The organism is Phenylobacterium sp. RIFCSPHIGHO2_01_FULL_69_31 (assembly GCF_001824475.1).
Lineage (GTDB): Bacteria > Pseudomonadota > Alphaproteobacteria > Caulobacterales > Caulobacteraceae > Phenylobacterium.
The window spans coordinates 54,748-138,097 of the sequence record NZ_MHXN01000004.1 but is presented as its reverse complement, the minus strand read 5'-3'; the positions used below and the strand labels follow the sequence as shown (position 1 = coordinate 138,097).

Annotated in this window: 84 protein-coding genes, 1 tRNA gene, 1 pseudogene and 1 riboswitch (1 of these 87 cut by a window edge); of the genes and pseudogenes, 37 read left to right on the top strand and 49 right to left on the bottom strand. The window is 69.9% G+C overall.

The annotated features are described in order from the left end of the window. From A2790_RS02630 to argH, 3 genes and pseudogenes are all read right to left on the bottom strand, one after another. Positions 1–584: pseudogene (locus tag A2790_RS02630) on the bottom strand (diaminopimelate decarboxylase); the annotation flags it as partial. Then, on the bottom strand, positions 581–886 hold the full coding sequence (locus tag A2790_RS02625) for a hypothetical protein (RefSeq protein ID WP_293387309.1): 306 nt from the start codon (positions 884–886) through the stop codon (positions 581–583). The pseudogene A2790_RS02630 and the gene A2790_RS02625, both read right to left, overlap by 4 nt. Continuing rightward, on the bottom strand, positions 883–2,304 hold the full coding sequence (argH, locus tag A2790_RS02620) for an argininosuccinate lyase (RefSeq protein WP_293387307.1): 1,422 nt from the start codon (positions 2,302–2,304) through the stop codon (positions 883–885). The genes A2790_RS02625 and argH overlap by 4 nt, the downstream gene beginning before the upstream one ends. Here argH and A2790_RS02615 point away from each other — a divergent pair, their 5' ends adjacent. Next, positions 2,305–2,943, top strand: coding sequence for a TlpA disulfide reductase family protein (locus tag A2790_RS02615; protein WP_293387305.1), 639 nt, complete (start codon positions 2,305–2,307; stop codon positions 2,941–2,943). A 12-nt stretch (positions 2,944–2,955) separates the two neighbouring features. Here the strand turns inward: A2790_RS02615 and A2790_RS02610 are convergent, their stop codons facing one another. Further along, the gene (locus tag A2790_RS02610) at positions 2,956–3,786 is read right to left on the bottom strand and encodes a LytTR family DNA-binding domain-containing protein (RefSeq protein ID WP_293387303.1); all 831 of its coding nucleotides are present in this window, start codon (positions 3,784–3,786) and stop codon (positions 2,956–2,958) included. Continuing rightward, positions 3,783–4,868: a histidine kinase gene (locus A2790_RS02605; RefSeq protein WP_293387301.1), complete on the bottom strand. Its 1,086-nt coding sequence runs from the start codon at positions 4,866–4,868 to the stop codon at positions 3,783–3,785. Before A2790_RS02605 ends, A2790_RS02610 begins: the two co-directional genes overlap by 4 nt. Before the next feature lie 215 nt (positions 4,869–5,083). Here A2790_RS02605 and A2790_RS02600 point away from each other — a divergent pair, with 215 nt between their 5' ends. Then, entirely contained in the window at positions 5,084–5,824 is a 741-nt protein-coding gene (locus tag A2790_RS02600; protein WP_293387299.1) for a PEPxxWA-CTERM sorting domain-containing protein, read from the top strand. A gap of 45 nt (positions 5,825–5,869) precedes the next feature. Here A2790_RS02600 and A2790_RS02595 read toward each other — a convergent pair whose 3' ends face one another. Beyond that, entirely contained in the window at positions 5,870–6,289 is a 420-nt protein-coding gene (locus A2790_RS02595; protein ID WP_293387297.1) for a helix-turn-helix domain-containing protein, read from the bottom strand. Positions 6,290–6,502: 213 nt separating this feature from the next. Between A2790_RS02595 and A2790_RS02590 the strand changes: the two genes are divergently transcribed. Then, positions 6,503–6,754 (top strand): hypothetical protein, encoded by a 252-nt coding sequence (locus tag A2790_RS02590; RefSeq protein ID WP_293387295.1) that lies wholly within the window; start codon positions 6,503–6,505, stop codon positions 6,752–6,754. An 18-nt stretch (positions 6,755–6,772) separates the two neighbouring features. Here the strand turns inward: A2790_RS02590 and A2790_RS02585 are convergent, their stop codons facing one another. Next, positions 6,773–7,855 (bottom strand): endonuclease/exonuclease/phosphatase family protein, encoded by a 1,083-nt coding sequence (locus tag A2790_RS02585; protein WP_293387293.1) that lies wholly within the window; start codon positions 7,853–7,855, stop codon positions 6,773–6,775. Between the two features lie 261 nt (positions 7,856–8,116). On the opposite strand from A2790_RS02585, the gene A2790_RS02580 reads away from it, so the two are divergent. Together A2790_RS02580 and A2790_RS02575 are read left to right on the top strand one after the other, a co-directional pair. Then, entirely contained in the window at positions 8,117–8,854 is a 738-nt protein-coding gene (locus A2790_RS02580; protein ID WP_293387291.1) for an enoyl-CoA hydratase-related protein, read from the top strand. Between the two features lie 35 nt (positions 8,855–8,889). After that, complete coding sequence (locus A2790_RS02575; RefSeq protein WP_293387289.1) at positions 8,890–9,684, top strand: SDR family oxidoreductase; 795 nt, start codon at positions 8,890–8,892, stop codon at positions 9,682–9,684. A gap of 4 nt (positions 9,685–9,688) precedes the next feature. Here A2790_RS02575 and A2790_RS02570 read toward each other — a convergent pair whose 3' ends face one another. From A2790_RS02570 to A2790_RS02560, 3 genes are read right to left on the bottom strand one after another with little or no spacing between them, the layout of a single operon-like run. Then, on the bottom strand, positions 9,689–10,732 hold the full coding sequence (locus A2790_RS02570) for a formylglycine-generating enzyme family protein (protein ID WP_293387287.1): 1,044 nt from the start codon (positions 10,730–10,732) through the stop codon (positions 9,689–9,691). Next, positions 10,725–11,624, bottom strand: coding sequence for a transglutaminase family protein (locus A2790_RS02565; RefSeq protein WP_293387285.1), 900 nt, complete (start codon positions 11,622–11,624; stop codon positions 10,725–10,727). The genes A2790_RS02570 and A2790_RS02565 overlap by 8 nt, the downstream gene beginning before the upstream one ends. Then, positions 11,621–14,140 (bottom strand): circularly permuted type 2 ATP-grasp protein, encoded by a 2,520-nt coding sequence (locus A2790_RS02560; protein WP_293387283.1) that lies wholly within the window; start codon positions 14,138–14,140, stop codon positions 11,621–11,623. Before A2790_RS02560 ends, A2790_RS02565 begins: the two co-directional genes overlap by 4 nt. Before the next feature lie 145 nt (positions 14,141–14,285). On the opposite strand from A2790_RS02560, the gene A2790_RS02555 reads away from it, so the two are divergent. After that, the gene (locus A2790_RS02555) at positions 14,286–15,071 is read left to right on the top strand and encodes a hypothetical protein (RefSeq protein ID WP_293387281.1); all 786 of its coding nucleotides are present in this window, start codon (positions 14,286–14,288) and stop codon (positions 15,069–15,071) included. Positions 15,072–15,199: 128 nt separating this feature from the next. Here A2790_RS02555 and A2790_RS02550 read toward each other — a convergent pair whose 3' ends face one another. Further along, the gene (locus A2790_RS02550) at positions 15,200–16,849 is read right to left on the bottom strand and encodes a SpoIIE family protein phosphatase (protein ID WP_293387279.1); all 1,650 of its coding nucleotides are present in this window, start codon (positions 16,847–16,849) and stop codon (positions 15,200–15,202) included. 121 nt (positions 16,850–16,970) lie between these two features. Here A2790_RS02550 and A2790_RS02545 point away from each other — a divergent pair, with 121 nt between their 5' ends. The 4 genes from A2790_RS02545 to A2790_RS02530 are packed head-to-tail and all read left to right on the top strand — an operon-like array spanning position 16,971 to position 22,315. Then, positions 16,971–19,595 carry a hypothetical protein gene (locus tag A2790_RS02545; protein WP_293387277.1) on the top strand — a complete coding sequence of 875 codons (2,625 nt, stop codon included), beginning with the start codon at positions 16,971–16,973 and terminating at the stop codon, positions 19,593–19,595. After that, positions 19,585–20,685, top strand: a complete 1,101-nt coding sequence (locus tag A2790_RS02540; RefSeq protein WP_293387275.1) for a HAMP domain-containing protein — start codon at positions 19,585–19,587, stop codon at positions 20,683–20,685. Before A2790_RS02545 ends, A2790_RS02540 begins: the two co-directional genes overlap by 11 nt. Further along, entirely contained in the window at positions 20,682–21,065 is a 384-nt protein-coding gene (locus tag A2790_RS02535) for a hypothetical protein (protein WP_293387273.1), read from the top strand. Before A2790_RS02540 ends, A2790_RS02535 begins: the two co-directional genes overlap by 4 nt. Then, entirely contained in the window at positions 21,062–22,315 is a 1,254-nt protein-coding gene (locus A2790_RS02530) for a hypothetical protein (protein ID WP_293387271.1), read from the top strand. The genes A2790_RS02535 and A2790_RS02530 overlap by 4 nt, the downstream gene beginning before the upstream one ends. On the opposite strand, the gene A2790_RS02525 is transcribed toward A2790_RS02530, so the two are convergent. After that, the gene (locus A2790_RS02525; protein ID WP_293387269.1) at positions 22,292–22,624 is read right to left on the bottom strand and encodes an STAS domain-containing protein; all 333 of its coding nucleotides are present in this window, start codon (positions 22,622–22,624) and stop codon (positions 22,292–22,294) included. The genes A2790_RS02530 and A2790_RS02525 overlap by 24 nt on opposite strands. Before the next feature lie 107 nt (positions 22,625–22,731). Here A2790_RS02525 and A2790_RS02520 point away from each other — a divergent pair, with 107 nt between their 5' ends. The 5 genes from A2790_RS02520 to A2790_RS02500 all read left to right on the top strand — a co-directional run bounded on the left by A2790_RS02520 (position 22,732) and on the right by A2790_RS02500 (position 26,570). After that, complete coding sequence (locus A2790_RS02520; protein ID WP_293387267.1) at positions 22,732–23,175, top strand: ATP-binding protein; 444 nt, start codon at positions 22,732–22,734, stop codon at positions 23,173–23,175. 6 nt (positions 23,176–23,181) lie between these two features. After that, positions 23,182–23,643: an SET domain-containing protein-lysine N-methyltransferase gene (locus A2790_RS02515; RefSeq protein ID WP_293387265.1), complete on the top strand. Its 462-nt coding sequence runs from the start codon at positions 23,182–23,184 to the stop codon at positions 23,641–23,643. Continuing rightward, positions 23,640–24,875: a diaminopimelate decarboxylase gene (locus tag A2790_RS02510; protein WP_293387263.1), complete on the top strand. Its 1,236-nt coding sequence runs from the start codon at positions 23,640–23,642 to the stop codon at positions 24,873–24,875. The genes A2790_RS02515 and A2790_RS02510 overlap by 4 nt, the downstream gene beginning before the upstream one ends. Before the next feature lie 62 nt (positions 24,876–24,937). Continuing rightward, complete coding sequence (locus A2790_RS02505; protein ID WP_293387261.1) at positions 24,938–25,618, top strand: TorF family putative porin; 681 nt, start codon at positions 24,938–24,940, stop codon at positions 25,616–25,618. A 19-nt stretch (positions 25,619–25,637) separates the two neighbouring features. Further along, positions 25,638–26,570 carry a glutaminase gene (locus A2790_RS02500; RefSeq protein WP_293387259.1) on the top strand — a complete coding sequence of 311 codons (933 nt, stop codon included), beginning with the start codon at positions 25,638–25,640 and terminating at the stop codon, positions 26,568–26,570. A gap of 77 nt (positions 26,571–26,647) precedes the next feature. Here the strand turns inward: A2790_RS02500 and A2790_RS02495 are convergent, their stop codons facing one another. After that, positions 26,648–27,250: a hypothetical protein gene (locus A2790_RS02495; protein WP_293387257.1), complete on the bottom strand. Its 603-nt coding sequence runs from the start codon at positions 27,248–27,250 to the stop codon at positions 26,648–26,650. Between the two features lie 671 nt (positions 27,251–27,921). Continuing rightward, complete coding sequence (locus A2790_RS02490; protein WP_293387255.1) at positions 27,922–28,743, bottom strand: enoyl-CoA hydratase; 822 nt, start codon at positions 28,741–28,743, stop codon at positions 27,922–27,924. A 107-nt stretch (positions 28,744–28,850) separates the two neighbouring features. On the opposite strand from A2790_RS02490, the gene A2790_RS02485 reads away from it, so the two are divergent. After that, complete coding sequence (locus tag A2790_RS02485) at positions 28,851–29,594, top strand: VOC family protein (RefSeq protein ID WP_293387253.1); 744 nt, start codon at positions 28,851–28,853, stop codon at positions 29,592–29,594. Here the strand turns inward: A2790_RS02485 and A2790_RS02480 are convergent. Further along, positions 29,591–31,060 (bottom strand): MBL fold metallo-hydrolase, encoded by a 1,470-nt coding sequence (locus A2790_RS02480; protein WP_293387251.1) that lies wholly within the window; start codon positions 31,058–31,060, stop codon positions 29,591–29,593. The two genes, A2790_RS02485 and A2790_RS02480, sit on opposite strands and share 4 nt — an antisense overlap. Positions 31,061–31,074: 14 nt before the next feature. Next, entirely contained in the window at positions 31,075–31,713 is a 639-nt protein-coding gene (locus A2790_RS02475) for a TetR/AcrR family transcriptional regulator (protein WP_293387249.1), read from the bottom strand. A 130-nt stretch (positions 31,714–31,843) separates the two neighbouring features. On the opposite strand from A2790_RS02475, the gene A2790_RS02470 reads away from it, so the two are divergent. Then, positions 31,844–34,015 (top strand): TonB-dependent receptor, encoded by a 2,172-nt coding sequence (locus A2790_RS02470; protein WP_293387247.1) that lies wholly within the window; start codon positions 31,844–31,846, stop codon positions 34,013–34,015. A gap of 6 nt (positions 34,016–34,021) precedes the next feature. Here the strand turns inward: A2790_RS02470 and A2790_RS02465 are convergent, their stop codons facing one another. The 6 genes from A2790_RS02465 to A2790_RS02440 are packed head-to-tail and all read right to left on the bottom strand — an operon-like array spanning position 34,022 to position 38,368. Beyond that, positions 34,022–34,342 carry a DUF1905 domain-containing protein gene (locus A2790_RS02465; RefSeq protein WP_293387245.1) on the bottom strand — a complete coding sequence of 107 codons (321 nt, stop codon included), beginning with the start codon at positions 34,340–34,342 and terminating at the stop codon, positions 34,022–34,024. A 30-nt stretch (positions 34,343–34,372) separates the two neighbouring features. Beyond that, positions 34,373–35,017 carry a carboxymuconolactone decarboxylase family protein gene (locus A2790_RS02460; protein ID WP_293387243.1) on the bottom strand — a complete coding sequence of 215 codons (645 nt, stop codon included), beginning with the start codon at positions 35,015–35,017 and terminating at the stop codon, positions 34,373–34,375. Positions 35,018–35,027: 10 nt separating this feature from the next. Then, positions 35,028–35,417, bottom strand: coding sequence for a nuclear transport factor 2 family protein (locus tag A2790_RS02455; RefSeq protein WP_293387241.1), 390 nt, complete (start codon positions 35,415–35,417; stop codon positions 35,028–35,030). A 13-nt stretch (positions 35,418–35,430) separates the two neighbouring features. Continuing rightward, a complete protein-coding gene (locus tag A2790_RS02450) occupies positions 35,431–36,165 on the bottom strand; it encodes a glutathione binding-like protein (RefSeq protein ID WP_293387239.1) in 735 nt (244 codons plus the stop codon). After that, positions 36,162–37,055, bottom strand: coding sequence for an SDR family NAD(P)-dependent oxidoreductase (locus A2790_RS02445; RefSeq protein WP_293387237.1), 894 nt, complete (start codon positions 37,053–37,055; stop codon positions 36,162–36,164). The genes A2790_RS02450 and A2790_RS02445 overlap by 4 nt, the downstream gene beginning before the upstream one ends. Beyond that, positions 37,052–38,368, bottom strand: coding sequence for an MFS transporter (locus A2790_RS02440; RefSeq protein WP_293387235.1), 1,317 nt, complete (start codon positions 38,366–38,368; stop codon positions 37,052–37,054). Before A2790_RS02440 ends, A2790_RS02445 begins: the two co-directional genes overlap by 4 nt. Before the next feature lie 132 nt (positions 38,369–38,500). On the opposite strand from A2790_RS02440, the gene A2790_RS02435 reads away from it, so the two are divergent. Continuing rightward, a complete protein-coding gene (locus A2790_RS02435; RefSeq protein WP_293387233.1) occupies positions 38,501–39,286 on the top strand; it encodes an SDR family oxidoreductase in 786 nt (261 codons plus the stop codon). A gap of 148 nt (positions 39,287–39,434) precedes the next feature. Here the strand turns inward: A2790_RS02435 and A2790_RS02430 are convergent, their stop codons facing one another. The 3 genes from A2790_RS02430 to A2790_RS02420 all read right to left on the bottom strand — a co-directional run bounded on the left by A2790_RS02430 (position 39,435) and on the right by A2790_RS02420 (position 43,409). Further along, positions 39,435–40,151: a glutathione S-transferase N-terminal domain-containing protein gene (locus tag A2790_RS02430; protein WP_293387231.1), complete on the bottom strand. Its 717-nt coding sequence runs from the start codon at positions 40,149–40,151 to the stop codon at positions 39,435–39,437. 71 nt (positions 40,152–40,222) lie between these two features. Beyond that, entirely contained in the window at positions 40,223–42,451 is a 2,229-nt protein-coding gene (locus A2790_RS02425; RefSeq protein ID WP_293387229.1) for a TonB-dependent receptor, read from the bottom strand. 328 nt (positions 42,452–42,779) lie between these two features. Further along, the gene (locus tag A2790_RS02420; protein WP_293387227.1) at positions 42,780–43,409 is read right to left on the bottom strand and encodes a VOC family protein; all 630 of its coding nucleotides are present in this window, start codon (positions 43,407–43,409) and stop codon (positions 42,780–42,782) included. Between the two features lie 133 nt (positions 43,410–43,542). Here A2790_RS02420 and A2790_RS02415 point away from each other — a divergent pair, with 133 nt between their 5' ends. From A2790_RS02415 to A2790_RS02400, 4 genes are read left to right on the top strand one after another with little or no spacing between them, the layout of a single operon-like run. After that, entirely contained in the window at positions 43,543–44,547 is a 1,005-nt protein-coding gene (locus A2790_RS02415) for an aminoglycoside phosphotransferase family protein (RefSeq protein WP_293387225.1), read from the top strand. Further along, positions 44,544–45,845, top strand: a complete 1,302-nt coding sequence (eno, locus tag A2790_RS02410) for a phosphopyruvate hydratase (RefSeq protein ID WP_293387223.1) — start codon at positions 44,544–44,546, stop codon at positions 45,843–45,845. The genes A2790_RS02415 and eno overlap by 4 nt, the downstream gene beginning before the upstream one ends. After that, positions 45,842–46,789, top strand: coding sequence for a 2-hydroxyacid dehydrogenase (locus A2790_RS02405; protein ID WP_293387221.1), 948 nt, complete (start codon positions 45,842–45,844; stop codon positions 46,787–46,789). Before eno ends, A2790_RS02405 begins: the two co-directional genes overlap by 4 nt. Before the next feature lie 3 nt (positions 46,790–46,792). Continuing rightward, a complete protein-coding gene (locus A2790_RS02400; RefSeq protein WP_293387219.1) occupies positions 46,793–47,497 on the top strand; it encodes an alpha/beta fold hydrolase in 705 nt (234 codons plus the stop codon). 13 nt (positions 47,498–47,510) lie between these two features. Here A2790_RS02400 and A2790_RS02395 read toward each other — a convergent pair whose 3' ends face one another. Further along, the gene (locus A2790_RS02395; protein ID WP_293387217.1) at positions 47,511–48,377 is read right to left on the bottom strand and encodes an NAD(P)/FAD-dependent oxidoreductase; all 867 of its coding nucleotides are present in this window, start codon (positions 48,375–48,377) and stop codon (positions 47,511–47,513) included. A gap of 217 nt (positions 48,378–48,594) precedes the next feature. Between A2790_RS02395 and A2790_RS02390 the strand changes: the two genes are divergently transcribed. Beyond that, positions 48,595–48,759 carry a hypothetical protein gene (locus A2790_RS02390; protein WP_293387215.1) on the top strand — a complete coding sequence of 55 codons (165 nt, stop codon included), beginning with the start codon at positions 48,595–48,597 and terminating at the stop codon, positions 48,757–48,759. 174 nt (positions 48,760–48,933) lie between these two features. On the opposite strand, the gene A2790_RS02385 is transcribed toward A2790_RS02390, so the two are convergent. The 3 genes from A2790_RS02385 to A2790_RS02375 all read right to left on the bottom strand — a co-directional run bounded on the left by A2790_RS02385 (position 48,934) and on the right by A2790_RS02375 (position 51,322). Next, positions 48,934–49,665, bottom strand: coding sequence for an ankyrin repeat domain-containing protein (locus A2790_RS02385; RefSeq protein WP_293387213.1), 732 nt, complete (start codon positions 49,663–49,665; stop codon positions 48,934–48,936). Between the two features lies 1 nt (position 49,666). Next, complete coding sequence (locus A2790_RS02380) at positions 49,667–50,188, bottom strand: hypothetical protein (protein WP_293387211.1); 522 nt, start codon at positions 50,186–50,188, stop codon at positions 49,667–49,669. Between the two features lie 81 nt (positions 50,189–50,269). After that, positions 50,270–51,322: a hypothetical protein gene (locus tag A2790_RS02375; RefSeq protein WP_293387209.1), complete on the bottom strand. Its 1,053-nt coding sequence runs from the start codon at positions 51,320–51,322 to the stop codon at positions 50,270–50,272. 112 nt (positions 51,323–51,434) lie between these two features. Between A2790_RS02375 and A2790_RS02370 the strand changes: the two genes are divergently transcribed. From A2790_RS02370 to A2790_RS02360, 3 genes are all read left to right on the top strand, one after another. Further along, positions 51,435–51,914, top strand: a complete 480-nt coding sequence (locus A2790_RS02370; RefSeq protein WP_293387207.1) for a MarR family transcriptional regulator — start codon at positions 51,435–51,437, stop codon at positions 51,912–51,914. A 10-nt stretch (positions 51,915–51,924) separates the two neighbouring features. Next, positions 51,925–52,512, top strand: a complete 588-nt coding sequence (locus tag A2790_RS02365) for an NAD(P)H-dependent oxidoreductase (RefSeq protein ID WP_293387205.1) — start codon at positions 51,925–51,927, stop codon at positions 52,510–52,512. Positions 52,513–52,698: 186 nt separating this feature from the next. Next, entirely contained in the window at positions 52,699–53,061 is a 363-nt protein-coding gene (locus A2790_RS02360; protein WP_293387203.1) for a glycine zipper 2TM domain-containing protein, read from the top strand. A gap of 54 nt (positions 53,062–53,115) precedes the next feature. Here the strand turns inward: A2790_RS02360 and A2790_RS02355 are convergent, their stop codons facing one another. Next, entirely contained in the window at positions 53,116–54,720 is a 1,605-nt protein-coding gene (locus A2790_RS02355) for a long-chain-fatty-acid--CoA ligase (protein WP_293387201.1), read from the bottom strand. A gap of 121 nt (positions 54,721–54,841) precedes the next feature. On the opposite strand from A2790_RS02355, the gene A2790_RS02350 reads away from it, so the two are divergent. After that, entirely contained in the window at positions 54,842–55,978 is a 1,137-nt protein-coding gene (locus A2790_RS02350) for a hypothetical protein (RefSeq protein ID WP_293387199.1), read from the top strand. On the opposite strand, the gene A2790_RS02345 is transcribed toward A2790_RS02350, so the two are convergent. The 3 genes from A2790_RS02345 to A2790_RS02335 all read right to left on the bottom strand — a co-directional run bounded on the left by A2790_RS02345 (position 55,979) and on the right by A2790_RS02335 (position 57,908). After that, positions 55,979–56,446 carry a helix-turn-helix domain-containing protein gene (locus A2790_RS02345; RefSeq protein ID WP_293387197.1) on the bottom strand — a complete coding sequence of 156 codons (468 nt, stop codon included), beginning with the start codon at positions 56,444–56,446 and terminating at the stop codon, positions 55,979–55,981. Between the two features lie 79 nt (positions 56,447–56,525). Next, positions 56,526–57,026 (bottom strand): DUF3237 domain-containing protein, encoded by a 501-nt coding sequence (locus tag A2790_RS02340; protein ID WP_293387195.1) that lies wholly within the window; start codon positions 57,024–57,026, stop codon positions 56,526–56,528. A gap of 123 nt (positions 57,027–57,149) precedes the next feature. After that, positions 57,150–57,908: a PEPxxWA-CTERM sorting domain-containing protein gene (locus A2790_RS02335; RefSeq protein WP_293387193.1), complete on the bottom strand. Its 759-nt coding sequence runs from the start codon at positions 57,906–57,908 to the stop codon at positions 57,150–57,152. Between the two features lie 227 nt (positions 57,909–58,135). Between A2790_RS02335 and A2790_RS02330 the strand changes: the two genes are divergently transcribed. After that, positions 58,136–59,134 (top strand): LuxR C-terminal-related transcriptional regulator, encoded by a 999-nt coding sequence (locus A2790_RS02330; protein WP_293387191.1) that lies wholly within the window; start codon positions 58,136–58,138, stop codon positions 59,132–59,134. Between the two features lie 277 nt (positions 59,135–59,411). Further along, positions 59,412–60,089, top strand: coding sequence for a hypothetical protein (locus A2790_RS02325; protein WP_293387189.1), 678 nt, complete (start codon positions 59,412–59,414; stop codon positions 60,087–60,089). A gap of 408 nt (positions 60,090–60,497) precedes the next feature. Here the strand turns inward: A2790_RS02325 and A2790_RS02320 are convergent, their stop codons facing one another. From A2790_RS02320 to A2790_RS02290, 7 genes are all read right to left on the bottom strand, one after another. Continuing rightward, a complete protein-coding gene (locus A2790_RS02320; protein ID WP_293387187.1) occupies positions 60,498–61,748 on the bottom strand; it encodes an ATP-binding protein in 1,251 nt (416 codons plus the stop codon). A 775-nt stretch (positions 61,749–62,523) separates the two neighbouring features. Then, positions 62,524–62,600: transfer RNA gene (locus A2790_RS02315), tRNA-Arg, on the bottom strand. A gap of 110 nt (positions 62,601–62,710) precedes the next feature. After that, entirely contained in the window at positions 62,711–63,226 is a 516-nt protein-coding gene (locus tag A2790_RS02310) for a CarD family transcriptional regulator (RefSeq protein WP_068878016.1), read from the bottom strand. 287 nt (positions 63,227–63,513) lie between these two features. Further along, positions 63,514–63,855, bottom strand: a complete 342-nt coding sequence (gene fdxA, locus A2790_RS02305; RefSeq protein WP_068878017.1) for a ferredoxin FdxA — start codon at positions 63,853–63,855, stop codon at positions 63,514–63,516. Positions 63,856–63,974: 119 nt separating this feature from the next. After that, positions 63,975–64,403, bottom strand: a complete 429-nt coding sequence (locus tag A2790_RS02300; protein ID WP_293387184.1) for a DUF805 domain-containing protein — start codon at positions 64,401–64,403, stop codon at positions 63,975–63,977. A 79-nt stretch (positions 64,404–64,482) separates the two neighbouring features. Then, positions 64,483–64,770, bottom strand: coding sequence for an RNA-binding S4 domain-containing protein (locus A2790_RS02295; protein ID WP_293387182.1), 288 nt, complete (start codon positions 64,768–64,770; stop codon positions 64,483–64,485). Beyond that, the gene (locus A2790_RS02290) at positions 64,767–67,322 is read right to left on the bottom strand and encodes a helicase-related protein (RefSeq protein ID WP_293387180.1); all 2,556 of its coding nucleotides are present in this window, start codon (positions 67,320–67,322) and stop codon (positions 64,767–64,769) included. The genes A2790_RS02295 and A2790_RS02290 overlap by 4 nt, the downstream gene beginning before the upstream one ends. Positions 67,323–67,491: 169 nt before the next feature. Between A2790_RS02290 and A2790_RS02285 the strand changes: the two genes are divergently transcribed. Beyond that, on the top strand, positions 67,492–69,318 hold the full coding sequence (locus A2790_RS02285) for a DUF885 family protein (RefSeq protein WP_293387178.1): 1,827 nt from the start codon (positions 67,492–67,494) through the stop codon (positions 69,316–69,318). Here A2790_RS02285 and cdd read toward each other — a convergent pair. After that, on the bottom strand, positions 69,315–69,719 hold the full coding sequence (cdd, locus tag A2790_RS02280; protein WP_293387177.1) for a cytidine deaminase: 405 nt from the start codon (positions 69,717–69,719) through the stop codon (positions 69,315–69,317). The genes A2790_RS02285 and cdd overlap by 4 nt on opposite strands. A gap of 205 nt (positions 69,720–69,924) precedes the next feature. On the opposite strand from cdd, the gene A2790_RS02275 reads away from it, so the two are divergent. Both A2790_RS02275 and A2790_RS02270 read left to right on the top strand, forming a co-directional pair. Continuing rightward, the gene (locus A2790_RS02275) at positions 69,925–70,812 is read left to right on the top strand and encodes a DUF481 domain-containing protein (protein WP_293387176.1); all 888 of its coding nucleotides are present in this window, start codon (positions 69,925–69,927) and stop codon (positions 70,810–70,812) included. A gap of 55 nt (positions 70,813–70,867) precedes the next feature. Then, complete coding sequence (locus tag A2790_RS02270; RefSeq protein WP_293387175.1) at positions 70,868–71,485, top strand: hypothetical protein; 618 nt, start codon at positions 70,868–70,870, stop codon at positions 71,483–71,485. Here the strand turns inward: A2790_RS02270 and A2790_RS02265 are convergent, their stop codons facing one another. Genes A2790_RS02265 through A2790_RS02250 form a run of 4 tightly spaced genes read right to left on the bottom strand, consistent with a single transcriptional unit; the run spans position 71,486 to position 75,144 of the window. Then, on the bottom strand, positions 71,486–72,616 hold the full coding sequence (locus A2790_RS02265) for an ABC transporter permease (RefSeq protein ID WP_293387173.1): 1,131 nt from the start codon (positions 72,614–72,616) through the stop codon (positions 71,486–71,488). It abuts the gene before it with no gap. Continuing rightward, entirely contained in the window at positions 72,613–73,530 is a 918-nt protein-coding gene (locus A2790_RS02260) for an ABC transporter ATP-binding protein (protein ID WP_293387171.1), read from the bottom strand. Before A2790_RS02260 ends, A2790_RS02265 begins: the two co-directional genes overlap by 4 nt. Before the next feature lie 13 nt (positions 73,531–73,543). Then, a complete protein-coding gene (locus A2790_RS02255) occupies positions 73,544–74,509 on the bottom strand; it encodes an HlyD family efflux transporter periplasmic adaptor subunit (protein WP_293387169.1) in 966 nt (321 codons plus the stop codon). Next, positions 74,506–75,144 carry a TetR/AcrR family transcriptional regulator gene (locus A2790_RS02250; protein WP_293387167.1) on the bottom strand — a complete coding sequence of 213 codons (639 nt, stop codon included), beginning with the start codon at positions 75,142–75,144 and terminating at the stop codon, positions 74,506–74,508. The genes A2790_RS02255 and A2790_RS02250 overlap by 4 nt, the downstream gene beginning before the upstream one ends. A 395-nt stretch (positions 75,145–75,539) precedes the next feature. Here A2790_RS02250 and A2790_RS02245 point away from each other — a divergent pair, with 395 nt between their 5' ends. From A2790_RS02245 to A2790_RS02235, 3 genes are all read left to right on the top strand, one after another. Continuing rightward, positions 75,540–76,094, top strand: a complete 555-nt coding sequence (locus tag A2790_RS02245) for a M23 family metallopeptidase (protein WP_293387165.1) — start codon at positions 75,540–75,542, stop codon at positions 76,092–76,094. Between the two features lie 38 nt (positions 76,095–76,132). After that, positions 76,133–76,335: riboswitch (cobalamin riboswitch) on the top strand. 111 nt (positions 76,336–76,446) lie between these two features. Further along, a complete protein-coding gene (locus A2790_RS02240; RefSeq protein ID WP_293387163.1) occupies positions 76,447–76,989 on the top strand; it encodes a hypothetical protein in 543 nt (180 codons plus the stop codon). Next, the gene (locus A2790_RS02235; RefSeq protein WP_293387162.1) at positions 76,986–77,906 is read left to right on the top strand and encodes a cobalamin-binding protein; all 921 of its coding nucleotides are present in this window, start codon (positions 76,986–76,988) and stop codon (positions 77,904–77,906) included. Before A2790_RS02240 ends, A2790_RS02235 begins: the two co-directional genes overlap by 4 nt. A gap of 2 nt (positions 77,907–77,908) precedes the next feature. Here the strand turns inward: A2790_RS02235 and A2790_RS02230 are convergent, their stop codons facing one another. Beyond that, on the bottom strand, positions 77,909–78,724 hold the full coding sequence (locus A2790_RS02230) for an isocitrate lyase/phosphoenolpyruvate mutase family protein (RefSeq protein ID WP_293387161.1): 816 nt from the start codon (positions 78,722–78,724) through the stop codon (positions 77,909–77,911). A gap of 281 nt (positions 78,725–79,005) precedes the next feature. On the opposite strand from A2790_RS02230, the gene rpmB reads away from it, so the two are divergent. Next, a complete protein-coding gene (gene rpmB / locus A2790_RS02225; RefSeq protein WP_068875638.1) occupies positions 79,006–79,302 on the top strand; it encodes a 50S ribosomal protein L28 in 297 nt (98 codons plus the stop codon). Positions 79,303–79,387: 85 nt separating this feature from the next. Here rpmB and A2790_RS02220 read toward each other — a convergent pair whose 3' ends face one another. Together A2790_RS02220 and cobT are read right to left on the bottom strand one after the other, a co-directional pair. Continuing rightward, positions 79,388–80,371, bottom strand: coding sequence for an esterase-like activity of phytase family protein (locus A2790_RS02220; RefSeq protein ID WP_293387159.1), 984 nt, complete (start codon positions 80,369–80,371; stop codon positions 79,388–79,390). After that, a complete protein-coding gene (cobT, locus tag A2790_RS02215; protein ID WP_293387158.1) occupies positions 80,368–82,317 on the bottom strand; it encodes a cobaltochelatase subunit CobT in 1,950 nt (649 codons plus the stop codon). Before cobT ends, A2790_RS02220 begins: the two co-directional genes overlap by 4 nt. Before the next feature lie 115 nt (positions 82,318–82,432). On the opposite strand from cobT, the gene A2790_RS02210 reads away from it, so the two are divergent. Beyond that, a complete protein-coding gene (locus A2790_RS02210) occupies positions 82,433–82,612 on the top strand; it encodes a DUF1328 family protein (protein ID WP_068875625.1) in 180 nt (59 codons plus the stop codon). A gap of 37 nt (positions 82,613–82,649) precedes the next feature. On the opposite strand, the gene A2790_RS02205 is transcribed toward A2790_RS02210, so the two are convergent. Further along, on the bottom strand, positions 82,650–83,350 hold the 3' portion of the coding sequence (locus A2790_RS02205; protein ID WP_293387157.1) for a DUF3089 domain-containing protein. Its footprint extends 478 nt past the window's final position; only the last 701 of its 1,179 coding nucleotides appear in the window; the start codon falls outside the window, past its right edge — the gene reads right to left on this strand; its stop codon occupies positions 82,650–82,652.

Sequence of the window (83,350 nt, the reverse complement as noted above, 5' to 3'; positions counted from 1 at the left end):
CGGACGCCCGCCATGTTCGAGGCGTTGGCGTAGAGCCGCTCGGCTTCTGAGAAGCTGACGCCGAACTTGTTATCGGCCTTGCCGGTGGAGATCTTGGCATGGCCGCCGGCCTCCACGTCGGGGTTCACGCGGATCGCCACGGTGGCGCGCCGGCCCATCTCCTGCGCCACCCGGTTGACCAGGTGCAGCTCAGGCTCGGACTCGACGTTGATCTCGGCGACCCCGGTCTCGACGGCGAAGGCGACCTCGCCCTCGGTCTTGCCCACGCCGGAGAAGACGATGCGCTCGGGCGGCACGCCGGCGGCCAGGGCCCGGCGGATTTCGCCCTCCGAGACCACGTCCGCGCCGGCGCCCAGGTTCGCCAGGGTGCGCAGCACGGCGACGTTGGAATTGGCCTTCACGGCGAAAGCGATCAGCGGATCGTTCAGCCCGGCGCCGGTCAGGGCGTCGCGCAGGACGGTGTAGTGCCGCTCCAGCGTGGCCGACGAATAGACATAGACCGGCGTCCCCACCGCCTCGGCGATGCGGGAGAGGGGAACGCCTTCACACGCGAGCTCGCCCTCCAGAAGCTCGAAGTGGTTCATCGCGGATTGGAATAGGGGTCGGGCAGGGCGCTTGGCGGGGCCACCTGGCCGGGGCCGCGGTTGGTGCCGGGGATCGGCAGGGTACGCGGCGGGGCCGGGTCGGTCGACCGGTCGCGCGGGTCGACGGTGTCCACCGGCCGGCTGGGGTCCTGCTGGCGCTGGGCTTCGTCGGCGTCGCGGGTGCGGTTGCGCTCGGCGCCGAACAGCGGGCCGGGGCGCTCCAGCTGGCCCACCTTGCCGCAGCCGGCGAGGCCCGCCGTCGCCAGGATCAGGGCGCTCAGCGCCATTAGACGACGGCTCATGCCAGGGCTTCCTTCCAACGCTTGATCTGCGCCCGGACCTGGTCCGGCGCGGTTCCACCATAACTCCGGCGGCTGGCGACCGAGGCCTCGGGAGTCAGCACATCGTAGATGGACGCGGTGATCCGTCCATCCAAGGCCTGCAGATCGGCCAGCGGCAGGTCGGACAGGCCGACGCCGAGCTGCTCGGCCTTCTTCACCGCGGCGCCGGTCACGTGATGGGCGTCGCGGAACGGCAGGTCCAGCTCGCGCACCAGCCAGTCGGCCAGGTCGGTTGCGGTGGAGAAGCCCGCGCCCGCCGCGGCGGCCATCTTCTCGCGCACCGGCTCCAGGTCGGCGACCATGCCGGCCATGGCGCGAAGGCTGAGCTCCAGGGCGTCGAAGGCCTCGAAGGTGGGGACCTTGTCCTCCTGCATGTCCTTCGAATAGGTCAGCGGCAGCCCCTTCATCACCACGGTGAGCTGGGTGAACGAGCCCAGCAGGCGGCCGACCTTGGCGCGCACCAGTTCGGCGGCGTCTGGGTTCTTCTTCTGCGGCATGATCGACGAGCCGGTGGTGAAGGCGTCGGAGAGCTTGATGAAGCCGAACTGCGGCGTCATCCAGATCACGATCTCCTCGGCTAGGCGCGACAGGTGCGTGGCGCAGATGGTGGCGGCGGCCAGGCTCTCCAGGGCGAAGTCGCGGTCGGCGACGCTGTCCAGGGAGTTGGCGGTGGGCCGCTCGAAGCCCAGGGCGTTGGCGGTCATCTGCCGGTCGATGGGGAAGGGGGAGCCTGCCAGGGCGGCGGCGCCGAGCGGGCTTTCGTTCATCCGCGCCCGAGCATCGGCGAACCGGGCGGCGTCGCGCCCGAACATCTCCACATAGGCCATCAGGTGGTGGCCGAAGGTCACCGGCTGGGCCGGCTGCAGGTGGGTGAAGCCCGGCATCACGGCGTCGGCGTGGGCCTCGGCCTTGGCCAGCAGGGCGCCTTGAAGCGCCTTGATCTGCGCGGCGGTCCGGTCGCAGGCGTCCCGCACCCACATGCGGAAGTCCAGCGCCACCTGGTCGTTGCGCGAGCGGGCGGTGTGCAGCCGGCCCGCGGCCGGGCCGATCAGCTCGCGCAGCCGCGCCTCCACGTTCATGTGGATGTCTTCGTATTCGTCCCGGAAGGGGAAGGTCCCGGCCTCGATCTCGGCTGCGATGGTCTGAAGGCCGCCCTGGATCGCCGCCTCGTCCTCGCTTGTAATCACGCCCGCGGTGCGCAACATCGCGGCGTGCGCGCGGGACCCGGCAAGGTCCTGGGCCGCAAGCCGCTTGTCGAAGCCGATGGAGACGTTGATCGCCTGCATCAGCTCGGCGGGCTTATCGGAGAACCTGCCGCCCCACATGGCCTGTCCCGCCGAGGACGGGCTGGCGGGCGGCGCGGAGGAAGATTGGGTCATATGAGCGAAGGTCCGGAAACGAGCGGCGGGACGGTGACGGGCAAGCCCAAGGCCGGCGTGCTGACCTGGGGCCTCTGGGGCGCCGCCCTCGTGGGCGTCGCGGCGGTTGTCTACATCATCGGTTCGGCTTCCACCAAGCCGACGCCGCCGGCCCCGAGCGCGGCGGCCACATCGACCACCTTCGCCAGCAAGCTGACCACCCCGGCCCAGCCGACGCCCTCGCCCGACTACACCTTCTACGACGCCAGCGGAAAGGCGATGAAGCTGGCCGACCTGAAGGGCAAGGTGGTGGTGATGAACATCTGGGCCACCTGGTGCGGCCCATGCGTCACCGAGATGCCGACCCTGGCCAAGCTGCAGGCGGCCTATGCCGGTAAGCCGGTCGAAGTGGTCACGATCAGCATCGATTCCGAGAGCTCTGCCGCCAAGGCGCGCCTGTTCATCGCCCAGCACGACCCGCTGAAGTTCTACCACGACCGCGAGATGAAGCTGCCGTTCAAGCTCTCGCCCCCCGCGCCCGGCGCGCCGACCACGGTGATCTACGGCAAGGACGGGATGGAAGTCGCCCGCGTGGCCGGCGAGGCCGACTGGTCCGGCCCCGAGGCCCGGGCGCTGGTGGACAAGGCGCTGGGCAGCTAGCGGGCTCGTCCCCTAGGTCCGAAGCGACGTAGTCATTGCGCCGGCCGCTGCGGTGCGCCGGCTTTTCAGGAGGCTACGAAGCGACGGGGCGTAGATCCGCCCGACGGCGCGGACAATGCCATTGTCGAGGACCACCTGCATGGCGCCGTTGGGCCCTTGGCGGACGGTGGAGATCCGCTCGATGCGGACGATGGTCGAGCGGTGGATGCGGATGAACCGCTCGGGGTCGAGCTGGGCGGCGGTCCGGGTCAGCGTCTGCCGGACGAGCGCCGCGGCGCCGTCGGAGGTGTGGAGGCGGACGTAGTCGCTCTCGGAATCGATCAGGAACACGCGGTCGGTGCGGATCCGCACCCGCGCCCCGTGCCCGAGGCTCCAGAACTCCTGCACATAAGGCGACGGTTCGGCGGGGGCCTGGGCGCGGAGGTTCTGCAGGATCTGCGTCAGCTCGGCGATGCGCTCCTCGGCGTCGCGGGCCCGCAGCTGGGCGCCGGCGCGGCCGAGAGCGGCGCGCAGCCGGGCCAGGCCCACGGGCTTCAGCAGATAGGCCGCCGCCCCGCCGTGGTCCCAGGCCTGGAGGGCGTGATGGTTGAAGGCGGTGACGAAGATCACGACGGGTGGCGAAAGCGAGTCGAGCCGTCGGCTGAGCTCGAACCCGTCCAGCTCGGGCATCTTGATGTCGAGCAGCAGCACATCGGGCTTCAGGGTGGCGATGCGGGCCAGGGTGTCTGCCCCGCCGTCGGACTCGCCCAGGAGCCGCACGCCGGCCACCTCGCGCAGCATCAGCGTCAGCCGCCGGCGGGCCAGCGGCTCGTCGTCGACGATGAAGACGCCCAGCGAGGTCATGCGAACTCCAGCGGCAGGGTCACCTCCGCCCGGAACCCGCGGCGCGGCTGGGCGCCCGCGGCGAGCCGGCCCGCTTCGCCGTAGCGGACCGCGAGGCGCCGCCGCACCAGGTTGAGGCCGAGGCCTGCGCCGCCTTGGGCCGGATCGGCCGCGCGGGAGGGGCCGTCGTCCTCCACCACCAGCACCAGGTCCCGCCGGCCGCGGGAGGCCTCGATCCGGACGGTGGTCGCGCTGCGCGACGGCGAAACCGCGTACTTGATGGCGTTCTCCACCAGAGGCTGGAGGATCAGGGCGGGGACGCGGGCGGCGCCGAGCTCGGGCGGCAGCCGCCAGGCCACCTTGAGGCGGGTGGGGAAGCGGAACTGCTCGATGGCCAGATAGGCTCGTTGCAGGGCGATCTCTTCGTCTAGGCTGATCTCGCCGCGGGGATCGATTTCGAGCGTGCTGCGCAGGAAGTCGGCCAGGGCGACCAGCATCTCCTCGGCGCGCGCGGGGTCGCGGTCCCAGATCATCGAGGAGATGGAGTTGAGGGTGTTGAACAGGAAGTGCGGGTTCATCTGGTGGCGCAGGGCCTCCAGCTGCGCCTCCCGCGCCACCACTTCGAGCTCTGCCAGACGGCGCTCGCGGTCGCGGACCTCGTGGCTGTAGTCGAGCGCCACCGCCAGCGCGGCCCAGGACGCGAAGGACCCCAGCCATGGGAACATGTCCTGCCAGAACATCACCGGCTCGTAGGGCAGCACCGGGGCCCGCGGCAGGACGTACCAGAGCATGATATCGGTCGCGAGGCCGTAGAGCGCAGCGGCCGGCACCACGAGGGCCGTCGCGGCGAGGAGCCGGATCCAGAAGGGTCGTCGCCGAAGGGGCTGCAGGAGCGCCACCAGCCCCAGCGCGATCAGGAACCCCGCCACCGTGACCGGCACGCGGCGAAGCTGGAGCTCGACGACGCCGAGATAGGGGTTGTCGATGATCGAGGAGCGGGCTCCGAGCACCGCGTAGTGCACGCACCAGAATAGGACGGCGGTCAGCAGAAGCTCGAGCCGATCCCGCCGAAGGGTCGATGACGTGGCGGGCGTTGCGCTCATCGGGCGATGCTCGGCAACCGGCGTCCGGAAGTCTACCGACCCCCGTCGCATCCAGGATGTCGTTCGTCGCACCCCGCGCGGCTGGTCGCGGAGATGCCCCCCGTCACCGCTTGCCGCCTTACAGCCGGCCCGCCTGCGCTTAGCCCTCAGCCCCATCCCAAGCGGAAGAGAACGGCGTCGCGTGCGGCGGCGCGTCACAATTCAGGAAGTCGAGCATGAGCAATCCCTCCTACGTCGCCCTGGCCGCCGGCCTGGCCCTGTTTGCAGTCGCCCAGCCCGCGGACGCCGCGTCGGTGTTCGTGGCGAACCACAGCTTCGAAGCCGACAAGCTCGGCGACGGTCAATTCAGGAACGGGTACGCACCGTCCGGGTGGAGCTCCGGCTATGCCGAGCCCTCCGGTCCGGCCAACCCGTTAGCCGGTGACTTCAACGAGGCTGTGCCGGACGGCGAGAACGTGATGTTCTCGGCCACCGGCTACGACGGATCGCCCTATTATCAAGGGAATGTCTTCCAGCAGGTGCTCGACGGTGTCGCGGCCAATACGCGCTACACCCTGATGGTCGACATCGGCCGCGCCACCTACATCGACATGGCCGACTTCGCGGTGCAGCTGGTCGGCGGATCGGATCTCACCTCGGTGTTCGCTTCGGGCAGCTTCCTCAGCGACGATATCGCGTCCGGTGAGTTCCGGACCCTGACCCTCACCTTCGACACCGCGGCTGCCTTCGAAGGCCCCTTCGGCATCCGGCTGCGCACCTTCCACAATCCAGCGCAGGGGCAGGGACAGCGGGTGACATACTTCGACAACGTCCGCCTCGACGCCTCGCCCCTGGCCACGGCGGCCGTTCCGGAGCCGTCCTCGTGGGCGTTGATGATCCTGGGCGCGGGCCTGAGCGGTGCGGCGCTACGTCGAAGCGCAGTCCGCCAGAGGCTCGCGGGTAGCCCCGTGGCCTGACGCGGCTCGCCTCGCCGGGCGCGCTTTACGGCGCGCCCGAGCGCCTCAGGCCGAGACGGTGGTCTTGTCGGCGGCGGCCTGCTGGTTGGTCAGGGTGCGGATCAGGTTGACCAGCGAGCTGCGGACCTCGGGCGCGAGGCGCTCGTAGGCCGACAGCAGTTCCAGCGCCCCCGGCGTGCGCATCCGGGTCAGCAGGTCCAGGTCTTCGGCAGTTTCCTTGTCGGCGCCGTCGAAGACGTCCATCAGGTCGGTCACGCGGCAGCGCAGCGCGCGCGCGATCTGCACCAGCCGTGAGAAGGAGATGCGGTTGGCGCCGTTCTCGTACTTCTGGATCTGCTGGAAGCTGACCCCGCACTGATCGGCGAGCGCCTCCTGCGACATCCCGATGGTCCGACGCCGAATGCGCACCGCGGCCCCGAGCGCGATGTCCATGGGATCAGGCGCCTTGGTCGACACCTCGGCCATATGATCATTCCTCATCTTTTGCGGGGTCCCCGTCCGACGCCGCAAGCCCAAGTTGCGACTAAAAGCCTTTGTGTCGGAACCGCAAAGCTTTTTCAGCCTGCGGGAGAGTGCTCTGCAACCGCGCGCGCCGCATCCGTAAACCATGCGGTCAAGGTCTTGGTAACCGAAACAGCGCGGAAGTGCGGGGGACAGAGTTAGTGATTCCCGAAGGCCATGCGCGTCATCCAGCTGCATCCCCCGTTCGACCACGGCGCCGCCCTGCGGGTGCCGCCGCCACACGACAAGAAGAACTGGTCGGTGCTCTGGCAATGGCTCGGCGAGGACGCGAGTTCGATCGCCGAGGCCTCGGCGGTGCAGGTCCGCACCCCGGAGGGGCCGGTGGTCGCCCACTGCGGCGACTGGATCGTGCTCTCGCAGTCCGGCTCGTTCCACGTGGCCCACACCCTCAGGCCGATGGACTCGTAGGCGCCGGCGCGGCGACGATCAGCGCTTGAACGAGACCTTGACGCCCAGCTTGTGCGGTTTCACCTCCATCGCCGGCGTCGGGCGGTAGGCGGCCAGGGTGGCGGCGCTCCACGACAGGCGGTAGCGAACCAGATAGCCCTCGTGGTCCGACAGCGGCCGCTTGGCGGACGCCGCCGTGAAAAGGGCCTCCGACCGCAGGGGCTGGACCCGCACGGCGCCGGGGCTGAAGGCCTGCAGGTCCTGGCTGCGTAGCCAGGGTTCGGACGTCGCATCGGCCGCGCCGTCCCCGCAGCCCGAGGCCGGCTGGCTGCAGAACTCGCGCACTACGGTGTAGGGGCGGTCCAAGGCGTCGTAGTAGTAGCGGGCCGGCGAGTTGCGGACGTTGAAGTCCCCGCCCAGCAGCAGCGGATTGCCCGGCTGGCGGTTGGCCTGGAGGAAGGCCGACAGCTCCCGCATCTGGCCGTTGTGGGCGGGCAGGGTCCGCGAGCGCGGGGCCCGCGACGCCTTGCGCGAGTTCATGTGCGTGTTGACCACGTCGATGGGCGTGGGCACGCCCTCCGGCGCTAGCCGCACCAGCATCGCGCCCTTGTTGGCCAGACAGTCGAGGCCGGCGCAGTTGTTGTAGGCGATGCTGCGCACGTCGACGATCGGGGCGTCGCTGAAGACGTGCAGGCCCGCGCCCATCAGCTTGCCGACGCCTTCGCCGCGGAAGAGGTCGCGGGCGCCCACCACCATCCCGGCGAAGGGCGTGCGCTCCGACCGGCTCGGCCCCTGGGCCCAGTAGCGGTAGCCGCTTTCCCGGAAGAGGCCGGCAACTTCGCCGCGGAAACCTTCCTGGATCAGCACCACGTCGGGCTGGCGGCCCTCGCGGCGCAGGGCGGCCAGTTCGCGGCCGATCTCGTGCAGCGCCGCGCCCCGGCCCGAGGCCATGGGCCAGGGCAGGCCGCGGACATTGTAGGTGAGGACGCTGAGCTCGGCGGTCTGCGCCGGCGGCTCGGTGGAGGCGGGCTGCAGGGCGGCCCTGACCGCAGTGCTGCTGGGGCCCAATTCAGGCGCCGGCGCCATGTAGGCGGCGGCTGTGGCAATGGGTTCCAAGTACATCTCTCGCCGCTCCAGGACATGCGGCCCCGTTGCTTGGCGGAAATCCCCCGATTCCGCGGCGACGAAGCATCGCGTTGCTCAAGTACGGCCCGATGTATTTTCGCTCTTGTCCGGGCGAGGGTGGAGATGCCTCGACTCCTTTACCGACGTGTGACGGTTCGAACGTCGTTTCGCGACATGCGCCTTTGTCGCAGCCGACGGTGACGCGAAGGCAGCCCCGGGCTGGCCCATACTGGCGCAAAGAGCAGACTGGAGGACGGCATGAGCGACATCCTGTTGGTGGAAGACCTGGAGGGCGGCGCCCAGCGGCTGACCCTGAACCGGCCGGACCGGCTGAACGCGATCAACCAGCCGATGGCCGAGGCGCTGCTGGCCTATTTCGAAGGCCTGCGCCGCAACCGCGACGTCCGCGTCGTGATCGTGCGCGGGGCGGGCCGCGCGTTCAGCGCCGGCGCCGACCTGAAGGCCATGGGCAGCCCTGAGGCGCTGCAGGACGGCCCGCGCGGCGACTGGGTGCTCCGCGACCTGATGCGCGCCATGCGCGTCTGTCCCCAGCCGCTGGTGGCCACGGTGCGCGGCGCGGCGGCGGGCGGCGGCATGGCCATCGCGCTCAACTGCGACATCATCCTGGCCAGCGAGAGCGCCGCGTTCCACTCGGCCTTCACCGCCATCGGCCTGTCGGGCACCGAGCTGGGCGTGAGCTGGCGGCTGCAGCGGACCATCGGCATCTCCAAGGCGCGCGAGGTCCTGATGGCGGGCCGCCCGCTCGCGGCCCAGGCGGCGCTTGAGGCCGGCCTGCTGTCGGCGGTGACCGCGGAGGCGGACCTGGACGAGGCGGGCCTTGCCATGGCGCGCGACATGCTGAAGGCCGCGCCCGATGCGCTGCGCCTGTCTAAGCGGTCGATGGACGCCTCGCTGGAACAGCCCAGTTTCGACGCCGCGGTCGAGGCCGAGGAGCGCAGCCAGATGCTGATGATCGTACGGCGCGGCCAGGGATAGCCAGCGGGCGCCCGGATCGGGCATAGGATCGCGGCATGGACATCAAGGACAAGATCGTCGTCGTCACCGGCGGCGCCGACGGCATCGGGGCGGGCCTCTGCCGGGCGTTCGCCCGTGAAGGCGCAGCCGTCGTGGTGGTCGCCGACCGCAACGGCGAGGGCGCCGCCGCGGTGGCCCGGGAGATTGGCGGCGAGGCGGTGACGCTGGACGTCAGCGACGGTGCGGCCCTGGCCGCCATGGTCGCCGACATCGAGGCCCGGCACGGGCGGATCGACCTCTTCTGCTCCAACGCCGGCGTCGGCGACGGCGACCCGGACCGGCAAAACGCGGCGTCCTCGCCGGACGCCGTCTGGCAGCGGGCCTGGGCCGTCAACGTCATGGCCCACGTCTACGCCGCCCGGGCGGTGACGCCGGGCATGGCGGCGCGCGGCGGCGGCTACATCCTCAACACCGTGTCGGCGGCCGGCCTGCTCTCGCAGATCGGCGGGGCGGTCTATTCAACCACCAAGCACGCGGCGATCGGCTTTGCGGAGTCGCTGGCGATCACCCACGGGGACCAGGGCATCAAGGTCTCGGTGCTGTGCCCGCAGGGGGTGGACACCGCCATGCTGCGCGCGGGCGGCGACAACCAGCCCCAGAACCTGGACGGCGTCCTGACGCCGGACCAGGTGGCGCAGAGCGTGATCGAAGGCCTCGCGGCCGAGCGGTTCCTGATCCTGCCCCACCCCGAAGTGCTGACCTACATGCAGCGCAAGGCGGCGGACTACGACCGCTGGCTGGGCGGCATGCGTCGCCTGCGCGCCAAGATCATGGGCGCCCCCGCAAGCTGAGGCCTCAACCCTTCACCCGCAGCACCGTCCGGAAGCCCACGTGGTCCGAGCCGGTGTCGGTGGGGCCGGCCTCGCGGGCCGGCGGGCGGTAGCGGAAGCAGAAGTTGTCGGCGCAGAGGAACGAGCCGCCCTTGATCACCCGCCGCTTCTCGTCGGGCGTGGAGGGCAGGTAGGCGTCGCGTTCGGTGGGACCGACGGGGTCGACGATCTGCGTGGGGTCGAGGTTCGGCGCGTACCAGTCCTTGGTCCATTCCCAGACGTTGCCGGCCATGTCGACCAGGCCATAGCCGTTGGCGGCGTAGCAGCCCACCGGGGCCGTCTCGGCCTTGTACCCGTCGGTCCCGGCGTCGGCCTGGGGGAAGGGGCCCTGCCAGACGTTGGCCTGGGGCTTCTGCAGGTCGAGGGGCTGGTCCCCCCAGGTATAGGCCGCGTCCTTCAGCCCGCCCCGGGCGGCGTATTCCCACTCGGCCTCGGTCGGCAGGTCGCGGCCCAGCCAGCGGGCGTAGGCGAGGGCATCCTCATAGCCGATCTGGACCACGGGGTGATTGTCCCGCCCCGCGATCGAGCTGCCGGGCCCCTCGGGCTGGCGCCAGTTGGCCCCCTGGACCACCCGCCACCACTGGCCGGGGCCGTCGTTGGGGTTCTTGGCCCCCACGAAGACGATGGCCGACGGCTTGAGCTGGTCGCCGGACAGGGTGGGATAGGCCTTGGGATCCAGCGGCCGTTCCGCGAGCGTCACATAGCCGGTGGCGGCCACGAAGCGGGCGAAGTCGGCGTTGGTGACCTCGGTGCGGTCGATCCAGAACGCGCCGACCTTCGTCGCGCGCGGCGGGCCTTCCTCGGCCCGGGCGGGCGCGGCGCCCTGGAGGAACTGGCCGCCTTTCACCAGCACCATCCCGGCGGTCGAGGGCGCTGGGGCGGGGACCGGCTGCGGCGGCAGGCACTCGCGCGGGGCAGCCGCCACCTTCTGGGGTGCGGCGGGCCGCTCGCAGGCGGCGAGCGACAGGGACGCCGCAAGGAGGAGGGTGAAACTCGAAACGCTACGCATTCGCCGCGGCGGGCTCCTCTTCGGGGATGACGTCGACCTCGACCTTCAGGGTCTGTTCGCCGGAGGCCAGGATCACGCCGTCGATGGGGGCCACGTCCGCATAGTCGCGGCCCACGGCTAGGACCAGGTGGTCGTTGCCGGCCAGGATGGCGTTGGTGGGGTCGAACCCGACCCAGCCGGCCGCAACGCCGCACCAGACCGCGACCCAGGCGTGGGTGGCGTCGGCGCCCTCCAGCCGGGGCTGCCCCGGCGGCGGGATGGTGCGCAGATAGCCGCTGACGTACTTCGCCGGCAGGCCCAGCCCACGCAGGCCGCAGATCATGATCTGGGCGAAGTCCTGGCAGACCCCGTGCCGCGCCTCGAACGCCTGCGCCACCGGCGTCGAGACCTCGGTGGCGCTGGGGTCGTAGGTGAACTCGCGGTGGATGCGGCTGTTCAGCTCCGAGGTGGCCTCGACGATCGGCCGGCCCGGCGGGAAGCTGGCCCGCGCATATTCGGTGATGGCCGGGACGATGGGCGTGCGCGTCGTCGGGAAGAGATAGGACGCCGGCCCATTGGCGCCGAGGTCGGAGGTGTTGAGCGCCCGCGTGCGGACGGCCTCCCACGGTGGGCTGGCCTGCGGATCGCCGATCGGCGGCACGTCCACATCGATGCGGGAATTGGCCTCGATGATCAGGGCCGTGTGCGGCGTGTCGACGGTCACGGTCAGGATCGCCGCGCCGAATGGGCCGATGCGTTCCAGCCGCGCCGACGGCTCGGGCGTGACGGCAATGGCGCTCTGCAGCACCGTCTGTGTCGCCGACGAACGCGGCGTCAGCCGCAGGACGCAGCGGGCGAAGGGCACCGCCGCCTGGTAGCTGTAGGTCGTCCGGTGTCGCAGCCGATACCTCACGCGAGCCCCACCAGCTTCACCGTCGGCACGGCGTTCGCCCCCTGCAGGAAGAAGCGGTCCGCCACGGCGTTGGACAGCCGCATCAGGGCGCCCTCGTAGGCCAGGACCTTGTCGGCGTGCAGCTTGGCCGCATCCTCGGTCTCCAGCTCCGCGGCCAGCGGCAGCAGGATCTTGGACGGCGTCTCCAGGATCCCGTCTTCCTGCAGGGTCGGAAGGACGGCGAGGTGGTCCCTCAGCGCCGCCACCTGGAAGGCGACCGAGCGGGTGTTGAACGGGTCCAGCATGACGAGGTCGCGCACGGCGTTCAGCGCCAGGCCGACCAGGTAGCGGGCGCGGTAGGTGATCTGGCTGTCGTTCAGGTCGAGCAGCAGGTCGAGGTCGTCGATGGTCGCCGCGTCGTGCGCCAGCGTGCGGGCGAGCTGACAGGTATTGGCGCCCCGCTCGATGCGCCGCCCCATGTCCAGGAAGCGCCAGCCCGCCACGCGGTTCATGTTCTCCTGGGTCAGGCCCGCCAGCCCCGCGATGTGGCGCAAGGCCCGCTCCACCTGCTCCAGGGCCTGGGCCTCGGAGTGGATCTCGTTGGCGCCGCCTGCGAGGTCGCCCTCAAGGTCGACCAGCAGGCCCCAGAAGTCGGCGGACAGCCGCTCGCGCATCCCCGAGGCCGTGCGCTTGGCCGAGCGGACCAGATAGGTCACCGACCCCCACGCATTCGCGTCGTGCAGGGCGTCGCGGGCGGAATCCAGAGCTCGCGCGGGTCGCGCCTTGCCGTCGAGGGTGCCCCAGTCGACCAGCACGCCGCGCAGCGACTCGAACGTCTGGCCTCGGCCGTGCAGCGACGATTCCGAATCCATCAGGCTCGAGCACAGGGCCCGCACCAGCCGCAGCGTCGCCTCGGTCCGCTCGATGTAGCGGCCCAGCCAGAACAGGTTGTCCGCGGCCCGGCTGGGCAGGTGGCCCAGGATGCGGCGCACCTTCACCTCGTCGCCGCTGGCGATCAGCGACAGCCGCTCCACCGGCTTGTCGTCCAGCACCCAGACATCGGCGGTGCGCGCGCCCTCGCCCATGGAGATCACCCGCGCGTCGGGCCGGTCCGAGGTGCGGCAGAAGCCGCCGGGCAGGATGCGCACGCCCTCCGGCGTCATCGCCGCAAAGACGCGCAGCGTGAACGGCGCGGGCTGCAGGCGCCCGTCGCGCAGCACCGGCATGGTCGACAGATGTGCGACCTCCTGCCCGACGAAGTCGCCGGGCCGGTCGGCCATCCGCTGGCGCAGCGCGGCCTTGTCCTCACGCGAAAGCTCGGCGGGCAGCCGGGGGCTGTTGAAGAGGCCGGCGTTCTGGAACGCGGGGGCTATGGCCAGCTCGTCCAGGCGGCGCTCGACCAGCGCCTGCTCGCTGGCCTGGCCGCACCACCAGGTGGCGATGTTCGGCAGTTTCAGCGGCTCGCCCAGCAGGCGCTCGCTGAGGCCCGGCGCGAAGCTCATCAGGGCGCGCGACTCCACCAGGCCCGACCCCGGCATGTTCAGCACCTTGACGCCGCCGGCGCGGATGGCCTCCAGCATCCCCGGGGTGCCGAGCCGCGAGGCCGCGTTCAGCTCCAGCGGGTCCAGGAAGTCGGCGTCGACCCGGCGCAGGATCACGTCGGCCCGCTTTAGCCCGGCGATCGTGCGGACCCAGACCTTGCCGTCGCGGGCCACCAGGTCGTCGCCCTCGACCAGCAGGAAGCCCAGATAGCGGGCCAGGTGCGCCTGTTCAAAATAGGTCTGGCTGAACGGGCCCGGGCTCAGCAGGCAGATGCGCGGCTCGCTGCGGTCGGCGGTGGCCGCCAGGCCGCGCCGCAGGGCGTCGAAGAAGGGCGCCAGGCGGTGGACATTCAGGGTGTTGTAGAGGTTGGGATAGGCCCGGCTCACCACCAGCCGGTTCTCCAGCGCGTAGCCCGCGCCCGACGGCGCTTGGGCCCGGTCCTCCAGCACCCACCAGCGCCCGTCCGGTCCCCGGCCCAGATCGGCGGCGTAGATCTGCAGGTAGCGGCCCGCCGGCGGGGCCACGCCGCGCATGGCGCGCAGGAAGTCCGGGCTGCCGGTCACCACCGCGGCCGGCAGGATCCCGTCGCTCACCAGCCGGCCCTCGCCATAGACGTCGGCGAGGATGGCCTCCATCAGCTCGGCGCGCTGGGCGACCCCGGCGGCGATCTGGTCCCACTCGGCCTGCGGGATGATCAGCGGCAGCGGGTCCAGTGGCCAGCTGCGCTCGGTCTCCTCGCCATAGATCCGGTAGGACGCGCCGGAATCCCGGATATGCCGCGCGGCCATGCCGAAGCGGCCGTCCGAGTCGGCGTCGGCATAGCCGGCGAATTCGCGCAGGAAGGCCATCCAGTGCTCGCGCGGCCGTCCGGCGGCATCGAACAGTTCGTCGGGCGCGCCGGGCAGGGGGCGGTAATCCGCCAGCCAGCGCGACAGCCGGTCGGGCGCGCCGTCGCCGCCCCGGCTGCGCGGGGCCGTCGAGGTCTCAGACGCCACCGGCCGCTCCCTTGTCCCAACTCTTCACGGATGTGTTTCGGGCGGGACCGTAGCATAGCTGTCCGCCCGGTCACCCGGCCCGCGGGCTATGGCCCGGTTCCGATCTGTCGAGTATGGCTGCGGCAGGGCTGTTCCCGGGGGATCCATGCTGCGCCTGTTCCTGTCGGTCGACATGGTGGGCTCGACCGAGTTCAAGGCCCGCTTCACCGGCCAGGGCTCCGAGGGCTGGTTGGGCATCTTCCAGACCTTCTTCACCAGTTTCCCGCTGATGGCCGCCGGCCAGATCGGCATGGAGTTCCTGGACGACGACGCCACCCCCGCCATCGACGTCTGGAAGGTGATGGGCGACGAGGTGGTGTTCGTGACCTCGCCCGCCAGCGCGGAGGAGTTGACCTCGATCCTGACGGCCCTGCTGCGGACCATGCAGCTCTACGAGGAACGCCACTTCCAACGGCTGCCGCTACGGCTCAAGGGTACGGCCTGGCTGGCGGGCTTCGACGGCCAGAACATCGAGATCGAGATCCCCGAGCTCTCCAGCGGGACCGGCGCGCACCTCGACTTCATCGGCCCGGACATCGACCTGGGCTTCCGGATCAGCAAGTTCGCCCGGCCGGGCAGCCTGGTGATCTCCCTTGACGTGCTGGAAGTGGTGCTGGGCGCCGGCAACGCCGACCGCGCCGCCCTCTACCTGATGGGCGCTGAGCCGCTGAAGGGCGTGATGTTCGGCCGGCCCTATCCGATCGTCTGGATGCTGGAAGCGGGCGAGCGGTTCGCCTTCCTGCCCTGGGAGGTCGAGCAGGACCCGATGATGGCTCAGGCCGCCGGCATGACGCCCACGCCGCGCGCCGAGCTCAACCGAACCATCGAGGACATGCGCCACTACCTGCGCAAGATGCACGGCCGCGAACGCGCGCCCGTGCGGCTGGGCTAGCAAACCAACGGCGCTTTTTCTCCTCACCCGTAGGGGGAGGGGGACCGCCCGAAGGGGGAGGGGGAAGCGACCACGCTCGGCGCTCCTGGCATGCCCCCTCCACCATGCTGCGCATGGTCCACCTCCCCCTACGGAGGAGGAGAGGCCGCCGCGCCCTCGTACCGAACCACCAGGATGGCGATGTCGTCGGACTGGGGGGTGGCGCCGACGAAGACGCGGACGTCCTGCGCCAGGCCTTCGGCGAGGTGGCGGGCGTCGGTCTCGGCCCGGGCCGTGGCCAAGGCCTGCTCGATGCGCGCGGTGGTGTAGAGGTCGTCGTCGGCGTTGGCGGCCTCCGACACCCCGTCGGTGAACAAGATCAGGGCGTCGCCGGGCGAGAGCTGGAAGCGGCCGGTCTCGAAGGGCGCATCGCCGATCACGCCCAGCGCCATGCCCTTCAGCTTCGGCAGCCGGGAGACCGACCTGTCGGCGCGCCGTACGAACGGCGCCTCGTGGCCGCCGTCCGAGTACTCCACCGCCCCGGTCCGCAGATCCAGGATGCCGCTGAAGGCGGTGACGAACATCTCCTGGGCGTTGTCGCGCGACAGCTCGGCGTTCACCCGGGCCATGATCTCCCCCGTGGAGTTCGCCGTCAGGGCCGTCGCCTTGAAGAGGGTGGTGGTCATGGCCATGAACAGGGCCGCCGGCACGCCCTTGCCCGAGACGTCGCCCACCACGAAGAACAGCCGGTTCTCGTCGATCAGGGCGTAGTCGTAGAGGTCGCCGCCCACGTGCTTGGCCGATTCCAGCAGGGCGAAGACGTCGACGTCGCGTCGCTCCGGGAAAGGCGGGAACGTGCGCGGCAGCATGCCAACCTGGATGTCGCGGGCGGCGGACAGTTCGCCCTCGACCCGCTCGCGGGCGGCGGTGGCCTGCTCCATCTCCAGCAGGTAGCGCTGCAGGCGGGCGATCATGGCGGTCATCGCCTCGGCCAGGCTGCCCACCTCGTCCGGCCGGCGCCGGCTGATGGCGTTCATGGCCGCCAGTTCGCGCTCGTCGGGCTGGAAGTTGCGCTGGCCCATGTTGCGCGTGAATTCGGTGAGGCGGAGCAGGGGGCCGACGATCCGGTCCACCAGCAGCCAGCCCAGCGCCATGGACAGCGCGAACATCACCGCGCCCACGGCCACCGACATCTGGAGCGAGCGGATCAGCCGCTGCTGGACCATGGCCAGGTCGACGTCGGCGCCGACCACATAGGTCCGTTCGTCCACGCCGCGCACCGGCAGGTAGATCGAGCGGAAGCGGCCGAAGGAGTCGCTGTACTCGTCGAACCGCATCTGGCCGTCGTCGAACGCGCGGTGCAGCGCCTTCGGCGCCGTGTCGTAGAGCGTGAAGAACGGGGTCTCCGCCCGGCGTTCGATCTCCCGCGGGGTGGCGCTGGTGGAGACCGTGCGGATCTCGTTCCCGAACCGCATGTAGGTGTAGACGTAGACTAGGTCCGCGCGGGCCGCGAAGCGCGAGAGCCGGTACTGGAGCAGGCGGTACTCGGCCTCCGGGATCGAGTCCGGGCCGACGATGCGGGCGTGGTACTCGTCCGGAACGATCTCGTTCACGGCCAGCACGGCCGTCTTCAGCCGGCCGTCGATGCCCTCGATGATCTCGCGCCGGTCGATGTTGTAGAGCACGGCCGAATAGGCCGCGGCTGAGATCAGGCTCAGCGTGAACAGCAGGAGCAGCAGCTGGGTCTTCAGCCCGAACCGCCGGCGGCGCGCGGCGAGGTCTGCGGCGGGCTCATTCATCGCGCTGGGGCAACCTATGGGAGAGTTCGGGAAATCGCAGCTAGTCTATAGAAAATTAGCGGGTGGTCGTTAACGCGGTGCGAGCGGCGCGGCCGCGGCGGGGGATTGCGTGCAGGACCTGTTGAATCGCCTGTTTCGGGTCGAGCGCGGCGAGTGGCCGAAGCTCCTGCAGTTCGGCCTGTTCGGCCTGTTGCTGCAGACCGGCATGGGCATCGGGTTCGCCGCCGGCGACGCGGCCTTCCTCACACATGTGGGCCCCGACAAGCTGCCGGTGATCTTCCTGCTCACCCCCGCGGTGATGCTGGTCTACACCGCGATCTTCTCGTTCCTGCTGGTCCGCTTCTCCATCGACCACGTGGTGGACGTGACGCTGGCGGCGCTGATCGGCGGCGGGGCGATCCTCTGGGCCGCGATCCAGATCGGCCCGCCCGAGCCGTTCCAGACCGGCCTCTACTACGTCCTGAAGCTGTACCTGGCCATGTGGTACATCGCGCTTTACTCGCTGTTCTGGAACTTCACCGACGCCTACTTCGACATCCAGGACGCCAAGCGGCTGTTCCCGCTGTTCGCGGCCTTCTGCGCGCTTGGGACCACGATCGGCGCCCTGGTCGTCAGCCTGTTCGCCGCCGTTCTGCCGATGCATGCCTTCCTGCTGGTCTGGGCCGCGGTGGCCCTGGCGACCGCGCCGGTGGCGCTGCTGCTGCGCCGGCGCTGGAAGCGGATCGCCGACAGCGACGCCGACCTCGACGCCGAGGACACCAGCGTGCTGCGCCAACTCGGCCAGGTGGGCCGCGCCTTCCGCACCTCGCCCTATGCAGTGACCCTGGTCCTGACGCTGTTCGTCACCCTGCTGATGACCAACCTGGCGGAGTACCAGTACTCCACGGTCCTGCAGGCGGGGCGGAACGAGGCCGAACTCGCCGCCCTGTTCGGCCAGCTGTACGCGGGCGCCAGCATCTTCAACCTCGTCGTCTGCCTTTTCGTCTTCAACCGGCTGGTGACGCGGATCGGGGTGCGGAACATGGCCCTGGTGCTGCCGGTCACCTATTTCGCGGTCTTCGCCTACTTCTTCCTGGCGGGCGGGACGACCGCGGCCCTGGCGGCCTTCTTCGCCTATCACGGCGTGCTGACGTCCATCGAGTACAACAACCAGAACCTCCTCTTCAACGCGACGCCCTCGCAGGTGAAGCGGCCCTTCCGGACGGTGGTCGAGGGCCTCTGCGAGCCGCTCGCCAGCCTGCTGGCCGGCGGCTTCCTGCTGCTGGCGGCGAAGAACGCCGACATGCGCGAGCTGTCGGGCATCGGCGTGCTGCTGGGGGCCACGCTGATCGTGGTCGTGGTGGCCCTGCGCCACTTCTACCCCGCCGCCATGGAGGCCAACATGCGCCGCGGGTGGCTGAACTTCGGCGACCCGGATCTACACGCCCCCCAGTTCGACGACGCGGCCACGGACCTCCTGCGCCGAAAAGCCGGCGAAGCCGACTCCGGCGCGGCGGCCGCCGCTCGCGCCCTGCTGCATCGCCGGGGAGGCCGCCGCACGGCGTCCGACGTGGGGGCCGAGGCGTCCGAGGCCACCGGAGACTTCGCCGCCAGGCTCTCCGACCCATCGCCGTCCGTCCGCAAATACGCCCTCCAGGCCCTGACCAGCGTGGTGGGGCCGGGCGACATCGGCCTGGTGGGCCCGCTGGTGGGCAACCTGCCGACCATGGACCGGGCCAGCCGCGCCACCATCCTGGACCTGCTGGCCGCCATCGGCGATGTGGAAGCGATCCCCCAGATCCTGGCCGCCGCTGCGCAACTCACCCCCCGCGAACTGCGCGCCACGGAAGTCATGCTGGCGGACCTGGGCGAGGCCGCCGTCCCGCGGCTGATGCAGGCGCTGTCCAACTACCGCACCCCCTATCGCGCCCGGGCCGTCGCCGCCCGCGCCCTCAGCACGCTTTCCCACGCCCAGTTCATCTCGCAACTGGACCGGCTGGTGCGCGAGGAGCTGGACGAAACGGCGCGGCGCCTGGCCGTGGCCGAGCGGCTTGCGGCCGATGCCGACCGCTCGCCCGCCCTGCGCCTCCTGGCCGAGGCCTACCGCCAGCGGGTCGCCGAGTCGGTGGACTTCACCCTGGAGCTCTTGGCCCTCGGCGGCCTCCTGCCCGACTTCGACCTGCTCATCGTCTCGCTGCACTCGGCCAACCCGAAGGTGCGCGCCAATGCCGTCGAGGCGATCGCCAGCGGCGTCGATGCGGCCACCTGGCGGCGGCTGGAGCCCCTGGTCTCCGGCAAGGCCGCCGCCGGCGACGGGGCCGGCGATCTGATCCCCCTGCTGACGGCCGCGGTGGCGGACGACCACGGGTTTGAGGCCGTGGCGGCCGCCCAGGCCCTGCGCGACCTCCTGCCGCCGGATGAGCTGGCCGCCGCCGTGCGGCCGGGCCTGAAGCCGGACCTGCCGCCACTGTTGCGCGACAGTTTCGCGAGCCTCCTCGGCCTGGACGCCGCCGACCGGCCCACGGCGGTGGACCTGGTGGAGGCGGTCCGCGCCACGCCCGACTTCGCCGCAGCCTCCATCGACGCCCAGGCGGCCCTGGCCGCGCGCGCCACGCTCGAGCCCGCCGGCCGCAAGCCCGTGGAGCTGCCGCTCGAAGGCCGCTCCTACTGGATCGCCCGCGCGGACGTCGAGGAGGTGGCCGCCCGCTATCCGGACCTCGCCCTGACGATGCTGAAGGCCAGGGACGATCGCGCCTATGCGGCCTGACGGAACCCCCATCAAGACCCTGCTGTGGCGGACCATCACGCCCGCGATCCTGGTGCTGGCCGTGGCCCTGGGGGCGCTGGTCTACAACCGCCTCTACGACACCATCCTGGACGGCTTCTCGCGCAAGCTGATCGCCACCAGCGCCCTCACCGGCGCGCTCATCGACCCGGCGGACCACGATTTCCTCATCCGCGCCGCCCAGGTGCGGGCCCCCGCCGAGGCGGTGGAGGAGATGCCGCAGTACCGCCGCAACGTGGAGCCGATGCGCCGCATCCGCCGCGAGCTGGGCCTGACCTACCTCTATTCCCAGGTGCTGGGCGGCCTGAAGGACGTGGTCTACGTCCTGGACTCCACCGAGGGCGAGGAACACTCGCTCATCGGCTCCGAGGACGAGCTGACGCCCGAGACGCGCGCCGGCCTTCGCCGGACCACCACGGACGGCACGATCTATGTCTCCCCCATCGAGTTCCAAGAACAGTGGGGACTGCTCAAGACCGCCGCCGCGCCGATCCGCGGCCAGGACGGCCGCATCGTTGCCACCGCCGGCGCCGACGTGAACATCTCGGTGATCGAGGTGGCGACCCAGAACGCCCTCTTCGCCAGCGCCCTGATCGGCGTGGCCTCCCTCGTGGCCTCGGCGCTGGTGACCTTCCTGATCGTCCGCTGGGTGGCCCTGCCGATCGAGGGGCTGAAGGCCGACGCCCTGCGAATCGCCGCCGGCGACCGCTCGCCCCCGGCCCGCATCGCCGGCCCGCGCGAGGTCTCGCGGCTGCGCGAGGCGCTGGAGGACCTAGCCACCCACCTGATCGAACTGATGCGGCGCTCCTGGAGCGACACGCTCGCCCTGGACCGCGCCCGCAACGCCGGCCGGCTGGAGGCGGCCCTCCCGCCCGCAGCGCCGGTGACGCTGGTGGCCGACGGCGCCGTCCGCATCGTCTGGACGCCCAAGGACGACGGCCTGGAGGCCCGGCTGGAGCACCGCGCCATGAGCCTGCTGGCGGTCCGCATCGCCGCCGATCCCAGCCTGGCGGCGGCCTGGCGCGACCTCGCCGCGCCGGCGCACGGCGAGCTGCAGGAGCTGGCGGCATGATCGGCTCCGACGTTGTCGACCGCCTGTTCGTGCTCCGCGCCGCCGGCCCGTTCCAGCGGCTGGAGGACGCCGAGCTGCTGCTGATCGCGCGCCACGCCCGGCCCCGCGCCTTCGCCCCCGGCAAGGTGGTGATCCCGGCCGGGACGGTCGGCGAGGCCCTGTTCGTGGTCGCCGCGGGTGGCGCCGAGATCGCCGGCGCGCCCGCGCCCGTCGTCTTCGACGCCCCCGGCCTGCTGTTCGGCCTGGCGGCGCGCGCGGACTATGTGGCGGGACCGGAAGGCCTGGAGGTGCTGGTCATCGCCAAGCCGCACGTCTTCACCATCGCCCGGGAATGCCCCGAGTTCGTGGTCGGCCTGCGCGACCTGGCGGGCCCCGCATGAGCATCCGCCGCACCTTCCTGCTGCTGGTGGCGCCGCTGTTCCTGCTGCTGGCCGGCGTCAATGGCGCGTTGCTCTACGCCTGGGAGCGCGCCGAGGCCGAGCGGGGGCTCGCCAACCAGGCCATCGCTGCGGCGGTGACCACGGCCGCCTTCGCCGATGTCGCCGACGACCTGGCGCGCGCCCTGTCCGATCCGGTTCGGGCCGCGGGCCTGCGCGAGGCCGCGCGCCGGGTGGAGGGGCTGACGGGCCTCTACATCGTCACGCCGGCAGGCCGGACGGTGCGGATCGCCGGCCCGCCCTCCGCGCAAGGGCCGGGGACGTTTGCGCGACCGCAGGGCCCCACGGCCGCGCCGATCGGCGCCGACGTGCCGGGCCAGCGCCGCGCTACGGGCCTGGCCCCCATCGCCCGGGGCGGCTTCGTGATCGCCCAGATCGACGCCGAGCCGATGTTCGCCCGGATGCGCGACCTGCAGCGGCTGATCCTCATCCTGGTGGCGGCGGCCGGCCTGCTGGGCCTGGCCCTGGCCCTGACGATTGCCCGGCTGATCGTGCGCGAACTCGCCCGCAACAGCGCCACCATCGGCGCCATCCGCGCCGACGCCCCGGCCGACGACGTCGAGGGCTTCGCCATCCGCGAGACCCGGGACCTGGCCCTGGCGGTGCGGCTGATGCGCACCAGCGTCGCCGGCCGGCTGGCCCGGGCGAAGCACGAGCTTTCCCGCCGCGACCGCGAGCGGGACGAGGCGGCCAGCGCCGCCGCCTATCGCGACACCGCCTTCCCGCCGCTGGCCGCCGGCGCGGCCGCGGGGGCCTCGGTCGCCGCTCGCATGCTGGGCGCGGCGCCGCCCGGCGCATTCCACGCCCTCTGCGTGGACGGGGATCGGGCCGCCCTGGTCGTCGGCGAATGCGGTGGCGAGAGCCCGTCGGCCGCCCTGGCCCAGGCGCTCGCCGCCCGCCGGTTCCTGGAGCGGCGTCTGCTGGACGGCTCCCCGGACGCGCGGCTGGCGCAGGCCCGGTCCGCCTTCGGGATCGACCGCCTCGCCTGGACGGCCTGGTCGCGCGCGGCCCCGCCCGCGGCGCAGGTCCTCGGCCTGCTGGACGGCGACGACCTGGCGCGCGCCCAGGCCTATGTGGCCCGGGCGTCGGGGCTTTCCCCGGACGCGGTCATCGACGACGTGGCGGCCCTGTTGCGGCCCGACGGCCTGCTGGCGGTGGTGGCGCCGGGCTCAGCTCAGGCTGGCCAGGGCTGAGTCCACGTCCGCCTCGATGGCGAAGATGCTGGAGAAGCCCGAGATGTCGAACACCTCGCGCACCGACTCAGAAAGGCCGGCCAGCACCAGCCGGTGACCCTTGCCGCGCGCGGCCTTGGCGCCGATCAGCAGCACCCGAAGGCCGGCGGAGCTGACGTAGGGCGTCTCGGCGAGGCTCAGCACGATCTTCTCGTTGGCCTGGACGCGGGCAGGCAGCACGGCCTCCAGGTCGCCTGCCGTGCCGGAATCCAGCCGGCCGGACACCGAGAGCAGGAGCACGCCGCTGCGGTCTTCTTCCTTGATCTGCATCTGGGGCGCCTCGCGTTCCCGCCGTCGCCGCGGCCGTTGAGATAATTCGCCGCGCGACTAGACTGGCAACCGTGAGTCCCCGCAAGGCCCCGGATCGGGCGAGCGATATGGAAGCCGACTTCTCCTATTCGCTCCCGGATGGCGGCGCGGGCCTCTCCGCGCTCCTCGACGCGCTCGAGGCGGCGCTGGCCGCGCGGGACGTACCGCCGACGGCCGCCAGCGCCATCCTGATCGCCGCCGACGAGATCGTCAGCAATGTGCTGGGCCACGGCGGCTCGCCCGCGGTGGAGGTCTCGGCCCGGATCGCCGACGGGACCGTCACCGTCACCGTCGTCGACGACGGCCCAGCCTTCGACCCGCTCGCGGCCGAGACGCCGGACACGACCCTGTCGATCGAGGCGCGCGACATCGGCGGCCTGGGGATTCACCTGGTTCGCAAGCTGATGGACGAGGTCGACTATCGGCGCGACGGTAAGCACAATCGTTTGCGGTTTTCGAAGAGCTTTGCGCCACCCTCGCCGTCTCGACCGAGCGCCGACGAGCCATCCTAGGGCCATATGCCGACATCTTCCCAATCTCCCTCCGCCGGCGTGCAGCCGGACGACACCCTGCAGGTCTGCGACACCGATTCCGAGTACGGGCTCGGCGTCCGCACGCTGGTCCCGCGCCGCAAGGGCGAGGTGATCCACCGCTTCACCGGCGTGATCGGGCCCGAACTCAAGCAGCACAGCCTGCAGGTCAGCCCGGGGCTCCACATCTACGACACCGAGATCATCGGCTTCCTGTCGCACAGCTGCGCGCCCGACTGCCGGCTGGACATGGCCGCGTCTCAGGTCGTGGCCCTGCGCGATATCCGCGCCGGCGACCTCCTGACCATCGACTACGCCGAGACCGAGGACGTGCTCTACCGCCAGTTCGCCTGCCATTGCGGGGCGCCGGCCTGCCGCCATTGGATCACCGGCCGGGCCGAGGCGCCGAACGCGGAAGGCCGCGCCTATCTCGCCACGCTGAAACCATGAGCGCCGCGCCGACCGCATCGGTGGCGTCTGAATTCTGGTGGGCGCGGGACGACCTGGCCTATCGCGAGGGGCGACTGTACCTGGCCGGCCGCGACCTGGCCGCCCTGGCGGCGACCGCCCCGGGGCCGCTGCACGTCTACAGCGAGGCGCGGGTGCAGGCGAACCTCGCCCGGCTGCAGGCCGCCCTGGCGCAGACCGACCTGCCGACCCGTGTCTACTACGCCATGAAGGCCAACCGGTTCGAGCCGCTGTTGCAGAGCCTGGCCCGCGCCGGCCGCTGCGGGGTCGACGTCTGTTCGCCGGCCGAGATGGAGCGCGCCCTGGCCTGCGGCTTTGCGGCGGCGGACATTAGCTTCACCGGGACGGCGGTGTCGAACCGCGACCTGGACCGCCTGCTGGCCCAGCCGGCCCTCACCATCAACTGCGACTCGGTGGGGCAGATCCGCCGTATCGGCGAGCGCGCCCCCGGCCGCGCCATCGGGATCCGCGTCAATCCCGAGCGCGGGACCGGCTACGCCGGCGCCGAGAAGCTGACCTACGCCGGCGAGGCGGCCACCAAGTTCGGGATCTACCGCCAGCAGTGGCCGGAGGCCCTGGCCATGGCGAAGGCGCACGGGCTTTCCATCACCAGCCTGCATTTCCACGTGGGCTGCGGCTACCTCACCCGCGAGCTCGACGCCTGGGACGCGGCGGTAGGGGCGGGCCTGGCGTTCCTGGACGACCTGCCCGACGTCCGCACGGTCAACGTCGGCGGCGGCCTTGGCCTGCCGCACCGGGCGGGCGACGCGCCGCTGGACCTGTCGCGATGGGCAGCCGTCCTCGCGCGCCGCTTTGCGGGCCGGGGCCTCACCGTGGCGGTGGAGCCGGGGGACTACCTCGTCAAGGACGCGGGCGTCCTGCTGCTGCGCGTGGTCGAAGTGGAGCGCAAGCGGGACGTCACCTTCGTGAGCGTGGACGGCGGCTTCAACCTCGCCCCCGAGCCCGCCTACTATGGCCTGCCCTGCGAGCCGGTGGCCTGCGCGCCCCGCAGCTTCGACGCCGGCCAGTGGCGGCCGGTCACCGTGGCGGGCAACATCAACGAGGCCCTCGACATCTGGGCCGCCGACCACCCCATGCCCGAGCTGCGGGAAGGCGACTGTATCGCCCTGATCAACGCCGGCGGCTACGGCGCGTCCATGAGCTCGAACCACTGCATGCGCGGCGACTTCACCGAGATGCTGCTTCCGGCCTGACGCCAAGCTCCCGTTAAGTGAATCGCGTGCTCATTGGCGCCCGGATTTTCCAAGGACCAGGCATGACCTTCCGCACCGCGCTCTTCGCCGCCGCCGCCCTTGCGCTGGCGGGCCCCGTCGCCGCCCAGGAGACGCCGAGCTTCGAGTTCAACCTCGGCGTCGCCAGCGACTATGTGTTCCGGGGCGTGAGCCAGACCGACGAGGACCCGCAGGTGTTCGGCGGCGCCGACGTCTCGGCCGGCCAGTTCTACGCCGGCGTCTGGGCCTCCAACGTCGACTTCGGGGATTCGACCGACCTCGAGTTCGACCTCTACGCCGGCTTCACCCCGACCCTGGGCGTGGTCTCGCTGGACCTAGGCGTCCTCTACTACGGCTACACCGACCAGCCGTCGGGCGCGGACCTGGACTATTTCGAGTTCAAGGCGGCCGGCAGCGTGCCGCTGGGTCCGGCGACCATCGGCGCCCAGGCCTACTATTCGCCGAACTACTACGCAGGCGTCGACCACGCCCTCTACTACGAGATCAACGGCTCCTACTCGCCGACGGTGAAGGTCTCGTTCAGCGCCGCGCTCGGCCGCCAGCAGGTGGACGGCGCCGGCGACTACACCACCTGGAACGTGGGCGTGGGCTATGCGCTCACCGATAACCTTGGCCTCGATCTGCGCTATCACGACACCGACAAGCACAGCTTCGGCGATATCTACGGCAGCCGGGCCGTGGTCAGCCTGAAAGCCACGTTCTAGCGCCGAGGTCCAAAGCCCCATGTCGACCGAGACCCTCGCCCAGATCGTCGCCACGGTCGGCAAGGAGATCGCCGACGCGCACCGGGGCGAGGGCAAGGTCGCCGACTACATCCCCGCCTTGGCCCGGGTGGACGCCAACCGCTTCGGCCTGGCGGTGATCACCTGCGACGGCCAGATGGCCGAGTACGGCGACGCCTGGCTGCCCTTCTCGATCCAGAGCATCTCCAAGGTCTTCACCCTCACCATGGCCCTGCAGCGTATGGGCGAGAGCCTATGGGTGCGGGTGGGGCGCGAGCCGTCAGGGTCGCGTTTCAACTCCATCGTCCAGCTGGAGGCGGAAGGCGGCGTGCCCCGCAACCCCTTCATCAACGCCGGCGCCATCGTGGTGACCGACGCCGTGCTGGCGGGCCGCACGCCGGGCGAAGCGGTGGACGACATCCGCGACACCCTGCGCCGCCTGGCGGGCGCCGACACCATCGATGTCGACAAGGAGGTGGCCACGTCCGAGGCCGCCACCGGCTACCGCAACTACAGCCTCGCCAACTTCATGAAGGGCTTCGACAACCTGCACAGTCCGGTGGAGGACGTGCTGCAGACCTACTTCCACCAGTGCTCCCTGCGGATCACCTGCCGCCAGCTCGCCCGCGCGGGCCTGTTCCTGGCCAACGAAGGCGTCGATCCCCTGACCGGCGAGGTGGTGATCAGCCCCGAGCATGCGCGTCGGATCAACGCCATCATGATGACCTGCGGCCACTACGACGCCTCGGGCGAGTTCGCCTTCCAGGTGGGCCTGCCCGGCAAGAGCGGCGTCGGCGGCGGCATCCTCACCATCGTCCCCGACGTCGCCGCCGTGGCGGTCTGGTCGCCCGGCCTCAACGCCGTCGGCAATTCCCAGGTCGGCACCCTGGCCCTCGAACGCCTCGCCGCCCGCATGCGCTGGTCGGTGTTCTAGTCAGGCGCCGCTTCCGCGCCCCAAGCGGACATGGTGGAGGGCGGTGCGGGGGTGGAAGGGGACGTTCGGAAGTGGGCCTAAGCCTCCAGCAAGCTGACGACCCGCAGGTAGGACTCCACGTATTCACGCCATGTTTGGATCTGGTCCACGGTTATGGTGAAGCTGTGGCGCAGCCCGTCATGGGTCAGGGTCACATTGCACGAGGCGGCTTTGGACGAGAGGACGCCAGCCCCGCACTGCACGTGTCCCTTGTACGGTGCGGGCAGCACCAGCGTGTCGCCCGGCGCGACAACACCGGGCGCTCTCGACACGAAACGCTTTAAGCCAGCAAACTCTCCGGTCGGCTCCAGCGGCTGAAGCGCGTTCCACATAACGTCCGGCGTGCGCGCGTCGCCGATATTGATGATCACGTCACCGACTGGCTGGGGCGTTCGAGCATTATGTGGCAAGTCGCCCAGGTCCTCGAAGATTTGGCGCGGCAGGAACGCCGTCAGATTGCCCGCTGGCGCGACGTTCCAATTGGCAAGCGTCGCAGGAAACTCTCGGAAACGGTGCCCTGCGACCTGGTGCTTGCCGTCCCATGCAAGCGCATCAGCGCCGCGGATCAGCGCCACTTCGTCTGCGGGCCCCCGAGAGCAACTCGCAAGAACCACGCACGCGATCAAGACAAGGCGTTTCATGGCAAACGCATGATCTGCCACCACTTAAGGGCGAGTGTCCGTGCACAGTTAACTCACCCGTTTTGGTCCGCAATGGGTCGGCCCCGGTCATTGCGACCCGTCCGAGAAGCGGACGTGCCGCGCTAGAGCTCGACAGCGGACTTCGCCAACGTCGACGAAGGGTGGATTGCAATCATTCGCCCCCTGACCGTCATCCCGGGCGGAGCGCTCGCCTGAGCGCGGAGACCCGGGACCCAGCCGACGCGACCTTGAAGCTGCGCCACGACGGATGACGCAATCCCGGTCAGGGCCTAGCTTTCGTCGACGGTCGCGCAGGACGCCTTCATCGCCGTCTACATGAAGCTGCAGCTGATCGAGGCCGAGAATCCTGAATGGCGCGATCTATCCGACCCTTGGTTCGAGCAGCCGGAAGGACCGCTGTCGTGGCTGCAACGCCCCTAGGCGAGCGTCGGTGGCGGTGCGGTGGGTCCCGCGTCTGCGCGCTCTGGCGAGCGCTCCGCCCGGGATGACGGAGCGGGGGTGCAAGGGTCGGCGGCCGCAGCAGGTTCGAAAGCACGTTCTGGCCCAGGCGCCGATTTCGGAAGTTCAGATCGCGAGAGCGAGCATTTGCCTCAGGACATCCGCCCGGAGATGACGAGCCTTGAGACGCGCGTTTGGGCGTGAGCGCGACCCTATCGCCCCGTGAACACCGGCTCGCGTTTCTCGACGAACGCCTTGGCCGCTTCTTTGTGGTCGGCGGTCTGGCCGCAGTGGACGTGGTGGGTGGCCTCCAGGTCCAGGCAGTCGTCGACGTCGCCGGCCATGGCGCGGTTCAGGTTCTCCTTCATGTAGCGGTAGGCGATGGTCGGCCCGGTCGCGAGCCGGCGCGCGATCTCCTGGGCGCGGGCCTGCAGCTCGTCGAACTCGCAGACCCAGTTGGTCAGCCCTAGGCGCAGGGCTTCGTCCGCCCCGATCCGCTCCGACAGGTAGTAGAGCTCCCGCGCCTTGGCCGAACCCACCAGCTGGGTCAGGAAATAGGTCCCGCCGTAGTCGCCGGAGAAGCCGACCTTGGCGAAGGCGGTGGTCATGATCGCGCTGGAGGCCATGATCCGCAGGTCGCAGGCCAGGGCCAGGCTGAATCCCGCGCCGGCCGCCGCGCCGGGCAGGGCGGCCAGGGTCGGCTTGGGCATCTTGAACAGCTTTCCCGCGGTGGCGCGCTGGTTCACCCGCTGGCGGTGGATGGCCGCGTCGATGCCGCCCCCGTCGCCGGCGCTTTCGTTGCGGCTGTTCATGCCCTTCACGTCGCCGCCGGCGCAGAACCCCTTGCCCGCGCCCGTCAGCACGATGGCCTTCACCGCCCCGTCCAGCTCGGCCCAGGCCAGGGTCTTGGCCAGGGCGTCGTTCATCTCCCCGGACATGGCGTTGCGCGCATCAGGCCGATTGAGCGTCAGCGTCAGCACCCCGCCGTCCAGGGTGGCGAGCAGGTCGGTCGTGCCGGTGTCGATGTCGGCCATGGCGGGGTCCCTCCGTTGTGGGTTGGCGCAGACGATAGGCCCTGCCCGCTTGACCGTCATCCGGCCGGCGCCTCTAGTTCGCGCCAACGACAAGCGGGAGGACGACGATGCGGCTTCGGCAGATCGCCCTGGTGGGCCAGGACCTGGAGGCCGCGCGGGCGGAGATCGTGGACGTGCTGGGGCTGGGCGCCGCCTACGCCGATCCGGGCGTCGGCAAGTACGGTCTGCACAACGCCGTCTGGCCGGTGGGCGATACCTTCCTGGAGGTGGTCTCTCCCACCCGCGAGGGCACCACCGCCGGCCGCCTGTTGGAGAAGCGCCAGGGCGACGGCGGCTACATGGTCATCCTGCAGACCGACGACCTGGCGGGCGCGCGGGCGCGTGTGGCCGAGACGGGCGTCCGGGTCGCCGACCAGTTCGACGGCAAGGGCGTCTCGTTCACCCACCTGCATCCCAAAGACGTGGGCGGCGCCATCGTCTCGGTGGACTGGATGGAGCCGCGCGAGCGGTGGGAGTGGGGCGGCCCCGACTGGCAGGCCAATGTGAAAACCGACACCTCGCTGGAGATCGTCGGCGCCGAGGTTCAGGCGGACGATCCGGCCGCCATGGCCAAGCGCTGGGGCGAGGTCCTGGGGCTGGACGCGCGCCCCGACGGCCTCAGCCTCGCCCTCGACGGGGGCGAGATCCGCTTCGTGAAGGCCGAGGACGGCCGCGGGGAGGGCCTGCGGGCCTTCGACGTAAAGGTCCGCGATCCGGTGGCCGTCTTCGCCCGCGCCCAGGCCCGAGGCGCCGTCGACGCCGACGGCGAGGTCGTCCTCTGCGGAACCCGCGTGCGCCTGGTCCAGGGCTAGCGGATGCGGCCGATGCGGATGTCCGTGGAGCCCACCGGCAGGGTGTAGAGGCTGCCGTCGTCCGCCAGGTCCCACTCCCCGCGTCGCGCCTCGCCGACGCCGCGGGTGAACAGCCTGCGCAGGACGAAGTTATCCGGGGCCGGCAGCAGGTGGTACAGCACCAAGAGCTTCACCCCGGCCGTGTCGGCCAGCCCCGCCGCCTCGGTGGGCGAGATGTGATAGCTCTGAATGTCCGCCATGATGTGGGCGATCCGCGGCCGCTCCGCCTGGCGCGCGGTGCGCTCCATGTCGGCGATCATCTCGCGGTTCAGCGCCTCGGACAGGAGGATGTCGGCGCCCCGCGACGCGGCGGCCAGGGGCAGGTAGTTGGCCGTGTCGCCCGTGATCACCACCGAGCGGCCCTTGTAGTCGAAGCGGTAGGCATAGGCCGGGTGAACCGGCGCGTGGTTGGTCTCGATCGCCGTGATCTTGAGCTTGCCGTCGTCCAGCAGCACGCCGGTGCGGGGCAGGGGGCCGTCGGCCGCCACCGGAACCGGGCGGGCGACCATCGGCCAGGTGGCCGGCGGCATCATCGCCGCGGTGTGGTGGGCGGTGCGATAGCCCTGGTCCAGGGCATAGGCTTCGTTGAACCCGGCCACCACGCGCTCGACCCCGGGGCCGCCATAGACCGGCAGGGGCCCGGGTCGGCCCTGGACCCAGGTCTGCAGGTTCAGCTCGCCCAGGTCGCCGATGTGGTCCGAGTGGAAATGGGTCAGCAGCACCCCGCCCACGCGGTCCAGGGGCAGGCCCCACTTCAGCAGGTTCTCGGTGGACTCCGGCCCGCTGTCCACGACGTACAGCTTGCCGCCCGCGATCACCCCGACGCAGGCCTTGGCGCGGCTGGCGCTGGGCAGCGGGGCGGACGTTCCGCACAGCACCACGCGCAGGGCGTCGTCCTTCATCAGCGCGTTGTTGTTGTGCCCGACGCCCGCCTTGGCGGCCTGCAGGAACAGCGCCTGCTGCACGCCGGGGATCAGCAGCGCCCCGCCGGCCAGGGCGACCAGGCCCAGCGCCACGCCGGCCGTCCGCAGTCCCCCGCCCGGCCGGGCCGCGGGATCGGCGGGCAGGGCGCGGGCGTAGAGCGCCAGCAGGACGATCGCGATCACCTCCACCCCCAGCGAGGCCGCCTGGCCGCCGAGATCGCCGGTGACTCCCCAGCCGATCAGCCGGCCCGTCGCCGCCGCGCCCAGCACCAGGGCCGCCGCGACAGCCGGCAGCCGGCGGCGTGTCCAGGCGGCCGCGAGGCACAGCGCCGCCAGGGTCAGGAACAGGCCGCCGAAGTCCGCGCGCAGGGTCGCCAGCCCCGGCACGTTCACCGCCTCCAGGTGGAACCCCTGCGCCAGCCGCTGCGGCGCGATCCAGAAGCCGAGGCCGAGCGCGGCGAACAGCAGGCCGTAGAGGGCCACGAGGGCGCGGAGGATGGGCATGGCGAGGCTCCGTTTCAGCCTGGGGCGAAGAGGTCGGCGGCGGCGCGCTCGGCGATGGCCCAACCCTCGGCCGGATCGACGGCGAGGGCCCGCAGCAGGGCGGCCGCCATCTCCCGCGCGAGGGCGCTGGCCTGGCCGCGGCTCTCGTGATCCAGCGCGCGGGCCACGGTGATCTGGACCACGCCCACCGCCATCAGCACCCCCGCCTCCAGCGAAAGGCCCGAGAACCGGCCCGCGGCCAGCCCTGCCTGGATGTCGGCGCGGACGCCGGCGTTCATCGGCGCGTCGGGGATCGCCGCGCCCTGGAAGAGGCGCAGCATCATGCGCACGCCCTCGGGGTGCTCCACGGCCTGGCGGGCGAAGGCGCAGAGGGCGCGGGCCACCCGCTCGGCCGGGTCGGCCACGCCCGCCCCCACATGCGCCACCATCGCCTCCACCGACGCCCGCGCCTGGTCGGCCAGCGCCTGGGCCAGGGCGTCCTTGTCCGGGAAGTGGTTGTAGAAGCTGCCCTTGGCCACGTCGGCGGCGGCCACGATGTCGTCGATGCTGACCCCGTCCACCGACCGTTCCGCAAACAGGCTCTGCCCGGCGCGCAGCAGCGCCGCGCGGGTGCGCACACGCCGCCGGTCCAGGGTTTCCACGTTTCTGACCATATGGTCATTATTGAACTAATCAGTCAGAAACGCAAGGGGCCCGGGCAAGGCTTGCTGCGTTGTCCCGGGCGGGGCGCGTCGGCTATGGATCGCGCCAGCCGCGGGGCACGGCGGCGAGGAGTGGCGTTCGATGACGACTTTGGGGTGGGGCGCCGCGCGCCTGCTGTTCGCCGGCGCCGCCCTGGCGGCGGGTCCGGCGCAGGCGCAGCACGCTCATGAGTCCGTCTCCGAGCTGGTGGTGACCGCCCAGCGGGTCGAGGAGAACGTCCAGCGCGCGCCCGTGGCCGTCAGCACCTTCCCCGCCTCCGCCCTGCGCCGCCAGTCCGTCGAGACGCTGCAGGACATCGCGCTGCGGGCGCCCGGCTTCACCGTCGGGGCGGTGGACCCGATCCAGACCAACCTGGCGATCCGCGGCATCGGCTCCCCCTTCGGCATCAGCCAGAACGCCGGCGGCGATCCGTCCGTGGTGGTCTTCGTGGACGGGGTCTATGCCGGCCGGGGCGGCACGCCGGACATCGACGCCCTCGACCTGGAGCGGGTCGAGGTGCTGCGCGGTCCGCAGGGTGTGCTGTTCGGCAGGAACGCCATCGGCGGCCTGGTCCAGTTCGTCAGCCGCAAGCCCTCGGCCGAGCCCTCGCTGCGCATCGCGGGCGGATACGGAAACCACGACCGGCGCACCCTGACCGCCCGCGGCAACGTCCCGCTCTCCGACACCGTGTTCCTGTCGCTGGGGGGCTCGATCAAGCTGCGGGACGGCTATGCCTTCAACGCGCCCACCGGGCGCCGCGTGGATGACCAGGACCTGCGCACCGCCGCCGCCGCCCTGCGCCTCCAGCCGAGCGCCGACTTGGACATCGTCCTGGCCGCGGACCTCACCGATCAGGACCAGCGCGGCGTTCCCCGCGACAACATCTGCGACGCCACGATCCGGGGCGGGATCCACTGCGCCGGCGTCGATCCCGATCCCCGCGTCACCAACGCCTACATCGACGGCTACCTCCGCCGCTGGCTCCAGACCTACCGCGGCGAGGTGACCTACACGACGCCGATCGGGGTGCTGACCTCGATCACCGCCTGGCGCGCCAGCACGCTGAATTTCCGGACGGCCTTCTTCTCCAACCGGGTGAACCCGCCGAACCAGATCGAGTACACCCAGACCGACCACGAGAAGAACCGCCAGTTCAGCCAGGAGGCGCGCCTGGCGTTCGGCCTCCTGCGGGGCCGCCTGAAGGGCCAGGTCGGCGTCTATTTCCTCGACGAGGACAACAACCGCATCCAGGACGCCCAGCAGGACCTGCCCTCGCCCGCCCAGCGGGGCCTGGCCACCTATCCCCAGGCGGTCGACGGCCGCAGCTGGGCGATCTTCGGCCAAGCCTCGTACGGGATCACCGAGACGCTGGAGGCCACCGTCGGCCTGCGCCAGACCTGGGAACGCAAGCGCGGCCGCTTCATCGGGCGCAAGGTCTCCGGCCCCGGCCAGCCGCCGCCGCTGGCCGCCGACTACGACGTGCGGGCCCGCGAGAGCTGGAAGGCGCTGACCCCCCGCTTCGCCCTCCACTGGCAGGCCACGCCGGATGCGCTCGTCTACGTTTCGGCCACCCGCGGCTTCAAGAGCGGCGGCTTCCAGGGCGTGGCCGGCTCGGCGGCCAGCCAGGCGACGCCCTACGACCCCGAATACGCCTGGAGCTACGAGGCCGGCGCCAAGACCGAGTGGCTAGACGGGCGCCTCGTCCTGAACGCGGCGGTGTTCCGCACCGACTACAAGGACCTGCAGGTCTCCCAACTGGTCCCGCTGTGCTGCGTGGTGGTCGGCAACGCCGCCACCGCCGAGATCGAGGGCGTCGAGCTGGAGTGGATCCTGCGGCCTGCGCCGGGCCTGCAGCTCGACGGGAGCTTCGGCTACCTGGACGCGGTCTTCGAGAGCTTCGCCAACGGCGCCGTGGCCGACTACACCGGCAACGACCTGCCGCGCGCGCCGCGCCACAAGCTGCACCTGGGCCTCCAGTACGGCCGCGAGGTCGCGGGCTGGGGCGTGCTGGGCCGGGTCGACTACACCAACCAGTCCCACATGTTCTTCGATGCCTCGAATGTCGCAGGGCAGAAGCAGGCCGGGTTCGTCAACGTCGACGCCCGCCTCGCCGCCACCTCGCCGGACGGGCGCTGGGAGGTCTCGCTGTGGGGCAAGAACCTCACCGACGAGCTGGTGGCCACCTATGCCAACGGCTTCGCCCCCTACGGCCAGGTCGTGGTCCCCTACGCCCCGCCGCGCACCTACGGCGTCACCCTGGCCTGGAGGATGTGACGGCGATCAGCGGCGGGCGAACCGCACGGTCATCTCGACCGGCACACGATCGCCGGCCGTGACATTGGCGCCCCGCCGCACCGCGTCCTTCAGCGGCAACAGATAGGTCCCGTCCCTTGGGAACAGGGACGTGGTGAAGCCAATCTCGCCGATCCCCGCATCGACCGGGATCACGCCCCAGCCATAGCTCGCCGCCTTGGCGACCCGACGGATCTCGGCCGCGCCGTCCGCGGGCAGGGGCACGAAGAAATAGGGCGAGGGCCCGCGCCAGTGGATGACCTCGCCCTCGAAGCTGAGTTGGAGCTGCGGCTCCTCGGCGGCGGGCATGAGATCTCCTGTCGAAACGCGGGCGCCAGCCTATCGCGCCCGGTTCGGGCTCAGGAAGTCCGAAGCGTTGAAGCCCTCCGGCGCCGCCACCTCCACGATCGGATCCTCGCGGTTGTCGTACTCCATCCGCAGCGCCCGGGTGATCACCGCATGCATCGCATAGAGGGTGGTGATGTAGGTGAACTCGAAGATCTCCTCGTCGCCCCAGAAGGTGCGCAGCTTCTCGAACACCGCCAGCGGCGTGCGGCCGGCGCCGGACGTCAGGCAGTCGGCATAGGCCAGGACCGCGCGCTCCTTGTCGTCGAACACGTCCGCGACGGCCCAGTGCGGGATGGCGGCGATCTTCTCGTCCGAGACCCCCAGGCCGCGCAGCGACTTGCAGTGCTGGGAGAAGACGAACTGGCTGCCCTGCACCCAGCCGGCGCGGGTCTGGCCCAGCTCGCGCAGCACCGGGTCCAGCTTGCGGTCGGGGTGGCGATAGACGGCGAACCCGTCCACGGCGTGCTTGAAGATGTCCGGGGCGATGGCGAACACGGTCCACCAGTCGCCGGGCGTGCCGGTGGCGGTGCCCGGGCTGGCCACCGGGTCGCGGTCGGGGCCGAACAGGCGGTCGTAATAGGCCTTCACGACGTCGGAGGTGACTTCGGAACGGGGGACCTGGCGCAGGACGGGCATGGGGGTTTCCTCAGGCGAACTTGCGGAACTCGGCCACGCGGGCGGAGTCGAAATACTCGTCGAGACGGGTGATCTTCCCGTCCTTCACGGCGCACACGATACAGGCCGGCAGCGCCAGCCGCTCGCCGTCGTGCTTGCGGGTCCCGCGCAGAACGTGCTGCTGCACGAAGCCGCCGGGGAACACCTCCACTCGCCGGTTGTCGTACACCCGGTCGAGAATCCGCGTGACCATGCCGGCCAGGGTCTTGCGGTTGTCCTCCGGCCCCTGGATCTGTTCGTCGGTGTTGTGCCAGATCTCGGCGTCGGGGGCGTAGCAGGCGACCAGGCCTTCGATGTCCCCCGCCTCCACGCAGTCGAAGAAGCGCTTGGCCAGGGCCCGCATCGCGGCGTCGTCGGACATGACGGTCTCCTCTCTAGGCGTCGGGCGCGGCGTACGGCCGGCCCTGCATGTCGTGCTGAAACAGCTGCGCCCACTGCTCGGGCGTCACCGGCATCTTCTTCGAGCCGGACTGGAGCTGGTGGTTGTCGGGCGGGACATAGGCGCCCTCCTGCACCGCCGGCCGCTCGCCGACCCGGGCGAACCAGTCGGCGAGGGCGGGATAGTCCGCGATCTCGATGTCGATGGCCCGCGCGGCGCGGACCCACGACCAGCAGGCGATGTCGGCGATGGAGTATTCCTCGCCGGCCAGGTAGGGCGCCTTGGCCAGCCGCGCGTCCATCACGCCCAACAGCCGCCTGGCTTCGGTCAGGTAGCGGTTCACCGCATAGGCCGGCGGGTCGGGGCAATAGCGGATAAAGTGGTGCGCCTGGCCGTGCATGGGGCCCAGGCCCGCCATCTGCCACATCAGCCACTGGTGCGCGCGATAGCGGGCGCGCGGCTCCTTGGGCAGGAACTGGCCGGACTTCTCCGCGAGGTAGATCAGGATCGCGCCGGTCTCGAACATCGGATAGGCCGCCCCGCCCCCGATGGGGTCGTGATCCACGATGGCGGGCGCCTTGCCGTTCGGGCTGATCGCCAGGAACTGCGGCGTCTTCAGCTCCCCCGCCAGCAGGTTGTAGCGGATGATCCGGTGCGGCAGGCCGGTCTCCAGCAGCATGATCGACAGCTTGTGGCCGTTGGGCGTCGGGACGAAGTGCAGGTCGATCATCGGTTCACCGCCACGTTCATGCGCCGGGCCCCGTTGGCCGCCACCAATCCGGCAATGTCGTCGCCGGGATAAGCCGGATCGGCGGACTCGCCGAACGCGGCCAGCATCTCGGCGAACCCGGCCTCGGCCATGGGTCTCCATTCGGGATGGGTGAAGACGAAGAACTCGCCGGCCTCGATGGCGCGCGCCATCCGCTCGCCGATCCGGCCGGGCGACATGCCGGAGGCAAGGACGCCCGACATGTTCTGCGCGGTCTGGGCCGCGGCGCCCTGTTCGCCGGCGCCGGGCCGCAGCTTGGCGGTGGTGGCGACGATGTTGGTGGCCGACATCCCCGGGCACAGGACCGAGATGCCCACCTGGGTGTCCGCCAGCTCGTTGCGCAGCGCCATGGCGATGCCCAGGGTCGCGAACTTCGAGGAGATGTAGGCCACCGAGATCGGCGGCGGCACGATGGCCACCATCGAGGCGGTGATGGCCAGATGCGCCGGCTCACCCGCCGCCTTCATCGCGCCCAGGAAGGTGCGGCAGGCATAGAGGTGGGCATGGGCGTTGACCGCATAGGCCCACCGCCACACCTCGGTGTCATAGGTCTCGAACGCGCCCGAGCCGCCCCCCACGCCAGCGTTGGAAAACAGGATGCGCACCTGGCCGAACCGGGCGGCGGCCTCGCCCGCACGCGCCCACTCCGCCTCCTCGGCGACGTTCAGGGAAAGGCCCATGGCGTCGGCGCCCTCCGCCCGCAACTCCGCGGCGGCGGCCTCGGCGGCGGATCCGTCGATGTCGGCCAGGATGGGCCGCGCCCCGCGGCGGGCCAGAGCCCGGGCGGTCTCCAGCCCGATCCCGCTCGCGCCCCCGGTGACGAAGGCGGTCTTGTCCTTCAGGTCCTTCATGCGGCGGCCTCTCTCAGAACGGCGTCCGCGTCGCGGCCCACGACCCGCGACAGGGCGAAATAGACACAGGCGGCCAGGACGGCGACCGGGGCGGCGCAAAGGAGGGCCGTGCGCAGCGGCGTCGGCTGCCCGGCGGCGGAGAGCGCATCGCTCATCATGCCGATGGCCAGGGGCCCGCCTCCCAGCCCCACGATGTTGAAGGCCAGCAGCACCAGCGCCGTGGCCGTGGCCCGCGCGCCGACGGGAGAGAGGTTCTGCACCAGAGCCAGGGCCGGGGCCGTGAACATGGTGCAGCACACCATCGGGACCAGCATCAGCAGCAGCGAGCTCTGCCAGGACGAGGCCATCACCGCCAGCGCTAACGTCGGCGCGGTCAGCAGCACCGCGATCCCGGGCACATAGGCGTAGGCGCGCAGGTCACGTTTGCCCAGCCAGTTCACCAGGGCGCCGCCGCCCCAGATGCCCAGGCCCATGCAGAGGCCCGCCGCAGGCCCGAACCAGCGCGCGATCTCGCCGAGCGGCATCCCCTGCACCCGCATCAGATAGGCCGGGATCCAGTTCAGCATGCCGTAGCTGACGAAGGCCGACAGGCCGCTGGCCAGCAGCAGCAGGCGCAGGGTGGGCCGCGAGAGGAACACCTTGAGCGTGGCCGGCAGGCTCGCCGGCTTCGCCCGCGCGGCCTCGCCGTGCCCGGGGTCGAGCCCGCCGCGCAGCGGCTCGCGCACCAGGAGCGCCAGCAAGAGGGCGGCGACGACGCCGATCCCGGCCACGAGAAGGAAGGCGCCGCGCCAGCCGAACTGCTCGGCGGCCCAGCCGCCCAGGCTGGCGCCGATGAATACGCCCAGCGGGCCGTTGACGGTGAAGAGGCCGATGACCGCGGGCCGCTTCTCCGGCGGATAGTAGTCGGCCAGGATCGACAGCGACGGGGCCGTGCCGCCGGCCTCGCCCGTCCCCACGCCGAAGCGCGCCAGGGCGAGCTGCCAGAAGGAACCCGCGAACGCGCAGGCGCCGGTGAAGCCGCTCCAGATCAGGCAGGCCGCCGCCACCAGCCGCACGCGGTTTACCCGGTCGGCCAGCATCGCCGCCGGCACGCCCATGATCGCGTAGAACAGGGCGAAGGACAGGCCGGTCAGCAGGCCGAGCTGGGTGTCGTTGAGGTGCAGCTCCTGGCGGATGGGCTCGGCCAGGACGGACAGGATCTGCCGGTCCACGAAGTTCACCGTGCCGACGGCGGTCAGCAGCAGCAGCGCCACTCTCCGGCCCGGCCGCGCCGCGGCGGGGGGGCTTATCGCGGCAGTCGCGGCCTGGTCCATGTCGCTCCCTTCCGGCGCTGTACCGCGCCTTGCCGGCAACCCTATGGCGGGCCCCGCGAGTGTCAATGAAGTTTACGGTTAGGTTCGGTCCGGACTAGGCTGGCGGCCAAACGGACAGAGGGATGGAACGCCATGGATATCGAGGGCAGGACATGCGTCGTCACCGGGGCGGCGGCGGGGATCGGCCGGGCCGCGGCCCTGGCCTTCGCCCAGCGGCGGGCCAGCGTGATCCACATCGCCGACGTGGACACATCGGGCATGGGCGAGACCGCGCGCCTCATCGACGAGCTCGGCTATCAGACCCGCGTCCGCGCCTGGACCGTCGACCTCGCCGACCTCCAGGCCGTCCAGGCCTGGATGGCCGCCCTGGCCGAAGCCGGCGGCTACGACGTGCTCTACAACAACGCCGGCGTCGTGATGGGCGCGCCGCAGTTCCCCGAGGCGCCGATCGAGCGCCTTCAATGGATCATCGACGTGAACCTGACCTCCCTGGTCGCGGCGACCCAGATCGCCGCCCAGGCGATGCGCGACCGCGGCGGCGGCGTCATCGTGAACACCGTCTCCACGGTCGCCCTGGGCAAGGGATTCTCGGACGCCATGTACGCCACCACCAAGGCCGGCGTGATGATGTTCACCCGCTGCTGCGCCGGGCTGAAGGAGAGCTGGAACGTCCGCGTCTGCGGCGTCCTGCCGGGCCTGACCAAGACGCCGATCCTGAAGAAGACCGGGGCGGACGGCGACTACGCGCCCTGGATGGCCCCGATCCTCGCCAACAACGCGATGTGCATGCCGGAGGACATCGCCGCCGCCGTGATCGACATGGTCGAGGACGACAGCCTCCCCGGCGGCGACTGGGTGGCCGTGCGCCACGTGGACGGCCGGATCGAACGTCAGTGGGGTCACGACGAGGGCGGGTGAAGTCATTTCCTCTTCGTTCGTCATGGCCGGGCCTGTCCCGGCCATCCAGATGCGCCGAACGCCCAGGCAAACCCGTCGACGCCCGCGCTTCTGGATCCCCGGGACGAGCCCGGGGATGACGAGCAGCTAGAGGGGAGTGGGCCTCGGCTCACGCCTCGCTGCTCTTCAGCATGTTCTCGCCGAACAGATTGGACCACTGCTCCGGCGTCAGGGTGGGGCGCAGGCTCGACAGGTTCGGCGCATTCTTGACCTCGGTGCCCTGGACCACGGCGGGCCGCGCGCCGACCGCGGCGAACCAGCGGCCGATGTTCGCATAGGGCTCCAGGCTGAGGGCGATGGCGCGGGTGGCGCGCACCCAGGGCCAGGCCGCCATGTCGGCCACCGAATAGTCGTCGCCGGCCAGGTACTGCGCCTCGCCCAGGCGCCGGTCCAGGACCGCCAGCAGGCGCCGGGCCTCGTTGGTGTAGCGGGCGACGCCGTAGTCCTGGCCCTCGGGGGCGTAGCGGACGAAGTGGTGCGCCTGGCCGTGGGACGGGCCCAGCCCCGACATCTGCCACATCAGCCACTGCAGGCAGAGCGAGCGGCCGCGCGGGTCGGGCGGGACGAAGGCGCCGCCGGCCTTCTCGGAGAGGTAGAGCAGGATCGCGCCGGACTCCATGACCGCAAAGGGCGCGCCGCCGCCGATGGGATCGTGGTCCAGGATCGCGGGCAGGCGGTGGTTGGGGTTCACCCGCCGGAACTCGGGCTTCAGGTGATCTCCGGCCAGCATGTCGTAGGGGATCAGCCGGTGCGGCAGGCCGGTCTCCGCCAGCATGATGCTGACCTTGTGCCCGTTGGGCGTCGGCACGAAGTGGACGTCGATCATCGGCTTCGTCCCCACGAACGCGTCGGGCGGCGGGCGCCCCCTCTTCGGAGCCGCCCGCCGCCCGTATCGGATCAGAACTTCAGGCCCGCCTCGACGGCGATGCTGCGGCCCTCTTCGAGGTAGAGGATGGCGCGAGGCGAGGCCGTGATCGGGGCGGGCAGGGCGAAGGCGCTGCCGGTGGTCAGTTCGTCGTTCAGGTTCTTGCCGACCACGGCCACGTGCCAGCGCTCGTCCATCGGCCCGTACTGGATACGGGCGTCCAGCTTGGCGTAGCCCTTCTGGCGGCCGTACAGCGGGCTCTGGTTGTCGCTGTTGAAGTATTTCGAGCGCCCGTGCAGGGCGATGGTGGTGTCCAGCGCCATGTCGTTGCCGAACTCGAACCGGTAGTGGCCCTGGGCGCTGAAGCTGAACTTCGAGGTGTAGGGCAGGGGCGCGCCCTTGATGTTGTTGGCCGCGATGCTGGCCGGGACCGCCGGGTTGCACGCCGTGATCGGCTGCGTCGCCAGGCAGGCCGCGCCGGGATAGTCGTCGTACTTGGCGTCCTGGTAGGCGGCGGCGAAGGTGAAGTCGAAGCCGCGGAACGGATAGAACGCCGCCGACCCCTCGATCCCCTTGGAGCTGGCGTTGGCCGCATTGCCCGTCTGGTAGGCCGAGATCGTCGGGTTGTAGACCGAGACCTGCAGGTTCTTGAAACTGGTGTCGTAGACCGAGACGTTCAGCACCATGCGGCCGTCTGCCAGGGTCGACTTGATCCCCGCCTCGATGTTTTCGGACTTCTCCGGCTTGTAGGCGAAGGTCGCGTTGGTGGTGCCGTAGGTGTTGGACACGAAGCCGCCGGACTTCGAGCCGCGCCCGTAGGTGGCGTACACCATGATCTGCGGGGCGATGTCGTACTGGACGGTGACCGACGGGTCCCAGTTGTCCTCGTTGTTGATCTTGCCGTTGGCCACCGTGTTCACCGGCCGCAGGGCGAAGGGCCCGTACAGCAGCTTGCCGTAGAAGTGGCCGCGCTTGTCGACGGTGGTGTAGCGCAGGCTGCCCATCAGCCGCAGGTCGTCGGTGACGTTGAAGGTGCCCTGGGCGAAGGCGGAAATCGTCTCGCTGCGCTGGCGGAACTCGGTGTTGAGCAGGCCGAAGTAGTTCAGCGAGGCGATGTTGAAGCCGCCCAGCTGGGTGAGCTGGTACAGCGCGGTGTCGTAGTAGGCGCCGACCACGTACTCGAACGTCCGCCCGGTGGGGGAGAGCAGGCGGATCTCCTGCGACCACTGCCGGAAGTGCTCGGGATAGCTGTTGTAGACGCTGTTGGGCGTGAGGGCGCCGCCCGTGCCCGGGATCGTCTGGTCGAAGCCGTTGATGATGTTGGAGCGGAAGAACGAATAGCCGGTGACCGAGGTCAGGGTGAACTCGCCCAGCGACAGGTTCCCGGTGCCCGACACCAGCCAGGACGTCGCCTTCGTGCCTTCCGGACCCAGGGCCGATTGCTGCAGGTAGCGGGTCTTGTGCGGCTGCTGGCCCGTGGTCAGCGGGCTCGACACCGTCAGGCCGCCCCGCACCTCGCGGTCCGAGAACTCGGTCTTCAGCGTGTAGTCGAAGGTCTCGGTCGGCGCGTAGCGCAGGGTCAGGCGCGCCAGGGCCATCTTGTTGGCCGGGTCGTGCTTCCCCGTCGCCAGGTTCTTGATGTAGCCGTCCTGGTCGACGAGCTTCACCGCCAGGCGCGCGCCCAGGGTGTCGGTGATCGGGCCGGAGACGTAGCCCGACACTTCCGGGCCCTCGAGATCGAAGTTGTAGAGCGCGGTCACACCGCCTTCGAACGACGACGTGGGGCCGGCCGAGACAATGCTGACCGCGCCGGCCGGGGTGTTCTTGCCGAAGAGCGCGCCTTGCGGGCCGCGCAGCACTTCCACCCGCTGCAGGTCGAAGAACGGCGCCTGGGCCTGGCGGTTACGGCCGGCGTAGACGCCGTCCATGTAGAGGCTGACGGCCTGGTCGAACGAGAAGTTCGCCGGCGGCGAGCCGAAGCCGCGGATATAGATGGTGTCGTTGCCCGCGGTGGTCTCGACCGACACGTTCGGCGTGAACTTCACCATCTGCTTGAAGTCGTTGGTGGCGAAGTCCGAGAGCTTCTCGCCCGAGACGACCTCCATCGAGATCGGCACGTCCTGCAGCTTCTCGGTCCGCTTCTGGGCCGTGACGACCACCTCGCCCAGGGTCGGCTGCGGCTCGTCGGCCTCGGCGGCCATGGCCTGGCCCGCGCACAGGCTCACCAGCATCGTCGTGGATAGCAGAATACGGGCGATCATCGCCGCTTCCCCCTCTGGATTGGTTCTTGGCGTTCTGTTGGTCGAACGTTGTCGCGGATATCTGCGCCGACCGGCCAAAAGTGTCAATTTACTTGACGCTCTGAACCGATCGGAGCTCTGCTTCTAGGTTTGGTCGTGGGGACGCGTTCCTCGCGTCCTGGTGGTCTTGACTGGCGGCGGGCAGGGCGCGGTGGCGCTCGGGTCGATGAGATCGGCGGCGAAGGGAAACATCCGCGCCTCCCGCGTTATCGATGGCCTATAATTAGATTACTAAGTGTTGCTGTCAATCGGGGCCCGCCCCGCGCCTCCCGCTAGGGGAGGGGCGCCTCTACTTCGCGGTCTCGAGGGCCTTGGCGTCGTTGGCGGCCAGGGCCTTCTCGGCCTTGAGGACCACCGGGCGCGACTTCTTTCCCTCGGCGTCCACCGCCTCGTGGGCGACGTCCCGTTCGGTGAAGCCGGTATGGGTCCAGGAGGCGAACTCCAGCATCACGCCGTCCGGATCCCAGAAGTAGACCGAGCGCACGAACACATCGTCGGTGACCTCGGCGGACACCTGGGTCTCGGAGTTGTCGTGGTTCAGTACGACGCCCAGCTTGACCCCCTTGGCCTTCAGCTTCTCGACGTATTCGTCGAACTTCTCGGCGGGGATGTTGAAGGCGATGTGGTTCATCGAGCCGTGGGCCGAACGGATGTCGCCGCCGCCGGGCAGGTCCGCGGGCGCCGAGATCCCGGGAACCGCTTCCGGCGCGTTCGGGAACCAGAAGAAGGCCAGCGAATCGCCGTTGCCGATGTCGAAGAAGAAGTGCTGGCCGCGCCCGCCCGGCAGGTCGAGCGTCTTCACCAGCGGCATCCCGAGGATATCGCGATAGAATTCCACCGTGCGCGCCATGTCCTTGCAGACCAAGGCCAGATGGTTCACGCCGCGGATGTCGAATTCGCGATTGGTCGGGGTGGCCATGACGTCCTCCTGTCGGGCGCACGCCCGATCTTCGTTGGCTCCAGTAAACGCCTGGCGGAGATGGGCGTCAATTTGATTGACGCTTCCCGGCGCCGCTGGACCAATTTCGCTTAGGGTTCTAACTATCTATACCGTGCCATCGGAAACCGAAATCGTCGAGGCCCTGAAAGCGGCCGGCTATCTCGCGCCGGACGCCCGGCCGCGCCTGGAGTGCCTGACCGGCGGCGTCTCCAGCGACGTCTTCCGCCTGGACACCCCGGCCGGCCCCGTCTGCGTCAAGCGCGCCCTGGCCAGGCTCCGCGTCGCCGCCGACTGGCGCGCCCCGGTCATACGGTCACAGTATGAAGTGGAATGGCTCCGCACCGCCCGCCGGTTCGCCGGGGCCGCGGTCCCCGAGATTCTGTTTGAAGACAGGTCCCGGAACCTGTTCGTCATGAGCTTCTACGACCCGCAGACTCATCCCGTCTGGAAGCCGGAACTGGCCGCCGGCCGGGTGGATGCAGGCTTCGCCGGGCAGGTGGGCCGGATGCTGGCGACCATCCATGCCGGCACGGCGGGCTCGCCCGAGATCGCGGCGCGGTTCGAGACGACCGCCCTGTTCGAGGACCTGCGCCTGGCGCCCTTCCTGCGCCGCTGCGCCGAGGTCCACCCGGCCCTTGCGCATCGGCTGATCCCCCTGGCGGACCGGACCGCGGCGGCGCGGATCGCCCTGGTGCACGGCGACGTCAGCCCCAAGAACATCCTGCACGGTCCTGATGGTCCGGTGCTGCTGGACGCCGAATGCGCGTGGTACGGCGACCCGGCCTTCGACCTCGCCTTCTGCTCGGCGCACCTGCTGCTGAAGTGCGTCTGGAAGCCCGATCACGCCTCGGCCTACCTCGACGCCTTCTACGCCCTGCAGCGCGCCTATCTGCCCGGGGTGGCGTGGGAGAGCCCCGCCGACCTCGACAGCCGCGCCGCGCCGCTCGCCGCCGCGATCCTGCTGGCGCGCGTGGATGGCAAGTCGCCCGCCGACTACGTGCGGACCCCGGAGGACAAGGGGTTCGTCCGCGACGTGGCGAAGCGGCTGGTGGCGGAGGGCACGCCGGCCATGGCCGCCCTGGCCGCCGTCTGGAAGGAAGCCCTGGGGACGAGATGAAGACGACCATCGCCGCGGTCCGCGGCCGCCAGATCTGGGACAGCCGCGGCCGTCCGACCGTGGAAGCCGAGGTGACCCTGGCCGGTGGCGCGACGGGCCGGGCCATGGCGCCCGCCGGCGCCTCGCGCGGCGCGCACGAGGCCATCGACCTACGCGATGGGGGCGAACGGTTCGGCGGCCTGGGCGTCGAGAAGGCCGTCGCGGCTGTGAACGGCGAGATCGCCCGCCTGCTGACCGGCCGCGACGCCGCGGACCAGGCGGGGCTGGATGCGGCCATGACCGCCGCCGACGGCACGCCGAACCTCGCCCGGCTGGGCGGCAACGCGACGGTAGCCGTCTCCCTGGCCGCCCTGCACGCCGCCGCGGCTGCGGAGGGCTTGCCGCTCTGGGCGCACCTGGCGCAGGGGCGGCGCGTGCGGATCCCGCTGCCCGAGATCCAGATCTTCGGCGGCGGCGCCCATGCGGGCCGGCGGACCGACGTCCAGGACTTCATGATCATGACGCCGCGCGCGGCCACGATCCGCGAGGCGTTCGAGATCACCGCCGACGTCTTCCGCGCCGCAGGCCGGCTGATGGCGGACACCGGCCGTCTGGCCGGCGCCGCCGACGAGGGCGGCTGGTGGCCGATGTTCGACTCCAACGAGGACGCGCTGACCGCCCTGGTGACGTCCATCGAGATGTCGGGTCACCGTCCGGGCGAGGACGTCTTCATCTCCCTGGACGTGGCCGCCAACGAACTCGACAGCGGCGACGGGCGCTACCGCCTGGGCCTGGACGGCGCCGAGTTCGGCCGCGAGGCGATGGTCGAACGGGTGGCCGATTGGGTGCGCCGCTTTCCCATCCTGTCCATCGAGGATCCGGTCAGCCAGGACGACCTCGAAGGCTTCGCGCTCGCTACCCGGGCCTACGGCGAGCGGGTCCAGCTCATCGGCGACGATATCCTGGTCACCAACGCCGACCGGGTCGGCAAGGCCGCTGCCGCCCAGGCCGGTAACGCAGTGCTGGTGAAGGTGAACCAGGCCGGCACCGTCACCCGCGCCAAAGCCGCTCTGGACGCGGCGAAGGACCTCGGCTGGGGCGCCATCGTCTCGGCGCGGTCGGGCGAGACCGAGGACGTCTCCATCGCCCACCTCGCCACCGGCTGGGACGCGGGCCAGATCAAGGTCGGCAGCTTCTCGCGCTCGGAGCGGATGGCCAAGTGGAACGAGCTGCTGCGGATCGAGGAGGCCATGGGCGCGGATGCCGTCTTCGCCGGCCGTTCCGCCTTCGCAGCCAGCGTCGCGGCGGGGCTCGCGTGAAGGCGGTCCTGCACTATCGGGCCTCGGCCGGATTCCGCGCCATGCTGGACGGCTACGCGCGCACGGCCGGGATCCAGGCCCTCGTCGTCGACGAGTTCGACGACGCAGCCTTCACACGGGAGATCGCGGACGCGGAGGTCCTGCTGCACGTGCTGAAGCCGGTCACCGCCGAGATGATTGCCGGCGCCCCCGACCTGCGGCTGGTCCAGAAGCTAGGCGTGGGGGTTAACACCATCGACCTGGAGGCCTGCCGGGCGGCCGGGGTTGCGGTCTCCAACATGCCCGGGACCAACAGCCAGGCCGTCGCCGAGATGGCGCTCGCCCTGATGCTGTCGGTGCTGCGCCGGCTGTCCTACCTCGATCCGCTCACCCGCCAGGGGCAGGGCTGGACCCCGGACCCGGATCTCATCGACGGCGTCGGCGAGCTCTGCGGCCGCACAGTGGGCTTCGTGGGCTACGGCGGCTCGGCCTCGCGGCTGGGGACGGCGCTGGAAGCCCTGGGCGCGACGGTGATCTACACCGCCCGCAGCGCCAAGCCGGACCTGCCTGGCCGTTTCGTGGGCCTGGACGAGCTGCTGGAGACAGCCGACATCGTTTCCCTTCACCTACCCCTGACGCCGCAGACCGAGCGGATGATCGACGCCCGCGCCCTGGCCGCCATGAAGCCCGGCGCCATTCTGATCAACACCGCGCGCGGCGGGCTGGTGGACGAGCCGGCGCTGGTCTCGGCCCTGGTCTCCGGGCGTCTCCGCGGCGCGGGCCTGGACGTTTTCGACCAGGAGCCGGTGGACCCGGAGAACCCGCTGCTGGGCCTGCCCAATGTGGTGGTGGCGCCGCACCAGGCGTGGCTGACGCCCGAGACCCTGGACCGCAGCCTCGCCGCCGCCTTCGAGAACATCCGTCGGCTCCAGGCTGGCGAACCGCTCCTGAACCAGGTGGTTTGAGAGATGCCCCGTCCCGCCGTCGTCTTCGCCTCCGGCCAGCTGCTCACCATCGATTGCTGGGCGCCCCAGGCGGTGGCCCTGTCGGACGACTACGACCTGCGTTTCGCCGACCACACCCGGGACGAAACCGTTTCCGGCATGGCGACCCGCCTGCTGGCGGAGGCGCCCGACCGCTTCCACCTGGTCGCCCACGCCCTGGGCGGCTTCACCGCCTTCGAGGTCATGCGCCAGGCACCGCAGCGGGTGATCAGCCTGGTTCTCATCGCCACGCTGGCTCCCAACGACGGCCCGGCCCAGACCGAGCGCCGGCAGGGCTATATCCGCCTCGTCGAAGACGGGCGCTTCGCCGAGGTGGTGGAGGAGCGGATCCCGATCCTGGTCCATCCCGCCCGCCGCGAAGACGCGCCGCTACTGACGGTGGTGCGCCGCATGGCCGCCGACACGGGAGCCGAGACCTTCCTGCGCCAGCAGCGCGCCATCATGACCCGTCCGGACAGCCGACCCTCATTAGGCGCCATCCGAGCTCCGACCCTGGTGATCCGGGGCGCCGAGGACGGCATCACCACGGGGGCCCACGTGAACGAGATCGTCGGCGGCATCCCGTATGCCCGCTTCGAGGAGATCCCCGACTGCGGCCACCTGCCCACCCTGGAAAAGCCGCAGACGACCAACCGCTTGCTAGCGGCCTGGTTGGCCCAACAGGCCTGAAACGGCGCGGCAGTCAGGCCCGGCGCAGGCGGTTGTGCATGGCCGTCGCCGCGATCGCCGCCTCGCCCGCCGCCACCGCGATCTGGTTCAGGCCCCGAACGACGTCGCCGGCCGCATAGAGCCCCTCGACCGTGGTCATCTGGTGCGAGTCCACCACGAGGTCGCCCCTCTCGTCCTGACGCGCGCCCAGCGCGCAGGCGAGGGCGGCCTGGCTCGCGCAGCCCAGGGCCAGGTACAGGTAGTCGAAGGGCGTTTCGCCGTCCGCGCCCGACAGCACCACCTGGTCCCGCTCGAACCGAAGGTCGGAAAGGGCGATGCGCGCCGCGTCCCTGGGCGCGTCCTCCGCCTCGCCAACGATCAGGACGGTGACGTCCGGGCTATAGGTGCGCAGGAAATCGGCTTCGCGCTGGGCCAGCGGCCCGGAACCCAGCACCGCGATCCTGGCGTCCGTGGCCTCGTAGGCGTCGCAGATCGGGCACATGCGGACCTGTCCCCTTCTGATCGCGGCCTCCAGGCCCGGAATGTCGGGCAGACGGTCGACCACACCCGTCGCGAGCAGGGCCGTGGGCGCCTCGAACCGCACGCCGCCGACCTCCAGCCGAAACCCCGCGGGGACGGACTCGAGCCGTTCCACGCGGCCGGGTCGGATGACGGCGCCATATTCCTCTGCCTGGTCTCGCAACCGGGCCAGCAGCTCATCCCCGCCGATACCGCGCGGGAAGCCGGGGGTGTTGTGGCTCTCGGGAATCCAGGTGGCGCGGGAGGGGCCGCCGTCCAACACCAGCACGCGGCGGCGGAAACGACCGAGATAGGTTGCGGCGGTAAGGCCCGCCGGGCCCGCGCCCACGACGACGGCCTCGTAGCGTTCGGGGGCGGGCATGGCGTCCATACTGCTGCAAACGCATGGCGAAGCTGTTGGTGGCGCCCTGGCTATTGCTCTCCGGACACCCCATCTACGACAGGCGCCGCCGGGCGCATGCCGCCAGCCAAGCGGTCGATCCTTCCCGGCGCGGCGCCGCTGCGAGGTCTCATGACCCCTCCTGCCTCAACACTCAGCGCTGCTGCGCCGATGACCCCCGTCGGAGGGCGCTGACGCCATGCTTACCCGCGACATGAAATCGGCCGCCTACAACACGCGCGCCGCCGAGGCGACCGCGCTCGCGGAGACCTGCGTACTGGACAATGTGCGCGAGAAGCACGAGCTGTCGGCCGCCCGCTGGCGCGCCCTGGCGGCTCTGAACGAGCGGGACGCGCGCGCCTGAGGCCGATGGCCTACTTCCGCCCGTAGAACGTCACCGGACGCCGCGCGGCCGCGTCGGCCGGCGTCCCGCATGCCCGCTACCAGGAGACCCGACCGCGGCAACCTGCCGACGCTGGAGATGCCTCACACCACAAACCCGCTACTCGCGGCCTGGCTGACGGAAAAGGCCTAAGGCTCAGCCCCCCTCGAGCGCGGCGATCACGTCCGCATTGCCGGTCCGGCGCGCGCGGGCCAGGGGCGTAACCCCGTCTGCGCCCGCCCGATCTCTGCGCGCGCCCTTCGCCAGCAGCGCACGGACGATCTGCGCGCGCTGGTCCTGGGGCAAGGCGGCCCAGGACGGCGCCCGGTCGACCGCGTAGTCGAGGGCCGAATAGCGGCCGCCGTTCACGGCGTTCGGATTGGCGCCGGCCTGCAGCAGGATTTCCACCACGTCCAGAGCCCCGGCCTCGGCCGCCTGCATCAGCGGCGTCATGCTGGTGGGGCCCAGGCGCATCAGGATGTCGAGCCCTACGCCCCGGGCGGCGATTGTTCGCAACACCTCCAGCGCCGCTGCCCTCCGCGCCGGTTCCGGCGCCTCGTCGCGCCCGAGCAGGGCTACGCCGTTCATGGCGAAAAAGGCGGCGCTCAGGGCGTTCCCGCCATTCGGGCCCGGGGCCGCAGGATCAGCGCCAAGGTCGAGCAGCGCGCGGACCGCGCGCGCCTTTCCCGACATCGCTGCGATCGCGAGCGGCGAGCCGTTTTCCCCGAGGGCGCGCGGATCGGCGCCCGCGCGGACGGCCCGTGCGATGGCCCCCGGGTCGTCCTGCAAGATGGCCACGCGCAGCGCCGCGTCGGTCTGCGCCGTCGCAGGGGCGGCGAGCATGAGGCTCAGCGCCAGGGCCGCTGAGGCGAGCAAGGTTTTGTGCATGTCACTTCCGCCCGTAGAACGTCACCGCGCGCCACGCCGCCGCGTCGTAGTAGAACAGCGCCTGTTCCGCCGCCTCAGCTCCCTCGCCGTTGCGGGTGACGCGCAGGTAGGTGGCCCAGTGGCCGTAGGCGTTGCGGCAATGGGTGTCGCGTTCGTTGATGGCGCTGGAGAAGCGGAAGGTCGAATAGTTCTCCTGGGTGTAGCCCGCGCAGGCGGCCTCGGTGGACAGCCATTCAAGGCGTCCGTGCGTGGCCATCAGCCGCTCCGATAGGCTCGGCTCCTTTGGCGGCGCGACGGCGCCGGCATAGGCTCCGTCCCGCACCTGTTGCTCGATCTCGTCCGCCTGCTTGAGCATCTGGGCCTGCTGCTCGGCCGGCAGCTTGTCCTTCAGCTGCTCGACGCTGGCGCGGATCTTCTGGGCCGTGGCCAGCATCTGGTCGGCCGCGGTCTGGGCCAGGGCGGGCGCGGGCGCCAGCAGGGCGAGGGTCAGGGCCAGCGAGGGGGCGAGACGCGGGGCGGGCATTCGAAGGTGGTCTCCGGTGAAGCTCGGGAACCCCTTGTACGGCGTAACAGCGGATTCAGACGAGGTGGGCCCCGCTTTTGCCTATCCCGCCAGCTCCCGCCGCACGATCGCCGCGCCGTCGGCCATGGCCTTCAGCTTGCCGAACGCGACCTCCCGGCTCTGGTATTTCATCCCGCAGTCCGGGGCGATGATCAGCCGCTCGGCGTCGATATGGGGCAGGGCGCGGCGGATGCGGCCCGCCACGGTCTCGGCGCTCTCCACCTTGGGGTCGTTCAGGTCGATGACCCCGTACATGATGTGCTTTGTCGGCAGCTCGCGGAGGATCTGCGGGTCCAGGTTCGGCTGGGCGGCTTCGATGGAGATGATGTCGACGTCCGAGGCCTCCAGCTCCTCAAGGAAGGCGTAGCCGCCGGGCTTCGACGCCCCCTGGTGGACATGGGCGTACCCGAAGCAGATGTGCAGGGCGGTGATCGCGCCCACGCCCTTCACCGCGCGGTTGATCGCCTCGATGGCGAAACTGCGCGCCTCGTCGGCCTTGGCCTGCAGGTACGGCTCATCCAGCTGGACGATGTCGCAGCCGGCGGCGAAAAGGTCGCGCATCTCGGCGTTCACCGCGTCCGCATAGTCCAGCGCCAGGCTCCGCGCGTCCGGATAGTGATCGTTCTGCGCCTGCTGGGTCATGGTGAAGGGGCCGGGGATGGTGATCTTCACCGGCCCGCCCGCCCGCGCCTTCAGGAACGCGGCGTCCTGCGCCTCGATGGGGCCCAGCCTGCGGATCGGCCCGGCCACGCGCGGCACGGGGTTCATGGCGCCGGTGCGGTCCATGGCCATCCCGGGCGGGTCGGTCTCGATCCCACCCAGGGCGGTGGCTAGGCGGTTGGAATAGCTCTCCCGCCGCATCTCGCCGTCGCCCACGATGTCGATGCCCGCCAGCTTCTGGTCGCTGATGGCCACCAGGGTCGCCGCCGCCTGCGCGTCAGCCAGTTCGCGCGGGTCCTTGATCCGCCACAGCTCCTGCGCTCGCACCCGCGGCGGGAGCCGGCTCTTCAGACCCTCCCGGTCGATCAGCCAGTCCGGCTGGGGATAGCTGCCGACGATGGTGGTGGGCAGCAGCGGCAGGCCGGGAAGCAGCATGGGGGGTTCCAAAAGATTAGTATTCTATCTATTGCGTAGGCAGAGGCTCCGGGCCTGTCAATGAAGCCGGGCGGCGATTGCCGCGCCCGGGCCGTGGTGGAATGGTCGACGCATGAACGACACCAAATTCTACGCCGACCCGACCAACAGCATCGGCTATCTGACCCGCATCGCCTTCCGGGCCTTTTCCCGGGCGCTGGAGGTCCGCACGGCGCCGCACGGCGTCTCCAGCGGCCAGTGGCGATTCCTGCGTGTGCTGTGGCGCGAGGACGGCCTCACCCAGCGCGAGCTTTCCCGCCGCGTCGGCATGCGTGAGCCTACCACCGTGATCGCGCTCAAGAGCCTGGAGCGCTCAGGCTTCGTGACCCGGCAGAAGAGCCTGGAGGACCGCCGCAAGGTTCACGTCTTCCTGACGCCGGAGGCTCGGGCCCTGGAGGCGGTGCTGCTGCCCGCGGTCGCGGAGGTCAACGCCGTGGCCCTGGCGGGTCTCACCCCGGACGAGGTCGCGGTCTTGCGCAAGGCGCTGACCCAGGTCGGCCGCAACCTGACGGCCGACGTCGGCGAAGATATCCCATCGGACTCGGCTGCATGATGGAACGCTCATGACCGCCAAGCTTCTCGCCTTCGCCGGCAGCACCCGCAACGGATCGCTGAACCAGGCCCTGCTCGATCTGGCGGTCAAGGAAGCCCGGGCCCGCGGCGCGGAGGTGAGGGAGATCCGGCTGAAGGACTTCGCCCTGCCGCTCTACGACGGCGACCTGGAGACCTCCGCCTTTCCCCCGGCTGCGCGGGAGCTGAAGGCTCTCTTTCGCGCGCACCACGGCTTCCTGATCGCCACCCCCGAATACAACGGCTCGGTCAGCGGCGTGCTGAAGAACGCCATCGACTGGGTCTCGCGGCCCACGGACGGCGAGCCGCTTACCGCGCTTAGCGCCTTCCGCGGCAAGGTTGCGGGGCTGATGGCCGCCTCCATCAGCCCCTTCGGCGGCCTGCGCGGCATCACCCACATGCGCCAGATCCTGGGCACGGTGCAGACCCTGGTCGCTACCGAACAGGTCCTCGTCCCCTTCGCCCACGGCGCCTTCGACGAGAACTGGGCCCTCAAGGAGGCGCTGCCGGCGCAGCTTCTTGGCGGCCTGGCGGCGCGGGTCATCGAGTTGGCGGAGCGGGTGCAGCCGCCGTTGCATTAGGGGCGGCTCGTCCGCCAGGTCGGGAAGGGTGGCGACGCGCCTATACGGCACGGACCATCCTCCCTGCCGTCGGGTCTATGGCGACACGCCTTCCGCGCCAGATGAACATCACCTGAATTGCCGCGTCAGATTGGCGCCAGCGACCTCATGAAAAGGTGGGGGAGGTCGGGGCTCCGGGAGAGACAAATGCGCAAACTGATGATGGGCGCCGCGTTCGTGGCGGCCGCGATGACCGTCCTGCCGTCCCAGGCTCTGGCTGACGGGAAGAAGCGAGGACACCACAAGCATCGTCATCACCACAGCCACTACGAACCTGAATACCGCTATCGGTCCGACTACGCGCCGGCGTACCGGGAGCGGTATGTCGAGCACCGCGTCTATGAGCGCCGCCGGGGTTGCCGCAGCGGGACGACGGGCACGATCGTCGGCGCCGCGGCCGGCGCGTTGATCGGGCGCGAGCTCGACCAGGGCCGCGACCGGGCGCAGGGAACGATCATCGGCGGCGCCGCCGGGGCGCTGCTGGGGCGGGAAGCCACCCGGGACTGTTGACCTGTCTCGAGGGGGCCGGCTGACGGGGCTCGGCGGTAGAGGCGAACTCCGCCCCTACCGCTTCAACCCGGGATCGAATGGCAGTTCGTAGCCGGTCAGGCGGGTCCGCAGCAGCTTCTTGTCGATCTTGCCGGTGGGGCCCAGCGGGATCTCGTCTACGAACAGGACGTCGTCGGGCATCCACCAGCGGGCGATCTTGCCGTCCAGGAAGTCCAGGAACTCCTGCTTTCCCGCGGTCTGGCCCGGTTCGAGCTGCACCAGCAGGATAGGCCGCTCATCCCACTTGGGGTGCACCACGCCCAGCACCGCGCAGAGGGCCGCCTTGGGATGGCCGACGGCGATGTTCTCCACGTCGATGGAGCTGATCCATTCGCCGCCTGACTTGATGACGTCCTTCGCCCGGTCGGTGATCTGCATGTAGCCGTCGGCGTCGAGGGTGGAGACGTCGCCGGTGTCGAAGAAGCCTTCGTCGTCGACCGCGCTGTTGTGCTCGGAACCATAGTAGCCGCTGGCGATGGTGGGCCCCTTGATCATCAGCCGCCCGAAGGTCTTGCCGTCGTGGGGCAGGCGGTTCCCCGCGTCGTCCACCAGCTTGAGGTCCAGGTTGCAGATCAGCCGGCCCTGCTTGAGCTTGTAGGGAAGCTGCTGTTCGAACGGCAGGGCGGCGACCTTCGGCGAGGGAGTCGAGACGGTGGCGAGCGGCGAGGTCTCGGTCATGCCCCAGCCCTGGATCACGTCCACGCCATAGTCGTCGCGCAGCGTGCGGATGATGCTCTCGGGACAGGCCGCGCCGCCCACGGTCACCCGCTGCAGGCTGGTAAGCTTGCCGCCCGTCTCCTTGAGGTGGGCCAGCAGCATCTGCCAGATGGTCGGCACGCCGGCGGAGTAGGTGACGCCCTCGGTCTCCATCAACTCGTGCAGCGAGGCGCCGTCCAGCTTCTGGCCCGGCAGCACCAGCTTCGCCCCGACCATGGGGGCCGAGTACATCACCCCCCAGGCGTTGGCGTGGTACATCGGCACGATCAGCAGCACCGTATCCCGCGCCGACAGGTTCAGGGCGTCGGGCTGCAGCGTCATCATGGCGTGCAGGTAGTTCGACCGGTGGCCGTAGAGTACGCCCTTGGGGTTTCCGGTCGTGCCGGAGGTGTAGCAGAGCCCGGCCGCCGTGCTCTCCTCGAACCCGCCCCAGGCCGCATCTGCCGGCCGGCCCTCCAGCCAGGCCTCGTATTCCGCGTCCAGGAAGATCACCCGCTTGATCGTCGGGCACTGCGGCAGGATCTCCGCCAGCAGCGGCGCGCAGGCCGGGTCGGCGAACAGCACCGTGTCTTCGGCGTGGTTGGCGATGTAGACGATCTGCTCCGGGAACAGCCGCGGGTTGAGGGTGTGCAGCACCGCCCCGATGCCGACGGTCCCGTACCAGACCTCCAGGTGGCGATCAGAATTCCAGCCCATGGTCGCGACGCGATCACCGGGCCGGATCCCCATCTCCTTCAAGCCATCCGACACCTGCTTGGCGCGCCGGTGAAGCCCGGCATAGGTGGCGCGGACGATGGGGCCCTCCACCGACCGGGTCACCACTTCGCGGTCGCCGTGCCAGCGAGCCGCGTGATCGAAGATCTTGTCGAGGGTCAGCGACCAATCCTGCATCAATGCCTGCATGGAAGCGGCTCACTCCGGTTGTCTCTGGATCGGGGATATTGATTAGCTTACGAAGCATTGTGCGAGCCGCCAAGCGGTCGCTCGGTCAATAGGCCGGACCTAACGCGAGGGGAGAGAACGGGTGATCATCGACGACAGCGATCTGTTGGCCAAGGCGGACCGGGAGTTCATCGGCGTGGTGTCGCCGACCTCGCCGCGCATCATGGCCGGCGGCCATCCCTGCCAGGGCATCTACACGACGCCGAAGGGGGGGCGGCCCAAGACCGCCTTCATCGCGACGCATTACAACGTCGATTTCTCCGAGCACTATCTCGCGCCGTACATCGCCTCGCGCGGCTTCGGCTTCCTGGGCTGGAACACCCGTTACCGCGGCGCCGAGGATCAGTTCCTGCTGGAGCACGCGGTGATCGACATCGGCGTGGGCGTGCGCTGGCTGAAGGAGGTCGCCGGCGTCGAGACCGTGGTCATCCTGGGCAACTCCGGCGGCGGCTCGCTGATGGGCGCCTACCAGGCCGAGGCCATCGCCCCCACCTTGGGCGACCTCCTGAGCGGCCCTGGCGTCGAGGCCCTGAACACGCTGCCCGCCGGCGATCTCTACATCTCCTTCAACGCCCACCAGGGGCGGCCCGAGGTGCTGACCGACTGGATGGACGCCTCGGTCGTCGACGAGTGGGACCCGGTCGCCACCGACGAGAGCCTCAATCCCTTCAACCCCGACAACGGGCCGCCCTATTCGCCGGAGTTCATCACCCGCTACCGCGCCGCGCAGCGCGCCCGCAACCAGCGCATCACCGACTGGGCCAAGGCCGAGCTGAAGCGGTTGAACGACGCCGGCGTGCCCGACCGCCTGTTCCCGCTGTTCCGCTGCTGGGGCGACCTGCGGATGATGGATGGCTCGATCGATCCGTCCGAGCGCAAGACCCCGATGTGCTACCGCGGCCATCCGGCGGTTGCGAACCGCACACCCTCGATCGGTCGGGCCAACAACCTGAAGACCTGGCTCAGCATGTGGAGCCTGGAGGCCTCCAAGTGCCGCGGCGCCGACCAGCTGGCCAAGATCACCCAGCCGGCTCTGGTGGTGCAGGGCCTGGCCGACACCGGAGTGTTCCCTTCAGACGCCCGGATCATCTTCGACAACCTCGGAACCTCGGACAAGGACCTCCAGCTCATCACCGGCGAGCACTATTTCGAGGACAGCCGACAGGTTCGCGAGGCCGCAGCAAACCTGATCTGCGACTGGGTGGAAGCCAAGCGCTAGCTAGGCGTCGTTCGCCACATCCTGCGGGGTGAAAGTCATCGGCGGACCCCAGTCCTCGTTCAGCAGGTGCGCCGCCTTCAGGAACTGCGCGCGGCCCAGACGCCGGCCCAGTTCTTCGCCCATCAGCACCATGGAGGCCTGCGCATCAATGCGCATGGTCTCGCCCATCTTGGTCGGGGCGATGATCTTGACCCGGCCGTTGCTGGGATCATCCACCAGCTCGACGATGCCCAGCTCGACCATCTGGTTGATAGTGGCGTGGATCGCCTGGCGGCTGACCCCCATGTTGCGGGCGATGTCGGAGGGGCGGCGCACGCCTAGCACCAGGTTGGCCATGACCATCGACTGCGGCCGCGTCACCACCGGCCAGCCCCGCGCCTGGAGGTAGTTCTGCAGGCCCTCGTCGAACCAGTAGAAGCCCCGCAGCAGCGACAGCAGCATGTGCCTGACATCGTCTTCCGCCGTCACGCCCCGAACACCTCGCAAAGCCACCCGAGCTCAGTGGGGCGGTTGTGGCGGATTGTCAAAGAGATGGACGGTCGCAGGCTCAGCCGATGGCGTACATGAAGTGGTCGATGCCCGTTCTGGTCCGCTCGCCGCACCCCACCGCAAGGACGCCGTTGAGCCATGCATAGCGGGGATCGGCCGTCTCGAAGACCGGCGCGATGCGGATACGGTAGCGGCCCGGATCCACGTGCGGCTGGGTCGGATCGCGGAAGGCGGCGCCGACATCCGCGGGGATCACGCTGCGGCCGGTGTAGGTGACGTAGATCAACGCCCCATCGTCGGTCTTCCAGACCACCCGCGCATCGAACGTGCCGACCGCCGCGCCGTCTTCGCCCGCGCCGCTTTCCGACCAGTTGCCGCCGCCGGGCAGGATCTCGCCCTTGAGCCGCGGCCCTTCGAACCGCCCGCCAGTGACATAGCCCACCCGCCGGTTGCGCCAGGGCGACTGGCCCAAGGCCATGATCTCCCCACCCACCTCGAACGCCGCCACGCACAGCGGCTCGCTCTTCAGGACCCGGCTGCCGAAGTCGTACAGGGACAAGGCTGCTCTCCAATTGCTTAGAGAGCTATGCTTATGGAGCGCCTCACCCTCCGGTCAACCGCCATGAGCGGCGGTCGTGTCAGACCGGCCTAGGACGCCGCCTGCCGCTCCGTCTGCCGCACGTCAGGCCAGTCGCAGACGGCGGCGGCGGACCGTGGCGCCGACCCCGCCGAAGCCCAGGATCATCATCGCCCAGGTCGCAGGCTCGGGCACGGCGCCGGCGCGCGACAGGCTGGTGATCGTCAGATTATCGATGCCCCAGCTTTCGTCATCGCCGCCCTGCCAGCCGGCGCCGCTCGCGCGGATCGAAAGCTTGAGGGTCGATGCCGTGTGCGCGAAGCGCAGCGCCGGGGCGGTCGACATGTCTACGATGCGATCCTGGTCGTAGAAGAAGCCGGCGGAGTTGAAGAGCGCGCCGAACGCTACCTCTGTCCCGCCGCCCAGGAAGACGTTGGTTCCGCTCGCGCCGGCCGACGTCAGGCGCAGGACTTCGACGTCGTCCAGGAAGATCTGCAAGTCGTCCGGCGAGGGAGACCCGTTGTCGCTGTCCCAGGAGTCGAGGAAGGCCAGGGTGAAGCTCACGTCGATCAGGTCGTGCGCCCCGATGCCCGACAGCGACCAGGACGACACATCGCCCGGCGACCCGCTGCCGCCGGTGGCGTTGCGGAACACGTCGCCGGTGTAATAGCCCGGCACGCCCGCACCGACATTCTGCACCACGCCGCCGCCCGCATCGACGACGGCGGTTACGCCGCCCGCGACCGCGGCTGGGCCGCTGAAGTCGGTCGAGTACAGCGTCTCGGCGGCCGCCCCGTGCGGCGCCCCGAGTGCGGCGAGCCCGAGGAGGGAGCCGAGCGCGGCTCCGGTGAGTGTCTGGTTCACTGCAGTTGACCCCTGATGCTCAAATGTCCGCCATTCGAACCCAGGGCCTGCGCCTTCTCCATAGTGCAAACATCCCAAAAGCGGGTGTCCGACCTGCGAGCTGGCCAGCGGGGCGCGACAGGCCACCAAGTCATCACTCCTGCCGGGCTCGGCGCCGCAACACTCTGGAGGCGCCTGGGGAAAGATCTTAAGCAGGAGAGCAGAATTCGCCCCAGCGTGGATCGAACGTGACGGACAGCAGGTTTCCCAACCCCCTCCAGTCCGCCATCGCGGAGGTCTATCAGGGGGTGTTCAGTCACCCTTTCGAGAGCTTCAAAGAGGCGACCCTCCGCCGACTGCGCGCGTTGCTGCCATTCGACTCTGCCGTCTGGGGTTCCGGCCTTCACTCGACCAACGAGATGCTGAGCGTCAGCGTCGTCGATCTGGCGGCGCCGTCCCTGATGGCCTACGCGGCGGAATGGCAGGAACAGGATTTTGTTCGCAATGCCGCCGTGTCCGAGCCGGGACGGGCCTTTCGGCCCGAAGACTTGATGCGTCGCGAGGCCTACGAGCGGACGGACATTTATCGACAGTACTCGAAGCCCGTCGGGATCGAGCATTCCCTTGGGATCGTCGACAGGAATCCGACCACGGATATCGGCGAGCTGATCTTTCTGTTCCGAGCCGATCCGGGATGGCCGTTCGGCGACGCGGAACGGGATCTAGTGGAGGCCCTCGCGCCGCACCTGATCGACGCCTGGGGGCAGTCCCAGATCGCCCATCACTATCGTGCCGCAGCCGACGGCTCGGCGTCCGGGTTCCATGGGTACGACAGCTACGCGGTCGCCGACGCCGCCGGCGTCTTGCATGCCTCGGGCCAGGACTTCACGCGAGCTCTCCGCGCGATCGCGCCCGGGTGGTTGGGTCCCAGATTGCCGCCCCAGCTGGAACCGTTGCAACGAGGTGACCTCGGCACGCTCAATCTGGGAGACGATGAGTTCACGGTGTGGTTCCTGGGTGACCGTCGCCTCTTTGCCGTTGCACCGCGCCGCGGGACATTCGGGTTGTCGCCAGCGGAGGCACGGGTGGCCCGCCTCTATGCGGGAGGAGCCAGGCAGCGCGACATCGCGCGACAGCTCGGCGTCAGCGTCTCCACCGTCCGGAACCAACTGGCATCGGTTTACCTGAAACTCGACGTGCATTCGAAGCTGGAGCTGCTGCGGGCCGTCAACCGGATGCAAGGCTGAACAAGGACGGGAACGTCCCGGCGAGCCACCAGCTGATGCGGCTGGGCGGTTTTCCGTATGAATGGCCTTTGTCGGGCCAACTTAAGGCCGGCGCGCTAAGTGACTGAAAACGCGCGTGCCGCGATTTTTGCCAACTCGGCGTCCCAACCTAAGAACGGCTCAGATCCGCATTCCCCAACTTAAGAGTGGACCAGCGACCCCCTGTTCCCGCTGGCTTGTGGGAGATCGACCTAAACGCCATAGTTGCGCTGGGCCATAGGACCGTGGGGGCAGATTCTTGGTTGAGAATGTTAAATCTATTAGCAATCCTCTAACGATAATCGCAATATTTGCTGCCCTTGCTGAAGTAGCTGGCGCAATAACATTGCCGCTCGTGAGTGAATCTCTTCAATCTACTTATATATGGTTCGTAATGGGGTTTCCAGTCGTATTGGTGGCAGTGTTCTTTGCAACTCTAAACTTCAACCCGACTGCGCTTTATGCCCCGAGTGACTATAAGAATGAAGACAATTTTCTTAGTACAATTAGGCGCGGCCGCGACTTCGCTCAAAGCCTAGATGATCTGAATGTCCAGCTTGAAGTCGCCAAATCGAATATCGTAGAAGAGCTCAAGCGCGAAGCGGGCCATATCGGCGAAGCCGAACGCGCTCGGCTCAGCGCGGTCACTATAAATCAAATTGATCTCATCAGACGGCAAGTCGAAAGCGCTAGAGAGACAGGTCAGGAGTTCGCTGCAACCGCCACTTCTGTCGCGCCATTGCCGCAATCAGCCCTGCAAGCTGACATCATCAGGTACCTGGATCGTTCGGTATCGCCCGAGCCGGTCCAAACCATCGCTTCAGCGCTCGGAATGAGCGAGGCGGCTACGGAAAGAGCGCTGCTGAAGCTCGCCAAGCGCCACCTTGTTGAGCTGTCTCCCGGCGAGCCCGATCTATATGCCAGAGTCAGGTCCTAGAGTCGTTTTGACGTCCTCCTGCGGCTTTGGCTTCCGCCTCGCAGCGGCCGACGCCTGGGTCTCAGTGCTGTCGTCGCTTCTACGTTCTGGAATTCGAGCGCAGTTGGTGCGCTAGAGTGTCGTGATGGATGAGCCGCCGGCCATTTTCGAACAGGACGACGCCGCCGATCTGGCGGCCGAGGCTGAGGCCATAGCCGCCTGAACGTCCGCTCCGTGGTGGCGTCCCAAGTTCCGAAACTGGCGCATCTCGGTCTAACAGAGCACCTTGCCCACACCGAGGGCCACAGATTCAATCCCTATCGGATCCGCCATCGTCCCGCGGTACTTGGAGCGATGAATCCTCCATCGCAGTAGCCGCGGCCAAGGTGCTTAGGCCTTGTCAGCGCCATGGTTGCTCCCCCGGCGTCCCTAAGCGGCGTCCCGGCCTAGTTCCACACCACTGCTCTGTGCGGACAACCTGACGAAGCCGCGCATGATGTTCTCGCGGAAGCCGAACCAACCGGAGCCATAGCCCAGGACAATGCGACCATGGCTGGGTTGCTTCAGCGCCAGCAGGCGTTGGTTGAAGACCTCCCGCGCGAGGTGCTTCCGCCCTTGACGGTGCGTCATCACCCGCATGTAGGACGCCGAGTAGATTTCCGTCAGTTGTCGACGGTCGGAGGTCGTGTCCGCGAGCGCCCACAGGGCTTCCTCGTAGTCGTCGGTGTTCTTGGTCTTCTTGGTCGCCTTGTCGTACTGGGCACGGAGCACCGCCTCGGTACGGGTCAGGGCGCCGTTCACGCCGGCCTTGAGGTCTTCCCGGCGCACTTCCCCTAAAACTTCCTCCGCGTCGAACATGCTCCAGAACATGCTCTCCCCGATCAAGTGGACGAAGTGCGGGAAGCCGTCGCTGATCTGCCCAATGCGGATCAGGACTTCACGCCCGACCGCCACGCCGAGGCGCTCAGCTACGGCTTCGATGATTCGCCATAAGTCCGAGTGGTTGAGCCGGTCGAGCTTGATCGTTTCGAGTATTCGTCCGGCGGAGGGATGGGACTCCAGAAGCTCGTTAATGTCCGTCGCGATGCCGCAGAAGATGAAGCGCACATCGGCGTCGAGTTCAGGTATATTCTTGATGAACTCCGCGAACTTTTCGCGATCCTCCGCCTTCTCGATCCGCTCCATCTCGTCAATGACGATCATCACGCGCCCGGTCCGGACCGAGCAAACATAGCGGATCACGTCGAGGGCTTCGTTGATCGACTGGGGTGCTGGGATCGAAGCCGTGCCCGCCGTCCCGGGGGTAAAGGTCGCGCCCATTCCGCCGGGCGCGGTGAGGCCAAGCGCCGTTCCGCTCTTCGGCTTCTCCACCCTCTTGCGAATGTCGATAGACGCGTTGCCCACGGCCTGAATCACGTCTGCGAACGTGCTGGTCTTGCCGCACACCACATAGATCGGGTCGTCGCTGCTGTGGTTGTGGAGCGTTGCAGCGGTAAGGGCGAGCGAGGTCTTTCCGACGCCTCTGTCGCCATAGACGAAGATCTGGCGCCCATCCGAGTTCAGCGCCCGCGTGATCGCCAGCAGGTTCTTCTCGCGGCCGAAAAGCCGCTCTGGCGTCTTGATGGAGGCGGACGGCGTAAGGCGATCCTTCAGGATCGCGCTGATCTGTTCGTCCGACACACCGGTTATAGCCATTCCGCGCCTTTCCCCAGGCTTGCCTCCCGACTCGGAGCCAGCCATCCGAAACCAAGCTACACCATTGTGAGGGAAGCGCCCTGCGACGTACGCATTCACCCGAGATGGGCAGCGCACATGTAGGGGGTGGGTCGAGCGAACGGCATGCGCACAGAACGTCCGCGTGCGGCGGCGACGCCAAACGTCCACAACTGGCGCGTCGTGGATCTCTGCCTCCCTGACAGGCGGAGGCCTGCGTCCGTTTTTGGCGCAGGCCGAGTCTAGTTTCATTCGCCAGCGGGCAGGGCGTGGTTGGCGACCGATGGGGGGAGAGACGCGCGGGAGGCGTAGGCAGCGCGCCATCCTGCATTGGGCCCAAGGAGGCCGCTGTGCCGGGTGCGGCTTGCCGATGGGGATGGGTCGGCGGGAAGCGAAGCCGCGGGCCGAGGTCTCCAACGTTCGATCACCTCGATCCGAAGCGCCTGAGCGGCGCCAGCACCGTCGGCAACGGTCTGTTGAAGCACCAAGCTTGCAACGCCGCGCGAGGCGGCCGGCTGCCGACCGGATGCGACCTCATCTGGCATTGGAGTGTTTTGGATCGTCTGCGGACGCAGGAAGCCGTCGAACGCTGGAATGGGTCCGTCGCATCTGCTTGACCTGGCGGCGCCATTCCCGCGCCATGAGGTCATGCCGGCGGCCGGTTGCGAGTTATTCGCAAATTGGACAGTCTTAAGTTGGAATTGGGCCACTCTTAAGTTGGCACAACAGCCTTCGCGAAGCGTGGCGGCCTCGGAGGGACTCGAACCCCCGACCTTGGCTTTAGGAAAGCCCTGCTCTATCCGGCTGAGCTACGAGGCCACGCCGGGCGGTTCGTGCCACGGGCGAGGCGGCGGGGCAACTGGCGCCGGGCGCAAACGAAAACGCCCGGCCGTGAGGCCGGGCGTCTCGCGTTCGAAGCCGGAAGCCGATCAGGCCGCGGCGGCCTGGGTCTTGACCAGCGACTTGTTCAGCATGGCGATGGCCGCGTCGCGGTCGATGCGCTCGATGGCCGCGACTTCACGGGCCATGCGGTCCAGGGCGCTCTCATACAGCTGGCGCTCGGAGTAGGACTGCTCGGGCTGGTTTTCGGCGCGGTGCAGGTCGCGCACGACTTCGGCGATCGAGATCAGGTCGCCCGAGTTGATCTTGGCTTCGTACTCCTGCGCGCGGCGCGACCACATGGTGCGCTTCACGCGGGCGCGGCCCTTCAGGGTGGTCAGAGCCTTGGACACCACGCCGGTCTCGGCGAGGGAGCGCAGGCCGGCCGTTTTCGCCTTGGCGGTGGGTACGCGCAGCGTCATCTTCTCGTGGTCGAAGGTGATGACGTAGACTTCAAGCTTCAGACCGGCGACTTCCTGGGTTTCGATCCCTTGCACCTGACCCACGCCGTGGGCCGGGTAGACGACGTGATCGCCAACCGAGAATTCGTGACCGCTCTTGCTCATCGAGATACCTCTCTATCCGTCCGCGTCACCGCGGCACATCCGTCGGGCTCCGAATAAGCGAATAGCTGCCCTTCCGCGGGAAGGATCGCGGCAGCGCATCACTCTGAAATCGGAGCTGACCTCTTAAGACACCCTTCGCCCGCGCCGACGTGGGCGCCGGCCGGCTGTTCTAGCTGCAGACCGACGCAGGCGAAGCCTTCGTGTCGTGTCGTTCCCGACATTAACACAAAAATGAGCCGAAAGAAAGGGTTGCGCCGGCCCGGCCAGGGCGGGCGCGGAGGTCGGGTTCAGGACCCGCGGCCGGGCTTCTCGGAGAAGTATTTCTCGAACTTGCCGGTTTCGCGCTCGAAAGCTTCCTTGTCGGCGGGGGGCTCGCCCTTGACCGTGATGTTTGGCCACACCTTCGAGTATTCGGAGTTGATCCGCAGCCACTTGCCGTCCGGATCGTCTTCGGTGTCGGGCTTGATGGCGTCGACCGGGCACTCCGGCTCGCAGACGCCGCAGTCGATGCATTCGTCCGGGTTGATCGCCAGGAAATTCTCGCCCTCGTAGAAGCAGTCGACGGGGCACACCTCCACGCAGTCCATGAACTTACATTTGATGCAGGGATCCATCACGATGTAGGTCATGGCGGGTGCTTCAAGGCTCCGGCGGCGCCGCCCTGTTCGGGGGCGCGGGTTTTTCACGGCCGGACCGCGTCTTGTCAATGCGACGAGGCGTCAGGAATTCTGGAAACGGGGATAGGGGCCTAGCTGAACGTTTCGCTCAGGTCAGGGCGCTTGCGACGAAATAGCGGCCGGGACTCGCCGAACCGGTTTGGTCCGGCGTCGCCCGGCATCAGGCCTACGAAGGCGGTGAACGATACGCTGCCGACAAGCAACACCGCCTGGATGATCGGAGCCAGGAGCGGCGAGGCGGCCATGGCGACGCCGGCCGCAAGACCGACCGCCAATGGCGCCGCCGCCCACCAGCCGCTCTGGCCGAAGTCGTGAAACCGCCGGATCGTGAAGATCATCAGCGGCCCGGCGGCGACTGTCGTGCTGTATCCCGGAAGCAGGAGGCTCATTGCGAAAAAGAGCCCCACCATCATCCAGTACTCCCCCCGGCCGCCCCGGGCGGCCCAGTATTTTGGAGGGCTGGCGTTGGGATCTCGGGCGGGGATGCTGCGGCCGAACATCGATCAACTCCTGTGTCGCATCAGGAGGCATCGCTCGCCTTAAGATTGCGTCGGCAGATGTGGTGAATGGTCCGCGCGGTCAGTCGCCATCAAGTGTCGAGTAGAGCGTCCGCGCCTCTTCGGCCGGGCCGCGGCGGTCGCCCATGGCCTGGACCGTAACTGCGACCAGGCGGCCACCGAGGGCGAAGACGAGGTGGTCGCCCACCTTCAGCGGACGCGCCGGCTTGTCGAGGCGGTGCTCCTCCTGCCCCGCGCGGGTAATCCGGATGCGGCCGCTCTCGACGAACTTCGCGGCGAGGGCGCGGGTCTTGAAGAAGCGGGCGCGCCAGAGCCAGACGTCGGCGCGGCAGGCGTCGACCTCGCTCATGCCGACGCGGATCCGGCCGCCTTCCTTCGGCGCCGCCGGGGCCGGCGGGCGGGCGCAGGCTGGTCCTTGAGCGCTGCGAGGGCGGCGAAGGGCGAATGCGGCGCCGGCTGGCCGGCCGCGGCTTCGGCCTTGCGCTCGGAGCGGCGGCGCCAGCCGATCGGCTCGTTCTCGCGCGGCTTATTGGCGGGGGCGAAGCCCAGGCCACGCAAGATCGAGGCGGCCTCCTCGGCGCTCCAGCAAAGGGTCTCGCGCGCCTCGTCGGTGAGCACGGCGCCGCCGTTGCGCACCGGCGCAGCGCGCAGCAGTTCGTCCAGCTTCTCGAGTTGCTCGACGGGCGCGGCGAGCCCCTTCACCGCGCGCAGGCCATGGGCGGCGAGTACCCGGGGCGCCGGCGTGGCTGCGGGCAGGCGGCTGAGCTTGTCGGGCGGTGGCCGCCAGCCATCGGCCTCGCGCGCCGACATCGCCTGGGCCAACGCCCGGGCCTCGGGCCGCAGCAGGCCGGGCAGGTAGAGCGAAAAGGCGCCGATACGCACGCCCAGGCCCCGGAGCATCCGCCGCTCGACCTGGCTGAGGCCGCGGGTTTCGACGGCCACCTCGGCCCGGTCCAGAACCCCGCCGGATTCGATGAGGCGGTAGGCGACGCCGCGGGCCAGGCCGCGGATCTTGCCCTCGGCCACCGCCGCCTCCAGCCGCCGCAGCGGCGCCAGCCGGCGGCCGGCCTCGGCGGCGACGAACGCTTCCAGGCGGCGCGCGGCCCGCTGCCGCGCCGCGTCGTGGCCCAGTTCGCCCAGCAGCCGCACCCGGGGCGCGAACGGCTGGCCGCCGGTGATCACGCCCACGACCACGCCGTCCCACAGCACCGCCCCGTCCTGGCCCAGGCCGAACGCCTCGTCGGGCGCCGCGGCCAGGCGGCCCAGGCGGCGGCCGATCTCGGGCGCCACGGCATGCTGGGCGGCGGCCCGCAGGGCTTTCTCCTCCAGCAGGCTGCCGCCCTGAGCTGCCTCGAAGTCTACGCCGGAGAGCCGGCCCACATAGTGACCTTCGACCGTGACGGCGCCGTCCGCCGCGACGCCCGCCAACATCTCCTCCCGTACGCGCAGTCCCCGCATCAGGGCGCTGGTCCGCCGGTCGACGAACCGGGCCATCAGCTTCTCGTGCAGGGTGTCGGAGAGCTTGTCCTCCAGCCCGCGGGTCTGCTGTTGCCAGGATCCGGGATCGACCAGCCAGTCGGGCCGGTTGGCCACATAGGCCAGGGTCCGGACGCTGGCGAGCCGGGTCGCCAGGGTGTCGATCTCGCCGTCCGTGCGGTTCAGTTGCTCGTACTGGCGGGCGATCCAATCGTCCCCGATCCGCCGCCGCCGCTCGGTGAGCTGCAGGAAGAAGGCCTTCACCAGGCCCACGTGCTCCTCCCGCGCCACCTTGCGGAAATCGGGGGTCTGGCAGACGTCCCATAGGCGCATGAGGTTGGTCTTGTCGCGCGTGCGGACCTGCACGACCTCGTCCTCGGCCAGGGCCTTCAGGGTCGTTTCGTCCAGCGCCTCGGCGGAGAGCTTCAGGCCCTCGCGGTCGGGCAGCTTCGCCAGGCTGCGGATCAGGGCCGGCAGGGCGGAGAAGTCGAGCTTCGAATTGCGCCATTCGGCGCCGGCCACGGGTTCGAACGCATGATGCTCCACCGCCTCGACCAGGTCGGGGTCCATGTCCTCGGCTTCGCCGGTGACGCCGAACGTGCCGTCCTTCTGGTAGCGGCCGGCGCGGCCCGCGATCTGCCCGATCTCCTGCGGATGCAGGAAGCGGGTGCGCCTGCCGTCGAACTTCCGCAGGCCCGCGAAGGCCACGTGGTCGACGTCCATGTTCAGGCCCATGCCGATGGCGTCTGTCGCCACCAGGAAGTCGACCTCGCCCGACTGGTAGAGCGCGACCTGGGCGTTGCGGGTGCGGGGGCTGAGGCTGCCCATCACCACGGCCGCCCCGCCACGCTGGCGGCGGATCAGCTCGGCGATGGCGTAGACCTGCTCGGCGCTGAAGGCGACGACCGCCGAGCGGCGCGGCAGCTTGGTCAGCTTCTTCGGGCCTGAATAGGTCAGCTGACTGAACCGGTCGCGGGTCTGGATCTCGGCGTGCGGCAACAGGCGGCGCACGAGCGGCGCCATGGTCCCGGCCCCCAGCAGCATCGTCTCGGACCGGCCGCGCGCGTGCAGCAGGCGGTGGGTGAAGACGTGGCCGCGCTCGGGGTCGGCGCAGAGCTGGATCTCGTCGACGGCCAGGAACTCGACCTCGACCGAGAGCGGCATGGCCTCGACCGTGCAGACGTAATACTGCGGCCGTGGCGGGACGATCTTCTCCTCGCCGGTGATCAGGGCCACGCAGCGGGCCCCCCGCGCCTTGACGATGCGATCGTAAATCTCGCGCGCCAGCAGCCGCAGCGGCAGTCCGATCATCCCGGACGCGTGCCCCAGCATGCGCTCCACGGCCAGGTGGGTCTTGCCGGTGTTGGTGGGACCCAGCACCGCCACCAACCGGGACGGCGCCGCGCCCGAAGGGCGGTCGCTCATGGCTTCAACGTGGGATGGCCGGAGGAGTCGGGCAAGCGGCGCCTTGCCATCCGCGGCGAACAGCGGCGCCGATGTTCCGTGCAAACACCGTTCGGCGCTTAGGAATTGCGCAGCCGTCGCCGCCCGCTAGGGTCGCGCTCGATCGTTCGCTCATTCGGGATTCCCGCCCATGACCACCCGCCGCCACCTGCTCCTCACCGGGGCCGCCCTGGGGCTCGCCGCCTCGCCCCTGGCCGCCTTCGCCGCCGAGGGCGAAGGTGTGAACGACACGCGGCTCGCCGGGTTGCTCGATGCCTTCGTGAAAGAGATCCTGGCCGACGCGCCGCAGACCGCGAGCAGCCTCGGCAAGGACAAGGGGGCTGACGCGGCGCTGAAGCGCCGGCTCGACGACGTCTCGGCCGGCGGCCGGGCGAAGCAGGTCGCCGCCTATGCCGACCGCGCGAAGCGGTTGCGGGCTGTGCCGCGCGCCAGCCTGCGGGGCCGCGACCTGACCACCTACGACAGCGTGCTCTACGCCCAGGACGTGGGCGCCGAGGGCGGCCGGTTCGGATACGGCAAGGACTATGCGAACCCCTATGTGGTCAGCCAGCAGGACGGGACGGTGGTCAACACCGGCGAGTTCCTCAACGCCCAGCACCTGATCGAGACCCGCGACGACGCCGAGGCCTACCTCGCCCGTCTCGAGCAGTATGGGACGGCGCTGGACCAGGAGAGCGACCGGACCAAGGACGCGGCCGGCAAGGGCGTGGTCCTGCCCGACTTCCTTCTGGCCACGGCCTTGCGGCAGGGCGAGGAGGCTCGTGCCCAGGATCCTGCCGCCACGCGGTTGGTCGGCTCGCTGGCCGAGCGCGCCAAGGCGAAGGGGATCGACGGCGACTGGCAGGCCCGGGCCACGGCCATTGTGGCGCAGAAGGTGTTCCCGGCCCTGGAGCGACAGATCGCCGTGCTGAAGTCGCAGCAGCCCCGCGCGACCCATGACGCGGGGGTGTGGAAGTTTCGCGACGGCGCTGACTATTACCGGTGGGGCCTGAAGTACAACACCACCACCGACCGCGCCCCGGACGAGATCCACAAGGCGGGCCTGGACCAGGGCGCCGAGATCGACGCCATGATGGACGGCATCCTCAAGGCCCAGGGCTTCACCCAGGGGACCGTGGGCGAGCGGATGGGCGCCCTGACCAAGGACCCGAGGTTCGTCTATCCGAACACCGAGGCCGGTAAGCGCGAGGTGCTGGCCTATATCGAGGAGCGCATCGCCGCCATCCGGCCCTTCATCCCCAAGTTCTCGAAGCTCGACCTGAAGGCGCCCGTCGAGGTGCGCGCCGTGCCCAAGGAGATCGAGGCCGGCGCCGGCCTGGGCTACATGAACTTCGCCGCGCTCGATGGGTCGCGGCCGGCCATCTACTACGTGAACCTCAGCGACACCGCGAACTGGCCGAAATACACCCTGGCCAGCCTTTCGATGCACGAGGCGTTGCCGGGCCACGCCTGGCAGGGCGCCTACCTCGCCGAACGGCCGGGCGAGATCCACACCATCGCCTCGCTGATGAACTTCGGCGCCTTCACGGAAGGCTGGGCCCTCTACGCCGAACAGCTCGCCGACGAGGTGGGCCTCTATGCCGACGATCCGATGGGCCGGCTGGGCTATCTGCAGGCCCTGCGCTTCCGCGCGGCGCGCCTGGTGGTCGACACCGGCCTGCACGACAAACGTTGGACCCGCGAGCAGGCGGTGGCCTGGATGGTCGCCGCCACCGGCCGCTCGGTGGGCGCGATCACCAGCGAGGTCGACCGCTATTGCGCCAGCCCCGGCCAAGCCTGCGCCTACAAGACGGGTCACAACGAGATCGTGCGCCTGCGGGCAAAAGCCCAGGCGGCGCTGGGCGACCGGTTCGACCTGCGCGACTACAACGACGCGGTGGTGACCACGGGCGGTTGTCCGCTGGCGGTGCTGGAAGGGGTGGTGGATCGCTACGTGGCGGGCGCCAGGCCCGCTTAGCGCGGAGGCTCCAGCCGGAACCCGAGCGGCAGCAGGGCTTCGATGGCGTGCGTCTCGACGCGGCCGTCGGGGCCGACGCTGACCACTTCGCAGCCGGGCTCGGACAGCTCCCAGATCTTCTGCCGGCAGCCGCCGCACGGCCAGATGAGGCCGGGCAGGGACGAGGCCAGCCAGACCCGGCGGATCGCCCTGTGGCCGTGCGTCACCGCGGCCGAGATGGCGCTGGCCTCGGCGCAGACGCCCTGGGGGTACGCCGCGTTCTCCACGTTGACGCCGTAGTGGATCGAGCCGTCTTCGGCCTCCACGCCCGCGGCCACATGCACGCCGGAATAGGGCGCATGGCTGTGCGCCAGCAGGCGGCGCAGTTCCGCGGCGATGGCGGGCGGGGCGGCGGTCGGCATGTCGGAGAGGATCGTCCCAGGGCGTTGGAGGGACGGCGAAGTCTAGGCCGCTCGACCGCCTGCGTCCATGCGCCGGCGCCCGCGCGGCGCGCTTTGCACGGCCGGCGGACACGGCGCGCGCCATCTGGGGCCGCGGCGCCCAAAGGCCGCCGCGTTCTGCGGAGAATTGGCTAGGCTCCCGCCCTTTCCCGACTCGGAGCCCGGCATGCGTATCCTGCTGATGTCCGTCATCCTGGCCATTGCGCCTGGCGTCGCGCTGGCGGCGCCGCTTCCGGCGCCGGTGGCGCGGATGATCGAGGCCGCCGCCGAGACTCCCGGCGCCCTTGCGACCGTGGCCGAGGTGGCGCGCCGCACCCATCCGGAATCCCTGGGCGAGATCGACGCCCAGGTGGCGGCCCTGACCTCGCGGGCCGAGGAGGAGCGTGTCGCCCGGATCACCAGCCTGCGCTTCCGCGACGGCTGGAAGGGCGAGGGCCAGGCCGGAGGCTTCATCAGCACCGGCAATAGCGAGGACATCGGCGGCTCGGCGGGCCTGTCCTTCGCCAAGGAGACGCTGCGTTGGCGGCACGAGATCCGCGCGCAGGGCGACTACCAGCGCTCGGGTGGGGCAGTCTCGAAGGAGCGCTACTTCGCGGGCTACGCCGGCCAGTGGAAGCTCAACGGCCGCTCGTTCGTCGCTGTCTCGCTGTCGGGCGAGCGCGACCGGTTCGCGGGCTTCAGGAGCCGGTTCTCGGAAAGCGTCGGCTTCGGCTACCGGCTGATCGACCAGCGCGACCTGCGGCTTGACGTTCAGGCCGGCCCGGCGCTGCGCCAGATCAACTATTACGACCGCGGCGACGAGATCGCCTTCTCGGCGCGCCTGGGCGGCGACCTGTCGTGGACCATCCGGCCGGACCTCGTCTTCACCCAGACCGCAACGGTCTTCCTGGACTCGGTGAGCTCCTCACTCACCGCGACGACCGCGCTCACCACCAAGCTGCGCGGCGACCTCTCCGCCCGGGCATCGTTCGACGTGCGCGCCGAAACCGAACCCCCGGCGGGCCGCGAGCACACCGACACCACGACCCGGGCGAGCCTCGTCTACAGCTTCTGACCCTGCGTCGGATTGGCACAGGCTTTGCGCAGCGTCCCGCAACAGGGAGTTGCGTATGTCCATGTCCGTCAGCGGGGTCGGCAGTTCTTTCCCGGTCGATCGGGTCAAGCGCCACCATGAGGTAGATTCTGCCCTGACTGACATCTCGGCCACGCTCACGCCGATACCGCCGGACACAGCTCAGTTGCAGATGGTCCCCCAGGGCGCCCTGGTGCGTGTCGACGCGCAGCTCCTGGGTTCCTCGGAGATGTGGGGCGGCGACGCCCTTGATCGGGCGCGCGCGGCCCGCGCCTACGGCCTCGCCAGCATGTCGGAGGTCGGCACGCTGACGCCGAAGTCGCCGCCCGAGCGGATGCAGGAGGTCTCCGGGCTGGGCTTCATTTCCGGCGAGGTGTTTACGAGCGGCGATGCCAATGCGCTGAAGGACTACGTCCGCGACCAGGTCGCCGACGCCCGCGACGCCGCGCGCCGCGAGCGCGACCTGAGCCAGGAACTGGGCGCCGAAGTGCGGCTGGCGTTCGACCCGAACGTGGGCCGGGAGGTGGCGCTGACTGCGGGCGATGCAGGGTTCGACGCCGTCCGCGGCGCGCGGGCGATGTTCGCCGGCATGCACTCCGACCTTCAGAAGATGGGCCTGAACCCGGCCGACTTCCGCGACCTGCTGGCCGTCTAGTTAGTCCAGGGTGCGCCGGTAGCGCGCCATGGCCAGCGCCGTGACCACCAGGACGAAGGCGGTGAGCGCCGCGAGCTCGCGCCACTGGTCGCCGAGGCCCTGCGATTTCAGCAGCGAGCCGCGCACGACGCGCAGGAAGTGGGTCACGGGGATCACTTCCCCGATCCACTGCGCCCAGGCCGGCATGCCGCGGAACGGGAACATGAACCCCGACAGCAGGATCGACGGCAGGATGTAGAAGAAGCTCATCTGCATCGCCTGAAGCTGTGACCTCGCCACCGTCGAGATGAGAAAGCCCAGGGCCAGGGAGCCCGTGATGAAGAGGGCGATGCCGGCTGACAGGCCGATCCAACCTCCGCCCATCGGCACCTGGAACAGGGTCGCGGCCATGACCAGGATGATCGCGGTCTGCACCAGCCCTACGAAGACGTAGGGCGCTAGCTTGCCGATCATCACTTCGAGGGGCTCCAGCGGCGTGGAAAGCAGGGTCTCCATCGTCCCGCGCTCGGTCTCGCGCGTGACGCTGAGCGCCGTCATCATCACCAGCGTCAGGGACAGGATGATGCCCAAGAGGCCCGGGACGATGTTGTAGGCGGTGATGGCTTCGGGGTTGTAGCGGCGATGGACCACCACCTCGAACGGCGCCTCACCCTGCCGGGACGCGAGGGCGCCGGTAAGGTCGTGGCGCAGGGCGAGGTCGGGCAGGGCGGCCAGCGCGGCGACGGCGCCGCTCGTGGCCGAGGGGTCGGTGGCGTCGGCCTCCACCAGGATCTGGGCGCGGTCTCCGCGGGCGACCCGGCGGCTGAAGTCGCCCGGTATGGTCACCGCGAACTGGACCTCGCCATTGCGGAGCAGCCGGTCCAGTTCGGCCGGACTGCGCGCCTGGGCCACGAAGTCGAAATAGGCCGAGTTCTTCAGCGCCGCGACGATCGAGCGGGCATGGCGGCTGTCCTCCTGGACCAGGACGGCGGTGGGCAGGTGGCGCGGCTCGGTGTTGATGGCGTAGCCGAACAGCGTGAGCTGCACGACGGGGATCGCCAGCATCATTGCGTACGTGATCCGGTCGCGGGTGAGCTGCTTGAACTCCTTCACCAGCACGGCGAGCACACGGAGCCACGACAGGCCGCTCACCGGACGTTGTCCTGGCTCTGGCTCATGAGCTGGATGAACACGTCCTCGAGCGTGGGTGGGACCTCGCTCCAGCGATAGGGTTCGCGGCGGTAGGGCCTCACCGCCGCTTCCAGGGCGGCGCGGTCGGTCCCGCTGACATGGATCGCCGCGCCGAAGGCTGCCGCCGTCTCGACCCCCGGTGCGCCGGCCAGGTCGTGCGCCAGCCGGTCGGCGTTCGGACCCTCGCCGTGAAGGGTGACCAGGCCGGACCCGGCGATCACCTCCGCCGCCGTTCCGCGGGCGATCAGCCGGCCGTAGCTGATGTATGCGATCTCATGGCACCGCTCGGCCTCGTCCATGTAGTGGGTGGAGACCAGGACGGTCAGGCCCTCGGCGGCCAGGGCGTGGATCTCGTCCCAGAACGTCCGGCGCGCCTTAGGGTCGACGCCGGCCGTGGGTTCGTCCAGCAGCAGCAGCCGGGGCTCGTGCAGGGTCGCGGCGGCCAGGGCCAACCGCTGCTTCCAGCCGCCTGAGAGCGTGCCTGCCAACTGGCCGCGCCGCGACGTCAGTCCCAGCCGCTCCAGCGCCGCATCGACCCGTTCGCGCCGGCGGTCCAGGCCATAGACCCGGGCCGTGAACTGCAGGTTCTCGGCGATGGTCAGGTCCTCGTAGAGCGAGAACTTCTGGGTCATGTAGCCCGTCCGCCGCTTCACCTCGTCGGCCTGGGCGATGATGTCGAAGCCCAGCGCCTCGCCCGAGCCGGAGTCCGGCGTCAGCAGCCCGCACAGCATCCGCAGGGTGGTGGTCTTTCCCGAGCCGTTCGGCCCCAGGAACCCGCAGATCCGTCCGGCTTCCACCTGGATGGTGACGTCGTTGACGACGTGCTTGTCGCCGAAGGATTTGTTCAGGCCGTGGACGTCGATGGCCAAGGTCATGTCGTGCGGCGCCTCACGACAAGGGCTCTACGTCCACCGGCTGACCGGGGTTGAGCCGCGCGCTGGGGCGGGCTTCGACCAGGTAGACCAGGCGGTCGCGGGCCTCGCGGCTGTAGATCACCGGCGGCGTGAACTCCGGCCGGGGCGCCACGAACTCGATGCGGGCCGACAGTCCGCTGGCGCAGCCGTCGCAGGCGAAGCGGACCGTGCGACCGATGCGATAGGCCGCCCGATCTCGCTCGGGCACGAAGAAGCGCACCTTGATCCGCTCGTCCGGCAGCAGGGACAGGATCGGCTGGTTGGCCGGCGCCCATTCGCCCGGGTGGAAGAACACGTCCTCGACCCGCGCCCTGGCCGGCGCGCGCGGCGCGACCTCGGCCAGGCGGGCGGCGGCGCCCGTCACCGCGGCCTGGGCCTGCGTCACACGGGCGTCGGCGGCGCGCACCTGATCCTCGCGGGCGCCCAGCAGCGCGGCGTCGCGCTGCTTTCGGGCAGCCCGCACCTGGGCGTCGGCAGCTTCGGCGGCGGCGCGGGCGTCGTCCAGGCGGGCCGGCGCATACCAGCCCTGTCGGACCAGGGGCTGGACCCGGCGCAGGTCGGCGTGGGCGTCGCGGGCACGGGCCTCGGCGGCTGCGATGTTGGCCTCGAACACCGCCAGCTCCGCCGGCCGCTGGCCCTTGCGGGCGTCCTGCGCCTGAGCCTGGGCGGCGGCGGCCTCCGCAGAGGCCTGGTCGGCCTGGGCGCGCACCTGGGCGGGGTCGACGACGAACAGCGCCTCACCGGCCGCCACGTCCTGGCCGCGCACCACGCTCACCTGGCGAACCGTTCCGGCGACCGGCGCGGCCATGTACAGCGGCTCGCCCTCGATATAGCCGGAGAGGGTGGCGGGCCGGTCCATCCGCGGGACCCAGATGACCAGGCCGGCGATCACGGCGGCCGCGCCGATCAGGCCGGCCACCAGCAGGCGCTGACGGTTCATGGGCGGGCTCCTTCCGTGAGCAGGCCCAACAGCAGGGTGTCGATGTGCTGGCTCATCACGGCCGGCAGGTCGAACGGCTCCGCGCCGACCGGCACGAAAGTCTCGCGCCAGAGCACCGCGACGAGCAGCGGGGCGATGAGCTGCAGAGCGTAGATGCGGGGATCGCCGGGCTTGACCTCGCCCCGCGCCTGGGCGGCGGCAATGGCGGCCGTCAGGGTCCCGAGGGCCTGGGACACCAGTTCATCGTGCCAGACCCGCGCGATTTCCGGGAAATTCCGCGCCTCGCCGACCACCATCTTCAGTACGCAGCCCAGCGGCGTGTGCGTGACGATGCCGGCGATATGGCCAGTCACCCCGCGCAGGAGGTCGGCGAGCGGGCCGGGATGGGCAGCGGCCATGGCCTTCACCGCGACGACGTTGGGTGCGATGGCCTGGCCGACGACGGCGCGGAAGATGTCTTCCTTGGTCTCGAAGTAGAGGTAGATCGCGCCCTTCGACACCCCCGCTTGGCGAGCGATGTCCTCCAGCTTCGCCGCCGCGAACCCCTTTTCAGCGAACACCGCGAGGGCGGCCTGCACGATTTCCGCGGGCCGATCGGCCTTCCGTCTACGGAACTTGGGCGCGCCGGCGTCCATGGGATGTGCTTTCTAAATAACTGACTGGCCGTTTAGTAACAGGTGCCGCTGAACGGTGCAATGGGAACCGTGTTCGCCCGGCGGCGACCGGTCGCATGGTTAAATTTGGCGGCTTCGCCTATTTTTCGCCCCGGTCCGAAGCCAGGACCCATCACATCGCTGCATTTGGCGCGGCGTTCCAGTCAAACCGCCACGAAGCTTGGCAATAGTCCAGGTGCGGCGTGCATTTGTTGAGTGAAGGATCCTGGATGAAGTTGGGCGTTCCCGCGCGTTTGCTTGAGTTGGTCGAAACGAAACCTGCGCTGTTGGTATCTATAGTCGCGCTTGTCACCGCGACAGCTGCTGCTGCGGCGCCGCTCAGCCAGCCGGAGCATCGGATCACTCTGGCGACAGCCGTGGAACGCGCCATGGAGCAGGCGGATCCCCCCGCCGAACCCGCGCCGATGGAACGGGTCTGGGACGGCGCAGACGTCGATGGCGACGGCCGCGCGGACTTCGCCAATCCGACCGGACTCGAGCCTCGCGAGCACGACGCCTATGGCGCCGGCCAGTTCGGGGCCCGCCGCGACGGCGGCAGCCGCCGGCACGAGGGCGTGGACTACCGCGCCGAGGCGGGCCAGGACGTCGATGCGCCGATCTCCGGCTATGTCACAAAGATCGGCTACGCCTATGCGGGCGATCAGAGCCTGAAGTTCGTCGAGATCACCAATCCGGCCCTGAACTACGCCGCCCGGGTCTTCTACCTGAAGCCGACCGTCGACGTGGGCGACGCGGTGGCCATCGGGCGGCCGATCGGCAAGGCGCATTCGCTGCAGCGGAAGTACCCGGGCGGTATGACCGACCACGTGCACCTGGAGATCATCGACCGGCGCGGCGCCCGCCTCGACGCGACCCGGATGATCGTTGCGCAATACCGTCCCGCGACCACCACCCTCGCCGCCGCCGAGTAGGCGCAGGGCCGCCGCGCCTTGACCGCTCCGGCCGCGCCGGGGCAATCATCGCGCGTGGCGCCCGCAAGGGCTCAAAAGGGAATGCGGTGCGTGCGCTCGCGCACAAGGCCGCGGCTGCCCCCGCAACTGTAAGCGGCGAGTCGAAGACCAACACAGCCACTGGGGTCGAAAGGTCCTGGGAAGGCCGGTCCGAGGCGACGAGCCGCGAGCCAGGAGACCTGCCACAAGCCGTGGTCACGCGCGACCACGTCGGACGGGGTGCGCCGATGTGGATGGACCGGCTCGGGGGCTTCTCCGGGGGCGCCCATGTTCGTCGCGGTGACGTGTCACGTTCGCCGCGAGGTTTCGGCCCATGTCTTCCATCGTTTCTCCACCCTCCCGTTCGGGCCTGTGGTCTGCAGGTCTCGTCGCCCTGGTCGTGGGCGGCTCCTTCCTGGCCGGCTGCCTGGAGCCCCTGGTCGCCGTGGCGGTGATCGCCGCCGGCGCCCTGCCGCTGGGCCGGGCGCTCCTGCTGACAGCCGCCGTCTGGCTGGCGGGCCAGGCCGTCGGCTTCGGCCTGCACGACTATCCGCGGGACGCCCAGACCGTTTCGTGGGGCGTGGGGCTGGGCGTCGCCGCCCTGGCCGCCACGCTTGCCGCCGCGCCGGCGTCGCGGGCCTTCGCGGGCCAGCCCGTATGGCTGCGGGCGGGCGCGGCCTTCGTCGCCGCCTTTGTGGCCAACCAGGTCGTGATCCTGGGTGTGGAGCAGGTCGTCACCGGCGCCTGCGAGGTGCGGCCCGGGGTCATCAGCCTCGTGGGCCTCGTCAACGCCGTCTGGCTGGCGATCCTGCTAGCGATCGACGCCGCCCTGCGCCGCGCCGGCCTGACGCTCCCGGCCTTCGGGCGGGCGGCATGAGCGGGCTCCGCATCGTCTCCTTGTTGCCCAGCGCCACCGAGATCGTCGCCGCGGTCGGCATGGCCGACCACCTCGTCGGCCGCTCGCACCAATGCGACTTTCCTCCGCAGGTGCGGCATCTGCCGGCGCTGAGCGAAACCAAGGTGCGCCTGGACGGCACGTCCCGCGACATCGACCGCCGGGTAAACGAGATCATCGCCCAGGGCGTCTCGGTCTATCGCGTCGACGCCGAGCGCCTGCGGGCGCTGAAGCCGGACCTGATCCTGACCCAGACCCAGTGCGCCATTTGCGCGGTCACGCCCGGCGACCTGGAGGACGCGTTGTGCGAATGGACCGGCATGGCGCCGGCCCTTGTTTCGCTGGAGCCCAACGACCTCTCCGACGTCTGGGGCGACATGCGCAAGGTGGGGCAGGCGCTCGGCGCGGACACCGCGGCGGAGCGGGCCATCGCGACGCTGCAGGGCCGCCTGACCGCAATCCGCGAAACCGCCGGGCGCGCCGCCTACCAGCCGACCGTCGCCGCCATCGAATGGATCGATCCGCTGATGGCCGGCGGCAACTGGATGCCCGAACTGATCGAAGCGGCGGGCGGCCAGAGCCTGTTCGCCACGCCGGGCCAGCACTCGCCGTGGCTGGACTGGGGCGCGCTGGCCGCGGCCGACCCCGACGTCATCCTGCTGCTTCCCTGCGGTTTCACCATCGAACAGAGCCTGGCGGACCTGCCGCAGCTGCAGGGGCGCCCCGAATGGGCGGCGCTTTCCGCCGTGCGCCGCGGGCAGGTCTACGTCATCGACGGCCACCACTACTTCAACCGGCCAGGGCCGCGGCTGGTGGAGTCGGCCGAGATGATCGCCGAGATTCTCCACCCCGACCGGTTCGCCTTCGGTCACGAAGGCCGGGGCTGGGTGCGGCTGTAGCCCTACGGCCGGAGCAGGGCGTTCAGTTCGGCGCCCGTGGCCGCCTCGCCCAGACGGTCGAAGCGGCCCTCGATGGCGATCTCGCGGGCGGCGCCGAGGAAGCCGGCCCAGGCGACCCGGGCGAGGGCGCCGCCGACGCTGATCCGCCGCACGCCCAGGTCGGCCAGCTCCGCCACGGTCAGTCCCTTGGTCCACATCAGGACGTTCAGCGGCTTCGGCGCCACGGCCCCGACCGCTGCGGCCACGTCCTCCGCCGTCCGCAGGCCAGGCGCATAGAGGCAGTCCGCGCCCGCCTCTGCGAGCAGGACGAGCCGGTCCAGCGTCTGCCGCAGGTCCATCTGGCCGATCAGCAGTCCCTCGGCCCGCGCCACCAGGACCGCGCCCGATCCCTCGGCGTCCACGGCGGCCCGCGCCGCCTTCACGCGCTCCACAGCCAGCGCCGTCTCGTAGAGGGGCTTGCCGCCATCGTGGCTCATGTCCTCGATGGACAGCCCCGCCACGCCCGCGTCCAAGGCCAGGCGCACGTTTGCGGCCACGGCCTCCGGCGCGTCGGCATAGCCGTTCTCGAAGTCGGCGTTCAGCGGCAGGTCGGTGGCGGCGGCCAGGACTGCGAGGTGCGCCAGCATGTCGGCGAGCGGGACCTCGTTGTCGAGCCGGCCGGTCGACCAGGCGAATCCAGAGCTTGTTGAGGCCAGGGCGGGGAAGCCCAGCGCCTGCAGCATCCTCGCGCTGCCCACGTCCCAGGGGTTCGGGATCACGAAGCAGCCGGCTTCGTGCAGCTTCCGGAATCGCGCGCGCTTCTCGGACGGAGTCGTCATCGGACCCTCCCACGGCAAGGCTTAACGCTGGAAGCTGAAGCAGAGAACGGGCGCGAAACGAATCGCGACCGAATCACTGACTCGCAGCGATTCAGCTTTCGTTCCCTACGACATATTGTATCTGAATCGCTTCGGCCCACAACGAGGCTTCATCTTCGGGCGCGACCGATTGGACTTCTTTCCGCCTCGCCTTGACGCGGAAGGGGGCCTTCCTCTATATCGCCCGCTCCTTGCGCGGACCTAGTCCGTCGCACATCCATTTCCACGCGAAGGTATTCGCTATGTCGCGCCGCTGCGAAATCACGGGTGTCGGGCCGATGGTCGGCCACAACGTGAGCCACTCGAACATCAAGACCAAGCGCCGGTTCATGCCGAACCTGGTGGCCACCACCGTTCAGTCGGAGGCGCTGGGCCAGTCGTTCAACCTGCGCATCACCAACGCGGCGCTGCGCACCCTGGACTTCCGCGGGGGCCTCGACGCCGTCCTGCTGAAGGCCAAGGACGAGGTCCTCTCGGCCAAGGCGCTGAAGATCAAGCGCCAAGTGAAGGCCAAGCTGGCCGAGCAAGCCGCGGCCTGAGCCGTCGCGCTCTGAGAGTTTGAAAAGGCCGCCCCTTACCGGGCGGCCTTTTTGCTTGTGGCTTTCGCGGCGCGGCCGGTGGCGCTTAGGGGCGCGTCCAATCGAAGGCCAGCAGCAGGGTCCGCTGGCCCGTGGGCCGGCCGTCGTAGAAGCCGAAGTTGTCGTCCGAGACGAGGTAGAATCGCACGCGGCCGTCCGGCTGCGGCGCGGCCGCAAGGCCTTCCAGGTTGTCCACGGTCAGCGGCCGGGCGATCTCCAGGCTGTCGACCAGCCGGCCGGTCCGGTCCAGGATCCGAAGCTGGACCACATTGCCCCGCAGCACCGAATAGCTCCGCAGCAGGTAGGCCAGCCCACCGCCCGGCAGGTTGTCCATCGCCACCAGTTCCGAGCCGGCGAGGTCCAGGTCGCGGTCGCGGACGCAGGTCGTCGAGATTCGGCAGACGAAGGTCCAGCCGCGGTCTTCCAGTCCCACGCGATAGGCGTCGGCGGCGACGTCCGGGGCGGCGATCAGCGCCTCCATCCCCTTGTTGTCGGTGAACTTCACATCGGGCTGCGGAACCGGGCGGGGCAGGGCGCCGTCCCTGGCGAACAGCAGGATCCGGTCGTGCTGCTCAAAGCTGACAAGGATGTCGCCGTTCGCGAGCCGGGCGATCCCTTCCGAGTCGTACTCGCGCTGCCCGCCGACGTAGAGGTCGGCGCCGGTCGTCTCCTTCAGGGCGATCATCGTGGCGTCGGTGAGACCGGCCAGCCGGCCGTTGGCGTCCAGCACGACGCGGGCTTCCAGCAGGTCGGATTGATCGCCGATCGCCAGCAGCCGACCGTCCGGCGAGACCTTCAGGTCTGAGAGCCCATGCAGCCGGCTCGTCTGGCGCGAAGTGAGCACCAGGCCGCCGGCATAGGTGAAGTTGCCGATCCGCTCACGGCCCGGATCGCTCGGATCCATGGGTACGGCCTCGGCGTCCACCTGTATCGCCGCCCCGACGGCGACCGGCTGCAGAGGCAGCGGCGCCATCGGCGCCGCGCACGATCCCAGCGCCAGCGCGAGCGCCAGGCCGGCGATCCGCCTCAAGCGGTGGCCCTCCGGACTTCCTTGAAGGTCGAACGCCGCGCCGGCCCCTGCGGCCCTTGAGTGTTCGGCGGCGGCGCCAGCAGGTTGGCGTTCTTGCGCGTCACCCGCCGGACCTCCTCGTCGAACAGGTCGGCGAGCTGTTCAACCATGGCCCCGGCGAGCTGCTCCACGTCCACGATGGTCACGGCGTTCTTGTAGTAGCGGGTGACGTCATGGCCGATACCGATGGCGATGAGCTGGACCGGGCTCTTGGCCTCGATCTCCCCGATCACCTCGCGCAGGTGGCGCTCCAGGTAGTGGCCCGAGTTCACCGACAGGGTGGAATCGTCGACCGGAGCCCCGTCCGAGATCACCAGCAGGATCCGGCGCGCCTCCGGGCGGCCGATCAGCCGCTGGTGGGCCCACATCAGGGCTTCGCCGTCGATGTTCTCCTTCAGCAGGCCTTCGCGCATCATCAGGCCGAGGTTGCGTCGGGCGCGGCGCCAGGGCGCATCGGCGGCCTTGTAGATGATGTGGCGCAGGTCGTTCAGGCGGCCGGGCTGGGCGGGCTTGCCGGCCTTCAGCCAGTCCTCGCGCGAGGAGCCGCCCTTCCAGGCGCGCGTCGTGAAGCCCAGGATCTCGGTCTTGACCCCGCAACGCTCCAGGGTGCGCGCCAGGATGTCCGCGCAGACGGCGGCCACCATGATCGGGCGGCCCCGCATCGAGCCCGAGTTGTCGATCAGGATGGTGACGACCGTGTCCCGGAACTCGGTGTCCTCCTCCTCCTTGAAGGCGAGGGACGCGGTAGGGTCGGTGATCACCCGCGTCAGGCGCGCAGTGTCCAGCAGGCCCTCCTCCAGGTCGAAGGACCAGGAACGGTTCTGTTGCGCCAGCAGCTTGCGTTGCAGCCGGTTGGCCAGGCGCGAGACCACGTTCGACACGCTGGCCAATTGCTGGTCGAGATAGGCCCGCAGGCGGGTCAGTTCCTCGGGATCGCACAGCTCCTCGGCGGCCACGATCTCGTCGTGGGCGGTGGTGAAGACCTTGTAGGTGATCGCGCGGTTGTCGCCCGACGGGTCCGGGCGCGCGGGCTGGTCGCCGTCGCCCATGTCCGGCGGTTCGTCGGTGTCCTCGGCGTCGGGATCTTCCTCCGACTGCATCATCTGGCTGTCGGCGTCCTCGGCCTCGCGGGCCGTGGTCTCGTCGTCGTCCATCGCCGTCTGCTGCGGCGACTGGCTCTCGCCCTCGCCGTCGTCGTTGTCCTCGGAGGCCTCGGGGTCGCCCTCGTCCTTGCCCTCGCTGTCGTCGTCGGGCTGTTCCGGCGCGTCCGACAGGTCGTCGCCCATCTCCAGGTCGCGGATGATCGCCCGGGCGATCCGCGCGAAGGCCTTCTGGTCGTGAAGCGTGCCTTCCAGCTTCTCGAGGTCCTCGCCGGCCTTGGCCTCGATGTCGCCGCGGAACATGTCCACCAGCGCCCGCGCCGTCGGCGGCGGCGGCTCGCCCGTCAGGCGCTCGCGGACCATCAGCGAGACGATCTCGGCCAGGGGCGGGTTCGCCATGGCCTCGACCTCGTTGTAGACCTTGCGGGCCCAGGCGTGATCCATCACCGCCTTCAGGTTGCCCTTCACCCCGCCCATGGCGTTCGCGCCGATCGCCTCGATGCGGGCCTGCTCCAGGGCGTCGTAGATCGGCTGGCCGGCGCCGGACCGGGGGCGGGTCTTGGCGTGCGCGGCCGGGTCGTGGTGGGCGATGCGCAGGGCCATCTGGTCGGCCAGGCCGCGGATGCGGGCGGCGTCCTCGGGCGTCAGGTCCCGCGGCGGGTGTGGCAGCACGGCCCGGTTGCCGGAGAGCTGCGGCCCCTCGCCGGAGTAGACGATCTCCAGGTCCGGGGTCTCGGCCAGCGAACGCGCGGCATGGGCCAGCGCGCGCTTGAAGGGCTCCAGGGGGCTTTCCGGGTTCTTCGCCATGTCAGTCGGTCATAGATCAGGCGTGACCCGGGGTGAAACAAGGAATCGTGTCCTGGGGAACGGTGAAGGTTCCCCAGCGTTTCCAGGGCCGAGTTTCGGACTGAGGAGAAACCTGATGCTGAAATGGGCCCTGATCTTCGCGATCGTCGCCATCGTGGCCGGCGCGCTCGGCTTCGGCGGCATCGCCGGCGCTGCGGCCGGTATCGCCAAGCTGCTGTTCTTCGTCGCCGTGGTCGGCTTCCTGCTGTTCCTGGCGCTCGGCGTGTTCGCCGGTCGCAAGCTGACCGGACGTTAGCAAATCGGGGCGCGCCGAAAGGCGCGCCCCGTCGCTGCTACTTCTTCGCCGCGTAGGCCTTGGCCTGCCGGCCCACCAACTCGACCAGATCGCCCATAGCGATGTTGGCGTCGATCAGGTGCAGGCCCCAGTCCTGAGCGACCACGCCGCCCGGACCGGTCACGTCGCCGCTGATCGTGTCGGTCCGAGGATCCGCCGGGTCGGCGTTAACGTGCGCCTCCAGATAGTTGAAGCCGTTCTTCGAGACGCAGCCGCCGGTGATCAGGCCGGGGAGGGACACGAACGGCGTCTTCGGGTTGGGCTTATCCTTCACCCAGGTCGGCGTCGCCGCCGAAGCGCTGGCGATCTCCATCCCGTTCGACAGATAGGCATGCAGTTCCTTGCGGCCCAGCAGCGCGGCCGGGTTGACGCACGCCGCTTCCATGTCCGGGTTCGCCACCTTGCCGAAGCGGGTGTTTGCGGGTGGCGGTATGGTGTCGCGGAAGGTGACGTAGCTGATCGCGCAGCCGGTCTGGTCGGCCGACTTGCACAGCGGGATCGTCTTGAAGGCGCCCGTGTCCTGGCCCTTTGTCACCGGCAGGTTCGAGCCCAGGATCAGCGCGGAGACCAGCTGCTTCTGCACCGGCTTGCCTTCGATCTCGGCGGGGATCAGCCGCTGAAGAAGGCCGGAGCCCTGACTGTGGCCGATCAGGACCACCCCGCGGCCCTTGTTCTGTGTGGTCAGATAGTGGTTCCACG

Excerpts from the sequence above, each read along its gene's own strand:
- A2790_RS02355 (WP_293387201.1), bottom strand. The coding sequence starts at position 54,720 with ATGCAGGCATTGATGCAGGATTGGTCGCTGACCCTCGACAAGATCTTC.
- A2790_RS02485 (WP_293387253.1), top strand. The coding sequence starts at position 28,851 with ATGCGGCTTCGGCAGATCGCCCTGGTGGGCCAGGACCTGGAGGCCGCG.
- A2790_RS02535 (WP_293387273.1), top strand. The coding sequence starts at position 20,682 with ATGATCGGCTCCGACGTTGTCGACCGCCTGTTCGTGCTCCGCGCCGCC.
- A2790_RS02425 (WP_293387229.1), bottom strand. The coding sequence starts at position 42,451 with ATGATCGCCCGTATTCTGCTATCCACGACGATGCTGGTGAGCCTGTGC.
- A2790_RS02610 (WP_293387303.1), bottom strand. The coding sequence starts at position 3,786 with ATGACCTCGCTGGGCGTCTTCATCGTCGACGACGAGCCGCTGGCCCGC.
- A2790_RS02285 (WP_293387178.1), top strand. The coding sequence starts at position 67,492 with ATGACCACCCGCCGCCACCTGCTCCTCACCGGGGCCGCCCTGGGGCTC.
- A2790_RS02360 (WP_293387203.1), top strand. The coding sequence starts at position 52,699 with ATGCGCAAACTGATGATGGGCGCCGCGTTCGTGGCGGCCGCGATGACC.
- eno (WP_293387223.1), top strand. The coding sequence starts at position 44,544 with ATGAAGACGACCATCGCCGCGGTCCGCGGCCGCCAGATCTGGGACAGC.
- A2790_RS02250 (WP_293387167.1), bottom strand. The coding sequence starts at position 75,144 with ATGGACGCCGGCGCGCCCAAGTTCCGTAGACGGAAGGCCGATCGGCCC.
- A2790_RS02210 (WP_068875625.1), top strand. The coding sequence starts at position 82,433 with ATGCTGAAATGGGCCCTGATCTTCGCGATCGTCGCCATCGTGGCCGGC.
- A2790_RS02400 (WP_293387219.1), top strand. The coding sequence starts at position 46,793 with ATGCCCCGTCCCGCCGTCGTCTTCGCCTCCGGCCAGCTGCTCACCATC.
- A2790_RS02370 (WP_293387207.1), top strand. The coding sequence starts at position 51,435 with ATGAACGACACCAAATTCTACGCCGACCCGACCAACAGCATCGGCTAT.
- A2790_RS02575 (WP_293387289.1), top strand. The coding sequence starts at position 8,890 with ATGGACATCAAGGACAAGATCGTCGTCGTCACCGGCGGCGCCGACGGC.
- A2790_RS02295 (WP_293387182.1), bottom strand. The coding sequence starts at position 64,770 with ATGAGCGAGGTCGACGCCTGCCGCGCCGACGTCTGGCTCTGGCGCGCC.
- A2790_RS02530 (WP_293387271.1), top strand. The coding sequence starts at position 21,062 with ATGAGCATCCGCCGCACCTTCCTGCTGCTGGTGGCGCCGCTGTTCCTG.
- A2790_RS02465 (WP_293387245.1), bottom strand. The coding sequence starts at position 34,342 with ATGCCCGCCGCCGAGGAGCCGCAGCTCCAACTCAGCTTCGAGGGCGAG.
- A2790_RS02235 (WP_293387162.1), top strand. The coding sequence starts at position 76,986 with ATGAGCGGGCTCCGCATCGTCTCCTTGTTGCCCAGCGCCACCGAGATC.
- cobT (WP_293387158.1), bottom strand. The coding sequence starts at position 82,317 with ATGGCGAAGAACCCGGAAAGCCCCCTGGAGCCCTTCAAGCGCGCGCTG.
- A2790_RS02300 (WP_293387184.1), bottom strand. The coding sequence starts at position 64,403 with ATGTTCGGCCGCAGCATCCCCGCCCGAGATCCCAACGCCAGCCCTCCA.
- A2790_RS02290 (WP_293387180.1), bottom strand. The coding sequence starts at position 67,322 with ATGAGCGACCGCCCTTCGGGCGCGGCGCCGTCCCGGTTGGTGGCGGTG.
- A2790_RS02275 (WP_293387176.1), top strand. The coding sequence starts at position 69,925 with ATGCGTATCCTGCTGATGTCCGTCATCCTGGCCATTGCGCCTGGCGTC.
- A2790_RS02570 (WP_293387287.1), bottom strand. The coding sequence starts at position 10,732 with ATGCGTAGCGTTTCGAGTTTCACCCTCCTCCTTGCGGCGTCCCTGTCG.
- A2790_RS02385 (WP_293387213.1), bottom strand. The coding sequence starts at position 49,665 with ATGCACAAAACCTTGCTCGCCTCAGCGGCCCTGGCGCTGAGCCTCATG.
- A2790_RS02515 (WP_293387265.1), top strand. The coding sequence starts at position 23,182 with ATGCCGACATCTTCCCAATCTCCCTCCGCCGGCGTGCAGCCGGACGAC.
- A2790_RS02390 (WP_293387215.1), top strand. The coding sequence starts at position 48,595 with ATGCTTACCCGCGACATGAAATCGGCCGCCTACAACACGCGCGCCGCC.
- A2790_RS02470 (WP_293387247.1), top strand. The coding sequence starts at position 31,844 with ATGACGACTTTGGGGTGGGGCGCCGCGCGCCTGCTGTTCGCCGGCGCC.
- A2790_RS02600 (WP_293387299.1), top strand. The coding sequence starts at position 5,084 with ATGAGCAATCCCTCCTACGTCGCCCTGGCCGCCGGCCTGGCCCTGTTT.
- A2790_RS02550 (WP_293387279.1), bottom strand. The coding sequence starts at position 16,849 with ATGAATGAGCCCGCCGCAGACCTCGCCGCGCGCCGCCGGCGGTTCGGG.
- A2790_RS02440 (WP_293387235.1), bottom strand. The coding sequence starts at position 38,368 with ATGGACCAGGCCGCGACTGCCGCGATAAGCCCCCCCGCCGCGGCGCGG.
- A2790_RS02445 (WP_293387237.1), bottom strand. The coding sequence starts at position 37,055 with ATGAAGGACCTGAAGGACAAGACCGCCTTCGTCACCGGGGGCGCGAGC.
- A2790_RS02450 (WP_293387239.1), bottom strand. The coding sequence starts at position 36,165 with ATGATCGACCTGCACTTCGTCCCGACGCCCAACGGCCACAAGCTGTCG.
- A2790_RS02595 (WP_293387297.1), bottom strand. The coding sequence starts at position 6,289 with ATGGCCGAGGTGTCGACCAAGGCGCCTGATCCCATGGACATCGCGCTC.
- A2790_RS02480 (WP_293387251.1), bottom strand. The coding sequence starts at position 31,060 with ATGCCCATCCTCCGCGCCCTCGTGGCCCTCTACGGCCTGCTGTTCGCC.
- A2790_RS02310 (WP_068878016.1), bottom strand. The coding sequence starts at position 63,226 with ATGAGCAAGAGCGGTCACGAATTCTCGGTTGGCGATCACGTCGTCTAC.
- A2790_RS02505 (WP_293387261.1), top strand. The coding sequence starts at position 24,938 with ATGACCTTCCGCACCGCGCTCTTCGCCGCCGCCGCCCTTGCGCTGGCG.
- A2790_RS02270 (WP_293387175.1), top strand. The coding sequence starts at position 70,868 with ATGTCCATGTCCGTCAGCGGGGTCGGCAGTTCTTTCCCGGTCGATCGG.
- A2790_RS02510 (WP_293387263.1), top strand. The coding sequence starts at position 23,640 with ATGAGCGCCGCGCCGACCGCATCGGTGGCGTCTGAATTCTGGTGGGCG.
- A2790_RS02580 (WP_293387291.1), top strand. The coding sequence starts at position 8,117 with ATGAGCGACATCCTGTTGGTGGAAGACCTGGAGGGCGGCGCCCAGCGG.
- argH (WP_293387307.1), bottom strand. The coding sequence starts at position 2,304 with ATGACCCAATCTTCCTCCGCGCCGCCCGCCAGCCCGTCCTCGGCGGGA.
- A2790_RS02365 (WP_293387205.1), top strand. The coding sequence starts at position 51,925 with ATGACCGCCAAGCTTCTCGCCTTCGCCGGCAGCACCCGCAACGGATCG.
- A2790_RS02585 (WP_293387293.1), bottom strand. The coding sequence starts at position 7,855 with ATGTACTTGGAACCCATTGCCACAGCCGCCGCCTACATGGCGCCGGCG.
- A2790_RS02525 (WP_293387269.1), bottom strand. The coding sequence starts at position 22,624 with ATGCAGATCAAGGAAGAAGACCGCAGCGGCGTGCTCCTGCTCTCGGTG.
- A2790_RS02420 (WP_293387227.1), bottom strand. The coding sequence starts at position 43,409 with ATGGCCACCCCGACCAATCGCGAATTCGACATCCGCGGCGTGAACCAT.
- rpmB (WP_068875638.1), top strand. The coding sequence starts at position 79,006 with ATGTCGCGCCGCTGCGAAATCACGGGTGTCGGGCCGATGGTCGGCCAC.
- A2790_RS02625 (WP_293387309.1), bottom strand. The coding sequence starts at position 886 with ATGAGCCGTCGTCTAATGGCGCTGAGCGCCCTGATCCTGGCGACGGCG.
- A2790_RS02435 (WP_293387233.1), top strand. The coding sequence starts at position 38,501 with ATGGATATCGAGGGCAGGACATGCGTCGTCACCGGGGCGGCGGCGGGG.
- A2790_RS02255 (WP_293387169.1), bottom strand. The coding sequence starts at position 74,509 with ATGAACCGTCAGCGCCTGCTGGTGGCCGGCCTGATCGGCGCGGCCGCC.
- A2790_RS02260 (WP_293387171.1), bottom strand. The coding sequence starts at position 73,530 with ATGACCTTGGCCATCGACGTCCACGGCCTGAACAAATCCTTCGGCGAC.
- A2790_RS02615 (WP_293387305.1), top strand. The coding sequence starts at position 2,305 with ATGAGCGAAGGTCCGGAAACGAGCGGCGGGACGGTGACGGGCAAGCCC.
- A2790_RS02540 (WP_293387275.1), top strand. The coding sequence starts at position 19,585 with ATGCGGCCTGACGGAACCCCCATCAAGACCCTGCTGTGGCGGACCATC.
- A2790_RS02430 (WP_293387231.1), bottom strand. The coding sequence starts at position 40,151 with ATGATCGACGTCCACTTCGTGCCGACGCCCAACGGGCACAAGGTCAGC.
- A2790_RS02555 (WP_293387281.1), top strand. The coding sequence starts at position 14,286 with ATGCTGCGCCTGTTCCTGTCGGTCGACATGGTGGGCTCGACCGAGTTC.
- cdd (WP_293387177.1), bottom strand. The coding sequence starts at position 69,719 with ATGCCGACCGCCGCCCCGCCCGCCATCGCCGCGGAACTGCGCCGCCTG.
- A2790_RS02605 (WP_293387301.1), bottom strand. The coding sequence starts at position 4,868 with ATGAGCGCAACGCCCGCCACGTCATCGACCCTTCGGCGGGATCGGCTC.
- A2790_RS02395 (WP_293387217.1), bottom strand. The coding sequence starts at position 48,377 with ATGCCCGCCCCCGAACGCTACGAGGCCGTCGTCGTGGGCGCGGGCCCG.
- A2790_RS02230 (WP_293387161.1), bottom strand. The coding sequence starts at position 78,724 with ATGACGACTCCGTCCGAGAAGCGCGCGCGATTCCGGAAGCTGCACGAA.
- A2790_RS02590 (WP_293387295.1), top strand. The coding sequence starts at position 6,503 with ATGCGCGTCATCCAGCTGCATCCCCCGTTCGACCACGGCGCCGCCCTG.
- A2790_RS02460 (WP_293387243.1), bottom strand. The coding sequence starts at position 35,017 with ATGCCCGTCCTGCGCCAGGTCCCCCGTTCCGAAGTCACCTCCGACGTC.
- A2790_RS02490 (WP_293387255.1), bottom strand. The coding sequence starts at position 28,743 with ATGGCCGACATCGACACCGGCACGACCGACCTGCTCGCCACCCTGGAC.
- A2790_RS02520 (WP_293387267.1), top strand. The coding sequence starts at position 22,732 with ATGGAAGCCGACTTCTCCTATTCGCTCCCGGATGGCGGCGCGGGCCTC.
- A2790_RS02495 (WP_293387257.1), bottom strand. The coding sequence starts at position 27,250 with ATGAAACGCCTTGTCTTGATCGCGTGCGTGGTTCTTGCGAGTTGCTCT.
- A2790_RS02380 (WP_293387211.1), bottom strand. The coding sequence starts at position 50,188 with ATGCCCGCCCCGCGTCTCGCCCCCTCGCTGGCCCTGACCCTCGCCCTG.
- fdxA (WP_068878017.1), bottom strand. The coding sequence starts at position 63,855 with ATGACCTACATCGTGATGGATCCCTGCATCAAATGTAAGTTCATGGAC.
- A2790_RS02500 (WP_293387259.1), top strand. The coding sequence starts at position 25,638 with ATGTCGACCGAGACCCTCGCCCAGATCGTCGCCACGGTCGGCAAGGAG.
- A2790_RS02455 (WP_293387241.1), bottom strand. The coding sequence starts at position 35,417 with ATGTCCGACGACGCCGCGATGCGGGCCCTGGCCAAGCGCTTCTTCGAC.
- A2790_RS02475 (WP_293387249.1), bottom strand. The coding sequence starts at position 31,713 with ATGGTCAGAAACGTGGAAACCCTGGACCGGCGGCGTGTGCGCACCCGC.
- A2790_RS02375 (WP_293387209.1), bottom strand. The coding sequence starts at position 51,322 with ATGCTGCTTCCCGGCCTGCCGCTGCTGCCCACCACCATCGTCGGCAGC.
- A2790_RS02240 (WP_293387163.1), top strand. The coding sequence starts at position 76,447 with ATGTCTTCCATCGTTTCTCCACCCTCCCGTTCGGGCCTGTGGTCTGCA.